The 86,027-nt window shown below is 60.7% G+C and carries 68 protein-coding genes (1 of these 68 only partly in view); 23 read left to right on the top strand and 45 right to left on the bottom strand.

All coding sequences use genetic code 11. The annotated features are described in order from the left end of the window. Positions 1 to 548: 548 nt before the first annotated feature. The 3 genes from HY962_16790 to glmM all read right to left on the bottom strand — a co-directional run bounded on the left by HY962_16790 (position 549) and on the right by glmM (position 4,451). On the bottom strand, positions 549 to 1,712 hold the full coding sequence (locus tag HY962_16790; GenBank protein ID MBI5648590.1) for a glycerate kinase: 1,164 nt from the start codon (positions 1,710 to 1,712) through the stop codon (positions 549 to 551). After that, positions 1,709 to 3,010: a phosphopyruvate hydratase gene (gene eno / locus HY962_16785; protein MBI5648589.1), complete on the bottom strand. Its 1,302-nt coding sequence runs from the start codon at positions 3,008 to 3,010 to the stop codon at positions 1,709 to 1,711. Before eno ends, HY962_16790 begins: the two co-directional genes overlap by 4 nt. Before the next feature lie 73 nt (positions 3,011 to 3,083). Continuing rightward, complete coding sequence (gene glmM / locus HY962_16780; protein ID MBI5648588.1) at positions 3,084 to 4,451, bottom strand: phosphoglucosamine mutase; 1,368 nt, start codon at positions 4,449 to 4,451, stop codon at positions 3,084 to 3,086. Between the two features lie 126 nt (positions 4,452 to 4,577). Between glmM and HY962_16775 the strand changes: the two genes are divergently transcribed. Continuing rightward, positions 4,578 to 5,090, top strand: coding sequence for a hypothetical protein (locus HY962_16775; protein ID MBI5648587.1), 513 nt, complete (start codon positions 4,578 to 4,580; stop codon positions 5,088 to 5,090). Positions 5,091 to 5,104: 14 nt separating this feature from the next. Here HY962_16775 and HY962_16770 read toward each other — a convergent pair whose 3' ends face one another. The 4 genes from HY962_16770 to HY962_16755 all read right to left on the bottom strand — a co-directional run bounded on the left by HY962_16770 (position 5,105) and on the right by HY962_16755 (position 9,114). Next, positions 5,105 to 5,872: an SPOR domain-containing protein gene (locus HY962_16770; GenBank protein MBI5648586.1), complete on the bottom strand. Its 768-nt coding sequence runs from the start codon at positions 5,870 to 5,872 to the stop codon at positions 5,105 to 5,107. A gap of 153 nt (positions 5,873 to 6,025) precedes the next feature. Further along, positions 6,026 to 6,253, bottom strand: a complete 228-nt coding sequence (locus HY962_16765; protein ID MBI5648585.1) for a hypothetical protein — start codon at positions 6,251 to 6,253, stop codon at positions 6,026 to 6,028. Next, positions 6,253 to 7,404 carry an acyl-CoA dehydrogenase family protein gene (locus HY962_16760; protein ID MBI5648584.1) on the bottom strand — a complete coding sequence of 384 codons (1,152 nt, stop codon included), beginning with the start codon at positions 7,402 to 7,404 and terminating at the stop codon, positions 6,253 to 6,255. The genes HY962_16765 and HY962_16760 overlap by 1 nt, the downstream gene beginning before the upstream one ends. Before the next feature lie 273 nt (positions 7,405 to 7,677). After that, on the bottom strand, positions 7,678 to 9,114 hold the full coding sequence (locus HY962_16755; GenBank protein ID MBI5648583.1) for a hypothetical protein: 1,437 nt from the start codon (positions 9,112 to 9,114) through the stop codon (positions 7,678 to 7,680). A 158-nt stretch (positions 9,115 to 9,272) separates the two neighbouring features. On the opposite strand from HY962_16755, the gene HY962_16750 reads away from it, so the two are divergent. Further along, positions 9,273 to 11,942: a choice-of-anchor D domain-containing protein gene (locus tag HY962_16750; GenBank protein MBI5648582.1), complete on the top strand. Its 2,670-nt coding sequence runs from the start codon at positions 9,273 to 9,275 to the stop codon at positions 11,940 to 11,942. A 440-nt stretch (positions 11,943 to 12,382) separates the two neighbouring features. Here the strand turns inward: HY962_16750 and HY962_16745 are convergent, their stop codons facing one another. From HY962_16745 to HY962_16725, 5 genes are all read right to left on the bottom strand, one after another. Continuing rightward, entirely contained in the window at positions 12,383 to 18,772 is a 6,390-nt protein-coding gene (locus HY962_16745; GenBank protein MBI5648581.1) for a T9SS type A sorting domain-containing protein, read from the bottom strand. Positions 18,773 to 19,013: 241 nt separating this feature from the next. Then, positions 19,014 to 20,687 (bottom strand): hypothetical protein, encoded by a 1,674-nt coding sequence (locus HY962_16740; protein ID MBI5648580.1) that lies wholly within the window; start codon positions 20,685 to 20,687, stop codon positions 19,014 to 19,016. A gap of 213 nt (positions 20,688 to 20,900) precedes the next feature. Continuing rightward, a complete protein-coding gene (locus HY962_16735; protein ID MBI5648579.1) occupies positions 20,901 to 22,787 on the bottom strand; it encodes a S9 family peptidase in 1,887 nt (628 codons plus the stop codon). 138 nt (positions 22,788 to 22,925) lie between these two features. Further along, positions 22,926 to 23,951, bottom strand: coding sequence for a class 1 fructose-bisphosphatase (gene fbp, locus HY962_16730; GenBank protein MBI5648578.1), 1,026 nt, complete (start codon positions 23,949 to 23,951; stop codon positions 22,926 to 22,928). Between the two features lie 98 nt (positions 23,952 to 24,049). Further along, a complete protein-coding gene (locus HY962_16725) occupies positions 24,050 to 27,325 on the bottom strand; it encodes a glycosyl hydrolase (GenBank protein MBI5648577.1) in 3,276 nt (1,091 codons plus the stop codon). Positions 27,326 to 27,492: 167 nt separating this feature from the next. Here HY962_16725 and HY962_16720 point away from each other — a divergent pair, with 167 nt between their 5' ends. The 19 genes from HY962_16720 (at position 27,493) to HY962_16630 (ending at position 46,733) form a co-directional block, all read left to right on the top strand. Next, on the top strand, positions 27,493 to 28,173 hold the full coding sequence (locus tag HY962_16720) for a class I SAM-dependent methyltransferase (GenBank protein ID MBI5648576.1): 681 nt from the start codon (positions 27,493 to 27,495) through the stop codon (positions 28,171 to 28,173). Positions 28,174 to 28,448: 275 nt separating this feature from the next. Beyond that, on the top strand, positions 28,449 to 29,117 hold the full coding sequence (locus tag HY962_16715; protein ID MBI5648575.1) for a glycine cleavage system protein H: 669 nt from the start codon (positions 28,449 to 28,451) through the stop codon (positions 29,115 to 29,117). A gap of 107 nt (positions 29,118 to 29,224) precedes the next feature. Then, positions 29,225 to 29,980 carry a 4Fe-4S dicluster domain-containing protein gene (locus HY962_16710; GenBank protein MBI5648574.1) on the top strand — a complete coding sequence of 252 codons (756 nt, stop codon included), beginning with the start codon at positions 29,225 to 29,227 and terminating at the stop codon, positions 29,978 to 29,980. Positions 29,981 to 29,988: 8 nt separating this feature from the next. Then, a complete protein-coding gene (hybB, locus tag HY962_16705; protein MBI5648573.1) occupies positions 29,989 to 31,191 on the top strand; it encodes a Ni/Fe-hydrogenase cytochrome b subunit in 1,203 nt (400 codons plus the stop codon). A 48-nt stretch (positions 31,192 to 31,239) separates the two neighbouring features. Continuing rightward, entirely contained in the window at positions 31,240 to 32,043 is an 804-nt protein-coding gene (locus HY962_16700; GenBank protein MBI5648572.1) for a hypothetical protein, read from the top strand. Positions 32,044 to 32,169: 126 nt separating this feature from the next. Continuing rightward, positions 32,170 to 33,783 (top strand): HAMP domain-containing histidine kinase, encoded by a 1,614-nt coding sequence (locus HY962_16695; protein MBI5648571.1) that lies wholly within the window; start codon positions 32,170 to 32,172, stop codon positions 33,781 to 33,783. Then, a complete protein-coding gene (locus HY962_16690; protein MBI5648570.1) occupies positions 33,780 to 35,141 on the top strand; it encodes a sigma-54-dependent Fis family transcriptional regulator in 1,362 nt (453 codons plus the stop codon). The genes HY962_16695 and HY962_16690 overlap by 4 nt, the downstream gene beginning before the upstream one ends. Positions 35,142 to 35,154: 13 nt before the next feature. Then, entirely contained in the window at positions 35,155 to 35,688 is a 534-nt protein-coding gene (locus HY962_16685) for an archaemetzincin family Zn-dependent metalloprotease (protein ID MBI5648569.1), read from the top strand. Positions 35,689 to 35,761: 73 nt separating this feature from the next. Then, a complete protein-coding gene (locus tag HY962_16680) occupies positions 35,762 to 36,406 on the top strand; it encodes a TetR family transcriptional regulator (protein MBI5648568.1) in 645 nt (214 codons plus the stop codon). Next, positions 36,403 to 37,719 carry a TolC family protein gene (locus tag HY962_16675; GenBank protein ID MBI5648567.1) on the top strand — a complete coding sequence of 439 codons (1,317 nt, stop codon included), beginning with the start codon at positions 36,403 to 36,405 and terminating at the stop codon, positions 37,717 to 37,719. The genes HY962_16680 and HY962_16675 overlap by 4 nt, the downstream gene beginning before the upstream one ends. Further along, the gene (locus tag HY962_16670) at positions 37,716 to 38,654 is read left to right on the top strand and encodes an efflux RND transporter periplasmic adaptor subunit (GenBank protein MBI5648566.1); all 939 of its coding nucleotides are present in this window, start codon (positions 37,716 to 37,718) and stop codon (positions 38,652 to 38,654) included. The genes HY962_16675 and HY962_16670 overlap by 4 nt, the downstream gene beginning before the upstream one ends. Continuing rightward, entirely contained in the window at positions 38,651 to 39,598 is a 948-nt protein-coding gene (locus tag HY962_16665) for an ABC transporter ATP-binding protein (GenBank protein MBI5648565.1), read from the top strand. The genes HY962_16670 and HY962_16665 overlap by 4 nt, the downstream gene beginning before the upstream one ends. Further along, the gene (locus HY962_16660) at positions 39,588 to 40,349 is read left to right on the top strand and encodes an ABC transporter ATP-binding protein (protein ID MBI5648564.1); all 762 of its coding nucleotides are present in this window, start codon (positions 39,588 to 39,590) and stop codon (positions 40,347 to 40,349) included. Before HY962_16665 ends, HY962_16660 begins: the two co-directional genes overlap by 11 nt. A 14-nt stretch (positions 40,350 to 40,363) precedes the next feature. Continuing rightward, complete coding sequence (locus tag HY962_16655; protein ID MBI5648563.1) at positions 40,364 to 41,467, top strand: ABC transporter permease; 1,104 nt, start codon at positions 40,364 to 40,366, stop codon at positions 41,465 to 41,467. A gap of 12 nt (positions 41,468 to 41,479) precedes the next feature. Beyond that, positions 41,480 to 42,607 carry an ABC transporter permease gene (locus HY962_16650; protein ID MBI5648562.1) on the top strand — a complete coding sequence of 376 codons (1,128 nt, stop codon included), beginning with the start codon at positions 41,480 to 41,482 and terminating at the stop codon, positions 42,605 to 42,607. Positions 42,608 to 42,744: 137 nt separating this feature from the next. Continuing rightward, a complete protein-coding gene (locus tag HY962_16645) occupies positions 42,745 to 43,185 on the top strand; it encodes an NfeD family protein (protein ID MBI5648561.1) in 441 nt (146 codons plus the stop codon). Between the two features lie 70 nt (positions 43,186 to 43,255). Beyond that, complete coding sequence (locus HY962_16640; protein ID MBI5648560.1) at positions 43,256 to 44,182, top strand: SPFH/Band 7/PHB domain protein; 927 nt, start codon at positions 43,256 to 43,258, stop codon at positions 44,180 to 44,182. Between the two features lie 155 nt (positions 44,183 to 44,337). Continuing rightward, positions 44,338 to 45,012 carry a sigma-70 family RNA polymerase sigma factor gene (locus HY962_16635; GenBank protein MBI5648559.1) on the top strand — a complete coding sequence of 225 codons (675 nt, stop codon included), beginning with the start codon at positions 44,338 to 44,340 and terminating at the stop codon, positions 45,010 to 45,012. A gap of 14 nt (positions 45,013 to 45,026) precedes the next feature. After that, positions 45,027 to 46,733, top strand: a complete 1,707-nt coding sequence (locus tag HY962_16630) for a hypothetical protein (protein ID MBI5648558.1) — start codon at positions 45,027 to 45,029, stop codon at positions 46,731 to 46,733. Here HY962_16630 and rlmD read toward each other — a convergent pair whose 3' ends face one another. The 22 genes from rlmD to HY962_16520 all read right to left on the bottom strand — a co-directional run bounded on the left by rlmD (position 46,734) and on the right by HY962_16520 (position 71,960). Continuing rightward, on the bottom strand, positions 46,734 to 48,191 hold the full coding sequence (gene rlmD / locus HY962_16625; GenBank protein ID MBI5648557.1) for a 23S rRNA (uracil(1939)-C(5))-methyltransferase RlmD: 1,458 nt from the start codon (positions 48,189 to 48,191) through the stop codon (positions 46,734 to 46,736). Continuing rightward, positions 48,178 to 49,224 carry an AI-2E family transporter gene (locus HY962_16620; GenBank protein MBI5648556.1) on the bottom strand — a complete coding sequence of 349 codons (1,047 nt, stop codon included), beginning with the start codon at positions 49,222 to 49,224 and terminating at the stop codon, positions 48,178 to 48,180. The genes rlmD and HY962_16620 overlap by 14 nt, the downstream gene beginning before the upstream one ends. A 9-nt stretch (positions 49,225 to 49,233) precedes the next feature. Beyond that, the gene (locus HY962_16615) at positions 49,234 to 49,743 is read right to left on the bottom strand and encodes a cyclic nucleotide-binding domain-containing protein (GenBank protein ID MBI5648555.1); all 510 of its coding nucleotides are present in this window, start codon (positions 49,741 to 49,743) and stop codon (positions 49,234 to 49,236) included. Between the two features lie 31 nt (positions 49,744 to 49,774). Next, on the bottom strand, positions 49,775 to 51,175 hold the full coding sequence (locus HY962_16610; protein MBI5648554.1) for a cysteine--tRNA ligase: 1,401 nt from the start codon (positions 51,173 to 51,175) through the stop codon (positions 49,775 to 49,777). A 6-nt stretch (positions 51,176 to 51,181) separates the two neighbouring features. Next, on the bottom strand, positions 51,182 to 52,891 hold the full coding sequence (gene recN, locus HY962_16605) for a DNA repair protein RecN (protein MBI5648553.1): 1,710 nt from the start codon (positions 52,889 to 52,891) through the stop codon (positions 51,182 to 51,184). 51 nt (positions 52,892 to 52,942) lie between these two features. Beyond that, positions 52,943 to 53,788 (bottom strand): hypothetical protein, encoded by an 846-nt coding sequence (locus HY962_16600; GenBank protein ID MBI5648552.1) that lies wholly within the window; start codon positions 53,786 to 53,788, stop codon positions 52,943 to 52,945. 28 nt (positions 53,789 to 53,816) lie between these two features. Then, on the bottom strand, positions 53,817 to 54,155 hold the full coding sequence (rplS, locus tag HY962_16595) for a 50S ribosomal protein L19 (protein MBI5648551.1): 339 nt from the start codon (positions 54,153 to 54,155) through the stop codon (positions 53,817 to 53,819). Between the two features lie 60 nt (positions 54,156 to 54,215). Then, positions 54,216 to 54,911: a tRNA (guanosine(37)-N1)-methyltransferase TrmD gene (gene trmD, locus HY962_16590; protein MBI5648550.1), complete on the bottom strand. Its 696-nt coding sequence runs from the start codon at positions 54,909 to 54,911 to the stop codon at positions 54,216 to 54,218. Next, positions 54,901 to 55,422, bottom strand: coding sequence for a 16S rRNA processing protein RimM (rimM, locus tag HY962_16585; GenBank protein ID MBI5648549.1), 522 nt, complete (start codon positions 55,420 to 55,422; stop codon positions 54,901 to 54,903). The genes trmD and rimM overlap by 11 nt, the downstream gene beginning before the upstream one ends. Positions 55,423 to 55,508: 86 nt before the next feature. Then, on the bottom strand, positions 55,509 to 55,919 hold the full coding sequence (gene rpsP / locus HY962_16580) for a 30S ribosomal protein S16 (GenBank protein MBI5648548.1): 411 nt from the start codon (positions 55,917 to 55,919) through the stop codon (positions 55,509 to 55,511). Between the two features lie 41 nt (positions 55,920 to 55,960). Beyond that, a complete protein-coding gene (gene ffh / locus HY962_16575; GenBank protein ID MBI5648547.1) occupies positions 55,961 to 57,292 on the bottom strand; it encodes a signal recognition particle protein in 1,332 nt (443 codons plus the stop codon). A gap of 84 nt (positions 57,293 to 57,376) precedes the next feature. Beyond that, a complete protein-coding gene (mtaB, locus tag HY962_16570; protein MBI5648546.1) occupies positions 57,377 to 58,696 on the bottom strand; it encodes a tRNA (N(6)-L-threonylcarbamoyladenosine(37)-C(2))-methylthiotransferase MtaB in 1,320 nt (439 codons plus the stop codon). A 173-nt stretch (positions 58,697 to 58,869) separates the two neighbouring features. Next, on the bottom strand, positions 58,870 to 60,615 hold the full coding sequence (gene rpsA, locus HY962_16565) for a 30S ribosomal protein S1 (protein MBI5648545.1): 1,746 nt from the start codon (positions 60,613 to 60,615) through the stop codon (positions 58,870 to 58,872). 126 nt (positions 60,616 to 60,741) lie between these two features. Then, positions 60,742 to 61,692 (bottom strand): 4-hydroxy-3-methylbut-2-enyl diphosphate reductase, encoded by a 951-nt coding sequence (locus HY962_16560; GenBank protein ID MBI5648544.1) that lies wholly within the window; start codon positions 61,690 to 61,692, stop codon positions 60,742 to 60,744. Then, on the bottom strand, positions 61,689 to 62,402 hold the full coding sequence (locus HY962_16555) for a (d)CMP kinase (GenBank protein ID MBI5648543.1): 714 nt from the start codon (positions 62,400 to 62,402) through the stop codon (positions 61,689 to 61,691). The genes HY962_16560 and HY962_16555 overlap by 4 nt, the downstream gene beginning before the upstream one ends. A gap of 75 nt (positions 62,403 to 62,477) precedes the next feature. Then, positions 62,478 to 64,721: a hypothetical protein gene (locus tag HY962_16550; protein ID MBI5648542.1), complete on the bottom strand. Its 2,244-nt coding sequence runs from the start codon at positions 64,719 to 64,721 to the stop codon at positions 62,478 to 62,480. Next, positions 64,718 to 65,197: a 6,7-dimethyl-8-ribityllumazine synthase gene (locus HY962_16545; GenBank protein ID MBI5648541.1), complete on the bottom strand. Its 480-nt coding sequence runs from the start codon at positions 65,195 to 65,197 to the stop codon at positions 64,718 to 64,720. The genes HY962_16550 and HY962_16545 overlap by 4 nt, the downstream gene beginning before the upstream one ends. 15 nt (positions 65,198 to 65,212) lie before the next feature. Further along, positions 65,213 to 66,040 (bottom strand): PHP domain-containing protein, encoded by an 828-nt coding sequence (locus tag HY962_16540; GenBank protein ID MBI5648540.1) that lies wholly within the window; start codon positions 66,038 to 66,040, stop codon positions 65,213 to 65,215. A gap of 105 nt (positions 66,041 to 66,145) precedes the next feature. After that, on the bottom strand, positions 66,146 to 66,907 hold the full coding sequence (locus tag HY962_16535) for a PEGA domain-containing protein (GenBank protein MBI5648539.1): 762 nt from the start codon (positions 66,905 to 66,907) through the stop codon (positions 66,146 to 66,148). Further along, positions 66,904 to 68,031, bottom strand: a complete 1,128-nt coding sequence (locus HY962_16530) for a PQQ-binding-like beta-propeller repeat protein (protein MBI5648538.1) — start codon at positions 68,029 to 68,031, stop codon at positions 66,904 to 66,906. Before HY962_16530 ends, HY962_16535 begins: the two co-directional genes overlap by 4 nt. Then, positions 68,031 to 70,799 (bottom strand): PD40 domain-containing protein, encoded by a 2,769-nt coding sequence (locus HY962_16525; protein MBI5648537.1) that lies wholly within the window; start codon positions 70,797 to 70,799, stop codon positions 68,031 to 68,033. The genes HY962_16530 and HY962_16525 overlap by 1 nt, the downstream gene beginning before the upstream one ends. A 96-nt stretch (positions 70,800 to 70,895) precedes the next feature. Beyond that, positions 70,896 to 71,960 (bottom strand): bifunctional phosphoglucose/phosphomannose isomerase, encoded by a 1,065-nt coding sequence (locus HY962_16520; protein ID MBI5648536.1) that lies wholly within the window; start codon positions 71,958 to 71,960, stop codon positions 70,896 to 70,898. Positions 71,961 to 72,133: 173 nt separating this feature from the next. On the opposite strand from HY962_16520, the gene HY962_16515 reads away from it, so the two are divergent. After that, the gene (locus tag HY962_16515; protein ID MBI5648535.1) at positions 72,134 to 72,571 is read left to right on the top strand and encodes a DoxX family protein; all 438 of its coding nucleotides are present in this window, start codon (positions 72,134 to 72,136) and stop codon (positions 72,569 to 72,571) included. A gap of 132 nt (positions 72,572 to 72,703) precedes the next feature. On the opposite strand, the gene HY962_16510 is transcribed toward HY962_16515, so the two are convergent. The 6 genes from HY962_16510 to HY962_16485 all read right to left on the bottom strand — a co-directional run bounded on the left by HY962_16510 (position 72,704) and on the right by HY962_16485 (position 80,292). Next, on the bottom strand, positions 72,704 to 74,032 hold the full coding sequence (locus tag HY962_16510; GenBank protein ID MBI5648534.1) for a glucose-6-phosphate isomerase: 1,329 nt from the start codon (positions 74,030 to 74,032) through the stop codon (positions 72,704 to 72,706). 45 nt (positions 74,033 to 74,077) lie between these two features. Beyond that, the gene (gene ptsP / locus HY962_16505) at positions 74,078 to 75,901 is read right to left on the bottom strand and encodes a phosphoenolpyruvate--protein phosphotransferase (GenBank protein ID MBI5648533.1); all 1,824 of its coding nucleotides are present in this window, start codon (positions 75,899 to 75,901) and stop codon (positions 74,078 to 74,080) included. Continuing rightward, a complete protein-coding gene (locus HY962_16500; protein ID MBI5648532.1) occupies positions 75,891 to 76,157 on the bottom strand; it encodes an HPr family phosphocarrier protein in 267 nt (88 codons plus the stop codon). Before HY962_16500 ends, ptsP begins: the two co-directional genes overlap by 11 nt. A gap of 8 nt (positions 76,158 to 76,165) precedes the next feature. After that, positions 76,166 to 77,146, bottom strand: a complete 981-nt coding sequence (locus tag HY962_16495; GenBank protein ID MBI5648531.1) for a polyprenyl synthetase family protein — start codon at positions 77,144 to 77,146, stop codon at positions 76,166 to 76,168. Continuing rightward, on the bottom strand, positions 77,143 to 78,195 hold the full coding sequence (locus HY962_16490) for a type 2 isopentenyl-diphosphate Delta-isomerase (GenBank protein MBI5648530.1): 1,053 nt from the start codon (positions 78,193 to 78,195) through the stop codon (positions 77,143 to 77,145). Before HY962_16490 ends, HY962_16495 begins: the two co-directional genes overlap by 4 nt. A 96-nt stretch (positions 78,196 to 78,291) precedes the next feature. Then, positions 78,292 to 80,292, bottom strand: a complete 2,001-nt coding sequence (locus HY962_16485; GenBank protein MBI5648529.1) for a thioredoxin family protein — start codon at positions 80,290 to 80,292, stop codon at positions 78,292 to 78,294. Between the two features lie 376 nt (positions 80,293 to 80,668). On the opposite strand from HY962_16485, the gene HY962_16480 reads away from it, so the two are divergent. Next, entirely contained in the window at positions 80,669 to 82,042 is a 1,374-nt protein-coding gene (locus HY962_16480) for a T9SS type A sorting domain-containing protein (GenBank protein MBI5648528.1), read from the top strand. 263 nt (positions 82,043 to 82,305) lie between these two features. On the opposite strand, the gene atpG is transcribed toward HY962_16480, so the two are convergent. The 5 genes from atpG to atpE all read right to left on the bottom strand — a co-directional run. Further along, the gene (gene atpG / locus HY962_16475; GenBank protein ID MBI5648527.1) at positions 82,306 to 83,211 is read right to left on the bottom strand and encodes an ATP synthase F1 subunit gamma; all 906 of its coding nucleotides are present in this window, start codon (positions 83,209 to 83,211) and stop codon (positions 82,306 to 82,308) included. A gap of 3 nt (positions 83,212 to 83,214) precedes the next feature. Beyond that, positions 83,215 to 84,777: a F0F1 ATP synthase subunit alpha gene (locus HY962_16470; protein MBI5648526.1), complete on the bottom strand. Its 1,563-nt coding sequence runs from the start codon at positions 84,775 to 84,777 to the stop codon at positions 83,215 to 83,217. Positions 84,778 to 84,825: 48 nt separating this feature from the next. Next, positions 84,826 to 85,371, bottom strand: coding sequence for an ATP synthase F1 subunit delta (atpH, locus tag HY962_16465; protein MBI5648525.1), 546 nt, complete (start codon positions 85,369 to 85,371; stop codon positions 84,826 to 84,828). An 18-nt stretch (positions 85,372 to 85,389) separates the two neighbouring features. Then, positions 85,390 to 85,884 (bottom strand): F0F1 ATP synthase subunit B, encoded by a 495-nt coding sequence (gene atpF, locus HY962_16460; GenBank protein MBI5648524.1) that lies wholly within the window; start codon positions 85,882 to 85,884, stop codon positions 85,390 to 85,392. Positions 85,885 to 85,947: 63 nt separating this feature from the next. Then, on the bottom strand, positions 85,948 to 86,027 hold the final stretch of the coding sequence (atpE, locus tag HY962_16455) for an ATP synthase F0 subunit C (GenBank protein MBI5648523.1). Its footprint extends 142 nt past the window's final position; the window shows 80 of its 222 coding nt (coding positions 143–222); its start codon lies off the right edge, out of view — the gene reads right to left on this strand; its stop codon occupies positions 85,948 to 85,950.

The following is an 86,027-nucleotide window of genomic DNA, read 5'->3' as shown; positions in this document are numbered from 1 at the left end:
TGGCAAGACGCCGATGCAGACCTTTCTCGATTCCATACCGCTTGCAAAAGAAAAACTCCTCGATACATTACCAACATCTTTTGAGACTTCGAATCAGACCGACCAAACCACCGTCTGTCAGGTCTAATCGTAGCTAGTACAAATGAAGCGTGCGGAGGCATCCGCGCCTCGCGCCTCCCCCACGCGTGATTGTGCACCCGCCGAATCAATAGGGACACAATTCGTAACGTCTAATCGTCTGATCGTCTGATCGTCTGATCGTCTGATCGTCTGATCGTCTGATCGTCTGATCGTCTGATCGTCTAATCGTCTGATCGTCTAATCGTCTGATCGTCTAATCGTCTGATCGTCTGATCGTCTAATCGTCTGATCGTCTACTCTCCCGTGAGGATAGAGGAGGAAGGAGACAGGAGACAGGCCGAGACTCGATTGGCTCCTGCCTCCTGATTCCTGTCTCCTCACTCGAACAGAGTACACCAATCTACGTATCTACCCATCTACCAGTTACCATCTACCATTTACCAATCTTTCCTCGCCCACCGCGCGAGTCACAGTCTACCGATCTCATGGAACAGGGATGTGATAGCTTCGCTCAACAACGACGCGGCCTGGCTCAAATCATCCGGCGTGGGTTCCCTGTCGAGCACGGTCACGAGTCTGTGTAAGCCAAGCTTCTGCGTGATTGTCTCCCGGTCCCCGCGGATGGTGCCGGCGCAGGCAATACACGGCACGCCGGATTCACGCGCGGCACGGGACACTTCGCCCACCACTTTGCCCATGGCCGATTGTTCGTCTATGCGCCCCTCGCCGGTGATGACCATATCCACGCCACGCAGTGCCTCGTGAAAACCGACGGCGCGCATCACGGTGTCGGCACCGGGAAGCAGGCGCGCACCGGTAAAGGCGGCAAGGGCAAAACCGAGTCCGCCGGCTGCGCCGCTGCCCGGGCTCTCCGGATCAAGATCACCAACGTCCCTGGACACACAGGCGGCAAAATGTGCGAGTGCATCGTCGAGCCATTGTACGTCCACGGGGGCGAGTCCTTTTTGCGGACCGTAGATGTGTGTTGCACCCTCTGATCCGGTGAGAGGATTCGTCACGTCGCACAAGGCGTTGATATGGCAGTTGTTAGCATCCCATCCTTCGCGTGGTTTCTCGATCCGGTGCACGGCCTGGAGCACGACGGGAAGTGTTGCGTCGATGGTTTCACCGATGGGGATTTGGCGCCCTTCGCGGTCGAAAAAGTGATATCCGAGCGCGGCGGCCATACCGATGCCCGCATCGTTGGTAAAGGTGCCGCCGAGGCCGGCATACACCTGTTGCGCTCCCGTCTCGAGGGCTTTGCGCAGCAGCACCCCGAAGACGGTGGAACTGCGATGGAGGACGGAAGGTCCACCGGGCACGGAGAGTGACGCGTTCAGAACCGTGGCTGCATCGAGATACGCGGCCGTGGGCGGTCCTCCTACCGACGGGGTGACCCAGTACGCCGCGTCGAACGGACGTGCGCTCCAGTCGTGAAGCCGGCAGCGGAGGCGCTCGGCACCGGCGGCTGTGCCCAATATGGACGCACAGCCCTCCCCCCCATCGCTAAGGGGGAGCACGGTGATGTGTGTGCCGGGTCGGACCGCCTGTATCGCGGCGGCGATCACGCGCCCCGCTTCATCGGCGCGCAGCGTGCCTTTAAAGGCATCGGGCGCGACGAGAATGTTCACCGCTGAATGTTGAAGGCAGCGGCGCCGGCATAGATCGCGGAGGTGTCGAGTTCCTCTTCGATACGCAGGAGCTGATTGTATTTCGCGATGCGGTCGGAACGGCTCGCCGAGCCGGTTTTGATCTGTCCGGCGTTGGTGGCAACGGCGATGTCGGCGATGGTGGCGTCCTCGGTCTCGCCCGAGCGGTGGCTGATCACGCTGGTGTACCTGGCGCGTTTGGCCATTTCGACCGCGTCGAGAGTCTCGGTGAGTGTGCCGATCTGATTGACCTTCACGAGTATTGAGTTGGCGATACCCGCATCGATGCCGCGGCTGAGTATGGCGGGATTCGTGACAAACACATCGTCGCCGACAAGCTGACAGCGGTCGCCGAGAGCGTCCGTGAGTTTTTTCCAACCCACCCAATCATTCTCGCCGAGGCCGTCTTCGATCGAAATAATCGGATACTTCTTCACGAGTTTGACGTACATCTCGACCATTTCCTCGGAGGTCTTGAGACTCTTGTCGGATTTAAAGAAGCGGTACATGCCCGGCTTCTTGCCCTTGCCTTTCTCGAACATTTCACTGGCGGCCACATCGAGGGCGATGCCGCATTCGGCGTCGGTGTACCCGGCCTTTTCCATGGCCTTGAGGATGTACTGTATCGCTTCCTCGTTCGATTTCAGATTCGGGGCGAAGCCGCCTTCGTCGCCCACCGATGTGTTCAACTTCGCGTCCGACAGCACCTTCTTGAGCGCGTGAAAAATCTCGGTGCCGCAGCGCAGGGCCTCGCTGAATGTGGGCGCGCCGAAAGGCACGATCATGAATTCCTGAAAATCGACTGTGTTGTCGGCGTGTTTTCCGCCGTTGAGGATGTTCATCATCGGCACGGGCAGGTACTTCGCGTTGGTGCCGCCGATGTAGCGGTACAACGGCATGCCCAGCGTTTCCGCCGCGGCCTTTGCCGTCGCGAGTGACACACCGAGCAGCGCGTTTGCGCCGAGATTCGCCTTGGTGTCGGTGCCGTCGAGTTCGATGAGGAAATTGTCGATGCCGGTCTGGTCCATCGCATCCCACCCGATCAGTTCGTCGGCAATCACGTCGTTGACGTTCTCGACGGCCTTCTGCACGCCTCTGCCGAGATACCGCTCCTTGTCGCCGTCGCGTAATTCCACCGCTTCACGCTCGCCGGTGGATGCGCCGCTGGGCACGGCCGCGCGACCCGTGACCCCGCTCTCCAGCTCCACATCCACTTCGATCGTCGGATTGCCCCGCGAGTCGAGTATCTCTCTCGCAAAAATGTCAAGTATGGTCGTCATGGCTGCCTCTCAAAGTGAAGTGGTGCGTGATGGAATTTTCTGTGTGATGAGTGCGGCGCTGTGCTGCGCCCTGTTACGATGTGATGAGTCCGGCCTCTCGGGCCACGGTGGCGGCCAGCGCCTCGGCGGTCTCACCGCTCGGCGCCTCGGCAATCACCCGCATGATGGGCTCGGTGTTGGATAGACGCAGATGCACCCAGCCCTCGGGGAAATCGATACGCACACCGTCGGCGGTGTTCGGCGCATGTGAGGCGTAGGTCTCGCAGATGCGTGCGAGTATGGCCGCGCTGTCGCGTCCCGCGGTACTGTAGGTGAATTTGCGGATGGAATACTCGGGCAATTGTGCGCGGTAGGCGGATACGGGACCGTCGAAACCGCTGAGCGCATCGAGCAGCAAAAGTATGCCCACGAGTGAATCGCGCCCGGGATGGATCGCGGGCACGATGACGCCACCGCTCCCCTCCCCGCCGACAACCGCGCCTGTCTCAAGCATGCGCGCAACCACGTTGATTTCGCCGACAGGCGTGCGATGTACTGTGGCACCGTAGGAGCGTGCAATGTCGTCCACTGCGCGTGTGGTCGAGAGATTCACCACCGTGTGTACGCTGGATGGTGTATCACATCGCGCCAGCACTGCTGCAACGGCAGTGGTGACGGTGTATTCCTCGCCGTAGGGTTCGCCCTTTTCGGTGAACACCACGAGACGGTCGGCGTCGGGATCGATGGCGAAACCCATGTCGGCACGGTGCTGCAGCACGGCCTCACCGAGTGATACCAGATTGTGTGGCAAGGGCTCGGGCGCATGGGGAAAGAGTCCGCTTCCATCGCAGGCGGCGGGAATGACTGTGCAGCCGAGTTCGCGGAGCAACGCGGGCACGATGTGACTGCCGGATGCGTTGACGGCGTCCACCACAATGGTAAAGGCGCGTGTGAGGATACGCGCCACCGCATCAGCGTTGTACGCGAGCACGGTCTCCACATGTGTGCGCCAGAACTCCGCGGCATCGCGGCGCTTGCCGAAGGTCTCGTATCCGACCCAGGGGAAATTTTCGTCGGCAAGAATCGCCTGCAGTGCAGCGTTCTGGCGGGCGTCCAGGAACACACCCGTCGCATCGAGGAACTTGAGTCCGTTCCACTGCTGGGGATTGTGGCTTGCCGTGATGGCAATGCCGCCGCGCGCCCCGAGCTTCTCCACGGCGAGCTGCACAGTGGGAGTGGGCGCAACGCCGATATCTATCACGTCGGCGCCGCACATACGCGCCGCCGCCACGACCAGATCCTGCAGCGTGTCGCCGCCCGACCGTCCGTCGCGGCCTATGACCAGCGGACCGCCGCCAGACAGCCGCACAAATGCGGCCGTGAAGCGGGTGATATCCGGTGGGAGGAGCGATTCGCCCGGTATACCGCGTATGCCGGAGATGCTGATTATGGGAGACGTCATGGGCGTTTGAATTGCTCGAAGAACGAGACAAAAGTACGGCGGAACTGCTTGCCGAACAATGCGGCAGTTTGTTTGTGATGTGTCCGCGAGATACGTTGCCATGATACACTCTTGTGTTCACAACAGATGAAAACCACCATACAACGCCCTTCCATTTTTCTCCGGCTTTTCCTCTCGCATCTGCTGATGCTGCTCTTCAGTTTCGGCGTGGGACTCTTTGTGTTCGATGCGCTTTTTGCGCCGGGTCTTCGACCCTTTCTGCAGCGAAGCCCGAGCATACTCATCCCCGCCGTTCTTGCTCTGATCGGTGTGGCGGGCCTGCTTGCAGTGTGGACGGCAACCTCGATCACACATCCGCTGGAACGTCTCGTCAACAGTATCGGCAATGAGGATGCGGCCGCCGAGCTCGAGGATATCGCCGCGTCGGCTCCGCTCGAAATCGCCGAACTTGCACAGGCGCTGCATGCGTCACCACGGGTCTCGGAGCCGCCGGTGGATATGTCCGCGGAGCAGTCCGACGTCCCCACGTCAGACGGTGATGAAACGTCCTCAGGATACGATTCGGACAGCCCGGCCGGAGCGGATGACAGCGGCAGTCCCTTGACTCCGCCTCCTCCGAGCGACAACGACAGACACTGATCCGGGACGGCCTCTCATTTCCCGAGGTGGACGATCGAGGCGGATCTGCCCGGCAGATCCCGCTCCAGAGCCGCTTTGTATGTGCGCGCGGTGTGCGGATGTTCGAAGGTTCCGACCGAAACGCTCCAACGTCCGCCGCGTCCCTGCACACGCGCGGGATACCCCTTCGACAATAGCCGCTGCTGTTCGACAAGCGCCTGCCCGCGTGTGGTGAATTGCCCCGTGATCAGCACATACCCCTTTGAGCCGGAGTTAGCACGCGCCGATGCCGCCTGTTCCGTGCCGCGTGACCGCCGCGGGGCAGCGGCGGTTCTCGGAGCATGCTGACGCCGAGTGTGCGTCGCGGATGTGACGTCATCGCTCTGCTGTATGTTCTGAGCGTCGTCGGAAACTTTGCTCTGTTGCTGTTTTCCGTCGGGAGCAGTCTGTGTGACGGCTCCGGGCGTAGGGGTACGCTGTGAGGACGGATCGGCATTCTTCGTCGTTTCTTGTTGTCGCGTGCGTGCTCCCGCATGTGTACCACGGTCCTTTCCAACGCGGGCTCGCGCGCGTTCACCACCGGCCGGCAAGCCGAGCGTATCGTTCAGGAAGGCCACTTGTTTCTGCAACTGGTTAATCTGCACGCGCTGACCGACGATCAGCCGATTCAGGCCGATCAATTGTTTGGACTGCTGTTTGAGCTGCGCCGCGAGATAGATGCAGCCGATCAGAAGAACAATCAGGCCGAACCACTGTATGATCACGGAAAACTCGAGCCGCTTTTTCGTTGCCGTCGCCGCCATGGAGTACCTCATACCAGACGATTGGGATATATATGTGTTTTCGGAAGGCGTTCTGCCACGCCGCCACACGAAACTAGCCCAATCACGCCGAGTGGAAAAGGGGAATTTCGACGGAGGTTGAAAGAGCTGCACGGCGCCGCGCGGTGATGCGCGTCAGCGATCCCGTATGGTCAGCGTGTAATAGGTCTCGCCGTCTTCCTTCCGGAGCACATCGAGCGAGTGCTTGCGGCCCGCCTCGAGGTTCAGAAAAAAGCGCACGCGTTCGAGCAGCCGTTCTATGGCCTCGTCCTCTGTGTGTGCCCACGAGTCGCATTCGCGTATCGACGGCACGGCCGCGTCAAAACCCTCGTAGGTTTTTCGTATAACGACCTGGAACTGCATCAGTCCGCCAGCAGACGGCGGCTGATCACGAGCCGCTGAATTTCGGATGTGCCTTCGCCGATAGTGAGCAGCTTCACGTCGCGGTAGTATTTCTCGGCCGGGTAGTCCTTCGTGAAACCGTACCCTCCGAGGATCTGCACCGCCTCATTGGTGACACGTGTTGCCACTTCGCTGGCGTACAGTTTTGCCTCCGCCGCGGCGATGTTGATGTCCATGCCCTGCGCGCGCATCCATGCGGCCTTGTAGGTCATGAGCCGCGCGGTCTCGATGCCCATGGCCATCTGCGCAAGTTTGAATTGTGTGGCCTGGAATTCGGAAAGCGGCTGGCCGAATTGTTTGCGCTCCTTCGCGTAGGCAAGCGCAGTCTCGTACGCGCCCTGCGCGCAGCCGAGAGAGTTGGCGGCAATGGAAATGCGACCGCCGTCGAGGATCTGCAGGGCCTGTTTGAAACCGAGTCCGGTGCTCTCACCCAGCAGATGATCGGCGGGAACGCGCACGTTCTCGAGGATCAGGGAAGCCGTGTCGCTGCAGCGCATGCCGAGTTTGTTTTCCTTCTTGCCCGTGCTGAAACCGGGTGTGTCGCGGTCCATGACAAAGGCGGAAATGCCCTTGCTGCCGATGCCGGGCTCCGTCACAGCCATGATGACCGCGGTGCGGCCCACGGAGGCGTGTGTGATGAAGTTTTTTGATCCGTTGATCACCCACGAGTCGCCGTCGCGCACGGCCGTCGTGCGCATGCCGCCCGCATCACTGCCGGATCCGGGCTCGGTCAGACCCCACATGCCCATCGTCCGACCGCTTGCGAGATCCGGAATGTAGCGGCGGCGTATGTCATCGGATCCGAACAGCAGGATGTGATTGGTGCACAATCCGTTGTGCGCCGCGACGCCGAGACCCACCGCCGGATCCACACGTGAAATTTCCTCGACCACAAGCGCATATTCTATTGGACCGAGTCCCGCACCCTCCAGTTCTTCCGGAACCATGATGCCCAGGAAACCGAGCTCGCCCATCTTGCGGAACACATCCGTCGGGAAATGCTGCGCCTCGTCCCACTCCAACACATGCGGACGGATCTCGCTCTCCGCAAAATCTCTGGCCGTCTGGCGGATCAGTTCCTGTTGCTCTGATAACTCGAAGGAATACGACATGGTGCGTTCGGATTAATGGTGAAACTCACTGTGTCTGGCAGTATCCAGGCGGGAATTGCCGAATATACAAAACCTATCGTAGATAGCGCATTTTATCGTTTCTGTCTGCACTATCTGACTCAGGGGGATAGTATCCTCACGCTCGTGTGAGGATTCAGGAGGAAGGAGTCAGGAGACAGGCACTTGCTCGATTCGTGTCTCCTGTATCCTTTCTCCTCACGCGAACAGAATAGACCGATCTATCCATCGACCGCTCGCAGGCCAAACCACAAGCTACCCACCAGTATCAAAGACCACGCCGCCGAGATCCGTCCGCTCATAAAATCGGGTCCGTTCCGCGCGGGCGGCCGCAGTTTCCGTTTCGATACGTGGAAATCGATACAGCGGTGTGCCGTCGTCACGCAGCACCAGATCGCCATGCAACTCGGTAAGAGCGCGATTGAGCAAACGCTCGATTTCCGTGCGATCCATCACGGCGAGGCCGGGCCTGTTCACCGACGCGCAGAGTTCGTCGAGCGTGCGCGCACTGCCGCCCGCCTCGAACACCGCACGGACGATGCGCCTGCGTTTGTTGCGCTCGAGCCGCGCGCGCTCCTGCGTGCGCACAACGATGGCACGGCCAAGCGGCACAAGGAAAAATATCACCGAGAAAATGAAGGGAATCCAGCCGAGTGCCACGGTCACAAAACCGGCGGTGCCGAAAAATTCGTCCTCGATGATCGAGAGTATCGACTCCTGCATGCCGCTCGAAAAAACGATGGACATCGAGAACAACAGATTAAACGCGTTGACCGCCCCGATGAAAAAGTCACGCCCGCCGCTGTTGCCCGTCATTTCGTAGGGCGCCTCGTATTCATCCCAGAACAATTCCACCGAACCGCCCTTCATCGCGTCGTCACCCTTGCGCAGCACGTCGAGGAAGCGGCCCACCAGCACGCCGTCGTCGGTGATGTCGGCGCTGCCCTTGAATCGTGTGAGGTAATCGGCGAGGCGCTGCTCGGCCTCCTCGTAGGTCCATCCCGCGAGCGCGACAATTTCGGTGACGGTCAGCACGCCCTTCTGCGAGCGTAGCCAGGCCACGATCTCCTTCTCCTGTGCGAAGGGATCAAATACCGGACGTGGAGGTCCGAATACAAAGTCGTACACCGACTGCACGAGCCGCTTTTTCTGCTCCGGCGTCTGCGGATTCGCGCGCTCGGCCTGGCGGTACGCCTTGTGCCTGTACCCGTGCCGGTCCGACATGTCGACGAGTATCATGCCGCGCGCGGCGAGAGAAAAGAGGTCGCCGAAAAGATCGCCGATGAAGCGCAGACCGCCGCCCTTTTTGCTGTCGGAGCGCCCGCCGAAAATCATCGCCAGCAGCAGCAGCGTAAACACGATAAGGTACACGATGAGCATCACCGTGATCCAGATCTTGAACAGCCACGTGAAGGTCTTCCACAGCAGAAGGCCGGCGTCGCGCAATTTTTCGGACGTGCTTTTCTCGCCGCGGCGATGCAGGGAGGTCCCGAAATCGTAGAGTATCTCGCCCGATTCGGTGACCTGCAGGCGGCACTGGTATTGGTTCATCAGCGCATCAAGCGCCGTGCGCGCGTCCTCGATGGCCAGGCCGGAGGCGGCGCTTGCGTCGGCGACGGTGAAGCGTCCGCGCGCGCCGCGCAATGTGGGACGAAGGACGGCTGCCGCCTCGTCGGATGAGAGTAGTTTCATGGTGCTGCCGCATGTCGTGAAAGTAAGGCGGCAAAATACGACGGCGCGGCAGCGCGGACAAAACCACGCGGCTATTCAGAGGTCGCGTGTCAGGAATTGCCCCGCTCCCCCGTCTCGGTCTATATTGGTTTTTCTTTTATTCACGGAGTGCGGGAATCATGACGCTGCGAGTGATGGTGGGTTGTGTATGCGCCTGTGTGTTGGAAATCGTGTCCGTCGCCGGAGCGCAGACCTTACACTGGAACAAGACGGGAGTGCCCGTGTCGACCTCCGTCGGCATTCAACGCGCGCCAGTGCTCGCGACCGACGGCCTCGATGGCGCGATCATAGTCTGGGAGGATGTGGGCGCGGGTGTGCCGCGTCTCGTCGCGCAACGACTCGACGCGGGTGGCCGGCGGCTGTGGGACACCAGCGGTGTGACTCTCTGCGCCGCTGCCGGTGTCAAGGCCCTCGGCGACATCGTGTCCGATGGCAACGGCGGCGCCATCGTTTGCTGGTGGGATCGGCGGAATGGAAACGACTATGATCTTTTCGCCCAGCGTCTCAGCGCCACGGGCGCCATTCTGTGGACCAGTAACGGCATCGCAGTGGCACAGGCTTCGGGCGACCAGCTCCTCGCCGACATGCTGCCCGACGGGAACGGCGGTGTCGTCATTGCGTGGGAAGATCGCCGCATCGCGGGAGACGCCGACGTGTACACACAACGCCTCAACGCCTCCGGCGCGGCATTGTGGACGGCCGCGGGACGGAAACTCACGACGGATCCGCGCGACCAGATCGCGCCGCATCTCGCCGACGACGGTTCCGGCGGCGTGTACGTTGTGTGGACGGATAAACGCACCGACGACGACATCTACGCGCAACGTGTGGATGCAAACGGAACCGCGTTGTGGCTGCAGAACGGTGTCGGGGTGACCGCGCTGCCCGCGCGGCAGATCCGGCCGCAGATCGTCTCCGACGGACGGGGCGCCTGTGTGCTCGTGTGGGAGGATTACAGGAACGGCACCACATCGGATGTGTACTATCAGAAACTCGATCGATCCGGATCCGCGCAACGCACCGCGGGAGGCGAGCCGCTGACTCGCGCGCGCAACGACCAGACCAACCTCGCGTTAATCGCCGACGGCTTCGGGGGTGCAATTGCTGCGTGGGCCGATTTCCGCGGCGGTGCCACCGCCGATATATACGCGCGTCGCATCGACGCCAGCGGCGCCGCCATCTGGAAGGTCAGCGGAGCAGATTCGACAAATGGCGTGGTGGTGAGCACCAGCACCGACACACAGGAGATTCCGATGCTGCTGCCGGACGGACTTGGAGGAATGTTCTGCGCCTGGCAGGATAAACGCAACGCCGCCGATTTTGATCTGTTCATGCAATCGCTGTATCCCGGCACCACCGTGCGCTATCCCTCCGGCGGCGGTCCACTGCTGCGCATCGAACGCAACCAGATGAATCTGCGTATGGTGTCCAGCGGACGTTCGTCCGCCATACTCGCATGGCAGGACGGACGTGTTGCCGACGGGTCCGCGGACATTTACGCGCAGCGTGTAAGCTTCAGCGCCTTCGCGCCCGACAGCATCGGCTTCGACAGTGTCACCTACGGCGCGACACGCGAGATACGTTTTCCCGTGTTGAATGCGGGACCCGACACCGTGACCGTGACCGCTCTGGGATTCACGAGCACCTCCAACACCGACTTCCTCTTTACGGATGCTCCCGGTGTCCCGTTTTTTGTGCGGCCGGGCGATTCGGTGATGTTGGGGATCAAGTTCGTGCCGCGCGACCGCGGTTACCGCGCCAACGGCGTGCGCCTCACCTACGGGGCCGGGTCGCAGCACATACTCGGCGTGAGTGGCATCGGCTTGATACCGAATCACGGGTCGTATCCCACCAGTCTCGCCTTCGGCACACGCAAGGTGGGGATACCCGTCGACACCACGCTCCGCGGCATATTGAAGAACAACGGATACGGCGCTCTGATAATTCACACGATGCGTTTCGACGGATTAAATGCCGACGCGTTCAGTCTTGTGAATGCGCCGGCGCTGCCGCTCACACTCAACACCAACGATTCGATTCCGTTGACGATCCGCTACACACCGCGCTTCAACGGATCGGAGAGCGCGGCTCTTACCATGCTCAGCAACGGCGGATCGACCGTGCGAGCGCTGTCATGTTCGGGTACGGGTGTGTATCCGACATCCGCGATTGCTCCCGTGTTTCTGCGTTTCGACAGCAGCAACGGGACGCCGGTCACACGCAGCTTTGTTGTAAAATCCACGGGTGCGGTTCCCCTGCGCGTGTTGTCGGCCGACGTGTTGGGTGTGAATCCACGCGACTTCACCACAACACTTGCTCCGCCTGTCACACTACGGCCGGGCGATTCGATTATTGTGCCTGTCACCTTTGTTCCCCGCAATAACGGCATGCGCCAGGCCTACCTGCGCCTGACGCTTGATCAATTGACGCCGGTTGTCTCTATCGCGCTGACAGGAAGCGGATACAATGTGGCAACGTCCGTCGATGCCGTCACACCCGAAGGTCTGAGTATCGGATCCGTCTATCCGAATCCCCTGCACGCAAACGGCGGTGATGGTGTTCTGCCCGTGTACCTGCCCGCGTCGCAGCACGCGTGTCGTGCGCTCGTGACCGTGACCGACGTGCTTGGTCGTGTGATGCAACAGAACCACCTCGAGTTCGAGCCTGGCGAGCACCGTCTCCACAATTTATCCACCCATCACCTCACGCCGGGCCTCTTCCTCATCACCATCGACCTTCCTGATGGTGACCGACCTGAGCGCTACCTGCGTCGATTCATCGTGCAGTGATTTCGTTCGGATGTGTAGCGGGAACTCGGGACAGCGGGACAGCGGGACCACGACCCTGTGTCTCGCTGAGCTTGTCGAAGCGCGACGGGACAGCGGGAGCGGAACAACGAAATAGTGTCTCGCTGAGCGGAGTCGAAGCGCGACGGGAGAGCGGGACGCGCACCCTCACCCCGGCCCTCTCCCGTTCCGGACGTGGGTGACTGATCTGTTTTGTGCGGTGTTGCATGCGTGGTTCGCGGCGGTGTCGGGCGACCGCCGGTCGCCCTGTCGGAGTTTTCTCGCGCATCGCGCATACGCGGCTTGGATCGCCGGAGGAAGCGGATGGTCTGATCGTCCAATCGTCTGATCGTCCAATCGTCTGATCGTCTAATCGTCTGATCGTCCAATCGTCTGATCGTCTAATCATCTGATCGTCCAATCGTCAAGCCGTTCCCCGCGCCTCACTTCGCAACAACCATCCGCATCGTGCGCACACCGCTGCCGCTGCGGAGCACGGCGATGTACTGTCCGGAGGGAAGGGCCTGCGCGTCGAAGAGTACGCGGCGCCGGCCGGGCACAAGCGGCGCGTCGACAAGCACGGCGGTCTCGCGGCCGAGCAGATCGTACACGGCGAGGAACACCGGACCGTTCTCGATGGTCTCGTACTCGATCGTCGTCTGCGCGTTGAATGGATTCGGACTGTTCTGTCCGATAGAAAGCCGCCCGCTGTCCGAGAACAACCGCTCCCCTCCCTCTCTGCACACGAGGAGCCGGAAGCCGCCCGGCTGCACCGTCACGCGGACGTCGGTCGCGCCGAAGTTCATGTCCTCAAGTGTCAGCGGCGTCTGTGACACGGATCCGAGTGTCGCGCGGAACACGAGTGTCGCCACCGGCGGCCACACGGGCCCGGGCGACAGCGGACGGGACGCGGTATCGGCCGTGAACGGGATGAGACGTTCGGCACCGGATAACACACCTGGCGGCGTGGAACCCATCGGTGCGAGCACGCCGGCGTGGTAGCGCAGTGTGGCACGGAACGAGCGCACGTCCGCCGCATCGAGGTGCGTGGAGGCGGCGATCACGACCGGGATCTCGACGCGCTCGCCGGGAGCTGCCTCGAGGAATGGAAGGATGATGTGCGCCGTGGCCACACGCGCCGCGCCGGTGTATTCGATGGGATCCGCCTCGTTCGTGCAGCCGTGAGTGTCGGTGATCGACACGTGATACCAGCCGGGTGAGGCCGCGATGTGTGTGTCGGATGCGGCGCCCGCGATGAGTGTGTCGTTGCGATACCAGCGGTACGCGTATCCCGCCACGGTGGCGAGGGTGTCGCCGCGGAGGGTGACGACGGGTTTTGATGGACGCGGATGCACAAGAAGCGCGTGCGGTGGCGACGAGCCCGTGCAACTGTTCGTGTCGGTGACTGTTACTGTGAACACTCCCGTCTGTGTGACGGCGAGTGTGCGCTGCACGCCGAGCATGGTCCCCATTGCGTCACGCCAGGTGTACACACCTGCGAACACACCGGCATCGAGCACCGCCGTGTCGCCCGCGCAGATCTCCTGTGGACCCGCGATCGCGGGTGCGGGGAGCACATCCACACGCAGGAGATGCCGCGCCGATCCTGAACACCCGCCCTCGTCGTACACGGTCACTGTGTACACACCCGTTGCCGCGATGCGGATCGACCGTGTGTCTGCGCTGTCGCCGTTCGGCAATCTCCACAGGTAACTCCTGTAGCCCGCGCCCGCATCGAGCAGGGCCGAGTCGCCCGCGCAGATACGTGATCTGCCCGCGATGGAAGGTGTGAGCGAGGATCCCACCGTCAAGTCCAGTGTGTCGCTTGCGCTGCACGCAGCGTTCGTGACAGTGAGCACGACACGACCCGTCCCGGGCGCGTCCCAGCGCACGGTGAACGTGTCCGCATCGGAGGCGGACAGCGTCGTGCCATTCAGCACGCTCCATCGATATGCGACGCCCGTCCCAGGCGGTGTTCCATACCTCTGCACCGTTCCGCTGCACGCGCTCGTAGGTCCCGCGATCGCCGCGACGGGGTGTGCGAGTTCGCTTACTGCGTGCGGCGTGGAGCGGGCTGTACACCCGTTCCCGTCTGTCACGGCGAGTGTGTACAGACCTGGTGTCCGAACGGTGTACGTCGGTGTATTTCCGACAACAGTATCCGATTCATTCCGCCAGACATACTGGATAAATGTTCCCGATGCGGAGAGCAGTACACTGTCGCCCGTGCAGAACGAGGCGGCTCCGACGATCGATACACCGGGCTTCGGATGAACGATGAGTCTGTGCGAGGCATCCCCCTCGCAGGTACCCGCATCACGCACAAACACGCGGTAACGGCCCGCGGTTGTAACGCGGAGTTGTGATCTGGTGCCGACAATGCTGTCCGCCTCGTTACGCCACGTGTAGAACGCGTACCCGTCCCCCGCGTCGAACACCGCCGTGTCGCCCGCGCAGATGGCCGTTGGACCGACGATCACGGGAGTGAGCGAGGTCCCTATGATGATGGGTGCAATCGTGCTGTCCGTGCAGCCCGTTGTTGTGTCCGTACACGTGAGCACGAGGCGGCCGTTCCCCGCGACGGACCAGCGCACGTCCACCGTGTCCGCATTCTCGCCGGTGAGCAGCGTCCCGTTCTCGATGCGCCAGAGTACGCGCAATCCCCGCACCTCGCGCAGCCAGTGCCTGCCAACTGTGCCCGCGCACACACTCGCCGGACCGCCGATCGCAACACGTGGCAGCGGATTCACTGTCACCTGCAGCGGCAGCGAGGCCCCCTCGCAGCCGAACGTGTCCCAGCCCCGCGCCCAGTACGTGCCCGTGCTGCGGACGACGAGGTATCGTGTACTATCGCCCGTGTTCCAGCGCACACGCGCGGGCGCGCCCTCCACGCGCAACACCACGCTGTCGCCCGCGCAGAAACGCAACGGGCCCAGAGCAGTGATGTTCACGGCGATCGCCTTCACCTCCACCGTGAGCGGATCCGACCGCGCCGTGCAGCCCGACGTATCCGTGGCAAGCACATGATACATGCCCGCACGGCGGATCACGACGCGACGGCCCCGCTGTCCGTCGCTCCACTCATAACGCACAAAGCCCGCATCCGCCTCCAGAGTCACGCTGTCGCCCAGACAGAAACGCAGCGCACCCAGCGCGCGGATCCCCACCGGCGGCGCCGCACGCTTCTGCACACGCAGTGTGTCGCGCCCCGTGCAACCGTTCGCGTCCGTCACCTCCAGCACATAGATCCCCGCCGTTGACGGACGGGCCGTGGTCGTGCGCGCGTACTCGTCTGTCACATTCTCACCGATCCACCGGTAGCCGTACGGCGGTGTGCCGTCACGTGCATCACCCGTAAGCAGCACCTCCGACTCGCCGCAGATCGTCGTGTCGGTTGGCGCCTGTGCATTGGGTGGATCGACAACCGTGATGCGCACCGAGTCCTCGCCCGCGCAGCCGTCCGACGTCTCCACACGCACGCGGTACATGCCGGGGGTGCGGACAACGATCTCGTCCGTCGTCGCCCCTGTGTTCCATGCAACACGCGCGTAGCCCCGCTGCACCTTCAGCCGCAGTTCGCTGCCGCGGCAGATGTGTTTCGGATCCGCCTCGATCGCGGGTGGAACGAATGCATCCACTTGCACCGGCAGCGTTGCCGTCGACGTGCAGCCGCTCGAGTCCACACGGCATGTCACCTGCACCATGCGCATCCCCGGCAACGTCCACTGCACCACCGCGCTGTCGCCCTGTGCCTGCAGCACCGCCCCGCCCGTGGCCGTCCACACGAGCGACGTCCCGGCGGGTTTCGTCACTCGGTACGACCACACAGTGTACTGACAGGCACGCCCGCGCCCCGCCACCGACAACACCGGCAACGGATACACGACAACGCGCACGGGTGCCGACGTGTCCGAACACCCCGCGGCATTCCGCACCACAAGGCGATAGAGTCCCGGCTTGCTCACCCGGAGCACACGTGTTGTTTCGCCGGTGGACCACTCAAATGTGTACCCTGTGCTGTCGGGTCCTGACAGAACGACGCTGTCCCCTTCACAGACTCCTTGCACATCCCACGGTGTGATAGTCGCGAGCGGACGCGGTGAAGCGACTACCTCCGTCCACGGCGACCAGGCACGGCAGCCGCCTGTGTTCGTCACCACCACGCGATACTTTCCCGTGCGTGTGACGAGTAGCGATGGACCCACGCCCTCCATACCGCGTGTCTGCTCTTCCCACACGTACGTGCAATTCATCGCACTGTCAGCACGTAATATCAAGCTCTGCCCTTCGCAGATCGACACGGTGCCCGCAGGTGCAACAATGGCAACAGGGAGCGGAACAATACGGAAGGCCCTCGTCTCGGTTCCTGCGAGTCTGGGATTCGTCGACACGACACGGATGCGGTACGCACTACCACCCGGAGTGCCGACGGGAATCACCGCAATGATGGAATCCTGCATCCATGATTTCACCGAACCGATGATGACTGGCGCACCGAAGTTCCCGGTCGAATCCGACAACTGCGCATGGAACATATTGTGATCACCATACACGCCGGCGAGGTCGTAGTGCACGATGAGAGTATCCCCCTCACAATACGTAGGCGCACCGTCTCTGGTCACAATGCGATTCTTCCCTCCAAGAAATTTCGCAAGACAGCCGTCGCTGGATCCGCCGCCAAATGCGCCTTGATGCGGGTTGCCGTAGGCGATGAGCGTCTGGCTGTTTGTGGTCCCGCAGACGTACACATTACCCCGGAGATCGACACACCCGTTCGAGGCACCCCACATTTCCGGCCATGTCTGTGAGCCGCCGTAAAAGGTACACCAGCGCAGATCCGTCCCCTCTCCCTCCACACGCCCGACAAATAGTCCATCTGTGGCGAGGGTGGACTGATGCACATTGTTGAAGTTCGCCAGACTCGAAGTGGCCGTGGCCTGACCGAAGATCATGATGGCGCCTTCTGCGTCGACATCGAGTCCGGTGATGCTTTCCCACCCTGCGCTCCCGATGTAGGTACCCCAGTGTCGATGCCCTGCGCTGTCGAAGGCGGCGAGAAATCCATCGGCGCTCCCGCCTTGATGCGTCTCCTGAAATACGCCGGTTGTGGTCATACCGGAGGTGCTCGTTGTTTTTCCTCCGATGATGATCCGGTTGCCGCCTGTGTACCGGATGCCACTGGCTATATCGGATTCGAGCCCGGATCCGCCGTAATATGTTGCCCAGTCGATTGTCCCGTTGTACGCGACACACGCCAGGAACATGTCCCAGTCGCCTTGCTGCGTTGTGAGAAAGGCGCCCGGTGTTGCGAGCCCCGTGGTGCTCCGGGTGGAACCGGCGACAAAAATGCGCGCACCGTCTGTTGTGATGCCGTGGCATTGATCCTCATCGGGACCGCCGATGTAGCGCCCCCAAAGCAAAGCACCGCTGGCGTTGAAAACCGCCACAGCGCCGTCGGTGCCTCCCGAATAGCCACCCCAGCTCCCACCGATTTCTATGCCCGAGCCGCTGTTTGTTCTGGCGGAGACAAGCACCCGCCCGCCGCCTCCCGGCGATACGGCTCTCGGGCTCTCGGCCCCGGGGCCTCCGTAATAGGTCGCCCACAGGCGCACACCGGCAGCACTAAACCGAAGGAGCAGTATGTCGGCGATCCCCCCCAGTGTTGTCTGATGTACACCACTCGTCGCCATGCCCGCACTCGTTGTGGAGCCAGCGGCCATGATGCCACTTCCATCGCAGGACACACTGACAAGATTATCGGATGCTGCGCCACCGACGTAGGTACTCCAAAGTCGATTCCCGGCACTGTCGAACTTTGCCATAAAACCGTCCCAGGCACCGGCGTGAACTGCCTGAAATGTGCCCGGTGTACTGATGGCCGCGAGACTTGTTGTTTCGCCAACTACAACCACGTTGTCATCGGCATCGGTATCAACCGCGCACGCTCGATCAATCAGATCACCACCGTAATAGGTCGCCCAGATAACACGCGGATCAACGGTGAGTTTGCGTTCAGCATCGTAGTCCCCGCAGTCGAGATGTATGTCCATTCCAACCACACGAGATGAAACCTGCACGGGCCGTCGTCCCGTCGGTGTGTCCTGCCAGGCAACGGGCGGTGCCTCCGACAGTTCGCCGAGTGTGCTGATCACACGCAGTCCCCCATCCGGCTCCTGCTGCAGCCGGTCCGCTCCAGACCAGAATACACGGATGTCGCCGACTGACGCGCCTGGATGCACAACCCAGTGGTATTTTATCCCGCGCGGCTCCGCGCGCAGGACGAGATCGATGCCGCGGTACACGTTCTCGTACACGACACCCGCGAAGGTGCGCACGGTCTCCGCGTCCGGTCCGGCACCCACGGTGTAATAGTGGAGCAGGTAGTCCTTTTCTTCAATCCCTCGCACACGAACGGAGGGCGATGGATCGCGGAAGCGCATGTCCACGCGTTGGTACGCGGTTATCACCGGGTGAGAATCACGGTCACTCATGGCTCTGCCCGTGGCTTCGCTGACAGGTGCATCAGGATTTTCCACGCGCGCGAACACATACTCGAAGCCGCCGCGCGTCAGGTACAAAGAAGCACCGCCGTCACGCTGGGCGAAGAGCACATCGCGGCGCGTCTTTCCGTGTTCGTCCATGATCTGACCGCGGTTCTCCTCGAAGTACGGGTCCGGACTCGTGCGGCGAAGCAGCACATCCTGTCCGGCGGCAGCGCCGGGGAACATCATCCAGGTTACAATGGCAATCAGCGCTGCGTGAGTGCTGTTTTTACCTGTGCAGTACAGCCTGCGTGCGTGTGAGATGGTACCAACAGATCCCGTCAATGCCATACGAAATCCTGGAGGAGCGAAATGTTTCGGTGGAGAAATATACGGATTTCAGTCGGAACAGATCGGGAATAAATCCACAAGACCTTGACACTCGTGGTCATTGCTCCTTATGCCAATATTGACTGGCAAATCACCACGCCGCCAATCCCTGCTCCCGCTGTCCCGCTCTCCCACTCTCCCGCTGTCCCCCTCTACCCGTCTCCCACTCTTCCCCTCTACCCCACTCCCCACTCCCTACTCCCTACTCTCCCTCCCGCCATCCCACACGCACACCGAAAGAAAGTGCGTGATACGCGCCGAGGCGCAGTGGTTCGCCGTGTTCGATTTTTCCGGGCACGAGTGTCCAGCGCACGTGGGGAGTGAGCACAAGGTGTCCCGCCGCGGGCCAGTCGACACCGGCCTCCACGGCGAAGGCGGGATGCAGCGCCTTCCGCATAGCGAGCATGCGCAGCCGGTTCGAGGTGCCATGCTGGTCGTAGACGATGCCGGCCCCCGCGCCGATGAAGAGCGCGCGGAACTGCTCGAGCGGATGCAGCCGATACGACGAAAGCACGGTCCAGCCGCGATGCCGGTACGTGTCGTACACGACGGGCGGATCTGTCTCGTTCATCGGAAACATTACGTCGACGTCGCCGCGTGTGTGCTGCAGCGTCAAGGCCACGGCGCTGTGTGGCGACAGCGCAAAGGAGGCGTCGCCTTCCAGGTCGAGCGCGTCGCGATACACGATGCCCTCAGCGGGCGCGGCCCATCCGCTATAGGAGCGGAAACCGGCGCCGAGGGATAGTGTGATGTGCTCGAGCGCCACGGCGGGAGCAGCGGCGATCGTGGCGGCACCCGGCGCCCACGGCACCGACACCGTCGCCTCGAACATGTCGTTCGGCAGCGTGGGCGGTTCTATCCCCGAGTAATTGTATATCGGCAATCGATGCCAGCTTGTCGCCACACCCACTTCCACGCTGTATCCGTCTTTTTCTACTGAAGTGGTGTACGACGCTGTGAACTGGTTGCGAAAATTGAGGGTGGGATATTCCGGTCCCACACTCGCATTGCCGACGGCCACGCCTGTTGCGAACGTCCACCCGTTTCCGAGCGCGAGTGGCCGCCACAGGAATCCGATTCCGAGATGCAACACCATGTCGCGCGGCACCGCATTCCAGTCGCTGAACAGCGCCTCCCAGGAGGGACGTGCACGATATTCGTGCCCCCGCTTGATGAGTCCCTTCGACACTTCCACTGTAAGCGGAAGCGACACGGTGCCATCGTCGACAAGCTCCGCGTCCAGACCCAAACGCAGCGAGGTCGGCGCGGGGTCCGCTTGCGCCTCGTCGATGTACACGATTTCCGGACCCATTTCCAGGATCGCCAGACCGGCCCGCAGCCGTCTGTCGAGGATGTCGGGATTGTACTGCACCCCAATGCTCATTCCGATGTGATGAGCAGTGCTGTGCAGGCCACTTTCCTGTCGATCAGCTTCTATGGTGTTTTCCAACACGCGGAAGGCCGCGCCTATCGCCACGTCTTCGCCGAGAGATGTGCCGAATCCGAGGGCGACGCCGATAATCCGTGAGTCGGCATACAGGCCGAGGTTCCCATCGCTGCCGAAATACACTTCTCCAAAGTTGTCGTCAAGTACCTCCAATCCTATAACACCCCCAAGCAGCGGCATGGGAGTCACCACCGAAGCTGTGCGGAGCACGATCGGATCGCAGCACGAGTATGTCGGCGCGCGGAACAGCGTCGCAGTGGTCCGTGTCGCGTGCGCAAACGCCGCGGGATTGTACGAGAAGCCCACCACGGGTGTCGCGCGCGCGACGCCCGACAGTCCCATGCCTGTGGACCACACCCCGCGCGGCCCGCGCAACGCCTGGTCGAAGAAACTGTCCTGCGCCCGCACCGCGCCTGCACACAGCAGCATGACACCCACACACACTCCGCACCACACAGCACGACCACGCATGGACACCCCCGCGAAAGAACTATTCACGATTTCATTATCCGAATATACGTTCCCATCTCCCGTCCGGGCAATGCACACCCTCATCCATGCACACACAATCCCCCGTAAAAAAACCATGCCGCCCTCTCGGACGGCATGGCCTCACAGAACCTACTATCTACCATCTACTAGCTACTTCACCATCAGATGTTTATCGAGGAATTTCTCCATGGCATCGTAGAACTCAAAACGATTCTCCTCGTTGCGGAACCCGTGCCCTTCGTTGTCCTTCACGATATACTGCACGTCCACGCCCTTTTTCTTCAGCGCGTTCACGATCTGATTCGATTCCTCCACGTTGACGCGGGGATCCTTGGCGCCCTGTGCGACGAGCAGCGGCGTCTTGATCTTGTCGACGAGGAATACCGGCGACACTTCCGCGAGCATGAGACTGTCGGCCTTCGGATCGCCCACCATCTCGTAGAACATCTTGCGGTACGGCTCCCAGTATGGCGGAATAGTGTTCATGAACGTGAACATGTTCGACACGCCCACGTAATCGATGGCCGCGGCGTAGAGATCGGGCGTAATGGTGATGCCCGCGAGTGTGGCGTAGCCGCCGTAGCTGCCGCCGTAGATGGCGATGCGTTTCGGATCGGCGATGCCTTCGTCGGTCAGCCATTTCACGCCATCGCTGATGTCGTCCTGCATCGTGCGGCCCCACTGCTTGAACGACTTCATCCAGAAGTCCTTGCCGTAGCCGGTGGATCCGCGGAAGTTCATCTGCAGCACTGCATAGCCGCGGTTCGCGAGGAACTGCACCTCGGGACGGAAGCCCCACACGTCGCGCGCCCACGGACCGCCGTGCGGATTCACCACGACCGGGAGATTCTTTCCGTCGGATCCCTTCGGCAGCGTGAGGTACCCGTGTATGGTGAGACCGTCGCGCGAGGTGTATTTGATGGGCTTCATTTCGGCCATCTGCGAGGCGTCGAGCCAGGGCGCACGATCAGAGAGCTTCGTGAGTGTCTTCGCCGTGGCATCGTACAGATAGAAGGCGCCGAGCGAACGGTCGCTGACGGTGCGCACGGTGTACTTCGTCTCGGCCTTGTCGTTCGAAATCAGATACACGAGCATATCGGGCGCTTCCTTCGCGATGGCATCGTACACGTCCTGCGTGTGCGCGTCAAGGATCTTCCGCTCCGATTTCCAAGTGGTGTAGGTGATCTCGGTTAGCACCTTGCGCAGACGCGAGAACCCCAGGCCCTCGGCGTCGTACTCGGGATTCTCGTACAGCACGCGGATCTCCTTGTTCGCCGCGAGATCGTACTCGACGATCGCCACTTTGTCTCTGTTCAGATTCGAGGCGGCGTAGATGTTCTTGTTGTCGAAGGTGAAGAACATCGGCGTGAAGGATTCCTTGAAATTGGTCGTGAGCACGGTCTTGAACGGACCCGTCGCGCCATCGCGGTACAATAGACTGCTGTTGACGCCGTCGGTGGCAATGGCCACACGCAGCGCGCCTGTGTGATCGGTCACCCACTGCGTGACCGAGCCCGGGTTCTCCTGCACCAGAGTGATCTCACCCGTCGCGGTGTTGACACGATACGCGTCGAATATCTGGGGATTCCGCTTGTTCATCGAGATGAGCATGTCGGTGGCGTGGTCCTCGAGCGCGTCGATCACTTCGACACGCACACCGGGGAACGGTGTGAGGTCCTTGGTCTCGGTACCCTCGCGGTCCACTGCAAAGAGGTGGAAGTTTTCATCGCCACCAAAATCCTTCACGTAGCAGAGGCGGTCGTCGCCCTTCCAGAAGTAGCTCGAGATGTCGCGATCGGTGACGGACGTGACGCGCTTCGCGTCCTTCGATCCCACCGCCTGCACAAACAGGTTCATGCGCGCTTCGTACGGCGCGGTGAAGGCGAGCCAGCCGCCGCCGGGCGAGACCTGGTAATACGATTTTTCAGGATTCTTGAAGAAGTCCCTCATCGGGATAATCGCGGCCTTCTCCTCTTTTTTCGCGCAGCCGGCGACGAGGATCAGCAGCAGCACAACAACGGTGGCTCTCGTTCTCATGGATTCATCCTTGAAGTTGTTCAGGCGGGGTGAGGAATCGACAAGATACGGATGAACACCGTCGAAAGTTGCGAAAAAAGGAAAAGCGGGTCCGGCATTGCCAAACCCGCTTCAAATACAGGGATACGAACGGATGTTTTACCGCGCCGCCTCGCCGCGCAGCATTTTTTCGTACAATTCCACTTCCGTGGTGTTGCCGATGATCAGCGGGACGCGCTGATGCAACTCCTCGGGTTCGATCTGCAGTATGCGCTTCTCGCCCGTTGTGGCTGCGCCGCCGGCCTGTTCGTAAATCATGGCCATGGGTGCGGCCTCATACAGCAGGCGAAGCTTGCCCTTGCGTGTATCGGCGTCGGCTGGATACATAAAAATGCCGCCGTACAGGAGATTGCGATGCAGATCGGCGACCATCGAGCCGATGTAACGCGACGTCGTCTTGGCGTAACGGCCTTCGCGGCTGTAGCGCACATGGTCGGCGAATTTTTTTGTGGGTTCGTCCCAATTGTGATAGTTGCTGTCGTTCGCCGAGAAACATTTGCAGACGTCCGGTATACGAATGTCCTCGTGCGACAGCACATACTCGCCGATCACCTGGTCCAGTGTGAAGCCGTGCACGCCGTGGCCCGTGGTGTACACGAACATGGTGCTTGGACCATAGATGATGTAGCCGGCGGCAACCTGGCTGTGGCCGGGCTGCAGATAGTCTTCGAGCATGGGTTCACCGTCGATGCTCATGCGGCGGTGTATCGAGAAGATGGTACCGACCGACACATTGGCGTCGATGTTCGAGGATCCGTCGAGGGGATCGAACATCACGATGTACCGGCTCTCGTGATGCGGCCGCGGAGGCAGATGCATTACATCGTCCTCCTCCTCCGAAGCCATGCCCGAGACGGAGTCCATCCATCGGAACGTATCCTTCAGCACTTCGTTGGCGATGACATCGAGCTTCTGCTGCTGTTCGCCCTGCACGTTCACGCTGCCATGCGCGCCCAGCACACCCATCAGTCCTGCACGCTGCGCCTTCGACACGATCACCTTCGACGCGAGGCCGATGCGCCGTAGCAGATTCGAGAACACGCCGCGGCTCTGCGGGTGTAGCGACTGCTCCTTGGCGATGTAACTCTCGAGTGTCTCGAAATCCTTCCATTGTGCTTCGGGCATGCTGTCGCTCCTGCTTCTGGTGTGATAGGGGCCGCGCGTGCGGCCATCTCGAATTGCGTTATGAAATGTACGAAATCGATGAATGAGTACGGCGCGTATCAGCGTTTTGGAATCGCTTCGACGTCGGGCATGCGGCCGGGTGTCCACGGCGCGTCGATGGTATCGAGCTGCCTCTCGAGCGTGGGCAGATCGCGGTCGGCCAGCCGCCGTAGCGTCTCCATGACGGTGCGCAGCTCGGCGCTCACGTGACGGTATTCCTGCTGGTTCAATCCCGTTGGCGCAGAGGTGGACGACCACTGGCTGTACACCATGTTCTGCAGGCGGCCGACGATGGATGGTGCTTCTATCACGTTGCGGCGCGACTTCGCCGGATCACCGTTCAACGCGCGGCGCAGCACACGCAGCGTGCTGTCCATTGCTCCGTGCTGCGCGCGCATCGCGGCGTCGGCGCGGGTCGCCGTTTCAAGCGCACCCTTGATGTAACCGAGGCGTGTCGCCAGCTCTCCGGCGTAGCGGTCGGCGGCGAGCACAATGGCCTGCAGTGTGGCCACGTCCTTCTGGAACGACACAAGCGCGGCCCTGTCGGAGGCGGGGAGCGTGGTGTTGTTGAGTACGCGGGCGGTGAATCGGACGGGTCCCGCAAGCGGCGTCTCGAGACCGTTGTGCAGCAGCGACAGCGAGACCGCATACTCGCCGGGCGTGACAAACATGCCCGATCCCCTGTTGGCGGACGAGACGTCGCGAACGGGACTGATATCCGGATAACGCAAATCCCAACTGATACGCTGTATGCCTTTTGATGCGGCGGTCGAGAGACGACGTACGGGCGCACCCGCGGCGTCGGTGATGGTGAAGATGAACTGCGCGGGTTTTTCCTCGTCCTCTGCGCGCAACTCGTCGATGCTTGGATACCGCGGGGCGACGTTCTTCTTTGCCGCCTCCTTCTCCGCCTCCTTTCGCAGTTGTTTGCGTGTCTTCGGGACGTCCTTCACGTAATACGTGAACACCGCGCCGAAATCCGGATTGGGCGCGGTGAAAAACGTTTCGCCCTGATAGCCCTTGTACCGTGCCGTGCTCGGAATGTACATCAGCGCATCACGCACAGGGAAGATCACCGCGGCTGAGCCGAGCTGTTCCGCCGTGGCCGTGCGCAGCGCGGAGTAGTCGTCGAGCACATAGAAGCCGCGTCCGAACGATGCGAGCACGAGATCGTTCTCCCGCTTCTGCACCGCGATGTCGCGTATCGCGATGGGCGGCATTCCACCCTTCAACTGTATCCACTTCGCGCCGCCGTCGTTCGAGAAGAAGATGCCGAACTCGGTGCCTGCAAAGAGCAGGTTGGGATTGACGTGATCCTCGGCAAGGGTGTAGACAGCGCCGTTGGCGGGGAGATTCGAGGTGATGGACTTCCATGTCCTGCCCTCGTCGCTGCTGCTGTACACGTAGGGCGCGAAGTCGGCCATCTTGTGATTGTCGAACGATACGTACAGGCGGCCCGCGGTATGTTGCGACACGAGCACACACGAGACGTACGCGAGGTCGGGCACGCCCGTCACGCTCTCGACACGCCTCCAGGTAGCGCCACCGTCGGGGCTCATCTGGATCAGTCCGTCGTCCGTTCCCACAAACAGCAGGCCCTCCTTCAGTGGCGATTCCGCAAAGGAAACGATGTTGCCGTAGAAGGATGTGGACGCATTTTTGGCGACGGCTTCCGGCGGCCAGACGCGGCCCATCACGGGGAGTGAATCGCGATTTAAACGCCGCGAGAGATCCGGACTGACCGCACGCCACGACGCGCCGCGGTCGTCGCTGCGGAACACACGGTTCGCGCAGAAGTACAACCGGGAGGGATTGTGCGGACTGATAAGCAGCGGCGAATCCCAGTTCCACCGATACGGCTCTTCACCCGGCGCCGGCTGCGGCTGTATGTCGAGACGCTCGCCGCTGCGCTTGTCGAAACGGACGAGTCCGCCATACTGCGACTGCGCGTACACGATGTCGGGATTAGTGGGATCGATCTGTGATTCAAAACCGTCGCCGCCATTGGTGAGGAACCAGTCCTCGCTCATGATTCCGTCGGATTTGTTTGTCCGTGACGCGCCGCCGAGACTGAAGTTGTCCTGCGTGCCGCCGTATATGTTATAGAACGGTTCGGCATTGTCCACCGCCACGCGATAGAACTGCGTCACGGGAAGATTCGGTGCATACTTCCACGTCGCACCGCGATCGAAACTTTCGTAGATGCCGCCGTCGCCGCCCACGAGGTAATACGCGGGATCACGTGGATCGATCCACATGGCATGATCGTCGACATGCCTGTGGCGGTTCCCGAGTGCGCGCCAGTTCTTGCCGCCGTCGTCGGTGACCATGAGAATCGTGTGCAGGTAATACACGCGGTCCGCATCCTTCGGATCACACACGAGCTCCTGATAATACTGCGCGGCATCCGACACGAAGTCGTTGCGTTTCTCCCAGGTCATGCCCCTGTTAGTGCTGCGGAAGAAACCGCCCTTGCCTTCAGACGCCTCGATGGTTGCATAGACGATATCGGGATTGACCGGAGAGATCGCGAGTCCGATCCTGCCCTTGTCGCCGTCGGGAAGGCCGCTGCGCAGCGTGTCCCAGCTTGCGCCTGCGTCGGTGCTGCGGTAGATGTTGGCTTCGGGACCGCCGTTGATAAGCGTCCACACATGCCTGCGGCGCTGATAGGAGGCGGCATACAGCACCTTCGAATCGCGGGGATCCATGACAAGATCCGTCATGCCCGTGTTCTCGCTGATGGTGAGCACGGCGTTCCACGTCTTGCCGCCGTCCGTTGTTTTGTAGAGGCCGCGGTCTCCGCCCGGCCCCCACAGCGGACCTTGCGCCGCGACGTAGACCACAAGGGAATTTGTCGGATCGATGACAATCTTTCCGATGTGTTCCGATTTTTTCAGACCCATACATTTCCATGTATTGCCGCCATCGTCGGAGCGATACACACCGTCGCCGTAGGAGACACTTCGCTGGCTGTTGTTTTCACCCGTGCCCGCCCACACTGTGTGCGGGTTGTTCGGATCGATGGCGAGACAGCCGATCGAGAACGACATCTGTCCGTCAAACACCGGTTCGTAGCTCGTGCCGGCGTTTGTGGTGCGCCAGATGCCGCCGCATGCGACAGCCACAAAGTAGCGCGCGCGGTTGCCCGGATCCACGGCAAAGTCGACGATACGCCCCGAGGTCAGAGCGGGTCCGATGCCCCGGAACTTCAATCCCGTGAAGGTACCCTGCGAGAAGGGATCATCGGATTTTTTCTTCTCGTCACCCTTCTGCGCAAACGAGGCGGCGGCGAGAGCGAGCGTTATACAGCACGCAAGAATGATGCGGTCGAACATGGTTCTCATGGGAAACCCCGGGGAATGAGACAGGCGGGAGTATCGGAATGGCGTGCGCGGACGGCAGCACGGATCGGCCTAATACCGGCGTGCACCGCGAAGTGTTACAAAATCCCACTTCACACGTTTGGAAACAACCGGCTTTCCACTCACTTTTCGCGCGACGAATGAACAGCGGCGGCAAAGATACCGACAGACTTCGCGAGCAGTACGACGATTTCTATAACACGTCGGAATTCGCCTATTATCCCCGAGCAGTTTCAATGGGGGCGGTTCGCTCCATCATGGGTATCTGCGGTTTGAAAGCCGGTGCGCGGGTTCTCGATGTAGGCTGCGGCACAGGGTATTACTCCGGCCTGTTTCACGAGGCGGGCTGCACGGTGACGGGAATCGACATCAGTGCACGTGCAATCGCAATCGCGGAGCAACGCTTCCCGCAGGTCGGCTTCATCGCCGCCGATGCGCTGTCGTTTGAAACAAACGAGAGATTCGACTGCATCTTCTCGCTGGGCATGAGTGTGATGAATACACGTGATATTGAAAACGTGCGAGACTATATACGCCGAATGGTGTTGCTCCTCGCTCCGGGTGGTGTCGTCGCTTTCGTCGGCGACAGCGATCTTTCCGGCGGGCACTCGCGAACGGACTCCTGGGTCTATCATTCCTGGGCTGATATTCTGGCCATGCAGCCCGATGGCACGTGTTCGGTAGAGGGACCCTACCTCACACATTTCCGGCTCATGGCATTATTCCCTCGCTTAGCTCTGACGCGACCACTCACCACCGTGCTTCGTCTGCTGCCCGTTCGCTTCCCCCGGAAGTTCCTCTATCTCTTCAGATCCGCCTGACGTACTGATGAATATCACAACGGTGCCGTTGATAATTTCAACGGCACCGTTTTTTGTATATGTGAATATTTTCATTCGGTTTATAAATCCCCTTTGGATTCCCGATGAATTATCCAACAGTCGCTGAATTGTCAACGGTCGGGATGTAAGAAAAAAGTGTTGAAAAATGCGGAAAAAGAGACAAACGAGTCTGGTGCGCTTATTGCGGATGATTTCAACAGTTATCTGATGAGAAATTCACCACACGCACTTACACACCCTCTAGGAGCACAGTCATGGTAGCATTATTCGTCATCCTGTTTGTCGTCACCCTGTTGACGATCGATCTGGTAATTCAGATCCGCCACAAGAAGTATCCGCTGATGTCGCCCGTCCTGAAGGCGCAGGGAGCGGCGTCGGATGTGGTCCGTATGCCCAAGGGTATATTTTTCCATCCTGCGCACACGTGGGCGCGCATGAGCGGCGGCGACGATGTGGTTGTTGGTGTTGATGATTTTATTCAGAAGGCGCTCGGCACAATCGAGAACGTTACACTGCCATTCATCGGCCAGAAGGTGAATCAGGGAGATCCCGTGATCACACTGTCCCGCGGCGGACGTGCTTTGTCTCTTGTCGCCCCGGTTTCGGGCACCGTGATCGCGATCAACCGCGATGTGATCGACAACCCTGCGCTCATCGACGCGAATCCATATGATGAGGGCTGGTTGTTTTCGGTGGCGCCGGATCAGCTCGCGGCAAACCTCTCCGTGATGTCGATCGCCGAGAGTGCTGTGACGTGGATCAGGAATGAGGCGGCGCGTTTCCGCGAATTCCTCCATGCGAAGGCGATGCAGCCGGCGTTTGCAGGCGAGACCATGCTCGACGGCGGCGTCGCGGTTGCCGGTTCGCTCGAACATCTCGACACTGAAGCTCTGCACACCTTCGAACAGGAATTTCTCCGCTGAGGAAATGATGGAGGCCCCGGCTCAGCGGCCGCGGGACTCTTCCCTGTCCGCAATTCCCCTGACCACACGACGACTGATACCACCCACACAATTTCAAGGATAGTACAATGTCCTATGCCCTTCTCATCGACATCACCCAGTGCGTGGGCTGCGGCGAATGCCGTACAGCCTGCCAGAAATCGCACGGGTTCCCCGAGATCGAGGCGCGCAATCTGAACGAAAAGAATTTCACGACGCTCGAACAATACGGCGATACCTGGGTCCGCCGCATGTGCCGCCACTGCAACGAGCCCGCCTGCGGCTCGGTGTGCCCCGTCGGTGCGCTCGAAAAGACCAAGGCCGGCCCGGTGAACTACGACGCTTCGAAGTGCCTCGGCTGCCGCTATTGTATGCTCGCCTGTCCGTTCGACATTCCGAAGTACGAGTGGAGCAGCAACAATCCCCGCGTGCGTAAATGCACCATGTGTTACGACGAACGCACGTCGAAGGGACAGCCGACGGCCTGCAGCGAGGCGTGTCCCGCAGGCGCGACGCTGTTCGGGAAACGCGACGAATTGCTCGCCGAGGCGCACCGCCGCATCAGCGAGAATCCGGACAACTACGTCCATCGTATCTATGGCGAAAAGGAAATTGGCGGCATGTCCGTTCTCTTCCTCTCGAGCGTGCCTTTCGAGAAACTGGGATTCAAAACCGAAATCGGATCCGAAGCGCTTCCGCAGAAAACGTGGAATGTGCTTTCCAAACTGCCCGACGTTGTTGTGACGGCGGGAGCGGCCTTCTCCGCGATCTACTGGATCACGCATCGTCGCGAAGAAGTGAAGCGGTTCGAAGAATCCCAACGCAATAACAACAGCACGAAGTGAGGTCGTCCATGATATCCCTGAAAAAACACTTGTCCTTCTGGAAGATCCTCGGCGCATTTTTTGTGCTCGGCGGACTCGTCTCGGCCGTCATGCGTTTTGCCTTCGGGCTCGGCAAGGCCACCAATCTCTCCGATGCCGCACCGTGGGGCATCTGGATCGGTTTCGATGTTGTCACCGGAGTGGGTCTGGCCGCCGGCGGATTCACTCTGTGCGGTATTGTGTACGTGTTCAATCTGAAACGCTTCAAGGCCATCGTCCGTCCGACGGTACTGACGGCCTTCCTCGGTTATCTGCTCGTGATCGTGGGTCTCATGTTCGACCTCGGACGTCCCTGGTCGATCTGGCATGCGATCATCATGTGGAATCCTCATTCGGTCATGTTCGAAGTGGCCTGGTGTGTGATGCTCTACACCACGGTGCTTGCCCTCGAATTCAGTCCGGTGGTGCTCGAGCGCTTCAAGATGACACGCCTGCTCAAGATCATGAAGGCCATCACGATACCGCTTGTTGTCGCGGGCATCCTCCTGTCGATGCTGCACCAGTCCTCGCTTGGCAGTCTCTATCTCATCATCCCCGAGAAAATGCATCCCTTCTGGTACTCGCCGATGCTGCCGGTGTTTTTCTTCGTGTCGGCCGTCACCGTGGGCCTGGCGATGACCATTGTCGAGTCGTACCTCAGCGCGCGTGTCTTTAACAAGGCGCTCGAGACGCCATTGCTGCGAGACCTTGCCCGCGCAATGATCGGTGTCGCCACTGTGTACGTAACCATGCGTTTGATCGACATGGTGCACGGCAACAAGTTCGCGCTTCTCGACGGCTCGCTGCAAACAATCATGCTGCTCGTGGAACTCGCCCTGTTCTTCGTCCTGCCGATCGTGCTCTTCAACATCCGTGGCTTCGGGCAGACGCGTCTCGGCCTGTCGCTCTGCGCCATGTCGGTGGTGCTGGGTTTTGTCACCAACCGCCTCAACGTAGCGCTCACTTCGATTGAACCGTATTACGGTGGCGTGTATTTCCCCTCCGTCGGCGAGATTTTTGTGTCGCTTGCAGTGGTGACAGTCGGTTTCTGGGTGTTCGGCTTCGCGGTCAAACATCTCCCGATCTTCGCCGATATCTCGCACGAGGAGAAACACCAGACCGTGCGCCTCTCGGCCGCCCGTCCGGTGAAAGGCGAAGCACCGAAAGGTACGGTCGAAGTGTCCGTTTCCTGACCGCTATTATTCACCACGCTTGGATTCACACGACTCACGGGAGTAGACATGAGCGGCTCCAGGAATACCGAGGGCAAATGCGTTTGGATGGACGCGGGCATACTCACCTACAAGCTCTGCGACCGCGCATTTGACTGCGACCGATGTCCGCTGGATCACGTGCTCCGTAAGGACGACAAGCAGGGACCCGCGGCGGCCGACGCGGAAGTGGATATGCCGCTGCAGGTGCCCCTGCCTGTCCCCTGCGACGAAACAATTGTGCGGCTGCTCCGCGGCTTCACCGCCTCGCATCTGCACGAGGGATTGGCGTACTCGACGGACCATACCTGGGCGCGTTTCCACGACGTCAAACTCGCGTACCTGGGCATCACCCATCCCTTCTCTCTGTTGCTCCCGCCATCCGCCCGCATCGTGTTTCCCGCGATGAGCGAATCCGTGGAACGCGGCAGGCCGATCGCGTGGATCTACACACACACGAATGTGCTGCCCGTGTTGTCGCCGCTCACGGGAACACTGGTCCGGCAGAACAGGCAGCTCTGTGAGGATCCCGTGTTCCTGCGCACCAACACCTATGATCTCGGCTGGCTGGCTTGTATCGTTCCGTCCAAACACGACGCGGAGCGGCCGGCGATGCTACCTCCGGCCCGCGCGCGTATCGCGGAGGAGGCCGTGCTCTCGACGTTTATGCGCCGCGCAGCACGCCGTCTCGAAACGCATCTCGCCCCCGGAGGCATCTGCCTCAACGACGGCGGCGAGACAGTGTCGGCGCTCGACGAGGCCTTCGGAGAGGCCGCGTACATGGAACTTGTCCGCGGCGTGTTGTATCCGCGCTCGGCCGACGCCGAGGTGTAGGCCGCGAGGTCTCAGTAATGATCGGATACGGGCCTTCGGGCCCGTTTCCATTCGCGTCCGCCGTTGTGGACATGCGCGAGATTTGGTAGCTTGTGTCGCCCACTTTGTTCCCTTCCGGGACCTCCGATGAACATCTTCCGCTCGCTCAGTCTTCAGATCGTCACGATTCTCGTGCTCTCGCTCGCGGTCGTGCTGCTGGGGACGACGATATTCAGCATCCGCGCGCAGAGGGAAACGCTCGAGCAGACGGTGCAGGAGGCGGTGGAACGCACCAGCGAGATGACCAAGCAGGCCCTGCGGCGAAGTATGTCGGAGAACAACTCGTCGGAGCTGAGTTCCATCATCCAGGATCTCGGATCCCTGCGCGGCATCGATCACATTCGCATTTACGACAAGCGCGGGGTGATCAAGTATTCGGATTCGCTCTCTGAGATCGGGCACGTGGTGGATGTGAAGGCCGACGCCTGCATCATGTGCCACGGCGGCGGTTCCGATTTTGTGAAGACCAGTTCCGATCAGTACGCGCGCAAGTACTACGCTCCGTCGGGTCATCGCGTGCTTGGCTTCATCAACCCGATACGCAACGAGCGCGGGTGCTGGGATGCCGCCTGTCACGCCCACTCCGAAGAACAGACGGTGCTGGGTGTGCTCGACGTGCAGATGAGTCTCGAATACGCCGACAAACACATCGACGACGGTGTACTGCTGCAACTCGCCTCGGCCGTTGTGACCCTGCTCGCCGTCGCCGCGGTCTCCGCCATTTTTGTCTTTGTCGGCGTGCATCGGCCGGTGAAACAAGTGATCGCGGGCACGCGCGAAATCGCCTCCGGAAACCTGCGGCACCGCATCACGACTCGGCGTTCCGACGAGATCGGGCGTCTCGCCGAGGCCTTCAACCGTATGGCGGCTGACTTGGACGGCGCGCGCAACGAGCTGCTCGACTGGTCGAACACACTCGAGCAGAAGGTGAACCAGAAGACGCGCGAACTGCAGTCGATGCAGGAGCAGGTTCTACACATGGAAAAAATGGCGTCGCTCGGCAAGTTGAGCTCGATGATTGCACACGAGTTGAACAATCCGCTCTCGGGCATTCTGACTCTTGCGAAATTGAGCCGCAAGCGGCTCCGCGACACTGTGGACCAAGAGAAGCTGGCGCGCATCAATAGCGACCTCGACATCATCGCAGAGGAGGCGCGGCGCTGCGGAGACATCGTCCGCAACCTGCTGTTTTTTGCGCGCGCGCATCCACAGTCGCGGGCGGTCTGCAATCTGCACACGCTCATCGAGCGCTCGCTGCGCCTCGTCCAGCACCAGATCGACCTGCAGCAGATCGAGGTGCGCTACGAGCCGCCGCCCGTTTCCGTCCGCGCGTACTGCGACGAGTCGCAGTTGCAGCAGGTGCTCATCGCGCTGCTCATCAATGCGATCGAAGCCATGCCGGACGGCGGCACGTTAACCGTGGACGCCGCAACCGACGCAGGGCGCACACTGCTGCGCGTCACCGACACCGGTATCGGCATCTCGGCCGCCGATCTGCAGCGCGTCTTCGAACCGTTTTTCACCACGAAGGAAAGCGGCTTCGGCACGGGCCTCGGCCTCTCGATCGTGTACGGCATAGTCAAACAGCATGGCGGCGACATCACCGTGCAGAGCGAGCCCGGACACGGCAGTTCCTTCATCATCTCCCTTCCTGTTTCAGGCGACACAGAAAACACACACAGAGAATACCAGGCATCATGACCGATCCCCTCTCCACTTCGTCGATACACCTGCTCGTCGTTGACGACGAAGCGTCCGTCCGCGAATCCCTGGAACAATGGTTCCTCGAGGACGGCTACAGCGTACACACGGCCGAGAACGCCGCCGCCGCCCTCGACATCCTGCAGCGCGAACGAATCGATCTCGTGCTGCTGGACATCAAGATGCCCGGCATGGACGGCCTTGCGCTGCAGGAACGCATCCGGGAATTCGATACCGACATCATCATCATCATCATCACGGCGTTCGCGTCGGTCGACACCGCCGTCCGAGCCCTCAAGGCAGGCGCCTTCGATTACGTAACCAAACCGATCGACCCCGACGAGCTCTCGACGATGGTACGCAACGCGGCGCAGCAGCGACGCCTCGCGCGAGAGAATGCGCAGCTCCGCCAGACCGTCGACGCGCTGCATCATATCGACGACATCGTCGGAGCGAGCGAGGAGATGGTGAAGGTATTCGACCTCGTCCGCACCGTGGCCCCGACAAAATCGACCGTGCTGATACGCGGCGAAAGCGGCACGGGCAAGGAGTTGATCGCGCGGGCAATACACGCGAACAGCACACGGAAGTACTTCCCCATCATCCCCGTAAACTGCGGCGCTCTGTCGGAGTCGCTGCTCGAGAGCGAACTCTTCGGACATGAAAAGGGATCGTTCACGGGCGCGCAGTACAGACGCAAAGGGAAATTCGAAATGGCAAATGGCGGAACACTGTTCCTGGACGAAATCGGCACACTTGCGCCCAAGACCCAGGTGGATCTGCTGCGCGTGCTCGAATCGCATCAGTTCCAGCGCGTGGGCGGCGAGCAGACCATACACGTGGATTTCCGTCTCATCTGTGCGACCAATGCCGACCTCGAGGCGGCCGTGCGCGACGGGACGTTCAGAGAGGACCTGTACTACCGCATCAACGTGTTTGCGATCACGATACCGCCCCTGCGCGAGAGGAGGGGCGACATACCGATGCTGGCGGAACATTTTGTGCACAAGTACGCGCGGCTGATGAATCGCACCGCGAAGGAGTTTTCCGAAGGCGCCATGTCTTTGCTTACGACGTACGCGTGGCCGGGCAATGTGCGTGAACTCGAGAATGCGGTTGAGCGCGCGATGGTTGTGTCGTCGCGGCCTTTCATCGAGGAGGAGGATCTGCCCATGCATCTCTCGACGCGGGCCGCGGGCGCAGCCGGCGAGAGTCTCGCGGATGTGGAGCGCAGGCATATCGTGCAGGTGCTCTCGGAGATGAATTGGAACATCACCCGCTCCGCCGAGCGGCTGGCCATCGATCGTGTCACACTGTACAATAAGATCGAAAAGTACGGACTGAAGCGGCCGGAATAGCGGTGACGAAGGAATGACGGACATTCTGCTCATCCCGCTCGAAGCCGACCGCGACCTGTCTCTCGACGAATTCGCCGCGGATCTGGGCCAGGTGCTCGCGGCCCGTGTCACGGTCGGCGCATTGCCCGTCCCCATCCGCGAGGCATACGACGCCTCGCGCAGGCAGTACCACAGCGGACGAATCCTGCAGATGCTGCTCGACACTGCTCCACCCGGCAAGACGAAACTGCTCGGCGTCACCTCGCACGATCTTTTTCTGCCCGTGCTCACCTACATTTTCGGACAGGCGCAACTGGCCGCCCGCGCCTGCATTTTTTCCTCGTTCCGTCTGCGCAACGATCTCTACGGTCTGGCGCCGTCGTCGCATCTGCTCCGCCGCCGTTCATTCAAGGAGGCATTGCACGAACTCGGGCACACCTACGGACTGCGCCACTGCGCCGACGAACCCTGCGTCATGAACGCCTCGACCTACGTCGAGGACATCGACATCAAACCCGCGGAATTCTGTGCCTCCTGTTCCCCGGTGATACACCGCGCGGAATTCTGATAGGCGGCTCTTGACTTCCGCGCATGAATGTCGTAAGTTTTAAACAAATGATTAAACACTTCATTTAGATACAATGATCAGCATCGACCAGCGCGAATACTCCGACACCGAAAGCGCCATTTTCCTGGCGGCGCTCGACGTGTTCGGGGAACATGGAAAAAGCGGCGCGCGCATGCGTGACATAGCGCGGCGCGCGGGGATCAATCCGGCGCTGGTGCATTATTACTTCCGATCCAAGGACCGTCTGTACGAGGAGGTATTCTCGTACATGCTGCGCACACATTTTATGGTGCTCTCGGCGTCCCTGTCGAAAGAAAAGGATTTTGCGTCGCAATTGCGCGCGTTTATTTGCACCTACATGGACATGCTGGAACGCACGCCCGCGCTGGTCGGCTTCATGACACGCGAACTGTCGACCGGCGCAACGAACCTGGCGGTGCACTTCGCGCGGGTGGCGAACGATCCGGCGTTTCCTCCGCGCGCGTTTCTTCTGGCCGTCGAGCGCGCCATCCGGCGCAGGGAAATCCGGAAAGTGGATCCGATGCAGACCCTCATTACCGTACTCGGGAGCTGCGTCTATTTCTACCTCGCGATACCGCTCCTCAAGAGCATCGCCCCCGACATCGCCGGGGATCCTGCCGCCTTCGCTGCGCGCAGACGCGAACACATTTTCGACCTCGTGTATCATGGATTGTCGACACGGAGAACACACGCATGACTCGAAAACTCCTCCTCTGCTGTTGTCTCCTGTCGCTCACTGCAGCGGCGCAGCCGCGCATTGTCACGCTCGATGAAATGCAGCGCCGGGCCGCGGAATACGGGCACGGGGTGCGCATCGCCCGCGCCGGCGCCGAGAAGGCGCGCGCACAGGCCGACATGACCTCGGCCTCGCGGCTGCCGCGCCTCGACGCCTCGTTTTCGTACACACGCATCAGCGAGACCGGAAAAATCGATCTGCAGATTCCAGGCATTCCACTGCCCGTCAAAACGATATCCTTCGGCGACGGCAATGTGGCCGACGCAGCCGTCACCCTCAGCGCGCCGCTCTTCACCGGATTCCGCCTGGATGCGCACAACCGCATCGCCCGTGAAAACAGCGCGGCCGCTGCGACCGCGGCCGATGGCGCGGCCTTCGACGCTCGCTGTGCGGCGGCGCGCCTTTACTACGCGGCAGTGCAGGCCACATACGCTGCAGGCATCCTCGAGTCACAGCGCGCGCTGCTTGCGGAACTGCTGCATCTCCGCCGCGCGCTGACGGAGCAGGGTCAGGGTCTCGCCTTCGATACATTGCTCGTGTCCACACGGATACTGCAGCTCGATGTCGAGGCCACGCAGGCGCGCCACGCGCGCGCCACCGCACTTCTCTCGCTCGTGGAACTCACCGGCGCCACCGACATTGGCGGCGTGGACACGACAGACCTTTCGCCACCTTCCGCCCTCCCCTCCGCTGAAGTCCTGATAGCGATGGCCGCCGCGTCGCGCGCCGACCTGCTGGTCGCGGCGTCGGCTCAGCGCTCGGCGGAACTCGGGATCACCGCGGCCGAGTCGTCGATGTACCCGACCGTTGCGGCTGTCGCGTCGCTGCACTACGCTCGTCCGGGCGTCGATCAGATCCGGAACGAATGGATGGATTATTACACGGCCGGTGTGAAGATGGAATGGAATCTCTGGGCCTGGTCCGCCGATAAACACGCCATCGAAAAGGCGCAGCTCGAGGAGCGTGCCTCGGCCCTTCGTGTGGAGCAGGTGCGCAACCGCCTCGAAACCGGCATTCGCGCGCTCCTACTCGATCTCGACACACGCGCGGCGACCATCGGCCTCCTGGACCGGCAGATACAGCAGGAGCGCACGCGCCTCGACATCGCCCGCGCGCGGCTGCGCGAAGGCACAGCCATCCCCGCCGACGTGCTTGACGCCGAAACGGCGCTGACACGCTCTCTGCTGCAACACGCGCAAACCCGCATCGAGTATCTCCTGAAACGGATCGATCTCGTACAGGCCGTCGGCCGTGAAATCGGAGACGCACAATGACACCCCGTCGTCGCATCACCTTTCCCCGCACAGTGAGAACATTCCCCATGCGCCCATTCCTCTCTTCCCTGTTCGTCCTCGCGGTCCTGGCCGGATGCGGCGGCGGCGAGAACTCCGCGTTCGAGTACACCGGCACCGCCGAAGCGCGCATCGTACGTGTAAGCGCACAGACGGCGGGCACCATCACCTCGGTTCTGATCGACGACGGCGACGACGTGCGCGCCGATTCCGTCCTTGCCACTGTGCGTGTCGACAAACTTGAACTGCAGGCGGCGCAGGCGGGCTCCGTTCGCGAGGAACTGGCGCATCAGCGCGCGGCCCTCGACGCGCAGATCGCCGCGGCGCGCATCACGCGTGAGAATCTGCACACGCGCCTGCAGCGTCTCGAGGCGCTGCTGCGCGACAACGCGACCACGAGGCAATCCGTCGACGACGCACGCGCACAGCTCGACGGGTCCGATGCCCAAATCCGCAGCCTGCAGAAACAACACGCCGCTCTCGGTAGCAAGGAGGCGCAGACGGCCTCCACTGTCGGCCTCCTGAAGACGCAGATCGGCGAGGCGACCATCGTGGCGCCTCTCGACGGCCGTGTCCTGGTGCGATATGCGGATCCCGGCGAACTCGCCATGCCCGGCACACCCATCTGCGACATCGCCGATCTTCGCAGTATGTGGACGCGCATCTACATCGCAGAGACCGATCTCGCGTCGGTGTCCGTCGGACAGAAGGCGACCATCCGCATCGACAGCGCGTCCGATGTATCGCTGCACGGCACGGTGACCTGGATATCCGACAAGGCCGAGTTCACACCCAAGACCATCCTCACCGAGGAGACCCGCACCACGCTCGTGTTTGCGGCGAAGGTGCGGCTCGACAATCCCGATGGAAAAATCAAGATCGGCATGCCTCTGACCGTGACACTCGACATACCGTGACGCCTGCCGTTTCCATATCATCTTTGTCGAAATCTTTCGGCGCAACCGAAGCGGTGCGCGACGTCTCGCTCGAGATTCGTCCCGCGGAGTTGTTCGGACTTATCGGACCCGACGGGGCGGGCAAGACGACGACGATGCGCATCATCACTACGCTGCTTGCGCCGGATGCCGGCACTGTCACCGTGCTCGGCCACGAAACGCGCACAGGCCGCACCGAGATACGCTCGAAGATCGGCTACATGCCACAGCGCTTTTCCCTCTATCCCGATCTTTCGGTGGAACAGAATCTGGATTTTTTTGCGGACCTCTTCGGCGTACCCCAGGCGGAGTTGACAGAGAAGAAAAAGGAACTGTACCGTTTCAGCCGGCTCGATCCATTCGCGACGCGGCTGGCGGGGCGGCTGTCCGGCGGCATGAAGCAGAAGCTCGCGCTGTCCTGCGCCCTCATCCACGATCCGCTGTTGCTTGTGCTTGACGAGCCGACAACAGGCGTCGATCCCGTGTCGCGGCAGGAGCTGTGGTCCATTCTCCGCGCAATGCGCGACCGCGGTGTCACAGTGCTAGTCTCGACGCCGTACATGGATGAAGCCCTGCTCTGCGACCGCATCTCGATCATGAACGAGGGCTGCATTCTCGCCTCGGGCGCACCCGCCGAGATCATTTCATCGTATCCGTACTCGATGTACAGCGCACCACGCGAAAGAGCAGACGGAAACGCGTTCTCGTCGCTGATCAGACTCGACGATGGCGAAGGTCCGGGCATACGATCCGTCCACAGCTTCGGCGATCGTGTTCACGTGGCCACGGAACGGCCGCTCGACGGAGCGGGCCGCGCGGCAGCCGAGCGCGCGCTGAAACTGCGTGAGGGCTCGCTTGAACCCGCGGAGCCAACGCTGGAGGACGTGTTCATCCACCTTATCGAGACGGCGCCCAATGACGACTGATGTTGCTGTCGATATGCGCGAGCTCACAAAGGATTTCGGCGCGTTCCGCGCCGTGGATTCCGTGTCGCTCAGGGTGCACCGCGGCGAGGTGTTCGGATTTCTCGGTGCGAATGGCGCCGGCAAGACCACGGTGATACGGATGCTGTGCGGACTGCTCAAACCGAGCGGAGGTACCGCGCGTGTCGGAGGTTTCGACATCGCGCGCGAAGCGCGGAGTGTAAAGGCCTCGATAGGATACATGAGCCAGAAGTTCTCGCTTTATGAAGATTTGACGGTCAGAAACAACATCGAATTCTACGGGGGCGTGTACGGTTTGACACGCGCACAACTGCGAGTAAAGACAGAGGCCCTGCTGGCGGAACTTCGCCTTGAGGAACATGCCGACCGTGTGACCAATTCCCTGCCTCTCGGCTGGAAGCAGCGCCTGGCCCTGGGCACGGCGCTGCTGCATGATCCGCACATCCTGTTTCTCGACGAACCGACCGGCGGCGTCGATCCCATTTCGCGGCGCAATTTCTGGCGGCTCATTTACGAACTCGCCGCAAAGGGGACCACGGTGTTTGTCACGACGCACTACATGGACGAGGCCGAATACTGCTCGCGGCTTTCCATCATGCACGGCGGCCGTCTCATCGCGCTCGGCACTCCGGGTGAACTCAAGCGCGCGCACGGCTTCGACAGCATGCAGGACGTGTTCATGAAGCTGGTCCGCGACGAGACGGCGCGCGCCAAGTCCTCGAGGGAGGGGTGACGGAGATGCGCGGAATGCCACGTCGCCTGGTTGCGATCATGCGCAAGGAGTTGATCCACATACTCCGTGATTTCCGCTCGTTGATGATAGTGCTCCTGATGCCGGTGCTGATGATCGCCCTCTACGGTTACGGCATCACGCTCGACATGCGTAACATCGATTTTGCCGTCGTCGACGATTCGCACACGCCCGAGAGCCGCGCGCTCATCGATGCGTTCCGCCGCAACGGCTTTTTTCACTTTGCAGGGTATGCGGGTGCCGCGTCCGCGGCGGAGGAGATCTTCCGCTCGCGCAACGCAAAGATGGTGCTGGTCATTCCGCGCGACTTCGCGCAGGCCCTGCGCACAGGACCGTCCGTCAAAGTGCAGGTGCTCGTTGATGCGACCGATTCGAATGTCGGAACCTACGTCGGCACGTACGCGGCGAACGTATTTCGCCTCTTCAATCAATCGCAGGGCATCGTGCAGGCGTCGCTCGCAACGGTGGAACCAAAAATCCTCTACAATCCCGACATGAAGAGCACGCACTTTTTTGTGCCCGGACTGATCGCCCTGCTCCTCATGCTGACCAGCGCGCTGCTCACCTCCATCACCATCACGCGAGAGAAGGAATCGGGCACGATGGAGCAGATCCTCGTCTCGCCCATACACCCGGTCGAGATCATCATCGGGAAGGTTCTGCCCTATGTGCTCATCGGTATGGCCAACGGCGCTCTCATCGTGGTCTCGGCCATGGCGCTGTTCGGAACACCCGTGGTGGGCAGTCCCCTTCTTCTCCTCGTCCTGTCCGTCGTCTACATCTTTGTCGCGCTCAGTTTCGGCCTGCTCATTTCCACCATCGCCAAATCGCAGCAGATAGCGATGCTTATGACGGTGATGTCGACGATACTTCCGACCTTTCTCATGAGCGGCTTCCTCTTCCCCATCGCGAGCATGCCCGCGCCCCTGCAGCTTGTGTCGCGCGCGCTTCCCGCGACGTACTATCTGGTCATCATCCGCGGTATTATGCTGAAAGGGGTCGGTATTTCCGATATTCTACCCGAAACGCTCGCGCTCGCGGGCATAGGCGCTGGTATTCTCGCCATTGCGATCAAACGTTTCAAGGTGACATTGGATTAGGGGCGCGACGGCATGCAGCAGATACTCTACCTCGTCCAGAAGGAATTCCGCCAGATCGCGCGCGACCGCGTCATGCTGGGCCTGCTCTTTGTTGTGCCGCTGATCCAGATATTTATTCTTGGAAACGCGGTCACCACCGATGTTGTGGATCTGCGCCTCGTGATTCACGACGCCGACGACACACCCATGAGCCGACAACTCATCGAGTCGTTCGCGCACACGCGGTACTTCAAACTCGTGGGACGCGAGCAGCGCGGCGGCAGCACACTGACGGGACATATGGACCGCAGCGAGGCACAGCTCGCCCTCTCGATCCCCGAGGGCTTCCAGCGTGATGCGGTGCGCGGACGCAGCCCCGCGCTGCAGCTCATGGTCGATGGACTCGACGGCAACACCGCGGGCATTGCGCTCGCATACGCAGCCGACATATCCCGCAATTTCCAGGCACGACTTCTCGAGGCGGATCCGGGGCTTGCGCGCCGCGGCGCCGCCATTCGCGGCGCGGAGCCCGAAGCGCGGTATTGGTATAATCCAAATCTCGAGAGCAAGGTGTATATCGTTCCCGGCATCATGGCGATCATTCTCGTCATCATCACGGTATTTCTCACCAGCATGGGCATCGTGCGCGAGAAGGAAATCGGCACGCTGGAACAGTTGCTCGTCACACCCATACGCTCGTATCAGTTCATCGCGGGAAAGATCATCCCCTTCACGATTCTCGGCTTTCTCGAGATTATTCTCGCGATGGTGTTTGTCTGGCTGATCTTCGACATCAGTGTCGCCGGAAGCATCCCGCTGCTGCTCGCCGAATCGGCCCTGTTTCTCCTCACGACGCTCGGTCTCGGCATCCTGATTTCCACCGTCGCCGAATCGCAGCAGCAGGCCCTGTTCGTCGCGTGGTTCTTCATGATATTTGCCATGCTGCTGTCGGGATTTTTTATCCCCATCGCTAACATGCCCGACGCGATTCAAACGATCACCTACGCCAACCCGGTGCGCTACTATCTGACGGTGCTGCGTGAAATCTATCTCAAGGGCAGCGGCCCGGCGGAATTGTGGAAGGAGACGGCGTCGCTCGCGGCGTTCGGCGTGTGTATGTTCGGCGCGGCGGTGTGGCGCTTCCGTCGCGCGCACGGCTGAGAAAACAACACACATTTCGACGCGCAGTTGACTCTTGGGGAGAATCCGAGTACTTTATCGGCGATTCTCATGCGTACTTGCGCCGGGTAATACACTCCCGCATCCTCCACTGTTTTCCAACCGATACGGAATACGCCATGCTGTATTATTGGTGGTTCGCCGCCGCCGTACTGTTCTTCATCCTCGAGATCGTCACACCCGGCTTTGTCCTGTTATGGTTTGGCGTCGGCGCGCTACTGGCAGGCCTGCTCGATCTCGCGGGTGTTCACAATCCCCTGATTCAAACCCTCGTTTTTGTGGTCGTGTCCATCGTGCTCGTCTTCCTCTCGCGCACGGTCTTCAAAAACGTGTTCATGCGCGCCTCGCCGGGCGCGGATCTGAAAACCAACGCCGACGCCATGCTTGGGCGCGCGGGCATCGTGACCGAAACCATCGACAATGAACACAGTCTCGGGCGTGTGTTGGTTGACGGTCAGGACTGGGCCGCCCGCTCCGCCGACGGCTCCGTCATCGAAGTCTCGGCCCGCGTCACGGTGCAGAGTCTCGACGGCGCAAAGTTCATCGTCGCGCGCACGTGAGCGCACACCCTTCCCCGCCTATCCCGTCCCGCATCTCATTCGCAACCCGGAATTTTCTCACGGAGGAATCATGGAAGCCGCCACCGTCATCATCGTGATTGTTGTCTTCTTCGCCTTCATCGTGGCGTTGAGCAGCATCAAGATGGTCAGCCAGGCCTCGGTCAAGATCATCGAGCGCCTCGGGAAATATCACAAGACCGCGATCTCCGGTCTGAACATCATCGTGCCCTTCATCGACAGCGTGCGCGCGACACTCGACCTTCGCGAACAGCTCACCGACATCGAACCGCAGCCGGTGATCACGCGCGACAACGTGACGATGGAAGTGGACTGCATCGTGTACTGGCAGATCATCGATCCCGTCAAAGCCGTGTACGAAATTTCGACACTGCAACGCGGTATTCAGCAGCTCACGCTCAGCGCCCTGCGCGCCGTCATCGGCGAGATGGATCTCGACCACACGCTCGCGGGCCGCGAAGTGATCAACACCAAGCTCCGCGCATCCCTCGACAGCGCCACCGACAAGTGGGGCGTCAAAGTCATGCGCATCGAACTGCGCAACATTCTGCCGCCAGAAGATATCCGCCTCACCATGGAAAAGCAGATGACCGCCGAACGGAACCGCCGCGCCGCCATCCTGCAGGCCGAAGGCGAGAAGTCGTCGGCCATCCTTCGTGCCGAGGGCGAGAAGCAGTCGGCCATCGTGTCGGCCGAGGGGCAGAAGCAGTCCGCCATCCTGCAGGCCGAGGGTCAGGCAGAGGCGCGTATGCGTGTCGCGAATGCCGAGGCGCAGGCAATTTCTCTCGTCACCGAATCGCTGAAAGTGACGGTGGGCGGTGATCCGTCGAGCTACCTCATCGCGATGAAATACCTCGAGTCGCTCAAGGATATCGCAAATGGTGCCCAGAAAGTCGTGTTTCTGCCGTATGAAGCGTCCGGTGTCATGGGATCGCTTGGAGGCATCAAGGAAATGCTCTCGCATGTGGGTGTGAAATAAACAGCGGTTTTTCAACGAAAAAGGTCCGCTTCTGCGGACCTTTTCTTTTTCGTCTCATTCTCGCAGATTACGAAGTCACGGATTCCAGAACTTTTTACCGGCTGTCCCGTAGTACCAGGATTCCCCGGGAACAACACACCCACTTGATCCGTCTAATGCCCAACGACGTGGATACACAGACTCCTTCCATTCACTCTGCGCCGCAGCGGACGTCTGCGCGCGAAGCGATCGGCGGACTTTCCGACGATGCGCTTGTTACCATGTTTCAGGCGGGTGACGAGGAGGTATTCCGTGTCATTGTGGAACGGTACAAAGAACGGATCAGGAACGTGACTGCGAATATTCTTCAGGATCGGGATCTAGTGGACGATGTGTCGCAGGAGGTCTTCATCAAGGCCTACGAGAATCTGCGGGGCTTCCGATTCGAATCGTCCCTTTACACATGGCTGTACCGCATAGCGGTAAACCGCTGCCGCGACGAACTGCGTCGAAAAAAAATGCGCCGTTTCTTTTCGCTGCACGGCCTGCTCGAAACAAACGACCGCGAGCTACTGCGGCACACCTCCGTTGCGCCGGCCGACACCGGCAACCGCGAGATACTCGAGGCGGCGCTCGCGCGTCTGCCTGAAAAATTCCGTATCGCGCTGGTGCTCCGCGATGTGGACGGACTGCACTACGAGGAGATGGCGGAAGTGCTTCAGTGCGAGTTGGGCACCGTGAAATCGCGCATCGCCCGTGGTCGCGCACTCCTGCGTGAAGTGCTGCTTCCTTCGGCGGCGGATCTCGATCTTGTTCCCGCCGGCGAGCGGGCTGCGGGGGTGGCACGATGAAACCCGGTGACGACATGAACCTCGACACTCCGCGAAGCGGATCCGGTCCTCTTCCCGAAAACGACGACACGATGCGGACTGCCGGTGCATCAGCGATCGGCACCGGCACGGATCCGGAACAGAATGATCCCGGCTTCATACTGCGCCGCATGCCTGCCATTATGGAAGACCCGACCTTCTGGCCTCGTCTCCGCGAAAACATCGAGGTGCGGAAGGAACGCGGCACAGAACTTTTCCCCGACATTCCTCTCCGTTTCCGGGCCGCATTTTCCGTCGCCGTCCTGGCGCTCGTCCTGGCGGGCGGAGCATGGGCATACTGGAACCGCGATACCATCGCCGGATATCTCTCGCGCAAAGGCGAGGAAGTGCAGCTCGCGTATCAGGAGACCATGGGCGGTGAATGGATAATGCCGCTGTTCGAAAAGACCGACAAGGACCGCGTCCTGCAATTCGCAATGTACGGCACGCTGCCGCTCGACGAGCAGCAGTCCTCCGTGCTCCGCATCGAGCAGGATTCATCGCGCGCCTACCGTATCGAACTCGGAAAGAACGATCGCGCCATGTCGCCTCGTATCACGGTCGAGGATCTGTATCGCGAGGTGCGCGCCACTCCGACGCAGCAGCGCATCATGGATTCCGTGCTCCTGCTCGCGCAACAGCGCCTCGAATCCGTCGTGCTCATGGGACGTGAACGTGATGTGGCGATCGATCCGTCCGTGACGCATCTCCATGCAACGATACTCGGCACGCTGGCCTCGTCCCTCGAACCCGCGCAGCGCATCCGGCTCGATCGCTTCCTCCGCACACGGGATGCCGCGTACAGTATCGAGGAAACAGCGGCAGTACCGCCGCCGCCGCCGGCCGAGCTGTACAGCCGCATCCGCGTCGAAGGGCAGCCGCAGCAGTTCGTGTATCTCCGTGACGCCGCGGTGGAACTCGTTCCGCTGACGGTGGATCTCGACAGTCTGCGCGAAACGATGCTTGCGACACCGCAGCCCATCCCCTCGATCACGACACGTTTCGAGGACGTGCGCCGCAGATACGCGCGCGAACTGCAGAACTCGGTCACGCTGCAGCGTGTGACGAACATCTCACGCAGCGAGGATGTGGCGCGGTTCGTCGAACGCAGCGCGCGCGAGTATGCCGCCACGGGACGCGAGTACGAAAAGAGTCTCCATCTGATCGAGGAATCGTTGAGCGAGGTCGAGCAAGACCTGCATGTGGTTGTCCGCGGCGTTGTTGCAACACCCGATGAAAACGGACTGACGCTCTATATCGACCGCACGCCGACCACCCGTCAGGACACACGTGTGGTGGTGCGAGCCAGAAGCCCGCGTCCTCCTGCGACGCCACGCCCCGACGCCTCTCTGCCCTCCCGTCGCATGCAGATACGTGTGATGCACGACGGGAACGGAAGTGTGAATATCGACATGGATGTCGACTCGCTCGTCGAGAAATCGCTCGAAGCAATTCCGGGTTTCAAGTTCCAGTGGAACGGATCGACCGAGGCGCCGCTGCCGCCCGGCGTCCGTTTCGACACCAGCATCGAGATTCATCGCAACCACAGCTTCCCGCCCGCGCCTCCCGGCACACGCGAGGAACGCCGCATCATCGTGCGTTCGCCGCGCGCAAACCCCGAGGGCACGTGGGTCACCGACAGTCTGTCTATTACTGACCCACCTGTCCGAATATTCCGTCCCGCGGAACGCGACGGTCGGTGATCAGGCGCCGGTCTTTCTGCGAAGCCGGATGACACACTCGATGTGGTACGTGTGGGGGAACATGTCGACGGGCGCGATCGCCTCCACCGTGTAGCCGCCCGCGGCCAGCACGGCGCAATCGCGCGCTGCCGTGGCCGGATTGCAGCTCACGTACACGAGGCGTTCGGTGTCGAGCCGCGCGAGTGCCGCCGCGACGTCGGGATGCAGGCCCGAACGCGGCGGATCGAGAATGACGACGTCGGGCGCCGCCTCGCGTCCGGTATCCTGGATGAAGGCGCGCAGATCCGCCGCGATAAAACGTGTGTTCTGCCGGCCATTGCGCGCGGCATTGTCGATAGCGTCGCGCACGGCCGCCTCGTTCATCTCCACGCCAAGAACCGACCGCACACGCGGCGCGATGAAAAGACTGATGGTGCCCGCACCGCAGTACAGATCCCACACGTCGTCTTCCGGACGCAGGTCGGCAAAGTCCGCCGCGCAGGCGTAGAGCCGTTCGGCCTGTCGCGTGTTGCTCTGGAAGAACGAGGACGGGGAAATGAAGTAGGTGCAATCGCCGAGACGTTCCGTGATGCGGCCGTCCCCGAAATACACCTGTTCGCGATCGGCGATGGCAACCGAGGATTTTCTGTTCGTCACGCCATGCACAAATGTTGTGACACCGAATTCCGGCGCGGCTAGGATACGGGCCAGCTCGGCGGCGAGATCCTCGTTCGCACCCGACGTCACGAGGAACACCATGCGCTGTCCGGTGTTCTTCGCCTCGCGGATCACGAGATGGCGCAGGTCGCCCGAATGTGTCTCGGTGGAAAACGCGCGGATGCCGTGCGCACGATAGTGGGACCGTGTTGCCGCGAGGATGCTGTTGCTCTCGGGCGACTGCAGATGGCACGCGTCGATGTGCAGAATTTTATCATAACGCCCGGGCACGTGCAGGCCGACGGCGAACGGCTCCGACGGTGTGTCCTGCTCGCGGTCGACGGCGAGCAGCCAGCGCTTCTCCCCGAAGGAATACTCCATCTTATTCCGGTAGTACCAGACGTCCTCCGCCTCGAGCGTCGCGCGCACATCCAAGTTTTGAAATCCTCCTATGCGCTCGAATGCGTCGGCGACATGTGTGCGCTTCCATGCGGCTTGCGCCTCGTAACGCATATGCTGCCAACTGCAGCCGCCGCACACACCAAAGTGCGCGCAGCGCGGATCAACACGCTCGGGCGAGGGACGCAGAATTTCGACGGCCCGCGCTTCGACAAACTGCTTCTTCGCGCGGAACACACGCGCCCTGACCCTGTCGCCGGGCACCGCGCCCTCGACGAACACCACCAGTCCGTGAGCCCGCCCCACGGCGCGCCCCTCGAACGCGGCGCGATCCACATCGAGCTCGAGTATGTCGCCGTATTGAAAATTCACCGGCGCTTCCGCACCGTCCTGTTCCTCTGTGCCGGATTTATCGGGATTCATGCGAGGGCCTGTAACGGTTCATCCCCGCGTACACTTCGGTCATGAACACCTTGAGCACACCGACGGCGGGCACCGCAAACAGCATCCCGATGATGCCGAACAACTGTCCGCCAATGAGGAGCGCGAAAATGATTATGAGCGGATGCAGCCGCACGCTGGCGGATATCGTGAGCGGTTGCACGATGGCATCGTCGATGAGACGTATCAGTGAAAACACGAGAATGATGATGGGAACCTGCTCGAAATCGCCACGGGACATGACGGATATCACCATCGCGATACATCCCGCGGTGGGCGGACCCAGATACGGCACGAGATTCGCCGCCGCCGCGATAAGTCCCACGAGGAAAAAGGATGGCAGGTCGATGAGCCAGAGCGCAAACGTTGTGAGGACGCCGATGGCGAGCGCATCGAGCAGAATTCCGCGCAGATACGCGCCCAGTGACCACTCGATCTTGTGCAGCACATTCAGCGTCACTTCAAAAAAACGGTTCGGGACGAGTTCCACAAACACGCGTTTTAACGAACGCGAATCCTTGAGCAGAAAGAAGGTGGATATCAGCATCATGACGAGGAACAGCACGATGCCAACCACGCCCGATGCGATACCGATGAGATTGTCGAACAGGACGCCGACCCACTCCTCCACCTTCGGCGCCACATGCAGGCGGCGCACGCCGAGGACCGAGAGCTGACGACTGAGGAACACCTCCATGTCGCGCACGCCGCGGCGCAACTGACCCACGGTGATGATTTCCTGCAGACGCGAGACTTCCTCGTACAGAAACGGTGCCAGCACGTACAGCAATGTCGTGACACCGCCAAAAAAGAGAACAAACACCACCACAGCGGACAGTGTGCGCGGTATGCCCTGCCGCTCGCACCAGCTCACCGCGGGCGACAAGATAAAGGCGAAAAGCAGCGAGAGCAGAAAGAGCGCCACGATGGCGCCGATCGTGAACACGGTGTACATCACCGCGGCCCCCAAGGCGAGGAGCAGGAGAAGGACGAGGACCTTCGTGTTTGCGGACACTGCGGTCTCCTACTGCCCGAACTCTGCGAGCCGGTCGTGCAACACGCGGTTGTCGACGGTCGCGTGCTGCAGACGTTCCGCGAGGATGCGCGCAAGCTGCATCACGACGACGATGCCGAGCCGGGGCTGCGTCTCGAGCAGCGACAGCAGGTCCGGTTGTGAGAACGCGATGAGTTTGGTGTCGCGGACGGTCCGCGCCGTCGCGCTGCGCGGTTGATCCACAAGCAGGCTGATCTCACCGAAAAAGTCACCGTCGTGCAACCGCGCGATTTCCTGTTCGGACTTGCCAGCATGCATCACCACTTCCCCACTTTCGATGATGTACATCGCGGAGCCGCTGTCCCCCTCTTGAAACACCTTCTCTCCCTCCAGATAGTTCCGGCGGTGCAGGATCCGTTCCACCAGTCGAAGCTGCCGCTGCGACAGCGACTCGAAGATGGGCAGGCGTTTGAGAAGGGCGAATATGTCGTCCTTCTCGCGCGGCCGGAAATAATTCTCCCAAAGAAACTGTGCGCTCATGCTGTCCCCCATCGCGGAATGCGACTATGTATCATGGCGTCTCCTTCTTCCATGTGCTACCTCCTTTGCCGTCTTCCACCACGATGCCGAGTTCCTTGAGGCCGTCGCGGATGTAATCGGCGAGGGCCCATTGTTTTTCGGCGCGCACTTTCGCACGGATGCCGAGGATAAGCTCCATGAGGCCGTGTACGTCTCCCGATCCGTCGGCCGTCACGTCGTCGCTCGGCAGTATGCCGAATACATCCCCCGCTGTTCGCGTCAGGAAATCGCTGCAGGCCTGCTGCGCCTCGCGCGACATGCCCTCGGCGTCATGCAACACGGCGTTCGCCTCGCGCGCAAAATCGAAGATGACGGCGAGGCCCGCGGGTGTGTTGAAATCGTTGTCGACCGCTTCGATGAAACGTTCCTCGTAGGGACCGATGGCGCATTCGCCGCTGCCGTCGGGCGCATTCCGCAGCGCCGCATACAGGGTGTGGAGCCGGGCCAGGCCGGTCCGCGCGGCGTCGAGACCCTCCTGCGTGAAATTCAACGGACTGCGATACTGCGTCTGGAGATAGAAGAAACGCACGGTCGTGGCCGGGTACTTCTGCAGGATCTCGCGGGTGGTGAAGAAATTCCCGAGCGACTTCGACATCTTTTCGTTGTCGATGTTCAGAAAGCCGAAGTGAATCCATGTGTGCGCCAGCGGCACATGGGTCAATGCCTCGCTCTGAGCGATCTCGTTTTCGTGATGCGGAAAGATCAGGTCGTTGCCACCGGCGTGGATGTCGAAGGATGGACCGAGATGCTGCATCGACATCACCGAACACTCGATGTGCCAGCCGGGCCGCCCTTTGCCCCAAGGCGAATCCCACCAGGGTTCGCCCGGCTTCGCGGTTTTCCACAGCGCAAAATCGGCGGGATTTTCCTTGCGCGTATCCGCCTCGACCCGTGCTCCCGCTATGAGATCCTCGAGTTTCTTGCCGCTTAATTTTCCGTATCCGGGAAACGCGCTGACACGGAAATACACGTCTCCTTCGCATTCATAGGCCGAGCCCGTGTCGATAAGACTCTGTATGTGAGTGATGATCGCGCCGACGTTGTCGGTCGCGCGCGGATGCACGTCGGCTGGTCGTATGCCGATCGCGGCACAATCCTCGAGAAACGCCGCGGCATACTCGTCCGACACCTGCGACGCGGCGACCGAGCGCTCGATCGACCGCGCGATGATGCGGTCGTCGATATCGGTGATGTTCATCACGTAGGTAACATGATACCCGCGGTACTGGAGATACCTGCGGATGACATCCGACATCACGAAGGTGCGCGCATTGCCGATGTGGAAGTAGTCGTACACGGTGGGACCGCAGGTGTACATGCGCACCTCACCGTCCACCATGGGTCTGAAGGATTCGAGTTTCCGTGTGAGGGTGTTGTAAACGGTGATGGGCATGGTCTGTTATCCGGTTCGAAAATCCGCGAGCAGATCGCGCGCGGTGCGCTCCGCCGCTGGGGTGACATGGTCGCCGCTGATAAGGCGCGCGATTTCGTGTTCGCGCTCCGACGTCTCGAGCCGGCGCACGTGAGTGGATGTGCGCGCTCCGTGCACCACCTTCTCGACAACTAGATGCCCGGCACCTGCGGCCGCTATTTGCGGCAGATGCGTGATGGCGAGGATCTGGTGACGGCGCGCAAGGTCGTGCATCGCGCGGCCGACCTTGTGGGCCACCGCGCCGCTGACTCCCGTGTCGATCTCGTCGAACACCATGACGGGCACGGGCGATCGGCCTGCAAAAAGCGACTTCATCGCGAGCATGATGCGGGAGACTTCGCCGCCGGACGCAACCTTTGCGAGCGGGCGCACATCCTCGCCGACATTCGCGGAGAGATAGAATTCGGCGGCATCGGCGCCGTCGGGACGCGCCTGCACGCGGCGTCCGTTGTACTCGAGAAAGGGTTCCGTATCGGCGGCGCGTTGTTCGATGCGCGTCTCGAAACGTGCGCGTTGTATGCCCAGGTCCTTGAGGGCGCGGGCGACATCCTTGCCGAGTGTGCCCGCAGCGCGGGTGCGCGCCGCGGTCAGGGCCTCCGCCTTCTCCGATGCGTCAGCGCGCTGCGTGCGCAACTGCGCTTGAAGTGTCTCGATCGTCGCATCGATGTTCTCGAGACTGTCACGCTCGCGGCGCAACTCGTCGCGTTTGTCCAGCAATTCCGGCAGCGTGCAACGGTATTTCCGTTTGAGTGACAGCAGTTCCGCGAGCCGTGTGCGCAGCGCCTCACAGCGGGCAGGACTGAAGTCGATCGTCTCGGTGTACGTGCGCAGTGTGCGCACCGTCTCGTCGATGCCCGCTGCGGCGGAGGAGAGTTCGTGCTCGAGGGAGGCGAGCGCGGGATCTATGCCGGTCAGGTCCGCAAGATCACGCCGCGCGCGCCCGAGTTGGTCGGTTGCGTTCTGTTCGCCGTCGAAGAGCACGCCGAGTATGTTGTTGCCAAGAGTCGCGATTTTTTCCGCGTGCTCGGCGATGCGCAACTCGCGTTCGATGTCGTCATCCTCGCCGGATTGAGGATCGACCGCTCCGATTTCACGCAGGTGCATGTCGAGCACGGCGCGGCGTTCCTCGAGTCGTTCGCGATCGCGATATGCCTTCTCCAGATCCTTTGCGGCGGAGGACAGCGCGGAGTAGGCCTCCTCATAGGTCTCGAGCAGCGGCGCATGCCCGCCGAACGCGTCGAGCAGCGTGAGATGGGCTTCGGGCCGAAGCAGGGATTGATGCTCGTGCTGTCCGTGTATGTCGACGAGGCGGTCTCCGACGCTTTTGAGCTGGCTGACGGTCACCGGCGAGTCGTTGATGAAACAGCGGCTGCTTCCCTTCGCGGCCACCTCGCGGCGCAGTATCAGCGGATCCTGCCATTCAACTCCGAGCGCTGCGAGATCTGCCTCGAGCCAGCGCAGATCGGCCGCGTGAAATTCGGCTTCGATAACGGCTTTTGCCGCGCCGTCCCTCACAGAATCGGCATCGGCTCTTTCTCCGAGTGCCAGACCGAGTGCGTCCACCACGATGGACTTCCCCGCGCCTGTCTCCCCTGTGATCACGGTGAGTCCGTGCCCCAGTTCGATGCGGAGTTCCTCGATGAGTGCGAAGTGTTTTATCGTGAGTGCGGCGATCATTTCTGTGCGGACGGAATCATCTTTTCAAATTAGAGGATTCAGGCACGATGATCAAGACACGGACGCGTCTTCCCCGAGCTCGCTCCAGAATTTGAATGTGGGTATGTCGCGCGAGAGTCCGTGCAAAAACGCCAGGCGGAGAAACTCGGTCATGCCCTCGAGGGCGTCCTCGTCGAGTGTGTACCGATAGTGACCCGGCACGAGGTGCATCAGGTCACCGAGCGCCTGGTCCTTCATCCGCCCTTCGAGCAGGTCCAACGACTGCCTGTCGGCCGTTGCCGCGGCGCGGACCAGCGCGTCCGCCTCAGGTTGAGTAACGAGATGATTCCACGCGGCCGCCACGGCGCGTGGGAACGGGAGTTCGGTGAAATCGTACCACTCGTCCACGATGTCGATCGTTGCGCGGCCTTCCGCGCGCGCCACAGCGTCGCTGCCCGTCACGAGCACCGCGTCGCACAGGCGCAGCGCGTCGTCGATCGGGCCGTCGTACTGGCGAAGCACAGGACTCATGTCGAATTTTTCGCGCAGTACAACCGAGGCAAGAATGGAGTCGGGATCGTCGAGCGCGCGCACGCCGATGCTCGAGAAGTCACGCAGACCGGGATTAAAAACGAGCAGCGAATCACCCGTGGGTCCCACCGCAAAAATTCCAGCCCTCTCGATGAGCGACAGCTCCGCGGTGTTCCGACCCGCCACCAGCGGATGCACGAGCCCCATTGTCACCTGCTGCTCGAGGAGTTGCCATGCGGCATCCGCGGCTGGTACACAGGCGATCGCGGGCGCTCCGCCCGACATCTCACGCGCAAGCGCGTCCAACAGAGGACCGTTCCAGGAATCAAGCGTCGCTGCGATCATCGCGATGGCTCCGTCAGAAAAACGAGAGACATGCCGTGGCATGTCTCTCGATCCCTGGCGACAATGAGTGTCAGGTGGTCTTTGCGCGGACCTGCTTCGCGGCCAGCGTGCGCAGATAGAAGAGTTTCGCGCGACGGACGTTGCCCGAGCGCACTTTCACGATCTTTGCGATCGACGGCGAGTGGAGCGGGAAGATACGCTCGACGCCGACACCGTCGGAAATCTTGCGGACGGTGAAGGTCTTTTTCAAGCCCTCGCCACGGATCGCGATCACGATGCCCTGATATTCCTGGATACGTTCCTTGTCGCCTTCGACGACGCGGACGTGGACGTTGAGGATATCGCCGGGATGAAACGCCGGTATATCCGTCTTCATCAGCGACTGTTCAAGCAAATCGATTTTGTTCATTGTGCCTCCTGTTTCTGTCTAATCTGTACAAAGATAATAAATTCCTGCGACTCTGGAAGTTCATCCGCGCGGGGATGTGGAATCACCGAGCAGATCCGGCCGGCGTTCGCGCGTCAGGCGTTGGGCCTGCTCCTCGCGCCAGCGCGCGATCTCGCGATGATTGCCGGAGAGAAGCGGCTCGGGAACATCGAGCCCGCGGTACGAGGGCGGCCGTGTGTATTGCGGCGCCGCGAGAATACCGTCCATGAACGAGTCCGACAACATCGATTCTCCGTCGCCGATGGCGCCCGGCAGGAGTCGTGTCACCGAATCCACAATCACCATGGCGGCCAGCTCTCCGCCTGTGAGCACATAATCCCCGATCGAGAGTTCCTTGGTGACGAGCTGCGCGCGCACACGCTCGTCCACACCCTTGTAATGTCCGCAGATGATGGCGATCGCGCCAGTCATCGATAGCGCGTTCGCTTCGGCCTGGCTGTACATGCCTCCCGCGGGGGTGGTGAGTATCACCTCGTCATACGTCCTCTCGGCGCGTAGCGCATCCATACATTCGAAGATGGGCTCGGGTTTGAGCACCATGCCGGCACCGCCGCCGTATGGAGAGTCGTCGATGCTGCGGTGTTTATCGTGCGCGTAATTCCGCAGGTCGTGCACCACGATGTCGACGATGCCCGCTGCGCTCGCGCGCTTGAGAATGCTTTCCGTGAGCGGACCCACAAAAAGCGACGGGAAGCCGGTGAGAATATCAATCCTCATCGGCGTCCTCGAACAGGCCCGGAACATCGTTCACCGTCACGCGTTTTGCGGCCGTGTCGACCGACTCGATGATGGCCGGTACGGCCGGCAGCAGCACCTCGCGGCCCTCGAAGCGCACGAGGTAGAGATCCTGCGCGGGGCGCAGAAACACATCGACGATTTCGCCGCGCGGCACACCTTCGGTGCTTACCACGGCGCAACCGACAAGTTCATGCACCCAGATGCGTCCCTCCGGCGGCGGCAGCATTTCGTTCGCGGGGATGAAAAGATTCTCGCCCATATGCCGCTCGGCATCGTTGCGTGTGTTGATGCCCTCGAGAAAGAGCACCACGTCCTTTCCCCGGTCGATGCTCCGCGTCACCGCCCTCTCCGACACGGAGTCGTCCGACGATCCGAGCAACACCTTTTTCAGCGTCGTGAAACGCCGGGGATGGTCGGAGTATGATTGAACGCGCAGTCCGCCGGCAACGCCGTGGACTGCAACGATCTTTCCGATGAGACAGAGATCCATGCTGCGAGCCGCGTGTGCACAGACGCGCGGCCGACCGCGGGGCGGGTCGGTCGCGAGCTGCTGCGAGATACGTTTCTGGTAGCTGTTTACGCCGCGGGAGCGCTTTCGGGTGCGGCTGCGGCAGCGGCCTTCTTCTGCGCGCGGCGCTCTTTCTTCGACGCCTTGCCCGCCTCGCGCTGCTCTTTGGCCTGGCGCCATGCCGCCATTTCCGTCGCGATTTCCTCGGGCGACTTGCCCTTGCGCTGGAGATGGATGCGAAGCATCACGCCCTGGCTGCTGAGAATGCTGCGGACGGTGTCGGTCGGCTGCGCGCCGACGCCGAGCCAGTACTGGATGCGCTCCTCGTCGACCGACACAAACGCCGGGCTGCGGAAGGGCTCGTAATGGCCGAGGGCCTCGATGAAACGTCCGTCACGCGGGAACCGCGAATCGGCCGCCACGATTTTGAACACGGGAAGTTTTTTCCTTCCCCTGCGCTGCAAACGAATTTTTACCACGTGGTTGAACCTCCGAAATAAATGAAGATAATTAGATCCGATTACGAAAATTTTTGATTCATGAGACCGCGCGCAAACTGGCGGGCGCCGCCCTTTGTCAGTCGCTTCATCAGCTTCTGCATTTCCTCGAACTGTTTCAGCAGTCGGTTGACATCCTGGATGGTGGTGCCGCTTCCACCGGCGATGCGCTTGCGGCGGCTGCCATTGATAATCGCGGGTTTCCGGCGCTCCTCGGGGGTCATCGACAGGATGATCGCCTCGATGCGCGTAAAGGCGCGGTCGTCGACATCGACGCCTTTGAGCGCCTTCCCCATGCCTGGGATCATCTCGAGAATCGAGGTCAACGGACCCATTTTTTTCAGGGACTGAAGCTGCGCGTAGAAATCCTCCAGCGTGAACTGGTTCTTGCGCATTTTCTGTTCGAGTTTCGCGGCCTCGTCTTCGTCGAACTGCTCCTGCGCCTTCTCCGCAAGGGTGACAATGTCGCCCATGCCGAGTATGCGTGAGGCCATGCGGTCCGGATAAAACGGCTCGAGGGCGTCGAGTTTTTCGCCGATGCTCACGAACTTGATCGGCGTGTCGACCACGCGGCGTATCGACAGCGCGGCGCCTCCGCGTGTGTCGCCGTCGAGCTTCGTCAAAACCACACCGTCGAAAAGAAGACGGTCGTGGAAGGCCTTCGCGGTGTTCACCGCGTCCTGTCCTGTCATCGAATCGACAACAAACAGGATCTCGGTCGGTTTCACCGAGCGCTTGATGTCGGCGACTTCCTGCATCATCACTTCGTCGATGCTGAGCCGGCCGGCGGTGTCGATGATGATCGTGTCGCGCAGATTTTTGCGCGCGTGGTCGAGGGACTCCTCGGCGATGCGCAGCGGCGTGCGCTCGTCGCCCGAGTACACGGGTACGTCGATGCTCTCAGCGAGCAGCTTCAACTGGCCGATGGCAGCGGGACGGTACACGTCGGCCGCAACCAGCAGCGGATGTCGGCCCTTCTCCTTCAGATGCCGCGCGAGTTTCGCCGCAAAGGTCGTTTTACCCGAACCCTGAAGGCCGGCGATCATGATGATGGTCGGACCCGACTTCGCCATTGCGAGTTCGGTGCGGTCGGCCCCCATCAACGCGATCAATTCGTCGTTGATGATCTTGACGATCTGCTGACCAGGGGTCAGGCTTTTCAACACGTCCTGGCCGAGCGCCTTGTCCTTCACCGCCTCGATGAAGTCCTTCACCACCTGGAAGTTGACGTCGGCGTCGAGCAGAGCGCGGCGCACTTCGCGCAGCGACTCCTCGACGTTCGCCTCGGTGAGCCGGTGTTCGCCTCGAATGCGCTTGAGCGCGAGATCTAGTTTTTCGGAGAGAGCTTCAAACATGCCGTATGTGTGTCAAGAAAAATGGCTCTTCTTTGCAAGAGCCATGAAAAATACGGAAAGAAGGAGAAAATGGCAATGTTTTTCTTACAACTGGCGCGGTTCGGTGTATTTCTCATCCACGATGCTGCCGGCGACATATGCGCCCTGCGGTGCATCGAGCCGCACCGCGATGAGGCGGTGTTCCGCATCCGGAGCCGAGGCGACACCCACACGCACATAATTGTCGGTAAATCCCGATGTTATTCCGTCTTTTGTGTGTTCAAAGAGCACGGGGCGGATACTCCCGAGGTTGTCGCGGTAAAAGGCCTGGCGCTTTTTTTCCGACAGAATACGCAGCATTGCGCTTCTGCGGGCGCGCTCTTCGGACGGCACGGGAGAGCCGATCTGCAGCGCATGTGTGCCGGGCCGCGCGGAATACGAAAACACATGCAGGTAGCTGAAGGGCAGATCCGCCAGGAAGCGGTAGGTCTCCTCGAAGTCGGCCTCCGTTTCCCCGGGATGCCCCACGATCACGTCGATGCCGATCGCGCAATCCGGCATGCGGTCCCGTACGGTGCTGATCCGTTCGGCATAGAGGTCCTTCGTGTACCGCCGCCGCATCAGGCGCAGCACGGAGGCGGAGCCCGACTGAAGCGGAATGTGAAAATGTCTGCACATCCTTTCCGATGCCGCGGTCAATTCGATGATGCTGTCGGTCAGCAGATTCGGTTCGATCGAACTGATGCGGATCCGGTACTCCCCTTCCACCACGAGCAATGCGGCGAGCAACTGTTCGAATGACGTGCCGATCTTGCTGCCATAGTCTCCCACATTCACGCCGCTCAGCACAATCTCGTGGAAGCCGCGCGCAAGGATGTCGCGGGCCTGCTGCACGGTGGACGCGACAGACTGGCTGCGGCTTGCGCCGCGGGCCATGGGGATTGTACAAAAGGCGCAGGAGTAGTCGCAGCCGTCCTGCACTTTGAGAAATGCGCGAGCGCGTCCCTCGCTGTCGGCCGCGTAAGCGGGACCGAATGCGGCTTCCTCATCGAGCGCACCGACGCAGATGCGCGCCTCGCCGTGATGATCGAACGATTCCACGTAGTCGAAGACGCGGAATTTTTCCTGCGAACCGAGGATCAAATCCACCCCGTCGATCGCCGCGATCTGCTCGGGTCTGAGCTGTGCGTAACATCCCATCACGATCACAAAGGCCTCGGGCGAGCGCCTCCGCGCCTGACGCACGAGCTTGCGCGCCTCACGGTCGGCGTTCTCGGTGACGGAGCAGGTGTTGATGAGAATGACATCCGCCGTCTCCTCAAACTCCACCACACTGTAGCCCTTCTCGCGGAACTGCCGGCCGACGGTCGACGTCTCCGCAAAATTCAGCTTGCAGCCGAGTGTATGGAATGCGACGGTGGGCATGATGTATGAACGATGCGTCAGCGTGTGTTGGTTGTGAGCAGGAATTCAGGTTATCGCCAAAGGGGGCGTATGGTGATCTTTGTGCGCGCCGGCACCGGCCGCGGATTCACATGTGTGTACAAAAAGGAGTTGGACGCGGGGGCGCCCAACTCCTTTTGCACGGATAGGAAGCGTCAATCGAACAGAAGTTCGTCGGGACGGAGATCCGTCGCCTCTGACGCCGGGGCGTTGAGCAGGCCATGCGACGCAAGATACGCGTCGATCTGTTCCTGGTCACGACCCTTGAAGTATTCCACAACGGAGAGCACAATCTTCTTGTTCTCCTTGTCGAACTCGATGATACGAAGCGGCAGAGCGTCGCCTTCCTTGAAGGAGGCGGGCACGTCGCGGACAACCTTCGTCGCGAGCTGCGAGGAGGGTACAAAGCCGTCCACTCCCGAGGGAAGTTCGACGATGACGCCCTTCTCGATAAGGCGCGAGATCTTGCCTTCGACTTCGGTGCCGACGCCGTAGATCTGCTCGAACGTTTCCCACGGATTTTCCTGCACCTGCTTGTGACCGAGAGAAATGCGGCGCTGATCGATGTCGATGCCGAGAATCACGACGTCGAGACGTTCGCCCTTCTTCACGATCTCGCCCGGGTGGCGGATCTTCTTCGTCCATGAGAGATCGGAGATGTGCACGAGGCCGTCAACGCCGGGCTCGAGTTCCACAAACACGCCGAAGTTGGTGAGGTTGCGCACGGTGCCGGAGTGATGCGAACCGACCGGGTATTTTGCGATCAGATTCGACCACGGATCCGGCTCGAGCTGCTTCATGCCGAGCGATATTTTCTTGTCCTGCACATCCAGATTGAGGATGACCGCATCCACCATCTGACCCATCGACACAACCTGCGACGGATGTTTGATGTGCTGCGTCCAGCTCATTTCGGAAATATGGATAAGGCCTTCGATGCCCTTTTCGATTTCGATGAATGCGCCGTAATCCGCGAGCGACACGACCTTGCCGCGCACCTTCGTGCCGACCGGGTACTTCGTGTCGATGTTTTCCCACGGGTGCGGCATCAACTGCTTCATGCCGAGCGAAATGCGCTTCTTCTCCGCGTCGAAATCGAGCACGACGACGTTGACCGTCTGGTCGAGCTTCACGATTTCCGTCGGATGATTCACGCGGCCCCACGAAAGATCCGTGATGTGCACAAGACCGTCGACGCCGCCGAGATCGATGAACACACCGAAATCGGTGATAGCCTTGACGGTGCCTTCGAGAATCTGACCTTTCTCGAGACTGTCGAGAATCGCCTTGCGCTGGCCTGCGATCTGCTCTTCGATGATCACCTTGCGGCTGACCACGATGTTCTCGGCCGGCTGGTTGATCTTCACGACGCGCACATCGAGCGTGCGGCCCAGGTACGCATCAAAATCACGGACGGGACGGATGTCGATCTGCGAGCCGGGAAGGAACGCGTCGACGCCCATAAGATCCATCACGATGCCGCCCTTGATACGGCGGATGCAGCGGCCCTGCAGGATGTCCTCGTGATCGAACGCATGCTGGATACGCTCCCAGATGCGGACGAAATCCGCGCGCTTGCGCGAGAGGGTGATGTTGCCTTCTTTGTTTTCAACGGACTCGAGAAACACCTCCACGACATCGCCGATCTTGAGTTCGGACGCGTTGGTGAATTCGTCGATCGAGACCATGCCCTCGGACTTGAATCCGATGTCGATGATCGCGTAGTCCTTGTTCATCTGAATGATCTTGCCCGAGATGATCGTACCCTTCTTCAGCGTGCTGAGGGTGTTCTCGTACATGATCTTCAGCGTGTCGAATTCCTGGGAGTTGTACTCCTCGTCCTCGATCACAATTCCGACCGTATGCATCGGGCGGGTGTTCTCCTGAGCGACGACAGCCATTGCAGGATCTTCGGTGTGGCTTTCTTCTGGTGACATTAAAACTCCTTGGTGGAACATGTCTTTCACCCGTTCCGGGGACGCGAGCTGCCTTCTGGTCCTGGTGCCCGGGGAAAGCGTGAGTTACAGTTAATTGTGAGGGGGGTTGATTAGTGGCAGCTCGTGAATCAGAGACTCGTGTGTGCGCCGCGGCAAGCCGGCGGCAAGGTTTTCGACGGCATCGCGCACCATCGCCATCAGCCATTGCGGTGTGCTCGTCGCCCCGCTGATGCCGACGCTCTGCGCGCCTTCGAACCACGAGGGTTCGATCTCGTCGATGTCCTCGATAAAATATGTGCGGGGATTCGCGGCGGCGCAGATGTCGAAGAGCACTCGCCCGTTCGAACTCTTTTTGCCCGCGACAAAAATCATCATATCGTTCGCTCGCGCGTATTCGCGCAATTTGTTTTCGCGGCCCGAAACCTGCCCACAGATGGTGTCCTTCGCATGGAAGTCCGCGGCCAGGCTCTCCATTGAATCGAGAACAAGTTCGCGTATCCGCGTTTCAAGCACCTCGCGTATCGCCTGAAACGTGGGCTTGTCCATCGTGGTCTGACTGAACAGTACCGTCTTGCGCGAAATGTCGACACCCGCCTCGGCCTCGGCCACGGATTTGACCACGATGCACTCGTCGTTGCAGACCCCGCGCAAGCCGATGACTTCTGCGTGATCCTTTTTGCCGAAGATGACGATCTGATACCCGTCGTCGTAATACTTTCGGATGCGTTCCTGCAGCTTCGTCACGACGGGGCAGGTTGCGTCGACAAGCATGAGACCGAGTTCGCGGGCTCTGCGATATGTCGAGGGCGGCTCGCCGTGGGCGCGGATCAGTATCTGCGTCTCCTTCGGCAGTTCCTCGAGCTGACCGTGATGAATCGTGCGCATGCCGAGTTGCTCCATGCGCTCGATTTCCTTCGGATTGTGAATGATATCGCCCAGCGACACGAGCGCGCGGCCGCGCGCGAGTTCTTCCTCCGCCACCTGTACGGTGCGGACCACGCCCCAGCAGAAGCCGGCAGTCGGATCGATGCTTACATTCATGCGTCCTCTTCTCCTCGCCATTTGCGCAATCTCTTCTCAACTAAACTCCGAATCATCGAAACCTGTTCCTCGATACTCGTGTTTGTTGTCTCCACTTCGATTGCGTCGGGAGATTTGCGGAGTGGCGAATGGTCGCGCTGTGCGTCGTTCTGGTCCCGTTCTTCAATTTCGCGTGATAGCACCTCGATATCGACCACCATGCCCTTGGATTCGAGCTGCAATTTCCGTCGCAGCGCGCGTGTGGCCACGTCAGCCATGAGGTAGATCTTGCATGGTGCATCGGGGAAAACCACGGTGCCGATGTCGCGACCTTCGAGCACCGCCCCGGTTGCGCCTGTGACGGCGTGCCGCTGCAGGGCGACCATGGCCTCGCGCACACACGGTATGGCACTGACATCGCTGGCCGCCTTCGACATCACCTGCGATCGAATGGAATCCTCGATATCCACCCCATTGAGCAATGTTCGCTGCGTGTCTCCCCCGAGTTCCAGTCGGATATCGAGTTCGTCGACGGCGGCGCACACCGCGCCGACATCGTCGAGCGTGATACCGCGTTGAAGCAGGCCGAAGGCCACTGCGCGGTACATCGCCCCGGTATCGACGTAGATGAATCCGAGCTGTTCAGCAAGGAAACGCGCCGTGGTCGTTTTTCCCGATCCGGCGGGGCCGTCGATGGCAATTATGAAGGGGATATTTGGGTTTCCAAGCATATCAAGCTTGGAAATGTACGGAGTTTTCTCTGAATAATGAAAATGCCCCGCCCTGATTCTTTTTTTGGCCTCGTCCTACTGCCTTACGACCAGGATTTTCCCGAGCCGCGTTTCCAAGCCGTCGGCCTGGTAGGCCGCGATGATATACACGCCGGAGGCGACGTACTCACCATCCTCGTCTTTTCCGTCCCAGAATCCGATACGACCGCCCGGTGTCGTGATCTCGCGCACCACCGAGCCGGACGGTGCGAGAATCTTCATGGTGGAGCCCTCCGCGAGTCCGTCGATACGCGCCTGGCCGTCGATGTCGGGACGGAAGGGATTCGGTGACACACGGAGTTCCTTCCCTGTCGCTGCCGCCTGTACAAACGGCGTCGAAAGGCGGGAGATACCCTTGTTGGTTCCGAAATACGCGTCGCCGGTGGCGGGATGAACAACGATGCTCCTGACAGCGTTGTCGATGAGCGGGCTGTTGTCCACCGTATACTGCTCGATGATGGTGCTCCCGTCCGACGACAGGACAAACACACCGGCGTTTGTACCGAGCCACTTGTTGTTGACCGGATCGATGGCGAGGCAGTTCACGACAAGACCTTCGAGGTTGCACCGCGTGTTGTAACATGTGCGCGAGGACCGCTCGGGTGTCGACGGATTGTACACGGTGCGCGGGCCGAGGGGCGTTCCTATCCACACGTCACCGAGGCGGTCGGTTGTGGCGACAAGCACCTTGTCCGCGAGATAGGCGTTGGGATCCACTTTTTTCCACACGTCGTCACCGGTGGATTCGAGCGTGCCGTTTTCGTTAAACGTGATCACGCCCAGAAAATTGTATCCCCCCCACAGCCACTTCGTGCCGAACTGATCGATGCCGAGGCCGTACACATACGCGTCGTCGTAGTAGGGATTCCGATAGGTGTACCAGCGGCCGTCGCGGGTCAGGCAACTGAGTATGCGCGCGTTCGCACCGCGATGATGGACCATCCAGATGTTGCCCTTCGTATCGGTCATCAGCCCGCCGATGGGACTGAATTCCGGACTGTCTGGAATTCCGGGAAACTCGGGATGTGTGTTGCGATCATAACGGTGCAGCGTGCCGTCGGCATTTCGACGCACCACGCCGGAACCCCACGTGCCGATGAGCAACGAGCCATCCGGTCCGGCCGCTACAACACGCGGATCCTCAGCGGGTAACGGAGGATTTGTGGAGGGGGAATACTGGCGCCATTGTACGCCGTTATATCCCGACACACCGCTCCCCGGGGACGCGCTCCAGACTACGCCGGAATCGTCAACGGCCAGTGATGAAATCTGGTTGGCAATCGGACCGTCCGGCTGTACAAAACTCCACCCTGCCGTGGAGTAACGGCTCACACCCTTGCTCGATCCTAGCAGGGGACCGGCTTCACCGGCCATAAGCGCGAGCCGCGTGTACACGGTGTTTCTTCCATAACGGGGATCGGTGGAGGAAGGGCCGATGCGTTGTGGAACAGCCGACCCCTCCACGCGGTACATATACTCGTCGGTGATAAAAAACAGCGTGTCCTCGCGTGTGATGATCTCGCGCACCGGAACTGCGCCCGCGTCGAGATAGACGGGAAGCCACGAGCCGGACTCAAGCCGCGCGCACCCTTTGTCCGTCCCGACAACAATGGTGCCGCCATACGACACAATGGTAGAAACGACCTTCGAAGGGAGGCCGTCGGCAGCAGTGTACGAGGTCCATGACGAGGGATCCTGAAGGTTCGCGCTTCCGGCATCACCGTGTGCAATTCCTTCCGCTGTCGCGATCCAGATCGACTGTCCGGTAAAATATATGTCCTTCACGCTCGATTGTGCGGGGAGGGCACCGAATTTCTGCCAGGTCTCCGTGAACTCGCGTGTCACGGGATTGTACACCGATACACCGAAGTCGGTGGCAATGTAAATCCGGCCTTCCTTTGTCCGGATGGCATTGATTCCCCGCTGTGGTTTGTCTGTCGCGCGTGCGATGTCGAGCACGGAAATCCACCCGCCGCCGGGCTCGAGAATATTCAATGCACCCGTGGCCGCGCCGACGATGATCCGGCCGTTTGCATCGATTTCAACCGCGCGGATATCGATCGACGCGAGTCCCTCAACATTGGTGTATGATGTGAATGTGCCGTCACTCGTCGCGTAGCGGAACACGCCGCCCGCTGTAGCCGCCCAAATGTCGCGGCCGGTGACCGCAAGGTCACGCACCTCCCGCATGGAGGTGTAGGTCTTCCACGACCCGGTCTGTGCGAAGAGTGCTGTACCGGCCGCAAGGAACAGGAACAGCGTCCTGAAAACGTGACTCATGCTGCCGAGGGTTCGATCTGACCGAGAAGATTCACCATTTCGAGAGCGGAGAGCGCGGCTTCCCACCCCTTGTTGCCGTGTTTGAGTCCCGCGCGTTCGAGCGCCTGTTCGAGCGTGTTTGTGGTCAGGATACCGAACGAGATGGGGAGCTGATGCTGCAGCATGAGCTGCGCGATGCCCTTTGTCACTTCCGCGGCGATATACTCGTTATGCGGCGTGTCTCCTTTGATCACTGCGCCGAGACAGACGATTGCGTCGTGCTTTTTCGTGGCGGCGATGCGAGATGCAACCAGGGGAATTTCGAAGGACCCCGGGCAGATGTATGTGTCGATCGCCGACGGATCGGCGCCGTGCCGCAGGAGGCAGTCCGTGGCGCCTTCTATCAGGCGGCGCGTGATGACGTCGTTGAAACGGCTCGCGACAATCGCGAATCGGGAGGATCCGGCCTGGAGGTCGCCCTGCACCGGTGCGTTCATGTCCTGTACTCCTGACTATTGGATGAAGAGACGGCGTTTCATCGCGAGAACATAGTCTTGCGATATGGTGAAACTGCCGAAGTTCTGGTAATCGTTGCGGCGTCCGCCGTGGAAGTCCGATCCCCCGCTTTCGAGCAGGAAATAGGTGGATGCGATGCCGCTGTAGAAACGGCGGCGGACGTCGTCGTGGGCGGGATGTACTGTCTCGATGCCGTCGAGCCCCGCGCGGATGAGCTGCACAAGTTCGTCTTCGGTGATGTACCAGCCGGGATGCGCGAGAATCGAGACGCCGCCGGCATTCGCGATGATGTCGACCGCGTCCTCGGGTGAGATGCGGTACTTCGGTTCGAAGGCGGGGCCGGAGTCGCCGATAAGCGTTTCGAATGCCTGTGAATACGTATCGGTCAGGCCTTCCTCCACAAGCGCCTCCGCGATATGCGGCCGGCCGATGGCGCCATGACCCGCGCGTTCGAGCACGGTGTCGAAGGACAGCGGGAGATCGAGCTGGTTGAGTTTTTTGACGATCCGCGCCGCGCGGCTGAAACGTTCTCGTTTGAACAGATCGAGCGTCTGGCGCAAATACGGGTTTTTGGGATCGAAGAGATAGCCCAGGATATGGATGTCTTTGTTACCCAGAGTCGCGCTGAGTTCAACACCGGGGATGACGTCCACACTGAATTCCCTGCCCGCCTCGACGGCTTCCTCCAGCGCGTCGATGCTGTCGTGATCGGTGATGCTGAGCAGGCCGATGCCCATCTCGGCGGCGCGCATCACAAGTTCGCGCGGCGAAAGCACGCCGTCGGAATAGTGGGTGTGGGTGTGGAGATCGACCTTTTCTGACATGGGGGTACCTTGGGCGAGGTCAACGCGGTACACAGCGAAAGCGTCTCGTTCCGTGGTCTTGAGGCTGAATTCGCTGTGGTGTGCGTCGAAGCGCAAAGATACGCCTTATCGGTCGTGGAACAAAAGGAAGACCAAATATCCGACCGATGCCTCCAGTGCTACAAGGCAAATTCCGGCCCACAAATCATCGCGCCGCGTAGCGCGAAGCGCCGCATTGTCGCCGCTGCGGCGGTAGTCGTCGTAATGCCGGTCGGCACTGCGTTTGAGAATGACCGATGCCGTACCCGCAGCGAGCCCCAATCCCGCGGCCGCAAGCACCGAGGTGCCCGGGGAACGGAACGAGGCCGCGTCCCGAACCTGCGGCTGAGGGACAGCTCCCGGGAGCGGATCGAGGATGACGCGGGCCGAACCATCCTCGCCCGGTATGATGCCGCGCAGTTCGCGGTAGCCGGGTTTTGTGACCCGGATCCCCGCCGTTTCACAGTTCTCGAATTCGAGCGGCGTGCGCCCGAGCAGGGAATCGCCGCAGTACACCGCGGCATCCGGCGGCTCAGTGCTCACCCTGTACCGCTCCGCAAACACCACGCGGTTTACTCCCTGCTGCGCGTCGAGACGCGGAGGCGGGAGGGCTGTGCGTCTCGCGCGCCATATGCTCCGGCCGGGATAATAAAGGAGCAACGTGTCCTTTTCCAGTCCGGTGAGCCGCAGCGGCGTCTGACCGAGCAGTGAATCCGCGCGCCACACTTCCGCGCCCGCGGGCACCGATTCTATGATTGTCGACCGCAGGGACAACGGATCGCCCTGCTGGCCCTGCGCCGTGCACACCGCAGCCAGCATCAGCAAGTTTATTGCGAGGCGTTTTATCATTTTTCCCCTCCCCTCGCACCCAGCACCAACACCGTGCGATCGGCGGTGCATACTATCAGCCGCGATTCCGACACAAGCGGTGCCGTGGTCACGCGTCCACCGATCGACATCGCCCACGTCTCCGTGCCATCCTGTCGCGACCGAAGGGAAATGCGTCCGCGCTGTGTCACTGCCACAATGCTGCTACCTGAAACCACGAGTCCGGCGCTGACCAGGCCTCCCGCCTGCGCCGTCCACATTGTCCGTCCATCTACAAGTGCGAGGGCATGCAGCATGCCGTCGGCGGAGGCGACGTACACCGCCGAGGTATCGGCCGCGAGCGCCGCGAACACGGGTGACACGACGGAACGCCTCCAGCGCTCTGTGCCGTTTTTGCGGTCGAAGGCCGCCACATCCCCTGAGCGCCCGGCGGCGAGTACAAGATCGGCTGCAACAAGTGGAGGCGCCTCGATGGTGCTGCCGATCGCGGCCTGCCACATCTCGCGGCCGTCCTGTATCGACAGAGCCCGCAGCATGCCTCCCCTGTATCCCGCAAAGACTCTGTCGCCATCCGATGCGGGCGCCGCGAGTATGCCTTTCGTGGAGCTTACGCGCCACACCTGTGTTGAATCCGCGCGAAGTCGGAACACGTCACCATCTGTCGTACAGCCGATGACATCACGCCCGTACAGAAGCAGCGGGGTTTCTACCAGTCCTGCCTCGACGCGCCAGAGTGTCGAGCGGCGCGGGATGTCCACACACGCGAGTTCCCCGCCGCCCGCTGCGAGCGGCACGTACAACACGCTGTCGGCCAGGGCGGGCGTGCCCTTGATCCAGCCCGTCAGATCGAGCGTTCCGAGCGCGCGCAACGCGCGGAGGTCCACCACCTCGATGGCACCATTCACGCAGGGGATAAACACGAGGCCCTGCGCGAGCATCATCGATCCGGGTGACGGTGTACCGTCGAGCTGAAACACGGCCAGTGTGTCGAGCAACCGCGGAAGCTCCGACACCGTGCGCGCCGTGCGCGAGGCGTTTCCGCCGCTCTGTCCCCACTCCGCCGTGGTCCACGACGGGATGGTCTCGAGTTCCTCGAGTGATCCGCATCCGGCGGTGAGAAGCAGCACGAGCATCAGGCGTCGCATCAGAAATCCCACCCGAAGAAAAACTGCTGAAACGTGCCGCTTTGCAGGGCCCGGAAATTTCGTTCAATACGCTTCCCGAAATCGTAGCGGAAAACAATCACGCCGAACAGATTGAAACGCAGTCCCGCGCCGATGCTCCCGAGTGTCTCTGTGTATTCGTCATCCCACGCGTTACCGGCATCCGCGAACAGCGCGCCGCGTAACACGCCGAGGTCGATCGCGCCGAAGGGAAAATCGAAACCGACACGGTCGAGCACGGGGAAACGGAGTTCGACACTGGTCAGCCACCGTTTGCTGCCGCGTATCGACCATCGCGGCCAGCCGCGCAGGTCCCAGCTCCCTCCGAGAAAATACCGCCGTGCTTCGCGGCCGTCGTTGTACAGCAACTCGAGGCGCGTGGCGAGTGCGGATCGCGCTCCAAGCCGCAGATAACGCCGGTAATCCACCATCACGGAAAAGAAATTCACGTTCGAATACTGCACGTCGGTGGTGAAGGACAATGTGGCGTTGAAGCGGCTTCCGTCGATGGGTCCGGTGATGTAATAGAGCGCGTTGTCGCTCACGTACGACACCGAATTGGTGAGTAGCAGTGCCTTGCGCTGCCGCAGCTCATACAGCGCCTCCTTGTCGGAACTTCCCAGACTCACGCTGCCCTCGATGCGCTGAAATGCCGTCAACGGATACGCGAGCGCCCCGTACGCGCCATACGCGCGTTCGATGAAGTACTCGTCGGGATCGAGCAGGTCGTAGCGGCGTCCGGAAAAACTGTAGATCCCGTATGCGTAAGGAGCACGCGCTCCGAGCGACATGCGCGAGACCGCGATGTTAAAACTCGAGAGCAGTTCGCTGCTGGTCTGCGCAGTGTTGTAGATCAGGAAGTAGTAGTTGTCGTTGCCGAACAGGTCGCTGACGCTCAACGCGGCGCCTCCTACGGTACCGAAGATCGGATCCGTCGAGATCTGGCTCTGCGCGATGTCGAGCTGATACTCCCGCTCGTACTTGATGGATGCGCTCGCCGCATCGCCGCGCCACTGCGGAACCGACCATGGTTCTTCCCCGCCGCCGGCGATGTCGACCTCGAGAGCGTCCGCGCTATCGATGCGCGCGGCGATGCCGCGGAGACGTCGGATCGAGAAGCGGTAGGCGTCGAAGGCGGAAAAGACGAGGTCACCGTCACCTGTCCAAATTGGATCAAAGGCCGACGAGAGCAAGGAGGTCAGGCGACGCAGCGTCCTGCGCGCCGCGCCCGCGGAGTGCGGCTTCAGCGCGTACACGTCGTGCACACCCTCGCGGTCGTTTGTGCACAGGAGCCAGCGGCCGTCGGGCGACCATGAGGGTGCCGCGTAACTCCCGCTGTCCTGCGCGAGCGACTCGATGGTGCGTCCCGTCGTATCGGTGAGAAAAAGCTGAAAGGCGCCGCGCGCGCCGCCAGTACCGCGGTCCGACACGAACGCGATCGAGAGTCCGTCTGGGGACCAGGCAGGGTCGCGGTCGTCATACGGATCGTGTGTGAGCGGACGCAGCTCGTCTCGCGCCACGTCGACGATGTAAAGATCCGACTCGCCCGAAGCATCGGCTCCGCTCAACACCAGGCGCCGACCGTCGGGAGCCCAGGAGGGGGATCCGAGCGTCACAAGCGCGCCGATCTGCATCGAGCGGAGATGCGTGCGCGTCTCGATGTCGAACACGTGCAACACGTCGCGCTCGCCGCTTTTGGTCACAAAGGCGACACGTCCGTCGGAAGTAACGGATATACGTGTCTGATATGCATGAAACGCCTCGAAGGCGCCGCTCTTCTCACCTTCGAGCAGCAATTCCGCTTCGGCGCCGCGCGTGGAAACGCGGTACACCCCCGTGTAGCCCGAATTGTTGCCCATGTACACGATGTAACTCGAGTCGCCGCGCGTGTACCAGAATGGCTTCGCCGCGAAACCCTCCGTGACCAGCGCTTCCGCCACGTCGGACGCGCGGTCGCGGGTCGCGGCGAGCGGATACAGCCGTCGGCGGAGCCAGCGCAACCAGGCCCGGTCGATCTCGTCCATCGTCGCGCCGGTGCTCCAGTGCAGCACGTCGCGGAAGTCGGCGGACTTCCACACATTCTCGATGATGCGCACGATCGACTCCTCACCGTATTCCTCCGCGATGAAGGTGAGCGCGTTCTGACCCTCCTTGTACATCAGGAAGGATCCCGCGATCATATTGATCGACCGCAGCGGCGCGACGTAGCCGTAATGCACCGCGTCGCGCAACAGCATCTCGGCCTGGCTGTCCCAGCGCGTCGAGAAATATTCCGCCAGTCCTTCCACGAACCACAGCGGCGGGTATCGTTCCGCGGGCACCCCGTGGTCGCGTAACACCTGCGACACCTTGTTGTGCATGAACACGTGCACGAGTTCGTGCTGTATCACATGGCGGAATTGGTGGAGCGAGCCGGTGTAGGGAATGACCACGCGGCCTTTGATGAACTCGAAGAATCCGCCCACACCTTCGGGAATAAACCCGGGCGAAATATTCGTCTGTTGGAAATGCAAGTGCGACGAGTAGAAAATCAGCGGAATGCGATGCATTACCGAATAGTTGAACCGCGACTCGAGTTCGACAAAACTCGCTTCCGCGAAGGTGGCGCCGCGCCGCGCGAGGTCCTCCATCTCCGGGTAGTAGTAGATGTCGAAATGTTCTGTCGCCAGCACCCGCCAGTCAAAATCGGTGTATGCCACCTTGTTCCTGCCGAAGGGCAGGAACTGCGCGTGCAGAACCGGAGCGCACATTGTGACGACCAACAGCAACAGCGGTACTGCGGAACTCCTCCAGGGTGCCGTATGTGTGCAATTGTATCGCATACCGTGCCGCGCGAACATGCCGGATCAGGCCGAGGCGAGCGCGTTTTTCAGTGACGATATTTTTTCGATCGGAAACGGATCGATGCCGCCGCCGATGGCGAGATAGTAGCTGATCCAATCACCGAGGCAGACAAGCTCAAAAACACGGCCCAGCGGTGTCGACGCCGTTGCGGCGATCTGTTCGATGCGACCCGCGAGCGGACGCAGCAGACCGAGTGTGGCCTCGAAGCGTAGCGCGACGCGCGGATGCTCGTCGGGCGTGCGCAGCACCAGCACGGAAATGCGTTGCAGCAGATCCGGATTTTTTTCCCACCCGACGATCTCGTTGTGGTTCATTTCCGGCAGCATGTTACCGTAGGCGAGCATCTTCGCATTTTCCTCGATCTGTCCGCGCCAGCGCAACAGCACGGGCTCCAGCATCGTGTGCCCCGCATAGAGCACAGGCAGCGAGCCGTGAAGCATCTCCGCGTACCACAGGGCCGTGTTTCCCGGAGCAGCGGGGTCCGCAAAACGCGCCACTGCCGCGCGTGCGACGGCGATCGTCTCGTCGCGCTCTCGCGTCATATCAGGAACGATTCCGAGGCGTTCGACACAGCGAAGAAGCGCGAAGAATAAATGCCCGAGCGCGAATCGCGGCGCCAGACCACCCGGAATGCGGATCACGGCGTGTCCGTCACGAGTGACGCGCCCGGCGAATCCATCACCCGAGGTGATACAGAGGATGGTGCAGCCGCGCTGAACGGCCGCATCGTACGCAGAGAGTGATTCCTCCGTCCCGCCCGAATAACTCATCACGACCACCAGCCAGTTCGCGCCGACACAGGCGGGCAGGCTGTAGCCCCGATGCACGAGGATCGGATACGGCACACCCTCCGCTGCGAGCCCGCGAAGAATATCCCCGCCGATGGCCGATCCGCCCATGCCCGCGATGGCGACACCACGCAGATGTGAGAGGTCGATGGTGGGGAGCTGCGCCGCGTCGGCGGCGGCTGTGCCCGTGATGATGTGATCGGGAAATGCGCGGAGTATTCCGTGCTGATCGGTGGGATCGTACATGCGGCGCGCCGCCGCGTAATCGATGTTATTCATGGATGTCCGATGTGCTGTGATGCATCGCGAAAAGTACTGCCGCCCGTACGAGGGTACAAGTCCCGCGCGTGTTCCGTCGCATGATGGCTGCGGCGGGTCGGCTGTCGCTTCGGGAGAAAATCGAGTATATTCGCGAGGAAACTTCCCAGAATCACCACACTTCGAGGTGAACCATGAAACCGTTCGATACGCTTGTGGGTTGGGCGGATATTCATCATCCGCAATGGCTGGATTACTTGCGGATGCTGACGGGCGCGGTATTGCTCGCAAAGGGACTTTCTTTTGTGCTGGACAGCGACACGATGCAGCGAATCCTGCACGACAACGGCTTCGGTTTCCTTCCGGTGCTGTTCATGCATTACGTCGTGATTTTTCAGCTCGCGCATAGCGTCCTGCTTATGTTGGGATTGTTGACACGGATAGCCGCACTCGCGCAGCTTCCCATCGTGCTTGGTGCCTGTTACGCACTTCTCGTGCGGCCCGAATTCTCCGCGTACCAATCCGACCTCTGGCTTGCACTTCTCATGCTGTTCCTGCTCGTCATCTTTGCCGTGACGGGCGGAGGCCGCGCGTCGGTGGATCATCATATCCGCCTCGCACGCGCCGGCTGACTCCACATTTCCGCACGGCGCATCAGCGCGGATGAGGGCCCGCGTTGCAGTGATGCGGTCGAGGTCTGCACCACCGGAATTCTCACGCCGTGACGCGCGGGCTGCTGCCGCCGTCCGCCGCGGAGTAGCGCGCTATTTCATTCGCGCCAGTAGCGCTGCGCGTTCGGCTTCGAAACCGGGCTTGCCGAGAAGCGCGAACATGTTGCGCTTGTAGTCTTCCACACCGGGTTGATCGAAGGGATTGACGCCCATCGCGTAGCCCGAAATGGCCACGGCGATCTCGAAGAAATACAGGAGGGCGCCGATGCTGTCCGGCCGGATCGATGGAAGACGGATTGCCAGATTCGGTGTGCCACCGCTTTCGTGCGCAAGCGCCGTTCCTTCCCAGGCGCGCAGCGTGATCCACGAAAACGGTTGTCCGGCCAGATATTGCAGACCGTCGGTCTCGTCTCCCGTGTCGGGCACGAGAAGGTCGTCGCCGTCCGATTCCGCAAGCAGGAACGTCTCGAACATCCGTCGCTCGCCATCCTGAATATACTGGCCCATCGAATGCAGATCGGTGGTATTCATGACCGCGGCGGGAAAAATTCCCGCGCCTCCCTTTCCTTCACTCTCACCGAACAGTTGTTTCCACCATTCGGCGATCATGAGGAAAGAGGGATGGAAGCCGGCCAAAATTTCGATGTTCTTCCCCGTGGCGGCAAAGGCGCGGCGCAGGGCGGCATACCGCAACGCGATGTTTGTTTCGAAAGACGCGTTGAAAGCCGTTGCGTGAAAGGCGCGCGCGCCGGCCAGCAGCGCGTCGATGTTGATGCCTGCTGCGGCAATGGGCAACAATCCCACGGGAGTCAGCACGGAAAATCTTCCGCCCACGTCGTCGGGGATAATAAAGCTTCGATATCCCTCGGCATCCGCGAGTCCGCGCAGGGCGCCGCGCGCGGAGTCGGTTGTTGCGACGATACGTTTCGCTGCGCCATCACGCCCGTAGCGCCGTTCCATCCAATTCTTGATCACGCGGAAGGCCAGCGCGGGTTCGGTGGTGGTGCCGGATTTGGAAATCACATTGACGCTGACGGAACGATGTTCCAAGGCGCGCAGCAGGGCGGCGAGATCGCTGCCCGCGAGATGGTGCCCCGCGTAGTACACGTCGAGATCGTGTTGTGTGTGTGGCGGCGAACAGGCGTCGATGACGGCGCGCGCTCCAAGATACGAACCGCCGATGCCGACGACGATCAGTGCGTCCGATTCACCGCGTATCCGTGCAGCGGCGTCGCGTACGGCATCGACGCCCGCGGCGGACTGCACGGGCAGATCCAGCCACCCGAGGAATTCGGATCCGGCGCCATTGCGGGTGCGCAAGGTGTCGAGCGCGCTGCGTGCTGCGGCGCGGGCGGTGTCGAGGACGGCTGCATCGAGTGCCGCTGTGGCGCGTGTATCGTCGAGAGTCAGAAGATCCTGCATCGTGGGCCGTGTGCTGAGTGAAGGTGCGCGCGGTGTTCCCGCATATCAGGTGTTCATCGCGCCGTTGAGTATGTACATGGATGCGAGGTGCGGGAAGCGCTCGCGGAACGCGGAGGCAAGCAGGCGTTTGGTCTCGGCGGTTGTATGGCAACGCAGCACTTCCTCGGCAAAATTTTTTGCATCCTCGTACCGCGTCTCGCGAATGATGCCCTTGATCGTCGGGATCATGGACGGCACCATGCTGAATTCGTCGAGTCCGAGTCCGAGCAGCAGAATGGTGCCGAGCGGATTCCCTCCCATCTCGCCGCAGAGCCCCACCCACTTGCCATGCGCGTGCGCCGTGTCGATCACATGTTTGATGGCGCGGATCACGGATGGGTGGAATTCCTGATAGAGGTTCGTGATGAGGTCGTTGTTGCGGTCCACAGCCAGCAGATATTGAACCAGATCGTTTGTGCCGATGCTGAAAAAATCGACCGCGCGGGCAAATACATCCGCCAGCAGCACCGCCGAGGGCACTTCGATCATGATGCCCACTTCCATCGCATCGTCGAACGGACACCCCTGCGCCTGCAGCTCGGCCTTGGCCGCGTCGAAGTGCGCGCGCGCCTCCCGCAGTTCGGCAAGCCCGGAGATCATCGGAAACATGATCTTGATGTTGCCGGTGACGGAGGCGCGCAGTATGGCGCGAAGCTGCGCGCGGAATTCTTCGGGCTTGTCGAGCATCACGCGAATGCCGCGCCAGCCGAGCGAGGGATTATCCTCCTTGCGGGCTTGGACCATGAATTTGTCGCCGCCGAGATCGAAGGTGCGGATGATCACCGACTGCGGGTACATCGATTGTGCGATGGAGCTGTAGGCGACATACTGTTCCTGCTCGGAAGGAAATTCCCCTTCGAGAATCGAGAGATGCTCGGTGCGGTACAGCCCGATCCCCTTCGATCCCTGCGCGAGAACGTATTCGACCTCGTTCACAAATTCCGCGTTCGCCGAAAGTTCCACCTTATGACCATCGGGCGTGACGCAGGGCAGACCCACGAGTTTTTCGAGCCGCGTCTCGATCTCATGAATGCGATCGATTTTCCCGCGGTACTCCGCAATGGTTTCGGGAGAGGGATGCAGGATAATGCGCCCGAGCTGACCATCGAGGATCACCGTATCGCCCGTGCGGATGGTCTCGGTGGCGTCGTGTGCTCCGACCACCGCGGGCACTTTCAGCGAGCGGGCGAGAATAGCCGCGTGGGACGTGATGCCTCCCAAATTTGTCGCGTAGCCGAGCACGTCATTGCGGAGAAAGAGCACCGTGTCCGCGGGTGTAAGAACGTCGGCGATGACAACGTGTTTGCCCTCGATGTTGGCGTGTAGACGTTTCTTCTGCAGCGCGCGGAGCAGGCGCTGGGCCACGTCGTCGAGGTCGGCCGTCCTTTCGCTGAACAGCGGATTGTTGGTGCGCAGCAGCATCGCCTTGTACCGCTCGAATTCCTGATGGATCAGGAAATCCGCGTTCTTGCGCTCCTCACGGATGCGTCGCTCGAGCGCCTTGCCGAGTTCCACATCGTTGAGCAGCATGATCTGCATCTCGAAAATGGCGGATGCGTCACTGTCGAGTTTTGCCTGCGCAAATTCGATGATCTTGGTCAGTTCCCTGTTCGCGCGCTCGAGCGCCTCGCCGAGCAACTGCAGTTCGGCGTCCACCTCTTCGAGACTGAGCGCGCGCTCGGTCACGTACACTTCCTCGCGTTCGTACACATAGGCGGGGCCTATGACCACACCGCCCGCGGCGGGCAGACCCACCAGCACTCGCTCCTCGAGCACGCGTGCGTCCTCGACGCCGCCCTTCGCGGGCTCCACGGGCAGATCAGGCCTCACCGAAGCCCTCATCGAACAGGTGACATATTTCGCGAGCAGCTTCCGCCTCGTCGGCCCCGTCAAAGACGAGCGTCAGACGGGCGCCTCTCTCGGCGGCGAGTGTCATGACGCCGATGATGCTCTTGCCGTTGATTTCGAAACCGTCCTTTTGAATAAAAAAATCCGACTGGAAACGGGACGAAAGCTTCACGAGCTGCGCGGCGGGACGTGTGTGCAGACCCGCCTTGTTCTTGATGGTCACTTCGCGTTCGATCACGCCGGACCTCAAAAATTTCTGCGGAGGAGCATATCCGCAAACCATGTGAGCATCTCGGTTCCTCGTCCGGGCGGCAACGCCTCGAGCGCGGTGACCGCGGCGGCAGTATCTCGACGGATTCTTTCGCGCGCGATGTCGAGAACGCCCAATCGCTCATACACGCCGGTCACTTCCGACACGAGGTTTGGTGTCGGTGGGTGCTTCGAGGCGACACGCATCAGGATGTCGAGATCCTCACCCTTCGCAATCCCCAGGGCGGTGACGAGCAGGAATGTTTTTTTTCCTTCGAGAATGTCTCCCCCGATCGATTTGCCGAATTCCTTCTCGTCGGCCACGACATCGAGCAGATCGTCCTGAATCTGAAATGCACGCCCCACAGAACTTGCATACTCGCGCAGCGCGTTCCGCCACTGAGGCGGCGCGTTTCCGATGATCGCGCCCATGTCGGCCGACATGGTGACGAGCTGGCCCGTCTTTTTCCCGATCATCATGAGGTATTCGTCCTCGGTGACACAGATATGCGACTCGAACTCCTTGTCGTAACTCTGCCCCTCACACACGTCTATCATGCCTTGCGTGAATACGCGTGTTAATTCCCGTATATCGCCCTGCTGTGTGCGGAGGAGGGATTCGTAGGCGATGCCGATGAGTTCATCACCGACAAGAATTGCGATATTCACATCCCATTTTTTGTGAACCGTATCGCGACCGCGGCGCTGATCCGCGTTGTCCATGATATCGTCATGTACAAGTGTGAAGTTGTGCAGGATCTCGACGGCGACACCCGCGTCCACTGCGTGGTCCGCGTCACCTCCCACGGCCTCACAGGCAAGCATGACCAACACGGGCCGTATACGCTTCCCCCCGCTCCCGAGCACGTAGCGCGCCGGTTCGTACATGGAGCGCGGTTCGTGCTTCGTTATCACCGACGCGAGCCGCTCGTCAATACGCGAGCGGAGCAGCGCGTAGCGTTCGTCGTATGCGCTCATGAAGGTTGCCCGGATGTGTGGATGGAGCGCCGCAACGGTCGGGTTGCCAATTCGGCAACGGTGGCGGCGCCAGTGAGAAACATAACGCCCTGCACGTCATTTTTCCAACTCGCGAACAATGCCGCGAGTCCTTCCGGTCCGCCTGCATCGAGAGCGGCGAGCACGGGACGCGCGGCTCCGGCCAGCGTTGCACCCATGGCAACCGCCTTCGCGATCATCACTCCGTCGACAATGCCGCCCGACGCGATGAGCCAGGTTCCCTCGAGTCCGGCGGCGTGTACGTCGCGCAGCGCCTCCGCTGTGGGGACACCCCACTCGAGGAACGCGGAAGAAACCGTGGGCAGATGGGCCGCGCGGCGCATGGCTTCGATACGTGCCCAGCTTGTGCCTCCGGCGCCGGACACATCGATAATACGCACCCCTGCGTCATGGAGACGGCGCGCCACGGCTGCGGTGATACCCGCACCGACTTCTTTCACAACGACCGGCACAGGCAGTGCTCGGACGAGCATCGAGATACCCGCAAGAACTCCGCGGAATTGCGGATTGCCTTCCGGCTGGAGAAACTCCTGCAGCGGATTGAGATGCACGGCAAGGGCGTCGGCTCCGATGCAGTCGACAAGCCGGAGTGCATCATCGGCGTTGCGCATCCGCGCGACTTCGGCGCCGCCTATATTTGCGAGCACAGGAATGCCCGGCGCATGATCGCGCACAACACGGAACGTGGCGACATGTTCATCCGACAGCAGCATCTGCCTCTGGCTGCCGACGCCGAGCGCCACCCGCGCCTGCTCGCATGCTTCCGCCAGCGCGACGTTGATTCGTCCGGCGTCCGCGTAGCCACCAGTCATGCCTGTGACGACGAGAGGAAAGGCGAGACGCTTCCCGAGAAATTCCGTGCTTGTATCTATCTCGTCGAAATCGAGTTCAGGCAGTGCGACATGCTCGAAGTCCCAGAACTCGAAGCCGTTCGTTTTGTCCTGATACAGGGCCGAAGTGCCCAGACTCAGCTCGACGTGTTCACGCTTCCTCGAAGGAATGGCGCTCATACACGCCGCCGGACACGGGCGCGGACATGGACCGACGCCGCCGCTTTGTTTTGACACGAGCGGCCCGGCAGCCATGCCCGGTGCGAATACATGAAGTCAGGACGCTTTTTTCGACGCGTCGCGGAGTCCGGCCTGGAGGAAAGAGACAAACTCCTCCGGTTTTCTGGTCAGTCCGGGGAAGGTGCCGAGATGTGTGTCATCGGAGCTCATGATGACGTAGAGCGGAAGCGCAACAGTGCCGAAGCGCGACTCCTGAAGCACCCTGTTCCGGTCGTATTGCTCGCCGCGCCCGTCGGTATACAGACGGACCATCACAAATTTGTCGAGCAGGGACTTTACATCGCCACGTGTGAAGATGTTCGCCTCCATCCAGCGGCAGTTCGTGCAGGAGAATCCCGTGAAGTCGATAAACACGGGTTTGGATTCCGCCTTGGCCTTCTCGAGGGCTTTGGCATAGTCGGCCATCCACACGTCCTTCGTTCCCCCGGCCTCCTCACTGGAGAGCGAGGCCGAGGATCCGCGCGCGGCCTCTATGGTCTCCTGGTATTGTATCGGGGGCAGAAACGCATCGATTTCACCGAGAGGTTTCCCGCCGAGTCCGGTATACAGAAATACCGTGATGCCGAGGAAAAACACGCTGAACATCATACGCATGACACCGATGCGTTCGACCTTGGAGTCATGCGGAAGCTGGAAGAGGCCCAGCAGATACGATGTGGTGATGGCGCCGATGCCCACCCAGAACGAGAGGAAGAGGTCGCGGCTGAGTATTCCCATACTCAGGATCAGATCCACATTCGAGAGGAATTTCATGGCGGCTGCAAGTTCGAGGAAACCCATCACCACCTTCACCGAGTTCAACCATCCGCCGCTCTTCGGCATGGATTTGAGCCACGAGGGGAAGAGTGCGAGCAGGAAAAACGGAAAGGCAAAGACCGTGGAAAACGCGAGCATGCCGACGACGGACCACCAGATTTCACCCGAAGCGGCGGCCACCATCACTGTACCAATAAAGGGCACGGTGCAGGTGAAACTGGTGAGGGTAAACGTGAGTCCCATGAGCAGCAGACTGACGATACCCTGCCCGCTGCCGGACCTTTCCGTGAGTTTTGTCAGAATTCCGGACGGTACGACGATTTCGAAGAGTCCGAACAGATTCAGTGCAAAGACAATGAATATCAGCGCGATGATCACGTTGATCCACGGATTCGCGGCGAACTCGTTGATACCGGACGCGCCGGCGAATACCGCGAGCAGTATGCCTAGCACCGTGAAGGTGAAAATGATGCCGAAGGAATAGATCAGCGCGTCGCGTACACTACGCCCGCGCGTGGCCTGCTCGCGTTTAGTAAAGAAGGACACGGTGATCGGGATCATAGGGAACACACACGGGGTCAGCAGCGACAAGGCACCAACGGACATTGCGAGTCCTATGTAGGCCCAGAGTCCCTCGCTGCGCGCCCGTTCCACATCTCCCTGGTCCCCATACCCTAGTGACTGGGAGGCGGGAGGCGTGGTTGTAACGGATGTGCCGCTGCTCTTCGTGTCAGCCGCGATCGTCGCGGTTGTATCATCAGCGGTTTCATCGGCCGCCACCGAACCCGGGTCCGCTTCGCCCACGGTGAGTGATAACGGAACTTCTATCGTTTTCGGCGGAATACAGAGCCGGTCGTTGCAGGCCATAAAGGTCACTTCGACAACGGCCTTCTGCTCACCGGGTTTGGCGTTGCTCTTCACCACCGCAGGCACCGAAAATGTGACCTTTTTTTCGAAGAATTCGGTATTGAGACTGAACGCCTCGTCAAATTTCACGATCGGTTTCGGTTGCCGAATCGCACCCTTGCGTTTCAGGGCGGATGACGCAGAGAACTCGATACTTGTTGCTTCCGGTCCTTCTTCCATCGGAGTGGCCGAGTAGATATGCCACTTCTCGTTAATTACCGCCCTCACTTTCACTAGCACCTGTTCGCCCGGTTTCACCGAGGATTGCTCGATCGAAGCCGACCATGTGGCCACTTCCTGCGCCCATAGCGAAGAGGCCGCTCCGATCGTTAATAGAGATACAAAACTGAACAGTGTGAAAGTGCGGAATGTCATATCAACCTGCCTTGCCTCGTTAGAAACCTGCAACATCAACGCAACATACTATCAGGAGGGAACAATGCCAAGGCAAAACGGCGCTTCCTCCTTGGACAGGAGTGATACAGCAACCAATTCACGGCGTATCAATGCAAAACAGGAAGGCGGGAATGGTTGCACACGTTGTTATAAAAATGAACACAGACCCTCCCGTGTTTTCTTTTGGAACAGCACATTTTTGAGTTGCCGTCTTGAACTGTCCAAAAGTGGTCATTCTGTCGATATTTCGAACATTTTTTCGACACATATCTCTGGCATGATTATCGTTAAAAGCTGTGCAGTTATGAATTCCAACGTGCAAACACTTCAAAATATTTCATACGAGGCTACATTCATGAAAATGGCAACCAGCATCATCGCCCTGCTCATTGCGATCACCGTGATTGGAAGCGTTGATACATTCGCGCAACTGCCGATTCAGAACTACGTGCAGACATTCAACGGCACCAGCGGTCTCGGAACCGGCCAGGCCCTTCCGTCAGGTTGGCTGATCACTCGTTCACCGAACAACTATCGGTATGTGACCGGCTACAGCAACACCAGCCAGACATACTACGATGTCGATTATGTTGTCGGTTCATATCCCCTCCCTCTGGGCAGCAACATGTATCACAACGCCCGCTCGGACAACGCCTCTGTCGATCTTGAATATGATCCGATGAATCCAACCGCCGACCGTGCCCTCGCAGTGCGCCCCCGCTCGAACGCGTACAGCCAAAACGTGATGGTGCAGTTGTACAACAACTACAACTACGACCTCACGGGCATGGAAGTCGCCTACGAACTCGAAAAATATCGTAACGATGTAAACGCGACAGGGACACTCGTCCAGATGTATTACACCTTTAACGGCTCTCCCACGTCGTTTTCCGAGACCAACACCGATCCGACATTGGGCTGGGTTGCAGTCACGAACACGGCGAAACTCTTCAACCCCGATGCGAGCAACTCGAACGCGGTGAACGGCTATCCCATCTCGAAGATCCCCGTTTCGTCAACCATCGATTTTGGCAGCTATCTCCTCGCCCCGAATGCGAGCATTTATCTTGCGGTCGTTTTCTCACCAGGCGATCCGTCGAATCAGGGTGGAAACAACGCGCACAATTGCCAGATTTGGGGTCTCGACAACTTCGGAATTACCAAGCCGCTCCCTGTCGAGCTGACCGCATTCACTGCCAACCGTCTGAACGGCAAGGTGCAGTTGAACTGGCGCACCTCGACAGAAAAGAATAATCACGGCTTCTTCGTCGAGCGCTCATACAACCGTCAGACCTGGGAAAACCTCGGCTTCGTCGACGGCCACGGCACAGTGAACACACCGCAGCAGTATAGCTTCACCGACGCCCCGCGCGCCGATGCGACAGTGTCGTACCGCCTGCGCCAGGTCGATCGCGACGGAAAATACGAGTACTCGACCGTGGTGTCGGTTGCCGCACAGCGCGGATCCTTCAATCTGGTTCGCAACTTCCCGAATCCTTTCAACCCGTCCACCAACATCACATTCTCCCTGCAGCAGACCGAGACGATTTCGCTCAGCGTGTTCGACGCGGCCGGACGTGAAGTGGCGGTTGTGTACGATGCGCAGCTTCTCGACGCCGGTCAGCACACGGTTTCCTTCGACGCCACTGCACTGCCGAGCGGCATATACTATGCACACCTCTTCTCGTCGGCCGGTATCACCACTGCACGCATGGTGCTTGAGAAATAAATTCTGAGACATGCTCAAGAAAAAGCCCCGCCAATCGGCGGGGCTTTTTTGTTGTATCGGCTTCGATCCGTGCGTAACGCACTCTGTCGAGTCTTGCTCCATCTCCTTTCGGAGCACACTGATGCGCCCCGCAGTACACACACATGTGGCATGAACCGTCTGATACCCCTACGCGCAGAACGCGTTGCACTCGGCTTCGACCGAAAACACACAGGTCCTCCTTGAGGGAGGACCTGTGATTCATTGGAAAGACCAGCGGCTCGCTAGTCGCTCTTGCGCAACGCCTCGGCTCCGCCGACGATCTCGAGGATTTCCTTGGTGATGCTCGCCTGACGCGCGCTGTTGTATTCGAGCTGGAGGCGGTTGATGAGGTCCTTCGCATTGCTCGTCGCAGCGTCCATCGCGGTCATGCGGGCGCCCTGCTCCGCCGCGTTTGATTCGAGCAGCACGCGGAGCATCTGGAAATTGAGCTGTTTCGGTATGAGGAATTCCATCAACGCCTGTTCCGATGGCTCGTAGATGTAATCCACAAAACTGTGGAACGTATGACCGTGTGCCTCGACTGCGGGCACTTCTTCCGCGGGTATCGGCAACAACGTTTCCACCTGCAGCCTCTGCTGGATGATGGATTTGAACTCGTTGTATATCACCTCGACAGTACCAATTTCTCCCGACATGTATGTCGCGAGGATCTCGTCGATGATGACTTTTGCCGCGGCATGGTCGGGCGCATTCACAATGCCCAGATGTTTGCCCACCACCTCGATATCGCGCTTGACAAAAAACTGGTAGCCGCGCCGTCCGACACACACCAGGCGCACCTTGCCTTCGGCGTGTTTGTCTGCATAGACACGTTCAATACGGTCGACTGCGGCCTTGATGACGTTGGTGTTGAAGGCGCCGCAGAGGCCACGGTCGGCTGTAACAACCACGATAAGCACAGCCGCATCATCGCGCCCCTCGAACCACAGAGGGAGGCTTGCGCGGTCCACACGTGCGAGCATGTGTTTCATGAGACCGCGGAGATGTCGCGCGTAGGGACGCGCCGAGATGATGGAGTCCTGCGCGCGGCGCAGCTTCGCAGCCGCAACGAGCTTCATCGCCTGCGTGATCTTCGAAGTGCTTCGAATTCCCGCGATGCGCCGTCGGATTTCGCGAAGGTTCGCCATGGATCAGGCACCCGCCGAGAGTGAGAGGGAGAAGGATGCTGCAAAATCGCGTAATGCCTGCTCGAGCTTCGCGGCGGTTTCGTCGTTGATCTCGCGCGTGTCGGCGATCAGATCGAGCACGTCACGGTGGCGCGAACGCATCAATTCCAGAAATTCCTGTTCAAAACGCGGCACATGCGGCAGCGGAATTTCATCCGTGAAGCCCTTCACACCCGCAAAAATGCTGATGATCTGCTCCTCGATCGGCATCGGCTTGTACTGGCCCTGCTTGAGCAGTTCGAGGAGATGTGCGCCGCGGCGCAGGAGCTGCTGCGTGGCCTTGTCGAGGTCGGAGCCGAATTTTGCGAAGGCCTCGAGTTCGCGGTATTGCGCGAGATCGAGGCGCAAGGAACCGGCAATCTTGCGCATGGCTTTCACCTGTGCGTTGCCGCCCACACGTGAGACCGAAATACCGACGTTTACGGCGGGTCGCTGGCCCGCGTTGAACAGGCCGGGCTCAAGGTAAATCTGTCCGTCCGTGATCGAGATCACATTCGTGGGGATGTACGCCGAAACGTCGCCAGCCTGCGTTTCGATAATGGGAAGCGCTGTGAGACTGCCGCCGCCGAGTTCTTCGCTGAGCTTCGACGCACGCTCGAGCAGGCGTGAGTGCAGATAAAACACGTCGCCGGGATATGCTTCACGGCCCGGCGGGCGGCGGAGCAGAAGCGAAATTTCGCGGTATGCTGACGCCTGCTTCGAAAGATCGTCATAAATGACCAGCGCGTGGCGGCCGGCATCACGGAAATACTCGCCGATCGTTGCCCCAGAATACGGCGCGATGTACTGCATCGGAGCCGGGTCGTTTGCATTGGCAGTGACGATGGTGGTGTAGGCCATCGCGCCTTCTTCCTGCAGCTTCGTGTACACCTGCGCAACGGTCGATCCCTTCTGCCCGATAGCGACATAGATGCAATACACGGGATTCACTCCGCGGCGTCGCGCCTCTTCCGTATGCGTGTACTTCTGGTTGATGATCGTGTCGAGCGCGATCGCGGTCTTGCCTGTCTGACGGTCTCCGATGATAAGCTCGCGCTGTCCGCGGCCGATGGGGATCATCGAGTCGATGGCCTTGATGCCAGTCTGCAGCGGTTCTTTCACGGCCTGCCTCTGAATCACACCAAGCGCCTTCCGCTCGATCGGCATCAGTTGATCGGTGTGGATCACACCGCGCCCGTCGATGGGTTGGCCCAGAGGATTGATGACACGCCCGAGCATGTCCTCGCCAACGGGGATCGACATCACGCGGCCGGTGCGCTTCACCGTATCACCCTCGCTCACGCGCGACGATTCGCCGAACAGAATGCAGCCCACGTTGTCTTCTTCCAGATTCAGCGCCATGCCGAAAACATCGTTCGGAAACTCAATCAGCTCACCTGCCATACACCGCGTCAATCCATAGACGCGCGCGACGCTATCCCCCACCTGGAGGACTGTGCCGACTTCGTAGATGTCGACTTCGCTGTCGAATCCGCTGAGCTGTTTGCGGAGAATTGCTGATACTTCGTCGGGACGAACTTCTGACATGGGAACGATGCCTTTGGTATGGAGTGCCTGGAATGACTGGGAGAAAAACTAGGCGGCGCCGCTGATGAATCTCGCGCGCAGCCGTTGCAACTGGCGGCGCACGCTTCCATCGTACACGGTGTCACCGACACGCACGACGAGACCTCCGATCAGACCGGAGTCTTCGGAATAGGATGCGCTGACTGGTCCGCCCGTAAGCTCGGCGAGTTTTTTCTCGAGATGCTCGCGCTGTTCAGGGGGCATGGACGATTGTGACTGGACGTCGACGGTAGTGACACCGCGGTGGATTTTATCGAGCTCGAAGATCGCCTCGATGATTTCGTGCAGCAGACCTTCACGCCGCTTGACGAGGAGGAACTGCAGCATGTCGTAAATCGCCGGAACAACACGATCGCGGAAGAGGATTTCGAGCACCTGTTCCTTCTTTGAGAAAGGAATGATGGGCGACGCAAAGAAATGCTGCAGTTCACGCGACGAGTGGAAAATGTCGTGGAGATCAGCCAGCGATGCAAAGATCTTTGCACGTTCCTCGCCCTCGGGCAGGGAATCGAACATTGCGAGCGCGTAGCGCCGAGCGACACGGGAGATGAGCATTCGTCCGCCTCGGTCAGGTCAATTCTTGGGAAGGTCGGCGATGAAGGATTCCACGAGCGCCTTGTTGCGCGTCTCGTCGAGGTTCTCCTTCAGGATGCGCGACGCCGCGAGAATGGCGAGATCCGCGATTTCACTGCGGAGCTGGGCGAGGGCGGTTTCCTTCTCACGCTGAATATCGGCCTTCGCCTGCGTGGTCATCATGCGCGCCTGCTCCTCCGCCTTGGCGAGGATCTCGTCGCGCACCTTGTCGGCCGATTGCCTCGCCTCATCGATGATGCGGCGCGCCTCGAGTTCCGACGACTGCATGATCTTGCGATGCTCCGCAAGCAGTGCCTCCGCCTCTTCGCGCGCATGTTCCGTGCGCTGCAAAGTGGAACGGATGCCCTCTTCCCTCTTCTCGAGAGAGGCGAGCAGCGGCTTCCATGCAAATTTTTTCAGAATGAACAGGAGACATCCGAACGTGATGAACGTCCAGATAATCATCCCCGGTTCAAGCATCAACAGTTTATCCATGGTGGTGGCTCCGTGAAGCTGAAAGAAGCGGGGTCATGTGGCCGGATCGTGCCGGCCGCCCTGTTACTTGATAGCGAGAAGCAGACAGACCACCACGGCGAAGAGCGCGATACCTTCGATAAGCGCTGCCATGATGATCATCG

The organism is Ignavibacteriota bacterium, assembly GCA_016218045.1.
Lineage (GTDB): Bacteria > Bacteroidota > Ignavibacteria > SZUA-365 > SZUA-365 > JACRFB01.
This window is presented reverse-complemented; position numbering and strand designations above follow the sequence as displayed.

Bases quoted from the DNA above. Each gene is read 5' to 3' on its own strand.
- eno (MBI5648589.1), bottom strand. From the start codon at position 3,010: ATGACGACCATACTTGACATTTTTGCGAGAGAGATACTCGACTCGCGG.
- glmM (MBI5648588.1), bottom strand. From the start codon at position 4,451: ATGACGTCTCCCATAATCAGCATCTCCGGCATACGCGGTATACCGGGC.
- HY962_16775 (MBI5648587.1), top strand. From the start codon at position 4,578: ATGAAAACCACCATACAACGCCCTTCCATTTTTCTCCGGCTTTTCCTC.
- HY962_16770 (MBI5648586.1), bottom strand. From the start codon at position 5,872: ATGGCGGCGACGGCAACGAAAAAGCGGCTCGAGTTTTCCGTGATCATA.
- HY962_16765 (MBI5648585.1), bottom strand. From the start codon at position 6,253: ATGCAGTTCCAGGTCGTTATACGAAAAACCTACGAGGGTTTTGACGCG.
- HY962_16760 (MBI5648584.1), bottom strand. From the start codon at position 7,404: ATGTCGTATTCCTTCGAGTTATCAGAGCAACAGGAACTGATCCGCCAG.
- HY962_16755 (MBI5648583.1), bottom strand. From the start codon at position 9,114: ATGAAACTACTCTCATCCGACGAGGCGGCAGCCGTCCTTCGTCCCACA.
- HY962_16750 (MBI5648582.1), top strand. From the start codon at position 9,273: ATGACGCTGCGAGTGATGGTGGGTTGTGTATGCGCCTGTGTGTTGGAA.
- HY962_16745 (MBI5648581.1), bottom strand. From the start codon at position 18,772: ATGGCATTGACGGGATCTGTTGGTACCATCTCACACGCACGCAGGCTG.
- HY962_16740 (MBI5648580.1), bottom strand. From the start codon at position 20,687: ATGCTGCTGTGTGCAGGCGCGGTGCGGGCGCAGGACAGTTTCTTCGAC.
- HY962_16735 (MBI5648579.1), bottom strand. From the start codon at position 22,787: ATGAGAACGAGAGCCACCGTTGTTGTGCTGCTGCTGATCCTCGTCGCC.
- fbp (MBI5648578.1), bottom strand. From the start codon at position 23,951: ATGCCCGAAGCACAATGGAAGGATTTCGAGACACTCGAGAGTTACATC.
- HY962_16725 (MBI5648577.1), bottom strand. From the start codon at position 27,325: ATGTTCGACCGCATCATTCTTGCGTGCTGTATAACGCTCGCTCTCGCC.
- HY962_16720 (MBI5648576.1), top strand. From the start codon at position 27,493: ATGAACAGCGGCGGCAAAGATACCGACAGACTTCGCGAGCAGTACGAC.
- HY962_16715 (MBI5648575.1), top strand. From the start codon at position 28,449: ATGGTAGCATTATTCGTCATCCTGTTTGTCGTCACCCTGTTGACGATC.
- HY962_16710 (MBI5648574.1), top strand. From the start codon at position 29,225: ATGTCCTATGCCCTTCTCATCGACATCACCCAGTGCGTGGGCTGCGGC.
- hybB (MBI5648573.1), top strand. From the start codon at position 29,989: ATGATATCCCTGAAAAAACACTTGTCCTTCTGGAAGATCCTCGGCGCA.
- HY962_16700 (MBI5648572.1), top strand. From the start codon at position 31,240: ATGAGCGGCTCCAGGAATACCGAGGGCAAATGCGTTTGGATGGACGCG.
- HY962_16695 (MBI5648571.1), top strand. From the start codon at position 32,170: ATGAACATCTTCCGCTCGCTCAGTCTTCAGATCGTCACGATTCTCGTG.
- HY962_16690 (MBI5648570.1), top strand. From the start codon at position 33,780: ATGACCGATCCCCTCTCCACTTCGTCGATACACCTGCTCGTCGTTGAC.
- HY962_16685 (MBI5648569.1), top strand. From the start codon at position 35,155: ATGACGGACATTCTGCTCATCCCGCTCGAAGCCGACCGCGACCTGTCT.
- HY962_16680 (MBI5648568.1), top strand. From the start codon at position 35,762: ATGATCAGCATCGACCAGCGCGAATACTCCGACACCGAAAGCGCCATT.
- HY962_16675 (MBI5648567.1), top strand. From the start codon at position 36,403: ATGACTCGAAAACTCCTCCTCTGCTGTTGTCTCCTGTCGCTCACTGCA.
- HY962_16670 (MBI5648566.1), top strand. From the start codon at position 37,716: ATGACACCCCGTCGTCGCATCACCTTTCCCCGCACAGTGAGAACATTC.
- HY962_16660 (MBI5648564.1), top strand. From the start codon at position 39,588: ATGACGACTGATGTTGCTGTCGATATGCGCGAGCTCACAAAGGATTTC.
- HY962_16655 (MBI5648563.1), top strand. From the start codon at position 40,364: ATGCCACGTCGCCTGGTTGCGATCATGCGCAAGGAGTTGATCCACATA.
- HY962_16650 (MBI5648562.1), top strand. From the start codon at position 41,480: ATGCAGCAGATACTCTACCTCGTCCAGAAGGAATTCCGCCAGATCGCG.
- HY962_16645 (MBI5648561.1), top strand. From the start codon at position 42,745: ATGCTGTATTATTGGTGGTTCGCCGCCGCCGTACTGTTCTTCATCCTC.
- HY962_16640 (MBI5648560.1), top strand. From the start codon at position 43,256: ATGGAAGCCGCCACCGTCATCATCGTGATTGTTGTCTTCTTCGCCTTC.
- HY962_16635 (MBI5648559.1), top strand. From the start codon at position 44,338: ATGCCCAACGACGTGGATACACAGACTCCTTCCATTCACTCTGCGCCG.
- HY962_16630 (MBI5648558.1), top strand. From the start codon at position 45,027: ATGAACCTCGACACTCCGCGAAGCGGATCCGGTCCTCTTCCCGAAAAC.
- rlmD (MBI5648557.1), bottom strand. From the start codon at position 48,191: ATGAATCCCGATAAATCCGGCACAGAGGAACAGGACGGTGCGGAAGCG.
- HY962_16615 (MBI5648555.1), bottom strand. From the start codon at position 49,743: ATGAGCGCACAGTTTCTTTGGGAGAATTATTTCCGGCCGCGCGAGAAG.
- HY962_16610 (MBI5648554.1), bottom strand. From the start codon at position 51,175: ATGCCCATCACCGTTTACAACACCCTCACACGGAAACTCGAATCCTTC.
- recN (MBI5648553.1), bottom strand. From the start codon at position 52,891: ATGATCGCCGCACTCACGATAAAACACTTCGCACTCATCGAGGAACTC.
- HY962_16600 (MBI5648552.1), bottom strand. From the start codon at position 53,788: ATGCCACGGCATGTCTCTCGTTTTTCTGACGGAGCCATCGCGATGATC.
- rplS (MBI5648551.1), bottom strand. From the start codon at position 54,155: ATGAACAAAATCGATTTGCTTGAACAGTCGCTGATGAAGACGGATATA.
- trmD (MBI5648550.1), bottom strand. From the start codon at position 54,911: ATGAGGATTGATATTCTCACCGGCTTCCCGTCGCTTTTTGTGGGTCCG.
- rimM (MBI5648549.1), bottom strand. From the start codon at position 55,422: ATGGATCTCTGTCTCATCGGAAAGATCGTTGCAGTCCACGGCGTTGCC.
- ffh (MBI5648547.1), bottom strand. From the start codon at position 57,292: ATGTTTGAAGCTCTCTCCGAAAAACTAGATCTCGCGCTCAAGCGCATT.
- mtaB (MBI5648546.1), bottom strand. From the start codon at position 58,696: ATGCCCACCGTCGCATTCCATACACTCGGCTGCAAGCTGAATTTTGCG.
- rpsA (MBI5648545.1), bottom strand. From the start codon at position 60,615: ATGGCTGTCGTCGCTCAGGAGAACACCCGCCCGATGCATACGGTCGGA.
- HY962_16560 (MBI5648544.1), bottom strand. From the start codon at position 61,692: ATGAATGTAAGCATCGATCCGACTGCCGGCTTCTGCTGGGGCGTGGTC.
- HY962_16555 (MBI5648543.1), bottom strand. From the start codon at position 62,402: ATGCTTGGAAACCCAAATATCCCCTTCATAATTGCCATCGACGGCCCC.
- HY962_16550 (MBI5648542.1), bottom strand. From the start codon at position 64,721: ATGAGTCACGTTTTCAGGACGCTGTTCCTGTTCCTTGCGGCCGGTACA.
- HY962_16545 (MBI5648541.1), bottom strand. From the start codon at position 65,197: ATGAACGCACCGGTGCAGGGCGACCTCCAGGCCGGATCCTCCCGATTC.
- HY962_16540 (MBI5648540.1), bottom strand. From the start codon at position 66,040: ATGTCAGAAAAGGTCGATCTCCACACCCACACCCACTATTCCGACGGC.
- HY962_16535 (MBI5648539.1), bottom strand. From the start codon at position 66,907: ATGATAAAACGCCTCGCAATAAACTTGCTGATGCTGGCTGCGGTGTGC.
- HY962_16530 (MBI5648538.1), bottom strand. From the start codon at position 68,031: ATGCGACGCCTGATGCTCGTGCTGCTTCTCACCGCCGGATGCGGATCA.
- HY962_16525 (MBI5648537.1), bottom strand. From the start codon at position 70,799: ATGTGCGCTCCGGTTCTGCACGCGCAGTTCCTGCCCTTCGGCAGGAAC.
- HY962_16520 (MBI5648536.1), bottom strand. From the start codon at position 71,960: ATGAATAACATCGATTACGCGGCGGCGCGCCGCATGTACGATCCCACC.
- HY962_16515 (MBI5648535.1), top strand. From the start codon at position 72,134: ATGAAACCGTTCGATACGCTTGTGGGTTGGGCGGATATTCATCATCCG.
- HY962_16510 (MBI5648534.1), bottom strand. From the start codon at position 74,032: ATGCAGGATCTTCTGACTCTCGACGATACACGCGCCACAGCGGCACTC.
- HY962_16495 (MBI5648531.1), bottom strand. From the start codon at position 77,146: ATGAGCGCATACGACGAACGCTACGCGCTGCTCCGCTCGCGTATTGAC.
- HY962_16490 (MBI5648530.1), bottom strand. From the start codon at position 78,195: ATGAGCGCCATTCCTTCGAGGAAGCGTGAACACGTCGAGCTGAGTCTG.
- HY962_16485 (MBI5648529.1), bottom strand. From the start codon at position 80,292: ATGACATTCCGCACTTTCACACTGTTCAGTTTTGTATCTCTATTAACG.
- HY962_16480 (MBI5648528.1), top strand. From the start codon at position 80,669: ATGAAAATGGCAACCAGCATCATCGCCCTGCTCATTGCGATCACCGTG.
- atpG (MBI5648527.1), bottom strand. From the start codon at position 83,211: ATGGCGAACCTTCGCGAAATCCGACGGCGCATCGCGGGAATTCGAAGC.
- HY962_16470 (MBI5648526.1), bottom strand. From the start codon at position 84,777: ATGTCAGAAGTTCGTCCCGACGAAGTATCAGCAATTCTCCGCAAACAG.
- atpH (MBI5648525.1), bottom strand. From the start codon at position 85,371: ATGCTCATCTCCCGTGTCGCTCGGCGCTACGCGCTCGCAATGTTCGAT.
- atpF (MBI5648524.1), bottom strand. From the start codon at position 85,884: ATGGATAAACTGTTGATGCTTGAACCGGGGATGATTATCTGGACGTTC.